Source organism: Streptomyces sp. Root1304 (assembly GCF_001426405.1).
Taxonomy (GTDB): Bacteria; Actinomycetota; Actinomycetes; order Streptomycetales; family Streptomycetaceae; genus Streptomyces.
Genome location: NZ_LMEP01000012.1, coordinates 229805 through 345147 on the forward strand (window position 1 = coordinate 229805; position 115343 = coordinate 345147).

Annotated in this window: 98 protein-coding genes, 1 tRNA gene and 2 pseudogenes (1 of these 101 cut by a window edge); 54 read left to right on the forward strand and 47 right to left on the reverse strand. The window is 72.6% G+C overall.

Features of this window, described 5'->3' with window-relative positions; genetic code table 11:
* Positions 1 to 433: 433 nt before the first annotated feature.
* Positions 434 to 904: a hypothetical protein gene (locus ASD33_RS36935; protein WP_347232283.1), complete on the reverse strand. Its 471-nt coding sequence runs from the start codon at positions 902 to 904 to the stop codon at positions 434 to 436.
* A 342-nt stretch (positions 905 to 1246) separates the two neighbouring features.
* Here ASD33_RS36935 and ASD33_RS13985 point away from each other — a divergent pair, with 342 nt between their 5' ends.
* Positions 1247 to 1768: a universal stress protein gene (locus ASD33_RS13985; RefSeq protein WP_015033782.1), complete on the forward strand. Its 522-nt coding sequence runs from the start codon at positions 1247 to 1249 to the stop codon at positions 1766 to 1768.
* Between the two features lie 176 nt (positions 1769 to 1944).
* Positions 1945 to 2508 (forward strand): GPR1/FUN34/YaaH family transporter, encoded by a 564-nt coding sequence (locus ASD33_RS13990; RefSeq protein ID WP_056558519.1) that lies wholly within the window; start codon positions 1945 to 1947, stop codon positions 2506 to 2508.
* A gap of 161 nt (positions 2509 to 2669) precedes the next feature.
* On the opposite strand, the gene glmS is transcribed toward ASD33_RS13990, so the two are convergent.
* Both glmS and ASD33_RS14000 read right to left on the reverse strand, forming a co-directional pair.
* Positions 2670 to 4487: a glutamine--fructose-6-phosphate transaminase (isomerizing) gene (gene glmS, locus ASD33_RS13995; protein WP_056558521.1), complete on the reverse strand. Its 1818-nt coding sequence runs from the start codon at positions 4485 to 4487 to the stop codon at positions 2670 to 2672.
* A 40-nt stretch (positions 4488 to 4527) separates the two neighbouring features.
* The gene (locus tag ASD33_RS14000; RefSeq protein ID WP_056558524.1) at positions 4528 to 4803 is read right to left on the reverse strand and encodes a hypothetical protein; all 276 of its coding nucleotides are present in this window, start codon (positions 4801 to 4803) and stop codon (positions 4528 to 4530) included.
* Positions 4804 to 4997: 194 nt separating this feature from the next.
* Between ASD33_RS14000 and ASD33_RS14005 the strand changes: the two genes are divergently transcribed.
* Positions 4998 to 6632, forward strand: coding sequence for a beta-N-acetylhexosaminidase (locus ASD33_RS14005; RefSeq protein ID WP_056558527.1), 1635 nt, complete (start codon positions 4998 to 5000; stop codon positions 6630 to 6632).
* A gap of 86 nt (positions 6633 to 6718) precedes the next feature.
* Here the strand turns inward: ASD33_RS14005 and ASD33_RS36285 are convergent.
* Positions 6719 to 6847 (reverse strand): annotated as a pseudogene (locus ASD33_RS36285) (DUF397 domain-containing protein); the annotation flags it as partial.
* Positions 6848 to 6979: 132 nt separating this feature from the next.
* On the opposite strand from ASD33_RS36285, the gene ASD33_RS14010 reads away from it, so the two are divergent.
* Complete coding sequence (locus ASD33_RS14010; RefSeq protein ID WP_277922092.1) at positions 6980 to 7249, forward strand: cupin domain-containing protein; 270 nt, start codon at positions 6980 to 6982, stop codon at positions 7247 to 7249.
* Positions 7236 to 7613, forward strand: a complete 378-nt coding sequence (locus tag ASD33_RS14015) for a hypothetical protein (RefSeq protein ID WP_056558535.1) — start codon at positions 7236 to 7238, stop codon at positions 7611 to 7613. The genes ASD33_RS14010 and ASD33_RS14015 overlap by 14 nt, the downstream gene beginning before the upstream one ends.
* 129 nt (positions 7614 to 7742) lie before the next feature.
* On the opposite strand, the gene ASD33_RS14020 is transcribed toward ASD33_RS14015, so the two are convergent.
* The 9 genes from ASD33_RS14020 to ASD33_RS14060 all read right to left on the reverse strand — a co-directional run bounded on the left by ASD33_RS14020 (position 7743) and on the right by ASD33_RS14060 (position 19652).
* A complete protein-coding gene (locus tag ASD33_RS14020; RefSeq protein WP_056561361.1) occupies positions 7743 to 9455 on the reverse strand; it encodes an IucA/IucC family siderophore biosynthesis protein in 1713 nt (570 codons plus the stop codon).
* 149 nt (positions 9456 to 9604) lie between these two features.
* The gene (locus ASD33_RS14025) at positions 9605 to 10135 is read right to left on the reverse strand and encodes a GNAT family N-acetyltransferase (protein WP_056558538.1); all 531 of its coding nucleotides are present in this window, start codon (positions 10133 to 10135) and stop codon (positions 9605 to 9607) included.
* The gene (locus tag ASD33_RS14030) at positions 10132 to 11415 is read right to left on the reverse strand and encodes a lysine N(6)-hydroxylase/L-ornithine N(5)-oxygenase family protein (protein WP_056558542.1); all 1284 of its coding nucleotides are present in this window, start codon (positions 11413 to 11415) and stop codon (positions 10132 to 10134) included. Before ASD33_RS14030 ends, ASD33_RS14025 begins: the two co-directional genes overlap by 4 nt.
* The gene (locus ASD33_RS14035) at positions 11402 to 12874 is read right to left on the reverse strand and encodes an aspartate aminotransferase family protein (protein WP_056558545.1); all 1473 of its coding nucleotides are present in this window, start codon (positions 12872 to 12874) and stop codon (positions 11402 to 11404) included. Before ASD33_RS14035 ends, ASD33_RS14030 begins: the two co-directional genes overlap by 14 nt.
* A 133-nt stretch (positions 12875 to 13007) precedes the next feature.
* A complete protein-coding gene (locus ASD33_RS14040; RefSeq protein WP_056558548.1) occupies positions 13008 to 13901 on the reverse strand; it encodes a siderophore-interacting protein in 894 nt (297 codons plus the stop codon).
* A 99-nt stretch (positions 13902 to 14000) separates the two neighbouring features.
* A complete protein-coding gene (locus tag ASD33_RS14045; RefSeq protein ID WP_056558551.1) occupies positions 14001 to 15161 on the reverse strand; it encodes an acyl-CoA dehydrogenase family protein in 1161 nt (386 codons plus the stop codon).
* 8 nt (positions 15162 to 15169) lie between these two features.
* Positions 15170 to 16099: a hydroxymethylglutaryl-CoA lyase gene (locus ASD33_RS14050; RefSeq protein ID WP_056558554.1), complete on the reverse strand. Its 930-nt coding sequence runs from the start codon at positions 16097 to 16099 to the stop codon at positions 15170 to 15172.
* Positions 16096 to 18030, reverse strand: a complete 1935-nt coding sequence (locus ASD33_RS14055; RefSeq protein WP_056561363.1) for a biotin carboxylase N-terminal domain-containing protein — start codon at positions 18028 to 18030, stop codon at positions 16096 to 16098. Before ASD33_RS14055 ends, ASD33_RS14050 begins: the two co-directional genes overlap by 4 nt.
* 14 nt (positions 18031 to 18044) lie before the next feature.
* On the reverse strand, positions 18045 to 19652 hold the full coding sequence (locus ASD33_RS14060; protein WP_056558558.1) for a carboxyl transferase domain-containing protein: 1608 nt from the start codon (positions 19650 to 19652) through the stop codon (positions 18045 to 18047).
* 87 nt (positions 19653 to 19739) lie between these two features.
* On the opposite strand from ASD33_RS14060, the gene ASD33_RS14065 reads away from it, so the two are divergent.
* Together ASD33_RS14065 and ASD33_RS14070 are read left to right on the forward strand one after the other, a co-directional pair.
* Positions 19740 to 20336 (forward strand): TetR/AcrR family transcriptional regulator, encoded by a 597-nt coding sequence (locus ASD33_RS14065; RefSeq protein ID WP_056558561.1) that lies wholly within the window; start codon positions 19740 to 19742, stop codon positions 20334 to 20336.
* A 167-nt stretch (positions 20337 to 20503) separates the two neighbouring features.
* Complete coding sequence (locus ASD33_RS14070; protein ID WP_056558564.1) at positions 20504 to 21277, forward strand: phosphatase; 774 nt, start codon at positions 20504 to 20506, stop codon at positions 21275 to 21277.
* Positions 21278 to 21309: 32 nt separating this feature from the next.
* Here the strand turns inward: ASD33_RS14070 and ASD33_RS14075 are convergent, their stop codons facing one another.
* From ASD33_RS14075 to ASD33_RS14090, 4 genes are all read right to left on the reverse strand, one after another.
* On the reverse strand, positions 21310 to 22263 hold the full coding sequence (locus ASD33_RS14075) for a cation diffusion facilitator family transporter (protein WP_056558566.1): 954 nt from the start codon (positions 22261 to 22263) through the stop codon (positions 21310 to 21312).
* 21 nt (positions 22264 to 22284) lie between these two features.
* Positions 22285 to 23157, reverse strand: coding sequence for an acyl-CoA thioesterase II (locus tag ASD33_RS14080; RefSeq protein ID WP_056558570.1), 873 nt, complete (start codon positions 23155 to 23157; stop codon positions 22285 to 22287).
* 6 nt (positions 23158 to 23163) lie between these two features.
* Positions 23164 to 24321, reverse strand: a complete 1158-nt coding sequence (locus tag ASD33_RS14085) for an acyl-CoA dehydrogenase family protein (protein ID WP_056558572.1) — start codon at positions 24319 to 24321, stop codon at positions 23164 to 23166.
* A 78-nt stretch (positions 24322 to 24399) separates the two neighbouring features.
* Positions 24400 to 25968, reverse strand: a complete 1569-nt coding sequence (locus tag ASD33_RS14090; RefSeq protein ID WP_056558575.1) for a PucR family transcriptional regulator — start codon at positions 25966 to 25968, stop codon at positions 24400 to 24402.
* 134 nt (positions 25969 to 26102) lie between these two features.
* Here ASD33_RS14090 and speB point away from each other — a divergent pair, with 134 nt between their 5' ends.
* The 6 genes from speB to ASD33_RS14120 all read left to right on the forward strand — a co-directional run bounded on the left by speB (position 26103) and on the right by ASD33_RS14120 (position 35432).
* Positions 26103 to 27080 carry an agmatinase gene (speB, locus tag ASD33_RS14095; protein ID WP_056558578.1) on the forward strand — a complete coding sequence of 326 codons (978 nt, stop codon included), beginning with the start codon at positions 26103 to 26105 and terminating at the stop codon, positions 27078 to 27080.
* A gap of 104 nt (positions 27081 to 27184) precedes the next feature.
* A complete protein-coding gene (locus ASD33_RS14100) occupies positions 27185 to 28867 on the forward strand; it encodes a thiamine pyrophosphate-binding protein (RefSeq protein WP_056558581.1) in 1683 nt (560 codons plus the stop codon).
* 235 nt (positions 28868 to 29102) lie between these two features.
* Positions 29103 to 32858 (forward strand): ABC transporter ATP-binding protein, encoded by a 3756-nt coding sequence (locus tag ASD33_RS14105; protein ID WP_056558586.1) that lies wholly within the window; start codon positions 29103 to 29105, stop codon positions 32856 to 32858.
* A gap of 139 nt (positions 32859 to 32997) precedes the next feature.
* Positions 32998 to 33351, forward strand: coding sequence for a hypothetical protein (locus ASD33_RS14110; protein WP_056558590.1), 354 nt, complete (start codon positions 32998 to 33000; stop codon positions 33349 to 33351).
* Positions 33352 to 33431: 80 nt separating this feature from the next.
* Entirely contained in the window at positions 33432 to 33848 is a 417-nt protein-coding gene (locus ASD33_RS14115; protein WP_056558593.1) for a hypothetical protein, read from the forward strand.
* 132 nt (positions 33849 to 33980) lie between these two features.
* Positions 33981 to 35432 (forward strand): S28 family serine protease, encoded by a 1452-nt coding sequence (locus ASD33_RS14120; protein WP_056558596.1) that lies wholly within the window; start codon positions 33981 to 33983, stop codon positions 35430 to 35432.
* An 89-nt stretch (positions 35433 to 35521) separates the two neighbouring features.
* Here ASD33_RS14120 and ASD33_RS14125 read toward each other — a convergent pair whose 3' ends face one another.
* The gene (locus ASD33_RS14125) at positions 35522 to 37351 is read right to left on the reverse strand and encodes a glycoside hydrolase family 3 protein (protein WP_056558599.1); all 1830 of its coding nucleotides are present in this window, start codon (positions 37349 to 37351) and stop codon (positions 35522 to 35524) included.
* Between the two features lie 98 nt (positions 37352 to 37449).
* Positions 37450 to 38379, reverse strand: a complete 930-nt coding sequence (locus tag ASD33_RS14130; RefSeq protein WP_056558601.1) for a LysR family transcriptional regulator — start codon at positions 38377 to 38379, stop codon at positions 37450 to 37452.
* A 123-nt stretch (positions 38380 to 38502) separates the two neighbouring features.
* Here ASD33_RS14130 and ASD33_RS14135 point away from each other — a divergent pair, with 123 nt between their 5' ends.
* From ASD33_RS14135 to ASD33_RS14145, 3 genes are read left to right on the forward strand one after another with little or no spacing between them, the layout of a single operon-like run.
* On the forward strand, positions 38503 to 39483 hold the full coding sequence (locus ASD33_RS14135) for an EamA family transporter (RefSeq protein WP_056558604.1): 981 nt from the start codon (positions 38503 to 38505) through the stop codon (positions 39481 to 39483).
* Entirely contained in the window at positions 39480 to 40253 is a 774-nt protein-coding gene (locus tag ASD33_RS14140; RefSeq protein WP_063991953.1) for a hypothetical protein, read from the forward strand. The genes ASD33_RS14135 and ASD33_RS14140 overlap by 4 nt, the downstream gene beginning before the upstream one ends.
* A gap of 29 nt (positions 40254 to 40282) precedes the next feature.
* Positions 40283 to 40846 carry an AAA family ATPase gene (locus ASD33_RS14145; protein ID WP_056558607.1) on the forward strand — a complete coding sequence of 188 codons (564 nt, stop codon included), beginning with the start codon at positions 40283 to 40285 and terminating at the stop codon, positions 40844 to 40846.
* A gap of 64 nt (positions 40847 to 40910) precedes the next feature.
* Here ASD33_RS14145 and ASD33_RS14150 read toward each other — a convergent pair whose 3' ends face one another.
* Positions 40911 to 41957 carry a LacI family DNA-binding transcriptional regulator gene (locus tag ASD33_RS14150; RefSeq protein ID WP_056558610.1) on the reverse strand — a complete coding sequence of 349 codons (1047 nt, stop codon included), beginning with the start codon at positions 41955 to 41957 and terminating at the stop codon, positions 40911 to 40913.
* A gap of 110 nt (positions 41958 to 42067) precedes the next feature.
* On the opposite strand from ASD33_RS14150, the gene ASD33_RS14155 reads away from it, so the two are divergent.
* From ASD33_RS14155 to ASD33_RS14165, 3 genes are read left to right on the forward strand one after another with little or no spacing between them, the layout of a single operon-like run.
* Positions 42068 to 43219: a Gfo/Idh/MocA family oxidoreductase gene (locus ASD33_RS14155; RefSeq protein WP_056558613.1), complete on the forward strand. Its 1152-nt coding sequence runs from the start codon at positions 42068 to 42070 to the stop codon at positions 43217 to 43219.
* Entirely contained in the window at positions 43216 to 44367 is a 1152-nt protein-coding gene (locus ASD33_RS14160) for a dihydrodipicolinate synthase family protein (protein ID WP_056558617.1), read from the forward strand. Before ASD33_RS14155 ends, ASD33_RS14160 begins: the two co-directional genes overlap by 4 nt.
* A complete protein-coding gene (locus ASD33_RS14165; RefSeq protein WP_079044765.1) occupies positions 44364 to 45167 on the forward strand; it encodes a sugar phosphate isomerase/epimerase family protein in 804 nt (267 codons plus the stop codon). Before ASD33_RS14160 ends, ASD33_RS14165 begins: the two co-directional genes overlap by 4 nt.
* Positions 45168 to 45191: 24 nt before the next feature.
* Here the strand turns inward: ASD33_RS14165 and ASD33_RS14170 are convergent, their stop codons facing one another.
* Positions 45192 to 45608 (reverse strand): PIN domain nuclease, encoded by a 417-nt coding sequence (locus ASD33_RS14170; RefSeq protein WP_056558620.1) that lies wholly within the window; start codon positions 45606 to 45608, stop codon positions 45192 to 45194.
* Positions 45605 to 45841, reverse strand: a complete 237-nt coding sequence (locus ASD33_RS14175; RefSeq protein WP_056558623.1) for a type II toxin-antitoxin system VapB family antitoxin — start codon at positions 45839 to 45841, stop codon at positions 45605 to 45607. Before ASD33_RS14175 ends, ASD33_RS14170 begins: the two co-directional genes overlap by 4 nt.
* A gap of 132 nt (positions 45842 to 45973) precedes the next feature.
* Between ASD33_RS14175 and ASD33_RS14180 the strand changes: the two genes are divergently transcribed.
* Together ASD33_RS14180 and ASD33_RS14185 are read left to right on the forward strand one after the other, a co-directional pair.
* Positions 45974 to 48205 carry an ATP-dependent RecD-like DNA helicase gene (locus ASD33_RS14180; protein WP_056558626.1) on the forward strand — a complete coding sequence of 744 codons (2232 nt, stop codon included), beginning with the start codon at positions 45974 to 45976 and terminating at the stop codon, positions 48203 to 48205.
* A 179-nt stretch (positions 48206 to 48384) separates the two neighbouring features.
* A complete protein-coding gene (locus ASD33_RS14185; protein WP_056558629.1) occupies positions 48385 to 49674 on the forward strand; it encodes a citrate synthase in 1290 nt (429 codons plus the stop codon).
* A 514-nt stretch (positions 49675 to 50188) separates the two neighbouring features.
* On the opposite strand, the gene ASD33_RS14190 is transcribed toward ASD33_RS14185, so the two are convergent.
* The 3 genes from ASD33_RS14190 to ASD33_RS14200 all read right to left on the reverse strand — a co-directional run bounded on the left by ASD33_RS14190 (position 50189) and on the right by ASD33_RS14200 (position 53676).
* Positions 50189 to 52390: a heavy metal translocating P-type ATPase gene (locus tag ASD33_RS14190; protein ID WP_056558632.1), complete on the reverse strand. Its 2202-nt coding sequence runs from the start codon at positions 52388 to 52390 to the stop codon at positions 50189 to 50191.
* A gap of 72 nt (positions 52391 to 52462) precedes the next feature.
* Positions 52463 to 52687, reverse strand: a complete 225-nt coding sequence (locus tag ASD33_RS14195; protein WP_056558635.1) for a cation transporter — start codon at positions 52685 to 52687, stop codon at positions 52463 to 52465.
* A gap of 47 nt (positions 52688 to 52734) precedes the next feature.
* Positions 52735 to 53676, reverse strand: coding sequence for a PrsW family intramembrane metalloprotease (locus ASD33_RS14200; protein ID WP_242426979.1), 942 nt, complete (start codon positions 53674 to 53676; stop codon positions 52735 to 52737).
* A gap of 64 nt (positions 53677 to 53740) precedes the next feature.
* Between ASD33_RS14200 and ASD33_RS14205 the strand changes: the two genes are divergently transcribed.
* A complete protein-coding gene (locus tag ASD33_RS14205; protein ID WP_056558637.1) occupies positions 53741 to 54970 on the forward strand; it encodes a cation:proton antiporter in 1230 nt (409 codons plus the stop codon).
* Here the strand turns inward: ASD33_RS14205 and ASD33_RS14210 are convergent.
* Positions 54948 to 55604, reverse strand: coding sequence for a TetR/AcrR family transcriptional regulator (locus ASD33_RS14210; RefSeq protein WP_242426980.1), 657 nt, complete (start codon positions 55602 to 55604; stop codon positions 54948 to 54950). The genes ASD33_RS14205 and ASD33_RS14210 overlap by 23 nt on opposite strands.
* A 163-nt stretch (positions 55605 to 55767) precedes the next feature.
* Between ASD33_RS14210 and ASD33_RS14215 the strand changes: the two genes are divergently transcribed.
* On the forward strand, positions 55768 to 58080 hold the full coding sequence (locus tag ASD33_RS14215; protein ID WP_056558643.1) for an MMPL family transporter: 2313 nt from the start codon (positions 55768 to 55770) through the stop codon (positions 58078 to 58080).
* A 103-nt stretch (positions 58081 to 58183) separates the two neighbouring features.
* Positions 58184 to 59425 carry a hypothetical protein gene (locus tag ASD33_RS14220; RefSeq protein ID WP_056558645.1) on the forward strand — a complete coding sequence of 414 codons (1242 nt, stop codon included), beginning with the start codon at positions 58184 to 58186 and terminating at the stop codon, positions 59423 to 59425.
* A 104-nt stretch (positions 59426 to 59529) separates the two neighbouring features.
* Here ASD33_RS14220 and ASD33_RS14225 read toward each other — a convergent pair whose 3' ends face one another.
* Entirely contained in the window at positions 59530 to 59727 is a 198-nt protein-coding gene (locus tag ASD33_RS14225) for a hypothetical protein (RefSeq protein WP_056558648.1), read from the reverse strand.
* Positions 59728 to 59998: 271 nt separating this feature from the next.
* Complete coding sequence (locus tag ASD33_RS14230; protein WP_056558651.1) at positions 59999 to 60946, reverse strand: sugar phosphate isomerase/epimerase; 948 nt, start codon at positions 60944 to 60946, stop codon at positions 59999 to 60001.
* A 69-nt stretch (positions 60947 to 61015) separates the two neighbouring features.
* Here ASD33_RS14230 and iolC point away from each other — a divergent pair, with 69 nt between their 5' ends.
* The 6 genes from iolC to ASD33_RS14260 all read left to right on the forward strand — a co-directional run bounded on the left by iolC (position 61016) and on the right by ASD33_RS14260 (position 70026).
* Positions 61016 to 62083 carry a 5-dehydro-2-deoxygluconokinase gene (gene iolC / locus ASD33_RS14235; RefSeq protein ID WP_079044768.1) on the forward strand — a complete coding sequence of 356 codons (1068 nt, stop codon included), beginning with the start codon at positions 61016 to 61018 and terminating at the stop codon, positions 62081 to 62083.
* A gap of 9 nt (positions 62084 to 62092) precedes the next feature.
* Entirely contained in the window at positions 62093 to 62917 is an 825-nt protein-coding gene (gene iolB, locus ASD33_RS14240; RefSeq protein ID WP_056558654.1) for a 5-deoxy-glucuronate isomerase, read from the forward strand.
* Positions 62914 to 64773, forward strand: coding sequence for a 3D-(3,5/4)-trihydroxycyclohexane-1,2-dione acylhydrolase (decyclizing) (iolD, locus tag ASD33_RS14245; protein WP_056558658.1), 1860 nt, complete (start codon positions 62914 to 62916; stop codon positions 64771 to 64773). The genes iolB and iolD overlap by 4 nt, the downstream gene beginning before the upstream one ends.
* Positions 64774 to 64787: 14 nt before the next feature.
* Positions 64788 to 66299, forward strand: coding sequence for a CoA-acylating methylmalonate-semialdehyde dehydrogenase (gene mmsA, locus ASD33_RS14250; protein ID WP_056558661.1), 1512 nt, complete (start codon positions 64788 to 64790; stop codon positions 66297 to 66299).
* 134 nt (positions 66300 to 66433) lie between these two features.
* The gene (locus ASD33_RS14255) at positions 66434 to 69124 is read left to right on the forward strand and encodes a CocE/NonD family hydrolase (protein WP_056558663.1); all 2691 of its coding nucleotides are present in this window, start codon (positions 66434 to 66436) and stop codon (positions 69122 to 69124) included.
* The gene (locus tag ASD33_RS14260; RefSeq protein WP_107103718.1) at positions 69121 to 70026 is read left to right on the forward strand and encodes an ABC transporter permease; all 906 of its coding nucleotides are present in this window, start codon (positions 69121 to 69123) and stop codon (positions 70024 to 70026) included. Before ASD33_RS14255 ends, ASD33_RS14260 begins: the two co-directional genes overlap by 4 nt.
* Positions 70027 to 70086: 60 nt before the next feature.
* Here the strand turns inward: ASD33_RS14260 and ASD33_RS14265 are convergent, their stop codons facing one another.
* Positions 70087 to 70806, reverse strand: coding sequence for a hypothetical protein (locus ASD33_RS14265; protein WP_056558666.1), 720 nt, complete (start codon positions 70804 to 70806; stop codon positions 70087 to 70089).
* 206 nt (positions 70807 to 71012) lie between these two features.
* Between ASD33_RS14265 and ASD33_RS14270 the strand changes: the two genes are divergently transcribed.
* The 4 genes from ASD33_RS14270 (at position 71013) to ASD33_RS14285 (ending at position 76832) form a co-directional block, all read left to right on the forward strand.
* Positions 71013 to 72644 carry a von Willebrand factor type A domain-containing protein gene (locus tag ASD33_RS14270; RefSeq protein WP_056558669.1) on the forward strand — a complete coding sequence of 544 codons (1632 nt, stop codon included), beginning with the start codon at positions 71013 to 71015 and terminating at the stop codon, positions 72642 to 72644.
* Positions 72645 to 72790: 146 nt separating this feature from the next.
* On the forward strand, positions 72791 to 73258 hold the full coding sequence (locus ASD33_RS14275; RefSeq protein ID WP_056558671.1) for an anthrone oxygenase family protein: 468 nt from the start codon (positions 72791 to 72793) through the stop codon (positions 73256 to 73258).
* Positions 73259 to 73645: 387 nt separating this feature from the next.
* Complete coding sequence (locus ASD33_RS14280) at positions 73646 to 74530, forward strand: AfsR/SARP family transcriptional regulator (RefSeq protein ID WP_056558674.1); 885 nt, start codon at positions 73646 to 73648, stop codon at positions 74528 to 74530.
* A gap of 169 nt (positions 74531 to 74699) precedes the next feature.
* Positions 74700 to 76832 carry a helix-turn-helix domain-containing protein gene (locus ASD33_RS14285; protein ID WP_056558678.1) on the forward strand — a complete coding sequence of 711 codons (2133 nt, stop codon included), beginning with the start codon at positions 74700 to 74702 and terminating at the stop codon, positions 76830 to 76832.
* Here the strand turns inward: ASD33_RS14285 and ASD33_RS14290 are convergent.
* On the reverse strand, positions 76805 to 78067 hold the full coding sequence (locus ASD33_RS14290; protein WP_056558681.1) for a transposase: 1263 nt from the start codon (positions 78065 to 78067) through the stop codon (positions 76805 to 76807). The two genes, ASD33_RS14285 and ASD33_RS14290, sit on opposite strands and share 28 nt — an antisense overlap.
* Before the next feature lie 363 nt (positions 78068 to 78430).
* Here ASD33_RS14290 and ASD33_RS14295 point away from each other — a divergent pair, with 363 nt between their 5' ends.
* Positions 78431 to 78928, forward strand: a complete 498-nt coding sequence (locus ASD33_RS14295) for a CrcB family protein (RefSeq protein WP_056558684.1) — start codon at positions 78431 to 78433, stop codon at positions 78926 to 78928.
* Complete coding sequence (gene crcB, locus ASD33_RS14300; RefSeq protein ID WP_056558686.1) at positions 78925 to 79278, forward strand: fluoride efflux transporter CrcB; 354 nt, start codon at positions 78925 to 78927, stop codon at positions 79276 to 79278. The genes ASD33_RS14295 and crcB overlap by 4 nt, the downstream gene beginning before the upstream one ends.
* 7 nt (positions 79279 to 79285) lie before the next feature.
* Here crcB and pucL read toward each other — a convergent pair whose 3' ends face one another.
* Complete coding sequence (gene pucL / locus ASD33_RS14305; RefSeq protein WP_056558690.1) at positions 79286 to 80203, reverse strand: factor-independent urate hydroxylase; 918 nt, start codon at positions 80201 to 80203, stop codon at positions 79286 to 79288.
* A 242-nt stretch (positions 80204 to 80445) separates the two neighbouring features.
* Complete coding sequence (locus tag ASD33_RS14310; protein ID WP_056558695.1) at positions 80446 to 81618, reverse strand: winged helix DNA-binding domain-containing protein; 1173 nt, start codon at positions 81616 to 81618, stop codon at positions 80446 to 80448.
* 252 nt (positions 81619 to 81870) lie between these two features.
* Here ASD33_RS14310 and ASD33_RS14315 point away from each other — a divergent pair, with 252 nt between their 5' ends.
* The 6 genes from ASD33_RS14315 (at position 81871) to ASD33_RS14340 (ending at position 87866) form a co-directional block, all read left to right on the forward strand.
* Positions 81871 to 83454, forward strand: a complete 1584-nt coding sequence (locus ASD33_RS14315) for a DUF2079 domain-containing protein (protein ID WP_242426981.1) — start codon at positions 81871 to 81873, stop codon at positions 83452 to 83454.
* Positions 83455 to 83570: 116 nt separating this feature from the next.
* Complete coding sequence (locus tag ASD33_RS14320; RefSeq protein WP_056558697.1) at positions 83571 to 84467, forward strand: hypothetical protein; 897 nt, start codon at positions 83571 to 83573, stop codon at positions 84465 to 84467.
* Positions 84468 to 84645: 178 nt separating this feature from the next.
* Entirely contained in the window at positions 84646 to 85983 is a 1338-nt protein-coding gene (locus ASD33_RS14325) for an esterase-like activity of phytase family protein (protein WP_056558700.1), read from the forward strand.
* Positions 85984 to 86215: 232 nt separating this feature from the next.
* Positions 86216 to 86608, forward strand: coding sequence for a peptidoglycan-binding domain-containing protein (locus ASD33_RS14330; RefSeq protein WP_056558703.1), 393 nt, complete (start codon positions 86216 to 86218; stop codon positions 86606 to 86608).
* A gap of 53 nt (positions 86609 to 86661) precedes the next feature.
* Positions 86662 to 87075: a peptidoglycan-binding protein gene (locus tag ASD33_RS14335; protein WP_056558706.1), complete on the forward strand. Its 414-nt coding sequence runs from the start codon at positions 86662 to 86664 to the stop codon at positions 87073 to 87075.
* Between the two features lie 245 nt (positions 87076 to 87320).
* Entirely contained in the window at positions 87321 to 87866 is a 546-nt protein-coding gene (locus ASD33_RS14340) for a flavoprotein (RefSeq protein WP_056558709.1), read from the forward strand.
* A gap of 86 nt (positions 87867 to 87952) precedes the next feature.
* Here the strand turns inward: ASD33_RS14340 and ASD33_RS34145 are convergent, their stop codons facing one another.
* A complete protein-coding gene (locus tag ASD33_RS34145) occupies positions 87953 to 88213 on the reverse strand; it encodes a twin-arginine translocase TatA/TatE family subunit (protein ID WP_056558712.1) in 261 nt (86 codons plus the stop codon).
* Between the two features lie 45 nt (positions 88214 to 88258).
* Positions 88259 to 88358 (reverse strand): annotated as a pseudogene (locus ASD33_RS34970) (TerD family protein); the annotation flags it as partial.
* Positions 88359 to 88527: 169 nt separating this feature from the next.
* Here ASD33_RS34970 and ASD33_RS14350 point away from each other — a divergent pair.
* On the forward strand, positions 88528 to 88893 hold the full coding sequence (locus tag ASD33_RS14350) for a hypothetical protein (protein ID WP_056558714.1): 366 nt from the start codon (positions 88528 to 88530) through the stop codon (positions 88891 to 88893).
* Between the two features lie 207 nt (positions 88894 to 89100).
* Here the strand turns inward: ASD33_RS14350 and ASD33_RS14355 are convergent, their stop codons facing one another.
* Positions 89101 to 90105, reverse strand: coding sequence for a sporulation protein (locus tag ASD33_RS14355; protein ID WP_056558717.1), 1005 nt, complete (start codon positions 90103 to 90105; stop codon positions 89101 to 89103).
* Between the two features lie 390 nt (positions 90106 to 90495).
* Between ASD33_RS14355 and ASD33_RS14360 the strand changes: the two genes are divergently transcribed.
* On the forward strand, positions 90496 to 92793 hold the full coding sequence (locus ASD33_RS14360) for a molybdopterin-dependent oxidoreductase (protein WP_199863524.1): 2298 nt from the start codon (positions 90496 to 90498) through the stop codon (positions 92791 to 92793).
* Between the two features lie 70 nt (positions 92794 to 92863).
* Complete coding sequence (locus ASD33_RS14365) at positions 92864 to 93415, forward strand: EF-hand domain-containing protein (protein WP_056558722.1); 552 nt, start codon at positions 92864 to 92866, stop codon at positions 93413 to 93415.
* A 130-nt stretch (positions 93416 to 93545) separates the two neighbouring features.
* Here ASD33_RS14365 and ASD33_RS14370 read toward each other — a convergent pair.
* Positions 93546 to 93618: transfer RNA gene (locus ASD33_RS14370), tRNA-Arg, on the reverse strand.
* 302 nt (positions 93619 to 93920) lie between these two features.
* Between ASD33_RS14370 and ASD33_RS14375 the strand changes: the two genes are divergently transcribed.
* From ASD33_RS14375 to ASD33_RS14390, 4 genes are all read left to right on the forward strand, one after another.
* Positions 93921 to 95531, forward strand: a complete 1611-nt coding sequence (locus tag ASD33_RS14375) for a dynamin family protein (RefSeq protein ID WP_056558725.1) — start codon at positions 93921 to 93923, stop codon at positions 95529 to 95531.
* Between the two features lie 4 nt (positions 95532 to 95535).
* Complete coding sequence (locus ASD33_RS14380; RefSeq protein WP_107103740.1) at positions 95536 to 97380, forward strand: GTPase; 1845 nt, start codon at positions 95536 to 95538, stop codon at positions 97378 to 97380.
* 258 nt (positions 97381 to 97638) lie between these two features.
* The gene (locus ASD33_RS36290) at positions 97639 to 98253 is read left to right on the forward strand and encodes a single-stranded DNA-binding protein (protein ID WP_079044772.1); all 615 of its coding nucleotides are present in this window, start codon (positions 97639 to 97641) and stop codon (positions 98251 to 98253) included.
* A gap of 377 nt (positions 98254 to 98630) precedes the next feature.
* A complete protein-coding gene (locus ASD33_RS14390) occupies positions 98631 to 99929 on the forward strand; it encodes an LAETG motif-containing sortase-dependent surface protein (protein WP_347232284.1) in 1299 nt (432 codons plus the stop codon).
* 132 nt (positions 99930 to 100061) lie between these two features.
* On the opposite strand, the gene ASD33_RS14395 is transcribed toward ASD33_RS14390, so the two are convergent.
* The 8 genes from ASD33_RS14395 to ASD33_RS14430 form a co-directional block, all read right to left on the reverse strand.
* Positions 100062 to 101099, reverse strand: coding sequence for an aldo/keto reductase (locus ASD33_RS14395; protein ID WP_079044773.1), 1038 nt, complete (start codon positions 101097 to 101099; stop codon positions 100062 to 100064).
* Positions 101096 to 102070, reverse strand: coding sequence for a Gfo/Idh/MocA family oxidoreductase (locus ASD33_RS14400; RefSeq protein ID WP_056558733.1), 975 nt, complete (start codon positions 102068 to 102070; stop codon positions 101096 to 101098). Before ASD33_RS14400 ends, ASD33_RS14395 begins: the two co-directional genes overlap by 4 nt.
* A gap of 4 nt (positions 102071 to 102074) precedes the next feature.
* Positions 102075 to 103382, reverse strand: coding sequence for a protocatechuate 4,5-dioxygenase subunit alpha (gene ligA / locus ASD33_RS34160; RefSeq protein ID WP_079044774.1), 1308 nt, complete (start codon positions 103380 to 103382; stop codon positions 102075 to 102077).
* A 25-nt stretch (positions 103383 to 103407) separates the two neighbouring features.
* Positions 103408 to 104325, reverse strand: a complete 918-nt coding sequence (locus tag ASD33_RS14410; protein ID WP_056558736.1) for an amidohydrolase family protein — start codon at positions 104323 to 104325, stop codon at positions 103408 to 103410.
* Positions 104326 to 104377: 52 nt separating this feature from the next.
* On the reverse strand, positions 104378 to 105067 hold the full coding sequence (ligK, locus tag ASD33_RS14415) for a 4-carboxy-4-hydroxy-2-oxoadipate aldolase/oxaloacetate decarboxylase (protein ID WP_056558738.1): 690 nt from the start codon (positions 105065 to 105067) through the stop codon (positions 104378 to 104380).
* Between the two features lie 41 nt (positions 105068 to 105108).
* The gene (locus ASD33_RS14420) at positions 105109 to 106134 is read right to left on the reverse strand and encodes an amidohydrolase family protein (protein ID WP_056558741.1); all 1026 of its coding nucleotides are present in this window, start codon (positions 106132 to 106134) and stop codon (positions 105109 to 105111) included.
* A 23-nt stretch (positions 106135 to 106157) separates the two neighbouring features.
* Positions 106158 to 107369 carry a 4-hydroxybenzoate 3-monooxygenase gene (locus ASD33_RS14425; protein WP_056558744.1) on the reverse strand — a complete coding sequence of 404 codons (1212 nt, stop codon included), beginning with the start codon at positions 107367 to 107369 and terminating at the stop codon, positions 106158 to 106160.
* A gap of 116 nt (positions 107370 to 107485) precedes the next feature.
* Positions 107486 to 108253 (reverse strand): IclR family transcriptional regulator, encoded by a 768-nt coding sequence (locus ASD33_RS14430; protein ID WP_056558747.1) that lies wholly within the window; start codon positions 108251 to 108253, stop codon positions 107486 to 107488.
* Positions 108254 to 108346: 93 nt separating this feature from the next.
* Here ASD33_RS14430 and ASD33_RS14435 point away from each other — a divergent pair, with 93 nt between their 5' ends.
* From ASD33_RS14435 to ASD33_RS14455, 5 genes are all read left to right on the forward strand, one after another.
* On the forward strand, positions 108347 to 109045 hold the full coding sequence (locus ASD33_RS14435) for a substrate-binding domain-containing protein (RefSeq protein ID WP_056558751.1): 699 nt from the start codon (positions 108347 to 108349) through the stop codon (positions 109043 to 109045).
* Positions 109046 to 109153: 108 nt separating this feature from the next.
* On the forward strand, positions 109154 to 110818 hold the full coding sequence (gene ettA, locus ASD33_RS14440) for an energy-dependent translational throttle protein EttA (RefSeq protein ID WP_079044775.1): 1665 nt from the start codon (positions 109154 to 109156) through the stop codon (positions 110816 to 110818).
* A gap of 5 nt (positions 110819 to 110823) precedes the next feature.
* Complete coding sequence (locus ASD33_RS14445) at positions 110824 to 111264, forward strand: thioesterase family protein (protein WP_079044776.1); 441 nt, start codon at positions 110824 to 110826, stop codon at positions 111262 to 111264.
* Positions 111261 to 111935 (forward strand): hypothetical protein, encoded by a 675-nt coding sequence (locus ASD33_RS14450; protein ID WP_056558756.1) that lies wholly within the window; start codon positions 111261 to 111263, stop codon positions 111933 to 111935. The genes ASD33_RS14445 and ASD33_RS14450 overlap by 4 nt, the downstream gene beginning before the upstream one ends.
* The gene (locus tag ASD33_RS14455) at positions 111932 to 112381 is read left to right on the forward strand and encodes a GNAT family N-acetyltransferase (RefSeq protein WP_056558758.1); all 450 of its coding nucleotides are present in this window, start codon (positions 111932 to 111934) and stop codon (positions 112379 to 112381) included. Before ASD33_RS14450 ends, ASD33_RS14455 begins: the two co-directional genes overlap by 4 nt.
* Here ASD33_RS14455 and ASD33_RS14460 read toward each other — a convergent pair.
* The 3 genes in view from ASD33_RS14460 to ASD33_RS14470 are tightly spaced (at most 47 nt apart) and all read right to left on the reverse strand, a layout consistent with a single transcriptional unit that may run on beyond the window.
* Complete coding sequence (locus ASD33_RS14460) at positions 112353 to 112955, reverse strand: hypothetical protein (RefSeq protein WP_056558761.1); 603 nt, start codon at positions 112953 to 112955, stop codon at positions 112353 to 112355. The two genes, ASD33_RS14455 and ASD33_RS14460, sit on opposite strands and share 29 nt — an antisense overlap.
* A gap of 47 nt (positions 112956 to 113002) precedes the next feature.
* Positions 113003 to 113992: an ABC transporter ATP-binding protein gene (locus tag ASD33_RS14465; RefSeq protein WP_056558764.1), complete on the reverse strand. Its 990-nt coding sequence runs from the start codon at positions 113990 to 113992 to the stop codon at positions 113003 to 113005.
* Positions 113989 to 115343: the end of an FtsX-like permease family protein gene (locus ASD33_RS14470; protein WP_056561385.1), read on the reverse strand. The gene runs 1471 nt beyond the window's last position; the window shows 1355 of its 2826 coding nt (coding positions 1472–2826); its start codon lies beyond the right edge, outside the window; the stop codon is at positions 113989 to 113991. The genes ASD33_RS14465 and ASD33_RS14470 overlap by 4 nt, the downstream gene beginning before the upstream one ends.

The window sequence follows — 115343 nt, forward strand, 5'->3', positions numbered from 1 at the left end:
TCGTGTCGCTGGTGCACGTTTCCCCTCGGTTTTGCACGAGACCCCAGTCTTCGGTACCCATGATCGAATCTACTGCGTCCCGTGGCGCCGGCGTGACAAGTTCTCCGTCCGGTGGATTGTCGACAAGGCCACTTGGCGTGAAGCGATCGATCGCGAAGTCTTCCGTCCGGGGGTCGCCGGGAGGGGGTCCGGTACGGCGAACGCCCCCGTACGCGGGGGGTGCGAGCCCCCGGAGCGGGGCATTCTCGGGTGCCGGCCCCGGGGTTGGGCAACCGTTTTGCCAAGGACTCGCCGACGGATGGAAGTTGGCCGAAAACATATGGGTTCGGGTGTACGAACCTGTCAACTCCAGGAGGGGCGGGCCTGACGGGGGCGCCTTTTCGGACCGGTTCCGCCCCCTCGTCCACCCCCGGCCGTCCGCCCGCCGGGTCCCTCAGGCGCGACGCCTGCCGCGCGGGACCTCGGCCCGCAGCCCGCGCTCCGAGCGGCGCAGCAGGGCCCAGCACGCCGCCGTCACCGAGACGAGGCCGAGCGCGGTCCCGGCGGCCCCGGCGAGCGAGGCGCCGTAGACGACGAGGACCACCGGGACGAGCGCGCAGCAGAAGACCGCCCAGCGGACCACGTCGCCGGCCTGGTCGCCCGCGCCCGCCCCGGAGGCCGGCCCCGGCGGCGCTCCGGCCGGTCCCGCGCCCACCGAACCCGGCACCCCGCCCGCCGGCCCCTCCGTCGCTCCCGGTGCCGCGCCCGGTGCCGCGCCCGGTGTCGCGCCCGGTGTCGTCCCCGTCTCCGGGTCCCCCAGGGCGGCCCGTGGGGCGGCGGGGGAGCGGCGGCGGCCGCGCGGTGCGGAGAGGAGGGGGGAGGCGACGGTGGGGGTCTGGCCGGCGGCGGTCGATGGTGCGGGCACGGGCGGTCTCCCTGCGACGGTGGGCTGGACCTGTGGCAACGAGGAGCGGAACGTTCCGGTCACTCTCGGCGACGTCCGTTTGGCCCCCGTACGGACGCCTGTAGGGCACATCCGGCATTGCCAGATCCCGAACCCCTCGGGCATGCTCCCTGGAACGCCGCGCGCGAGCGGCGGGCACACCAGGAGTGGCACGGCAGGCTCTGGGCAGGAGAGGAGTGTCGCCGTACCCTTGGGGGTATGGGCTTGGGAAGATGATTCCCGGACACAGCTCCGCCGCCACCCGTCGTTCGTCCCCTCCTTTCCCCGTCCCTTCCCACGAGGACCTTCTTCGCCGAGACACCGATGGCCGGTCACGAATTCCCCGAACCCGCGGACCGCAAGCGCGTCGCCGATTCCACGGTCGACCCCCTCGCGGTAGAACAGCCACGTCATGCCTGCGACCCGGCCTTCCGGCACGGGGTGGTCGTCGGCTTCGACGGCTCCACGTCCAGTGAGCGAGCCCTCGCGTACGCCATCGGCATGGCCAGGCGCTCCGGCTCGGGCCTGATCATCGTGCACGTGGCCAACCGGCTGCCCACCACGGTGTGGGCCGGCTGCGAGCCCCCCGTCTTCGTCGACGTGCCCGACCACCGCACCGAGGTCCTCGGTCTCGAACTGGCCTGCGCCGAGCACCTGTCCGAGGTGCCCTGGATCCTCGTCGAGCGCGGCGGCGACATCTGCCACGAGCTGGAGGAGGTCGGCCGGGAGTACTCGGCCGACGCGATCGTGGTCGGCTCCACGCACGGGATCGTCGGCCGGATCTTCGGCTCGGTGGCCGGGCGTCTCGCGCGCCGCGCGCAGCGGCCCGTGATCGTCATCCCGTAACGCGTCCGCGTACGCCCTCCGTTCCTCACGGCTCGTCGGCCGCGGGGCTCAACTGCCGTACTCCGGCCATAATTTCGGACTTCCTCAGGTGAATTGTGCCCTTGTGAAGGGTACATAAAGGTCATCGGAACACAGCAGCTCACGCAGGACATCTGCGCATCTGAAGGGAGCCCGCCGTGGACAACGAAGTCGCCGCGGGAAACACCACTTCCACTCTCGGACACCTGGCACTCGGACTGACCCTGCTGGCCTTCGGCCTGGGCGGTACGGGCGTCATCGACAACGTCGCGGCGACGGACGCCGCGGGCCTCGCGACCTGGGTCGGCGGGGTGACGCTCTTCCTCGTCGGCCTGCTCGCCCTGCGCGCGGGCGACAAGGGGGAGGGCACGGCGTTCGCGGCGCTCGGCGCCTTCTGGTTCACCTGGGGGACCGCGGTCGGCGGCGGCGCCTCGGCCGACGCCGTCGGCGTCTTCCTGCTCCTGTGGGCGCTCCTGGCGCTCACGCTGACGATGGCGGCGTCGGGCAGCGGACTGTTCGGCCAGGGCGTGTACGGGCTGCTGTTCGTGGCGCTCCTGCTGCTCGGCATCGGGGCGCTCGCCGACAACGGCGGCCTCGGGAAGGCGGGCGGCTGGGTGGCCGCGGTCGCCGGTCTCGTCGCCTGGTACGGCGCCACGGCGGCGGTCGCGGGCTGGCCGACCTCCCTGGCCCGCGCGGGCCGCGGGGCGGCGGCGGCGAGCTGATCGCGACAGCACGGAAGAAGACAGCACAGCAGAAGACAGCACAAGAGAAAGCGGTCCCCCCGTGCACCTGGGATGCACGGGGGGACCGCTTTCGTGTCCGGTCGAACGCCGGGGGACAGGCCCGGCGCGCGGGGGGCGGGGGGACAGGCCCCGCCCGGGTGCTACTCGACCGTGACGGACTTGGCCAGGTTGCGCGGCTTGTCGATGTCGCGGCCCATGGCGAGCGCCGTGTGGTAGGCGAGGAGCTGGAGCGGGATGCCCATCAGGATCGGGTCCAGCTCGTCCTCGTTCTTCGGCACGACGATGGTGTGGTCGGCCTTGGCCTGCTCCTGGTGCGCGACCGCGAGGATGCGGCCGCTGCGGGCCTTGATCTCCTCCAGGGCGGCGCGGTTCTTCTCCAGCAGGTCGTCGTCGGGGACGATCGCGACCGTCGGCAGCGCCGGCTCGATGAGGGCGAGCGGGCCGTGCTTCAGCTCGGAGGCCGGGTAGGCCTCGGCGTGGATGTAGGAGATCTCCTTCAGCTTGAGGGAGGCCTCCAGGGCGACCGGGTAGCCACGGACGCGGCCGATGAACATCATCGACTGGGCGCCCGCGTACTCCGCCGCGATCTTCTTGATCTCGTCCTCGGACTCCAGGATCTCCTGGATCTGCGCGGGCAGCTTGCGCAGGCCCTCGATGATCCGCTTGCCGTCGGTGACGGACAGGTCGCGGATGCGGCCCAGGTGCAGGGCGAGCAGCGCGAAGGCGGTGACCGTGTTGGTGAAGCACTTGGTGGAGACGACGCAGACCTCGGGGCCGGCGTGGACGTACACGCCGCCGTCGGCCTCGCGGGCGATGGCGGAGCCGACGACGTTCACGACGCCGAGGACGCGGGCGCCCTTCCGCTTGAGCTCCTGGACGGCGGCGAGCACGTCGTAGGTCTCACCGGACTGGGAGACGGCGATGTAGAGGGTGTCGGGGTCCACGACCGGGTTGCGGTAGCGGAACTCCGAGGCCGGCTCGGCGTCGGCGGGGATGCGGGCCATGGACTCGATGAGCCCGGCGCCGATCAGACCGGCGTGGTACGAGGTGCCGCAGCCGAGGATCTTGATGCGGCGGATGGTGCGGGCCTCGCGCGGGTCCAGGTTCAGGCCGCCCAGGTGCACGGTGGAGAAGCGGTCGTCGATCCGGCCGCGCAGCACGCGGTCGACCGCGTCGGGCTGCTCGGAGATCTCCTTGTGCATGAAGGTGTCGTGACCGCCCATGTCGTACGAGGCGGCCTCCCACTCCACGGTCTCCGGGGTGGCGGTGGTGGACGCACCCGAGGTCGTGTACGTACGGAAGTCGTCGGCCTTGAGGGTGGCCATCTCGCCGTCGTCGAGGGTGACGACCTGGCGGGTGTGGGCGATCAGCGCGGCGACGTCGGAGGCGACGAGCATCTCCTTCTCGCCGATGCCGAGGATGACCGGGGAGCCGTTGCGGGCCACGACGATGCGGTCGTTGAAGTCGGCGTGCATCACGGCGATGCCGTAGGTGCCCTCGATGCTCTTGAGCGCCTCGCGGACCTTCTCCTCCAGGGTGTCGGCCTGGGAGCGGGCGATGAGGTGGGTGATGACCTCGGTGTCCGTCTCGGAGGCGAAGACGACGCCGTCGGCCTCCAGCTTGGCGCGGAGCTCCTGGGCGTTGTCGACGATGCCGTTGTGGACGACGGCGACCTTGTTCTCGGGGTCCAGGTGCGGGTGCGAGTTCACGTCGCTCGGCGCGCCGTGGGTGGCCCAGCGGGTGTGGGCGATGCCGGTGGTACCGGTGAAGCGCTTGGGGACCTTGGCCTCCAGGTCACGGACCCGGCCCTTGGCCTTGACCATCTTCAGGCCGGAGGCCTTCGGGCTGGTGACGACCATGCCGGCGGAGTCGTATCCGCGGTACTCCAGACGCGCCAGGCCCTCAAGGAGCAGGGGGGCGACGTCGCGCTTTCCGATGTAACCGACAATTCCGCACATAAAGGTGAAACCCCTCCAGGTTGGTGAGTGTGCCCGTGCCTCAGCCGTAGACGATGCGGCGCAGCTGCCGGAGCGAGAGCTCCGGTGGTGCCACCGCCCGGTGCGGCAGTTCCGTCGCGATCCGTTCGAAGATCTCGGCGTTCACCGCCCCGCCGGACTGCAGCTCGCGATGGCGGCGGCGGACGAAGTCCTCGGTCGACTCGTCGAAGTACGCCAGCACGTCGAGGATCACCCGGGCGGCCTCACCGCGCTGGAGCGCGGTGCTGCGGACCAGGTGGTCGATGAGGTCGTCGTGCGACGGTCGGCGTTCGAGCACCCGTGAATACTGAGGGTCCACCCCTGTCTTTTGCAAGAATCCTGCCCGATATCGGGCAGGCGTGTCATGATCCAGGCTCTTGGGGTGGGGCTTGGTCCAGACCTTGACCGTTCGAAGCTCCGGCGGTACGCATGGTGACGGTTCGGATATACAAGTCGACAGACGCGCCCAACCGCTCGAAGGGGACCCAGCCTGTGAGACAGCGCCGAAGGATTCCGCGCCTGATCGGATCACTGCTCCTGGTCGCCGCCGCCGGGGTCGGCTGCGGTGAGGCCACCGCCGTCGGCAGGACGGCCGACAAGAACGGCGGGGCCGCCACCGAGCCCGAGGTCCGCCCGCTCGGCCGCATCGTGCCCGTACCCGCGTCCGTCGCCCCCGAGGGCGAGCCCTACACCCTGACCCGCACCACCCGCATCGGCGTCGACGAGACCTCCCGCGCGACCCGGGACGTGGGCCGCTACCTCGCCGGACTCCTCCGCCCCTCCACCGGCTTCCCGCTGCCCGTCGTCGACGAGGCCGGGGCCCGCGGCGGCATCCGTCTCCGCCTCGACCCCGAAGACACCGGGCTCGGCGACGAGGGCTACCGGCTGCACTCCGCGCCCGACGGCCTCACCCTCACGGCCCATGCCCCCGCGGGTCTCTTCCGCGGCGTCCAGACCCTCCGCCAGCAGCTCCCCTCCGCCGTCGAGCGCCGCAGCGTCCAGGCCGGGCCCTGGAAGGTCGCCGGCGGCACCATCACCGACACCCCGCGCTACGGCTACCGGGGCGCCATGCTCGACGTCGCCCGCCACTTCTTCACCGTCGACGAGGTGAAGAGGTACATCGACCAGCTCGCCCTCTACAAGGTCAACACCCTCCATCTGCACCTCTCCGACGACCAGGGCTGGCGCATCGCCGTCGACTCCTGGCCCCGCCTCGCCACCTACGGCGGCTCCACCGAGGTCGGCGGCGGGCCCGGCGGGTACTACACCAAGGCGGAGTACCAGGAGATCGTCCGGTACGCGGCCTCCCGCTACCAGGAGGTCATCCCCGAGATCGACATGCCGGGCCACACCTTCGCGGCCCTCGCCTCCTACGCCGAGCTCAACTGCGACGGGGTCGCGCCTCCCCTCTACACCGGCATCAAGGTCGGCCTCAGCTCGCTCTGCGCGCCGAAGCCCGTCACGTACGACTTCGTCGACGACGTGATCCGCGAGATCGCCGCGCTGACCCCCGGCCGGTACGTCCACATCGGCGGTGACGAGGCGCACTCCACCAGCCACGCGGACTACGTGACCTTCATGGACAAGGTGCAGCCGGTCGTCGCCAAGTACGGCAAGAAGGTCGTCGGCTGGCACCAGCTGACCGGCACGACGCCCGCGCCCGGCGCGCTCGTCCAGTACTGGGGCCTCGACCGCACGCCCGCCGCGGAGAAGGAGCGGGTCGCCGCCGCCGCCCGGAACGGCGCCGGGCTGATCCTGTCGCCCGCGGACCGCACGTACCTCGACATGAAGTACACGAAGGACACCCGCCTGGGCCTGGCCTGGGCCGGCTACGTGGAGGTCCGCAAGTCCTACGACTGGAACCCGGCGACGTATCTGCCGGGGGCCCCGGAGGACGCCGTACGGGGCGTGGAGGCGCCCCTGTGGACGGAGACCCTGGCCACGACGGACGACCTCGACGTGATGGCCTTCCCGCGCCTTCCGGGCGTGGCGGAACTGGGCTGGTCCCCGGCGTCCACCCACGACTGGAACACCTACAGGGAACGCCTGGCGGAACAGGCCCCGAGGTTCGAGGCCCTGGGCATCGACTGGTACCGCTCACCGGAGGTGCCCTGGCCGGCGGAGTAGAAGCCGGTACGCCCACGGGGAACGCCCGGCCGGGGGAGCCCCCGGCCGGGCGTTCGGCGTATCGGTGAGGCGGGTCGGACGGCGCCGAGCGCCGGGCCGGTGGGCCGCTTCGAGTCACGGACGGGGACGGGGACGGTGCCGCGTGAGGCGGCGAGGTTGGTGGCGACCTCGACGCAGTTGCCGCCGTTGGATCTGTAGGAGGAGTCGGTCGTCATGACATGCCCTTTCGTACCTCTTGGATCAGGGCCACCGACTCCGCCTGGGAGAGGCTTTCGGCCTGGAGCTGAAGGAAACGCACCAGCAGGGGCCTCACAGCGTTACTCTCCCGCTCCACGATCCCCCGCGAGATCCAGGACGAGACGGGCTGCCTGGTGCACGTGAACGCGTACCTGACCCCTCCGGGCGCGCAGGGGCTCAAGTACCACTACGACCCGTACGTCACGCTGATCGTCCAGCTCGCGGGGCGGAAGGCGTGGCCGCTGCATCCTCCCTTCGTCGAGAACCCGACGACGGAGTACGGCAACTTCCTGGAGTACCTGATCGGCGCGCTTCTGCTCCTGGAGTCCGGAACCGTGGCCGAGCTCGCCAGGAAGGCTGCCGCCGGTGCCGGGCGGTGAGGGGGCCCCGGCCCGGCATTGGCACGCGTACGCGTACACCGGGCGGTCGTATCCGGAGTCCGCGATCCGGCGGAAGGAGGCCCCGGCCGACTATCCGCCGATCGAGCTCAAGGACTGGCTGCGGCGGCCCGCCGCGCAGGTGGTGGCGACCTACGCCGACGCGGAAGCCGCCGTCGCCTGGGTCGAGGGGGAGCTGACCCAGAACCCTCCGGCGGACCTGGAGCACTTCCCGCTCTGGGACCGGCTGCGGCACGTCGAGGAGACGCTGCGGCTGACGGCGGGGAGCGACGTGGTCCAGGGCTACTACTCCAAGGCGCAGCAGTACGTGTCCCGCGCACTCATCGCATGCGCGCGAGCGGGGTGACTCCTGCCCCTACGAAGGCGCGTGACCCACCGGCTCGGCAGCGACCGGCAGGGTCCCCGCACGGTACGGGCAAGATGCGAGCCCCGGCGGAGGACCGTACTCCGGCGGGGCTCGCATCGGTTCGGGGTGTCAGGCGAAGCGGGCTATCGGGTTCGTCAGGTCGCCGACCAGCTGGAGGGCCGCCGACGGGTCCGCCAGGTCGACCATCTGCTTGTTGTTGCGGAGCTGGAGGCGGTTCAGGGCCGACAGGGCGAAGGTCTCCGCGAACATGTCGTACTGGGCGAACCGGTCCGCCAGTTCAGGCTTCGACCGCTCGTAACCGCGGACGCACTCCGCGACCGTGCGCCAGAACTCGTCCTCGTGCAGCACGCCCTCCGTCGCCAGCGTCGCCGCCAGGAAGCGGAAGAAGCAGTCGAAGACGTCCGTGAAGACCGACAGGAGCTTCATGTCCTCCGGGACGTCGGCGCGCACCCGCTCCACCGCCGGCGGCAGGACCGCCGACGGGTCCATGACGACGATCTCCTCCGCGATGTCCTTGAAGACCGCCCGCACCACCGACCCGCGCTCGTCCAGGACCAGGATCACGTTCTCGCCGTGCGGCATGAACGCCAGGTCGTACGCGTAGAAGCTGTGCAGCACCGGGAGCAGGTACGCGTCCAGGTAGCGCCGGAGCCACACCGTCGGCGCCTCGCCGGACTCCTTGATCAGCGCCCCCGCGAACGACGCGCCCGCGTGGTCCACATGGAGCAGGGAGGCCATCGTCGCCAGCCGCTCGCCCTCGGCGAGGGTCGGCACCGGCGACTCGCGCCAGAGCGCCGCCAGCATCTTGCGGTACGGCGAGTAGCGGTCGGTCGCCGCCTCGTACTCCAGGTGCCGGTAGCCCACCGCCGCCCGCTCCCGGATGATCGAGAACCGGGCCGCCGCGAACACCCCGTCGGAGGCGATCAGACCGGCCAGCCAGTCGTTGATCGCCGGCGTCGCCTCCATGTACGCGGCCGAAAGCCCCCGCATGAAGCCCATGTTGAGCACCGAGAGGGCCGTCTTCACATAGTGCTTCGCCGGGTCCGAGGTGTTGAAGAACGTACGGATCGACTGCTGCGCCAGATACGTGTCCTCGCCCTCGCCCAGGTACACCAGGCGCTCCCGCGCCACCTCCGCCGCGAAGGTCACGGACAGCTTGTTCCACCACTGCCAGGGGTGGCAGGGCATCAGGAGGTACTCCGCCGGGTCCAGGCCCCGCGCGGCCAGCGTCGCCGCGAAGCCGTCCACCGCCGCGTCGCCCAGCTCCGCGCGGACGAAGGAGTCGTACTCGATGTCCGCGCCCGCCGTGAACGTCGCCCGGTCCCGCCGCGCCGCCAGCCAGATCAGCCGGATCCCGCTCGCCGCCTCGGGGGCGTACGCGCGGAACTCGTCCACGCCGAAGCCGAGCCGGCCGTTGTTGGCGACGAAGCAGGGGTGCCCCTCCGTCATCCCCGTCTCGATCGCCTGGAAGCCGGCGCGGGCCAGCTCGGCGGAGGTCACGGGCGGCTTCGTCGACTTGTAGGCCGTACCGGCGAGGGTGGAGGAGATCTCCTCCAGGTACACCGGGAGGACCTCGTCGCCCAGCCCGAGCGAACCCCGGAGTTCGATGATGAACTCCAGTGCGTCGAGCGGGAGTTGCTCGTCACCGCGATGGCGGCTGATCGAGTCCGGATAGACCTGCCAGTGGTCGAGTGCGAACCGGTCCGCCGTGAAGCGGTACTCGGTCGCGCCGTCGTCACTGAGCACCCCGTACCGGCTCTCGCCCAGCTCCCTCGGGTGCAGCAGCCGCTCGTGGGCGAACTCGGCGAGGCCCTTGCGGATGAGGGCGCGGTTGGCGTCGGCCCAGCGCGCGGGGGTGAGGTGCGCGACGGGGTTCGCGGCCCCGGCCGCCGGTGCGGAGGAGGCCGGTGCGGTGCGGGCCGGTGCGGAGGACGTCGCGGCCTCGGCCGCCGTGCCCGGAGTGCTCGTGCTCACGCCGTCGCCCCCACTGCCGTCTCGAACTGCGCCCGCGTGCAGAAGCTCAGCAGCGCCTTCTTCTCCGGCTTCTGGATCTCCCGCTCCGGTACGAAGCCCACGGCCTCGTTCAGCGCGTGCACCGCCTTGTTGCCCACGTCGGGCTCGACGACCACCCGCGCGGTCGCCGGGTCCGCGAACAGCTCCGTCATCACGGCCGTGATCACCATCCGGGTGAAGCCGTGCACGGGCGTGTCCGTGGGGGCGACGAGGAAGTGCATGCCGACGTCGCCCGGCCGCGGCTCGTACAGCCCGACCAGCTCCAGCCGCGCCGGGTCGTAGCGCTCCATCAGGAAGGCCGGCTCGCCGTCGACGAGACCGACGAAGGCCTCGTGGTGCGGGTGGGCGGCGATGGCCGCGTACTCGCGCTCGACGTCCTGGAGCGTCGCGCCCTGCATCATCCAGAAGGCGGCTTTCGGGTGGGTGACCCAGGGGTGGATCAGCCCGGCGTCCTTCGACGGGTCGAAGGGACGTATCGATACGGTCATGCCGCGAACTCCTGGAAGGCGATGGTCTTCTCGACGGGGTAGTACTCGCGGCCCAGCATCGCGCCGATGATGTACGCGTTGCGGTACGCCCCCATGCCGAGGTCGGGCGAGGTGATCGAGTGCGTGTGCACCCCGGCGTTCTGCAGGAAGACCCCGCTGCCGGTCGTGTCGATCGCGTAGTTGCGGGCCACGTCGAAGCGGCCCTGTCCGTCCCAGGTGAGGCGGTCGCGGACCGGCTCCAGGAACGCGGGGACGGCGTACTTGTACCCGGTGGCGAGGATCAGGCCCTCGGTCTCCAGGGTGAAGTCCTTCTCCTGCTCCTCCTGGCGGAAGCCGAGGGCGTACGTCCCCGCCGTGGCATCGTACGCGGCCGTGTGCAGCGCCGAGTTGGTGAGCAGCCGGGTGGGGACCGGGCCGGCCAGGTTCTTCTGGTAGAGCAGGTCGAAGATCGCGTCGATCAGCTCGCCGTCGATGCCCTTGAAGAGACCCTTCTGCTCCGTCTCCAGGCGGTAGCGGGTCCGCTCGGGAAGCGCGTGGAAGTAGTCCACGTACTCCGGGGAGGTCATCTCCAGGGTGAGCTTGGTGTATTCGAGGGGGAAGAAGCGCGGGGAGCGGGTGACCCAGTTCAGCCGGTAGCCGTGGGCGTCGATCTCGCTCAGGAGGTCGTAGTAGATCTCTGCGGCGCTCTGGCCGCTGCCGACCAGGGTGATCGACTTCTTCTTCTGCAGCTCCGCCTTGTTCGGGAGGTAGCGCGAGTTGTGGATCAGGTCGCCGCTGAGGTCGCGGCAGGTCTCGGGGACGTACGCGGGGGTGCCGGTGCCGAGGACCAGACGGCGGGAGCGGAACGTTTCGCCGGACTCGGTGGAGATGGCGTACACCTCCTCGGCCTCGTCGTAGGTCACGGTCGTCACCGTCGTCGAGAAGCGGACCGAGGAGAGTTTCCCGGCGGCCCAGCGGCAGTAGTCGTTGTACTCGGTCCGCAGCGGGTAGAAGTTCTCGCGGATGTAGAACGAGTACAGTCGGCCCTTCTCCTTCAGGTAGTTGAGGAAGGAGTACGGCGAGGTCGGGTCGGCCATCGTGACCAGGTCCGACATGAACGGGGTCTGGAGGTGGGCGCCTTCGAGGAACATCCCCGAGTGCCACTCGAAGTCCGGCTTCGACTCCAGGAAGAGGCCGTTCAGCTCGTCGACCGGCTCGGTCAGGCAGGCGAGTCCGAGGTTGAACGGACCGAGCCCGATGCCGATGAAATCGAGGGTCTGAGCCGTCTCAGGCGTGGACAAGGTTCTCTCCCAGGTACTGCTCGGCGTGGCCGGCTATCAGATCGAGGACGGCGGCGATGTCGGCCGCGGTGGTCTCGGGGTTGAGCAGGGTGAACTTGAGGTACTGGCGGCCGTCGACCTTCGTGCCGGCGACGACGGCCTCGCCGGAGGCGAAGAGGGCCTTGCGGGCGTGGAGGTTGGCCCGGTCGATCTCCTCGGGGGAGACGACGGCCTCCGGGACGTACCGGTAGACGAGGGTGGAGAGCTGCGGCTCGACGACCACGTCGTAGCGCGGGTCGGCGGCGAGCAGCGCGAAGCCCTCGGCGGCCAGGTCGCAGACCTCGTCGAAGAGCTGCCCGACGCCGTCGGCGCCCATCACGCGCAGCGTCATCCAGAGCTTGAGCGCGTCGAAGCGGCGGGTGGTCTGGAGGGACTTGTCCACCTGGTTGGGGATCTTCTCGGCGACCGTCCGGCGCGGGTTGAGATAGTCCGCGTGGTACGTCGCGTGCCGCAGCGTGGCGCCGTCGCGGACCAGCAGGGCGGAGGAACTGACCGGCTGGAAGAAGGACTTGTGGAAGTCGACGGTGACCGAGTCGGCCCGCTCGATGCCGTCCAGGAGGTGGCGGCGGGTCGGCGAGGCCAGCAGCCCGCAGCCGTAGGCGGCGTCCACGTGCATCCAGGCGCCGTACTCCTCGGCCAGTGCGGCGATCTCGGGCAGCGGGTCGATCGAGCCGAAGTCGGTGGTGCCGGCGGTGGCGACGATCGCCATCGGGATCAGGCCCTCGGCGCGGCAGGCCTCCAGTTCGGCGGCGAGGACGACGGACTGCATCCGCTTGTTCCGGTCGACCGGGATGGAGAGGACGGCGTCCGGGCCGAGACCGAGGAGGGTGGCCGACTTCTGGACGCTGAAGTGGCTGCACTCGGAGGCGAAGACGCGGAGTGCGGACAGGTCGGCGGGGCGGGTGGGGCCGTTGCGGCCGGCCCGGCGCGCCGTCGCCTCCTCGCGGGCCAGGAGCAGCGCCTGCAGGTTGGACTGGGTGCCGCCGCTGGTGAACACCCCGTCGGCGAGCGGGCCGAGGCCGACGCGGCCGGTGGTCCAGTCGACGAGCCTGCGCTCGATGAGAGTGCCGCCCGCGCTCTGGTCCCAGGTGTCCAGCGAGGAGTTGACCGCCGAGAGGACGGCCTCGCCGAGGACGGCGGGGATGACCACGGGGCAGTTGAGGTGGCCGAGGTAGCGGGGGTGGTGGAAGTAGACGGCGTCGCGGAGGTAGACGCTCTCCAGCTCGTCGAGGGCGGCGGAGGCGTCGCCGAGCGGCCGGTCGAGGTCGACGGCGTCGACGACGGGCGCGAGCTCGGCGGGGGTCACCCCGGTGAACGGGCCGCGCGTCGCGGCGAGTTTCCTCGCCACCCGCTCCACTCCTTCGGTGACGGAGCGCCGGTAGCTCTCCGCCGTCGTGTCGTTGAGCAGGTGGCAACGCATGTGTGGGGGCCCTTCCGGGAGCGGACTCGGTCGGTTTCAGTAAGGTTAGCCTAACCTAACTTCCACGCACAACGGCCCCTCGGCCCTGGAGGGCTGAGGGGCCGTCGGCCCTGTGGGGGTGAGGGGGGCGGGGCTACGCCGCGTCCTGCGTCGCCTTGTCCTGCGCCTTGTCCTGCGCCTCGTCCTGTGTCGTCTCGTCCGGGACCTCGCGCAGCGCGTCCTCGGACAGCCCCTTGCGCCAGTAGCCGACGAAGGTCACCCGGCGCCGGTCGAGCGCGCGCTCCCGCACGAAGTGCCTGCGGAGCGCCTTCACCGCACCCGACTCGCCGGCGATCCAGACGTACGGGTCCTCCCCGGGAAGCTCCGTCCCGCGCACCGCGTCCACGGCGGACGGCGCCCCCTCCTCCCGTACGAGCCAGGTGACGGTCGCGTCGGCGCGGGTCGACAGCTCCATGCGGTCGCCGGAGTACGGCACTTCGAGGAAGACCCGGGCCCGGGTGTCGGCCGGCAGCCACTCCAGGATCGCCGAGGCGGCCGGGAGTGCCGTCTCGTCCGCCCAGATGACGACGGAGTCGGCGTCCTCGGGCAGCCGGAAGCGGACGCCGGTGTTCTCGGCGACGGCCGGGCCCAGCACGACCACCCGGTCGCCGGGCGCGGCGCGGCCGGCCCAGCGGCAGGCGGGGCCGCCGTCCTCGTGGACCGCGAAGTCGATGTCCACCTCGTGCACCGGCTCGGTGCGCTGCTCGCGGACGGTGTACGAGCGCATCACGGCGCGCTCGTCGTCGGGCATCGCGCGCCAGGCGCCGAGGATCGCGTACATGTCCGGTTCGTCCAGCGGCGGCAGGACGGGGGCCGGCTGGCCGGGGTGCGGCAGGAAGAGCGAGAGCGACTGGTCACGGCCGCCGGCGGCGAAGTTCTTCAGCGCGTCCCCGGTGAAGGTGACCCGGACCAGGGACGGGCCGAGCCGCCGGGTCCGGTCGACCTGGAGGGGGAAGAACTGGAAGGGAGCGGTCTCGGCTTGCGTCATGAGAATGTAGGTTAGCCTAACCTCATTAATCCCCAAAGGGGTACGGGGAAGCCCGCCGCCCCGAGGGGACGACGGGCTCGCCGCGGGAAGCGGACCGGATCAGGCCGGCAGGCCCAACTCCCGTGCGATCAGCATCCGCTGGACCTCGCTGGTGCCCTCGCCGATCTCCAGGATCTTCGAGTCGCGCCACATCCGGGCCACCGGGTACTCGTTCATGAAGCCGTAGCCGCCGTGGATCTGGGTCGCCTCACGGGCGTTGTCCACCGCCACCGTCGAGGAGTACAGCTTCGCGATGGCCGCCTCCTTCTTGAACGGCTCGCCGAGGACCAGCCGCGACGCCGCGTCCCGCCAGCCGATCCGCGCCATGTGCGCCTTCGTCTCCATGTCGGCGATCTTGAACTGGATGGCCTGGTTGTCCGCGATCGGGCGGCCGAAGGCGTGCCGCTCGTGCGCGTACTTCACCGACTCGTCGACACAGCCCTGCGCGAGACCCGTCGCGAGCGCGGCGATGGCGACCCGGCCCTCGTCGAGGATGCGCAGGAACTGCGCGTACCCGCGGCCCTCCTCGCCGAGCAGGTTCTCCACCGGGACGCGGACGTCGACGAACGACAGCTCACGGGTGTCCGAGGCGTTCCAGCCGACCTTCGAGTACGGGGCGGCGACCGTGAAGCCCGGGGTGCCGGAGGGCACGATGATCGAGGAGATCAGCGGGCGCCCGTCGGGCTTGCGGCCGGTGACCGCCGTGACCGTCACCAGCTCGGTGATGTCCGTACCGGAGTTGGTGATGAAGCACTTCGAGCCGTTGATCACCCAGTGGTCGCCGTCACGGACGGCGGTGGTGCGGGTGCCGCCCGCGTCGCTGCCGGCCCCCGGCTCGGTCAGCCCGAACGCGCCGAGCGCCTCTCCGCTGCACAGCTTCGGCAGCCACGCGCGCTTCTGCTCCTCGGTGCCGAAGCGGAACACCGGCATCGCGCCCAGCGAGACGCCGGCCTCCAGGGTGATCGCGACGGAGGAGTCGACCCGGGCCAGCTCCTCCAGGGCGATCCCGAGCGCCAGGTAGTCGCCGCCCATGCCGCCGTACTCCTCGGGGAACGGCAGCCCGAACAGGCCCATGCGGCCCATCTCGCGGACGATCTCGTACGGGAACTCGTGCCGCTCGTAGAGGTCGCCGATCTTCGGCGCCACCACGTCGTGCGCGAACGCCTCGACGGTACGGCGGAGTTCCTCGTGCTCTGCGGAGAGCCGGTGGTCGAGGGACATGGTGTTCGTCACTCCTTGTGGGAGAGGGCGCGGACGGTACGGGAAGGGCTGGGGCGGCCCAGCTGTTCGGCCATCCACACGCTCGTGGCGGTGAGGGCGGCCAGGTCGACCCCGGTCTCGATGCCGAGACCGTCGAGCATCCACACGAGGTCCTCGGTGGCGAGATTGCCGGTCGCGCTCTTCGCGTACGGGCAGCCGCCGAGGCCTCCGGCGGAGGCGTCGACCGTCGTCACCCCGTGGCGCAGCGCGGCCAGGGTGTTGGACAGGGCCTGCCCGTAGGTGTCGTGGAAGTGCACGGCGATACGGGAGGTGGGGACACCGGCCTCGTTCAGACCCGTGAGCAGGGCCCGGACATGACCGGGGGTGGCGACGCCGATGGTGTCGCCGAGGCTCAGCTCGTCGCAGCCCATGTCGGCGAGGGCCTTGGTGACGCGGACGACCTGCTCGACCGGCACGGCCCCCTCCCAGGGGTCGCCGAAGCACATCGACAGGTAGCCGCGGACCGTGAGCCCCGCCTCTATGGCGCGGGTGACCGTCGGCGCGAACATCGCGAGCGCCTCGTCGACGGTCCGGTTCAGGTTGGCCTTCGCGAAGGACTCGGTCGCCGAGGCGAACACGGCGACCTCACGGGCGCCCAGCGCGAGGGCGCGGTCGAGACCGCGCTCGTTCGGCACCAGCACCGGCAGCCGGACGGGGAGGTCGCGGACGCGCGGGAACAGCTCCTCCGCGTCCGCCAGCTGGGGCACCCACTTCGGGTGCACGAAGCTGGTCGCCTCGATCGTGGAGAGCCCGGCGGCGGCCAGCCGCCGCACGAACTCCGCCTTCACATCGGTCGGGACGGCCGTCTTCTCGTTCTGCAGCCCGTCCCGGGCGCCGACCTCGTGGATCCGGACCCGGGCGGGGAGCGCGGGGTCGGGGACGGTCATGGGCAGGGTCATTCCGCGGCCTCCTCGTGGGGGGTCACCACGGCCAGGACCTGGTCCATGGCGACGGTGGTGCCGGGCGTGACGTCCAGTTCGGTGACCGTGCCGGCGTGCGGGGCGGAGATGACGTGCTCCATCTTCATCGCCTCGACCACCAGCAGGCTCTGCCCGGCCTCGACCTCGTCCCCGACGGCCACCTTCACGACGGTCACCGTCCCGGGCATGGGCGCGGCGAGCGTGTCGGCACCGCCGTGCCGGGCACCGGAGAGGGCGGCGGCGACGGGGTCGTGATCCAGGACGTGCCAGGAGTCGCCGTCACGGCCCAGCCAGTCGCCGGCATGGCGGAAGGTGTGGGTGACGCCGTCCAGGGTGACCGCCACCGCGGTGTCCGTGACCCGGGCGCCGGCCGGCGCCCCGACCGTGACGGGTTCGTGGCCCGGTACGCGGAACGGGAAGGCGAGCGGCTTCGCGGTGCCGCCGAGACGCCAGCCGCTCGGCACGTCGAACGGGTCCGTCCAGCCGTCCCGGACCCGGGGGGCCAGCCCCGCGAGCCGTACGGCCGCCGCCGCCGCGTACACCTCCTCCGGAACGCCCTCCGGGACCAGGCTCTCCGCGTCCCGCTCCACCAGCCCCGTGTCCAGCGCCCCCGACACGACGTCCGGGTGGGCCAGGAGACGGCGGAGGAAGCCCGCGTTCGTCGGGACGCCCAGGGTGACCGTGTCCGCCAGGGCCGCGCGGAGCCTGCGCAGGGCCGCCTCGCGGGTCGGGGCGTGGACGATGACCTTCGACAGCATCGGGTCGTAGAGCGACGAGACCTCCGTGCCCTCCGAGAGGCCCGAGTCCGTGCGGACCCCGGCGCCCGCCGGCTCGTCCAGCGCCAGGACCGTACCGCCCGAGGGCAGGAAACCGCGCGAGGGGTCCTCCGCGCAGATACGGGCCTCGATCGCCCAGCCGTCCAGCCGGACGTCCTCCTGCGCGAACGGCAGCGGCTCGCCCGACGCCACCCTCAGCTGCCACTCCACCAGGTCGACGCCGGTGATCAGCTCGGTCACCGGGTGCTCGACCTGGAGGCGGGTGTTCATCTCCATGAAGTAGTACGAGGACGGGTCGCCGCCCGGCACGATGAACTCGACCGTGCCCGCGCCGACATACCCGCAGGACCGCGCCGCCTCGACCGCCGCCGCGCCCATCGACGCCCGGATCTCCGGGGTCAGCAGGACGCTCGGCGCCTCCTCGATGATCTTCTGGTGGCGCCGCTGGAGCGAGCACTCGCGCTCGCCCAGGTGGATCACGTTCCCGTGGGCGTCCGCGAGGACCTGGATCTCGATGTGCCGGGGCCGGTCGATCCACCGCTCCACCAGGAGGGTGTCGTCGCCGAAGGACGCGCGGGCCTCGCGCCGGGCCGCCGCGATCTCGTCCTCCAGGACCGACAGGTCCCGGACGAGCCGCATGCCCTTGCCGCCGCCGCCCGCGCTCGGCTTGAGCAGCACGGGCGCGCCCAGCTCGCGGGAGGCCTCCACGATGTCGGGGTCCGCGGCGCCGGGCACCACGGGCACGCCCGCCGCCTTCACCGTCTCCTTCGCCCGGATCTTGTCGCCCATCAGGGAGATCGCGGAGGCGGAGGGGCCGATGAAGACCAGGCCCGCGTCCGCGCAGGCCTGCGCGAAGCCGGCGTTCTCCGCGAGGAAGCCGTAGCCGGGGTGGACGGCCTGCGCGCCGGTCCGCCGGGCCGCGTCGAGCAGCGCCGGGACGGACAGGTACGACTCGGAGGCCGGCGGCGGGCCGATCCGTACCGCCGTGTCCGCCTCCCGTACGTGCCGGGCGTCGGCGTCCGCGTCGCTGTACACGGCCACCGAGCGGACGCCCATCTCCCGCAGGGTGCGGATGACGCGGACGGCGATCTCGCCCCGGTTGGCCACGAGGACGGTGTCGAACATGCTGTGCATCTCCTGGGGGCCCTTCACATCCGGAAGACGCCGAACTGGGGGTCTCCCAGGGGCGCGTTGGCACAGGCGGTCAGGGCGAGTCCGAGGACCTGCCGGGTCTCCATCGGGTCGATGACCCCGTCGTCCCAGAGCCGGGCGGTCGCGTAGTAGGCGTTGCCCTGGCTGTCGTACTGCTCGCGGATCGGGGCCTTGAAGGACTCCTCGTCCTCCGCGCTCCAGTCGTCGCCGAGCTGGTCCCGCTTGACGGTCGCGAGGACCGACGCGGCCTGCTCGCCGCCCATCACCGAGATCTTGGCGTTCGGCCACATCCACAGGAAGCGCGGGGAGTACGCCCGGCCGCACATCGAGTAGTTGCCCGCGCCGTACGAACCGCCGACGACGACCGTCAGCTTCGGGACCCGGGTGGTCGCCACGGCCGTGACCATCTTGGCGCCGTGCTTGGCGATGCCGCCGTGCTCGTACGCCTTGCCGACCATGAAGCCGGTGATGTTCTGCAGGAAGACGAGCGGGATGCCGCGCTGGTCGCACAGCTCGATGAAGTGCGCGCCCTTCTGGGCGGACTCGGCGAACAGGATGCCGTTGTTGGCGACGATGCCGACCGGGTGGCCGTGGATCCGGGCGAAGCCGGTGATCAGCGTCTGCCCGTACTCGGACTTGAACTCCTGGAAGCGGGAGCCGTCCACCACCCGGGCGATGACCTCGCGCACGTCGTACGGGGTGCGGGAGTCGACCGGCACCGCGCCGTAGAGCCCGGCAGGGTCGACCTTCGGCTCCTCGACCGGTTCGACCGACCAGGGGAGCGGGGCGCGTTCCGGGAGGGTGGCGACGATGTTCCGGACGATCCGCAGCGCGTGGGCGTCGTCCTCGGCGAGGTGGTCGGTGACGCCGGAGATCCGGGAGTGGACCTCGCCGCCGCCCAGCTCCTCCGCCGTGACGACCTCACCGGTCGCGGCCTTCACCAGCGGCGGACCGCCGAGGAAGATCGTGCCCTGGTTCCGTACGATCACGGCCTCGTCGCTCATCGCCGGGACGTACGCGCCACCGGCCGTGCAGGAGCCCATGACCGCGGCGATCTGCGGGATGCCCGCGCCCGACATCCGGGCCTGGTTGTAGAAGATCCGGCCGAAGTGCTCCCGGTCGGGGAAGACCTCGTCCTGCATCGGCAGGAAGGCGCCGCCCGAGTCGACCAGATAGAGGCAGGGGAGACGATTCTCCAGCGCCACTTCCTGGGCCCGCAGGTGCTTCTTCACCGTCATCGGGTAGTACGTGCCGCCCTTGACGGTCGCGTCGTTCGCGACGATCACGCACTCGCGGCCGCTGACCCGGCCGATGCCCGCGATGACGCCGGCCGCCGGGGCCGCGTCGCCGTACATGCCGTTCGCCGCGAGCGGGGCCAGCTCAAGGAAGGGCGAGCCCGGGTCGAGGAGCGTGTCCACCCGGTCGCGCGGCAGCAGCTTCCCGCGCGCGGTGTGCCGGGCCCGCGACTTCTCGCCGCCGCCCAGCGCTGCGGCGGCGAGCTTGTCGCGCAGGGTCGCGGCCAGCTCGTGGTGCGCCGCCTCGTTCGCCTGCCAGGCCGGCGAGGCGGGGTCCGCCGCACTCGCCAGCACAGGTGCCTGCTGCATCCCTCGAGCTCCCTTGCTCGGTTAATGAGCGTTAACGTATGACGCTCAGGTTAACGACCGCTAACGGGGTTGTCTAGAATCGACTTCATGACCACGACCCCGACCGCCACCGGCAGGACCGACGCGCCGACCCGCCGCGAGCAGATCCTCAAGGAGGCCGCCCGCCTCTTCGCCGAGCGCGGGTTCCACGGCGTCGGCGTGGACGAGATAGGGGCCGCCGTCGGCATCAGCGGCCCCGGGCTCTACCGGCACTTCCCCGGCAAGGACGCGATGCTCGCCGAGCTGCTGGTCGGCATCAGCGAGCGGCTCCTGTCCGGCGGACGCCTGCGCGTGGCCGAAGCCGACGGGGACCCGCGCGTCCTCCTCGGCTCCCTCATCGACGGGCACATCGACTTCGCCCTCGACGACCGGCCGCTGATCACGCTCCACGACCGCGAGCTGGACCGCCTCAAGGACGAGGACCGCAAGCGGGTGCGGCAGCTCCAGCGGCAGTACGTGGAGCTGTGGGTCACGGTCGTGCGCGAGCTGTACCCGGACGCGGGGGAGTCGGAGTCCCGGACCGCCGTCCACGCCGTCTTCGGCCTGCTGAACTCCACCCCGCACCTGGCGGCGCTGGGCCGGGGCCCGATGGAGACCCTGCTCAAGCGACTGGCGCACGGGGCGTTCGGGGCGCTCGGGGGGTAGGTCGGGGCGGGTCCGGGCGCAGGTCCGGGCGCAGGCCCCCGGCGGGTCCGACAGCGGGTCCGGCGGCCGGTTCCGGTGGGCTCCGGCAGGCCCCTCCGCGGCATCCGACGGGTCCACGGGACGAAACGATTGCCCGTGACGTGGCGGCGTCCTCCAGAATGAACCCCATGCCGATACTCAGCCGCCCCGCCCTCGTCGAGCACCTCGTCCGCACCCGGATCGCGGGAGACGTCGCGACCCCGCGCGACAACAACCTCTCCCACTACCGCAAGCTCGCCAACGGCGACCGGCACTACTGGCTCGGCCTGGAGCTCGGTGACCGCTGGACCGACGAGCAGGACGTGCTCGCCGTGATGGCCGAGCGCTGCGGAGTCATCGACGACCCGGCCCACCGCGCCGGCCAGGACACCATCGATCCCGAGCTGACCGTGGACGGCCTCGACCGGATGGCCGCCCGGCTGCGCAAGGCCGCCGCCGGCCGTGAGCGGGTCCTCTTCGCGACCGGTCACCCCGGGGCGCTGATCGACGTGCACAGCCGGGTCGCCGCCGCGCTGCGGGCCCAGGGCTGCGACATCGTCCGGATCCCCGGCGGGCTCGTCGCCGACGAGGGGTACGTGGTGCAGTTCGCGGACGTCGCCGTCTTCGAGCGCGGTGCCAGCCTCTGGCACACCCACTCCCCGGAGCCGATGAACGCGATCCTGGACGGGCTCGGCGAGGACGGCCGCCCCGACCTGGTGATCGCGGACCACGGCTGGGCCGGGCGCGCGGGCCAGCGGGGGATCGACTCCGTCGGGTACGCGGACTGCAACGACCCGGCACTCTTCATCGGAGAGGCGGAGGGCACGATGCAGGTCACGATCCCCCTGGACGACCACGTCCTGGACCCCCGCTACTACGAGCCGCTGACGGCGTACACGCTGGACGCGGCCGGGCTGGCCTGACGGCGCGGCGGGCCCCACCCGACGGGTCCCGCCTACCGCTCCCGCCCGTCCCGGCGCTGGGCCACGCCCGGTGTCGGGTCCAGGTACACCCGGCGGATCTGGGGGAAGCGTTCGCGGAGCTGTTGTTCGGCGTCCTCGCAGGCCCACTCGACCTGGGCCGCCGACGCCACGTCCCGGAAGTCGATCTTCGCCGCGATCAGGACCTCGCCGGGGCCCTGGATGAGGGTGGTCAGGTCGAGGACGTCCACGATGTGCGGGACGGAGAGCAGCTCCTCGCGGATCTCCTTCCGCATCGTGCGGGGGAGCGGCCGGCCGATGAGGAGTTCGGCGTTGGAGCGGCCCAGCACCCAGGCCACGTAGACCAGCAGGCAGCCGATCAGGATCGAGGCGACGCCGTCCCAGACGCCGGAGCCGGTGATCTGGCCGCCGAGGAGGCCGCCCGCCGCCAGCATGAGTCCGGCGAGGGCGGCGGAGTCCTCCATGACCACCGCCTTGACGGTGGTGTCGGGCATCAGCCGCAGATAGCGGGCGAAGGGGGCGCGCGCCCGCTCCGCCTCGGCCTTCACCTGCTTCACCCCGGTCCGCAGCGAGAAGCCCTCCAGGAGGAAGGCGACGCCGAGGACGACGTAGGAGATCAGCGGGTCGCCGAGCTCCTCGCCGTGGGTGAGGGTGTGGATGCCGTCGTAGACCGAGAAGACCGCGCCGCCCACGAAGGTGGCCACGGCCGCGAGCATCGCCCAGACGTAGCGCTCGCCCGCGTACCCCACCGGGTGGTCCTCGTCGGCCGGCTTCTCGCTCCGCTTGAGCGCGGTGAGCAGCATGACCTCGGTGACCGTGTCCGCGACGGAGTGCGCGGCCTCCGACAGCATCGCGCTGGATCCGCTGACGACACCGGCGACGGCCTTGGCGACGGCGATCCCCAGGTTCGCCACCGCCGCCACGATCACCGTGAAGGTGCTCTCACCGCTCCCCGACTGCTCCGTCATGACATCGGACGGTATGTCCGGTCATCGGCGCGGGACGCGAACGACACCCTCCTGGATGACGGAGATCGCGAGCCGCCCGTCCCGCGTGTAGATCCGGGCCTGGCCGAGACCGCGCCCGCCGGACGCGGTCGGCGACTCCTGGTCGTACAGGAGCCATTCGTCGGCGCGGAACGGCCGGTGGAACCACATCGCGTGGTCCAGGGAGGCCCCGACCACGTCCCCGACGGCCCAGCCGCCCCGCCCGTGGGCGAGGAGGACCGAGTCGAGCAGCGTCATGTCGGAGACGTACGTGGCGAGGACGACGTGCAGCAGGGGGTCGTCGGCGAGCTTGCCGTTGGTGCGGAACCACACCTGCGAGCGCGGCTCGCGCGGCTGCCCGACCGAACCCCAGGGCGGTACGTCCGCGTACCGCAGGTCCACCGCCGCGCGCGCCTCGACCAGCCGGTCCGCGACCTCGCGGGGGAGGTGGCGGGGGAGCATCTCGGCCGGTGTGGGCAGTGACTCCGGGTCCGGCGCGGGGGGCATGTCGACCTGGTGGTCGAGCCCCTCCTCGTACGTCTGGAAGGACGCCGAGAGGTGGAATATCGGCTGCCCGTGCTGGACCGCGACCACCCGGCGGGTGGTGAAGGAGCGTCCGTCGCGGATGCGGTCCACCGTGTAGACGATCGGGGCGCCCGGGTCGCCGGCGCGCAGGAAGTACGCGTGGAGCGAGTGGGCGAGCCGGTCGCCGGGCACGGTCCGGCCCGCCGCCACCAGCGCCTGGGCGGCCACCTGGCCGCCGAAGACGCGGGGGACGAGCGCGGACCGGGACTCACCCCGGAAGATGTCCCGCTCGATCCGCTCCAGGTCGAGCAGATCGAGCAGGCCGTCCAGGGCGCTGTGTGTGTCGGGCACCTGGACCTAAAGGCCCATCGACTTGGCGATGATCGACTTCATGATCTCGCTGGTGCCGCCGTAGATGCGGTTGACGCGGTTGTCGGCGTACAGGCGGGCGATCGGGTACTCGTTCATGTAGCCGTAGCCGCCGTGCAGCTGGAGGCAGCGGTCGATCACGCGGTGCGCGACCTCGGTGCAGAACAGCTTGGCGCTCGCGGCCTCGGCCGGGGACAGCTCGCCCGCGTCCAGGGCCTCCAGGGCGCGGTCGGCGACGGCCTCGGCGGCGTCCACCTCGGCCTGGCAGGCGGCCAGCTCGAACTTGGTGTTCTGGAAGGAGGCGACCGTCTTGCCGAAGACCGTGCGCTCCTGCACGTACTGCTGCGCGAAGCGGACGGCGGCCTTGGCCTGGGCGTAGGCGCCGAAGGCGATGCCCCAGCGCTCGGAGGCGAGGTTGTGGCCGAGGTACGAGAAGCCCTTGCCCTCCTCGCCGAGCAGGTCCTCGACCGGCACCTTGACGTCGACGAAGGCCAGCTCGGCCGTGTCGGAGGTGCGCAGGCCCAGCTTGTCCAGCTTGCGGCCGATGGAGTAGCCCTCGGACTTGGTGTCCACGGCGAAGAGGGAGATGCCGAAGCGGCGGTCCTCGGCGCTCGGGGCGGAGGTGCGGGCGCAGACGATCACGCGGTCGGCGTGGACGCCACCGGTGATGAAGGTCTTGGCGCCGTTGAGGACGTAGTGCGTGCCGTCCTCGGAGAGCTTGGCGGTGGTCTTCATGCCCGCGACGTCGGAGCCGGTGCCCGGCTCGGTCATCGCGAGGGCCCACATCTCCTCGCCGGTGACGAACTTCGGCAGGAAGCGCTTCTTCTGGTCGCCGGTGGCGAGCATCTTGATGTACGGCAGGGCGAGCAGCACGTGGACGCCGGAGCCGCCGAACTGCACGCCGGCGCGCGAGGTCTCCTCGTACAGGACGGCCTCGAACTTGTGGGTGTCCAGGCCCGCGCCGCCGAACTCCTCGGGCACGTTGATGCCGAAGATGCCCAGCTCGCCGAGCTTGTCGTAGAACTCGCGGGGCGCCTGGCCCGCGGCGAACCACTCGTCGTAGACGGGGACGACCTCGGCCTCGATGAAGGCGCGGATGGTCTCCCGGAACGCCTCGTGGTCCTCGTTGAATACGGTACGGCGCACGAGTCGCCCTCCTTCGTGTCCGGTCCAGGTTTGTCTAAGCGCTTGCTCAGCCCTCTTGGGGACGAAGTTACCGATCGGTCAACCCCTCTGTCCAGCGTTCGGGCCCGAGTGCAATGCGAACCACAGCTCCATCCGTACGTCCGGATCGTCCAGGTCCCGGTCGAGGAGCGCCGCGCAGCGGGCGATCCGCTGCCGCACGGTGTTGCGGTGCAGGCCCGTCGCCACCGCCGTCCGGTCCCAGCTGCCGTGCAGCGAGAGCCACGCGCGCAGGGTCTCGGTCAGCGGCTCCCCGAGCGGCGCGAGCAGCTCACGGGCGAACGCGGCGGCCTCGTCCCGGTCCACGAGCGCCGCGAATCCGCCCGTCCGGTGCCGTACCAGGGCCGCCCGGGTGGCCTCCGCCCGGCGCAGCGCCCGCGCCGCCTGCGCGTCCCCGGCGGCGAGCCCGGCGGCGTCGACGGGCGCGCTCGCCCCGAGGGTCCAGCCCTCCTGGGGGGTGAGGGCGGGGGCGGAGGAGGGGAGGAGGAGACGGACGGGGGCGGGGGTGACTCCGCCGGTGCCGGTGCCGGTGCCGGTGCCGGTGCCTGTGCCTGTGCCTGGGGCGATCTCCGTACCCGCGTCCGTACGGGCGCGTCCCCCGCCCCCGCCGGCCCCCGCGTCCACCAGGGCCGTCCCCAGCGCCGCCGCCAGGCTCGCCGCCGCGAACGGCGTGCCGTCGCCGCCCGCGGCGTGGACCACCGTCCACGGGCCGGGACCCAGCGCGTCCGCCGCCTCCGCCGGGGCCGCGCCCAGCAGCAGCCGGACCAGCGCCCCGTCCCGTACCGTCGCGTCCGCGCCCCGGTGCGGGGCCGTCAGCAGGGACAGCAGGACGACCGCGACCCCCGCGATCGTGTGGTCCCCGGGGCCGCGCCGCTCCGTCGCCACCCCGAGCGTCAGACCGTCCCCGCCGCCCAGCGCGTACGCCGCGAGCCGCAGCCCGCCGCCGTCCCCGCTCGCCGAGGCGGGCCCGCCGGGGCGCGGGCCCAGCACCCCCGCCAGGTCCCGCAGGGCCCGTGACGCCTCCGCCGGTACCGCCCGGCCCGCCGCCGCCGACTCCGTGCCGTCCGCCCCGAAGAGCACCGCCCGCCCCGCGAGCCGCGAGGCGAGCGCGCCGAGGACCGCCGGGACCGGGGCCGGCCGGGCGGCGGCCGCCGCCAGGGACTGCTGGGCCTCCGTCACCCGGCGCAGCTCGTGCAGCCGGGCCTCGGCCATCAGCCGCCACACCGCCCGCGCGACCGCCGTGAACGGGGTCCTCGGCGGCACCTCGACCAGCGGCAGCCCGTGCCGCGCGCAGGCCTCGACCAGCTCCGCCGGGACCGTGTCGTACACCGGCGTCACCCCGAAGGCGAGCGCCGCCGCCCCCGCCTCCACCACCCGTTCCACGTACCGCGCCGGCTCGGCGAGCTGCACGCCCGCCGTCATCAGCAGCTCCCCGCCGAGGAGGTACGGGTACGGGTCGGCCATCTCCGAGGTGTGCACCCAGTGCAGCGGCACGTCCTCGGGCCCGGCGAGCAGCCGGAGCCCCAGGTCCCGGCGGGCGAGCAGCGCGGCGAGGGAGACGGGCGGCGCGGGAGGAGTGGGGGAGGCGGGTTCCGGTACGGACACGGTCATGGATCCTTCGTACACATCCGGTGTCGACAGTGGAGGAAACGTACCCTTCAACGGAGGGCCCCGGCGACCTACCGTCGAGACCATCCGGGGCCACGGGCGGACCCCGACCGATCCACCTCAGGAGGACCCCGACCATGAGCAGCAGCGACCAGAACACCCCGCGCGGCCCGATCGACTCGTCCCGCGTCCCGCGGTACGCCGGTCCCGCGACGTTCGCCCGCCTGCCGCGGCTCGACGAGGTCGGCACCACCGACATCGCCGTGGTCGGCGTCCCCTTCGACAGCGGCGTCTCCTACCGCCCCGGCGCCCGCTTCGGCGGCAACGCCATCCGCGAGGCCTCCCGCCTGCTCCGCCCGTACAACCCGGCGCAGGACGCCTCCCCGTTCGCCCTCGCCCAGGTCGCGGACGCCGGCGACATCGCCGCCAACCCGTTCAACATCAACGAGGCCGTCGAGACCATCGAGGCCGCCGCCGACGACCTGCTCGCCTCCGGCGCCCGCATGATGACGCTCGGCGGCGACCACACCATCGCGCTGCCGCTGCTCCGCTCCGTCGCCAAGAAGCACGGCCCCGTCGCCCTGCTCCACTTCGACGCGCACCTCGACACCTGGGACACCTACTTCGGCGCCGAGTACACCCACGGCACGCCGTTCCGCCGGGCCGTCGAGGAGGGCATCCTCGACACCGAGGCGCTCTCCCACGTCGGCACCCGCGGCCCGCTCTACGGCAAGCAGGACCTCACCGACGACGAGAAGATGGGCTTCGGCATCGTCACCTCGGCGGACGTCTACCGCCGCGGCGCCGACGAGGTCGCCGACCAGCTGCGCCAGCGCATCGGCGACCGCCCGCTGTACATCTCCATCGACATCGACTGCCTCGACCCGGCCCACGCCCCCGGCACCGGCACCCCCGAGGCGGGCGGCATGACCTCCCGCGAGCTGCTGGAGATCCTGCGCGGCCTGTCCTCCTGCAACCTGGTGTCGGCGGACGTCGTCGAGGTCGCCCCGGCGTACGACCACGCCGAGATCACCGCGGTCGCCGCCTCCCACACCGCGTACGAGCTGACGACGATCATGTCCCGCCAGATCGCGGCGGGTCGCGCGGCGAAGTAGGAACCTGTCGGGGGTGCCCCGCGTTCCTCCCCCGGGCGGAACGCGGGGCCCGCCCCGGCCACCGGGCCGCACCGCACCGACCACGCCACGCCCCGAGGGATCCGATGACCCACGACCACGACCTGGTACTCCGCCCCACCGACGCGCAGACGGCCGCCGCGCTCGACCCGCCCGAGGGGCGCAACGGCGGCGACCTCGTCATCGAGACCCTCACCGGCCTCGGCGCCACCACCGTCTTCGGTCTCCCCGGGCAGCACGCCCTGGGCATGTTCGACGCCCTCCGCCGCTCGACGCTGACGTACGTCGGCCTGCGCGTCGAGAACAACGCGGGCTTCGCCGCCGACGCCTACGGCCGGATCACCGGCGAGGCCGCCCCGCTGCTGCTCTCCACCGGGCCCGGCGCCCTCATGTCGCTCGCCGCGCTCCAGGAGGCGGCCGCCGCGTCCGCGCCCGTCCTCGCGATCGGCAGCCAGATCCCGGTGGCCGGCCTCGGCGGCGGCCGGCACGGCTACCTCCACGAGCTGCGCGACCAGCAGGCCTCGTTCCGGGACGTGGTGAAGTCCGTCCACACGGTCCGTACGCAGTCCCAGATCCCCTCCGTCGTCGCGGCGGCCTGGGAGTCGGCGCTCACCGCCCCGCACGGGCCGGTCTGGGTGGAGATCCCGCAGGACGTGCTCCTCGCGGAGACGATCCTGCCGGTGGTGACGGCGATGGACGCGACGCCCGAGGAGGTCGTCCCGCGCCCCGAGCTGACGGCGGTCGCGGCGCACCTCCTCGCGAACGCCGAGCGCCCGGCGGTCATCGCGGGCGGCGGCGTCGTCCGCTCCGACGCCTCGGGCAAGCTCCTCGCGCTCGCGGAGCGGCTGGACATGCCGGTGGTGACGACCTTCGGCGGCAAGGGCGCGTTCCCGTGGGAGCACCCGCTGTCCCTCCAGTCCTGGCTGGAGGACCGGCACACCACCGACTTCCTGGAGGACGCCGACGTCCTCCTCGTCATCGGCTCGGGCCTCGGTGAGCTGTCCTCGAACTACCACACGTTCGCGCCGCGCGGCCGGGTGATCCAGATCGAGGCGGACGCCGGGAAGCTGGAGTCGAACCACCCGGCGCTCGGCATCCACGCGGACGCCAGGATGGCGCTCCAGGCACTCCTGGAGACGGTCCCGGAGCGCACCGACCCGACGGCCCCCGAGCGGGTCTCGGCGGTCCTGGCCAAGGTCCGGGACCGGATCGCGGCCCAGGACCTCGGTCTGGAACAGCGGGTCGTCGCGGCGGTACGGGAGGCGCTGCCGGACCGCTCCCCGAGCTTCTGGGACATGACGATCCTGGCGTACTGGGCGTGGTCGGCCTTCGACGCGAAGCACCCGAACACGATGCACTCCGCGCAGGGCGCCGGCGGCCTCGGCTATGCCTTCCCGGCGGCCCTCGGCGCGGCGGTGGCCGACCCGAGCCGGCCGGTCCTCGCGGTCTCCGGCGACGGCGGCGCGATGTACTCGATCGCGGAGCTGGCGACGGCGAGGCAGTACGGCCTCGACGTGACGTGGCTGATCGTCGACGACGGCGGCTACGGCATCCTGCGCGAGTACATGACGGACGCCTTCGGCGAGGCCACCGGCACGGAACTGGCCCGCCCGGACTTCGTGGCCCTGTCGGAGTCCTTCGGCGTCCCGGCGACCGCGACGACCCCGGAATCCCTGGCGGCGGACCTCGCGAAGTCCCTCGCGACCCCGGGCCCGTCGGTGGTGGTTCTCCCGGCGCTCCTCCGGATGTTCGAGCCGACGCACCTCTGAGCACACCGGCCCGAACCCGGCAGGGACCCCGCCAGAACCCGGCAGGGACCCCGCCCGAACCCGGCCAGGGGACACCGCCCGAACCCGGCCGAGCCCCGGCCGGGGTCCTAGGCCTCCCGGCCGAACCGGCCGGGACCTTCGGCCGGAGCCCGCCGCCGATTTGTTGCGGCGGGATGAAATCGCAGCCCAGCCGTGTTGGGCCTTCCGGTAGAGCAGGACGGACGGGAGGCCCTTCGTGGCGGCGGTCGGGGAGAAACAGCAGGGCTGGGCGCGCAGGCTGGCCGGGTACGCGTGGCGGTACAAGGCCAACGTGGTGCTCGCGCTCGGGTCGTCCCTGCTCGGGATGGCCGTGCTCGCGCTCGTGCCGCTGGTCACCAAGGTGATCATCGACGACGTCATCGGGACGAAGACCCGGAGCCTCGGCGTCTGGACCGGGCTGCTCGTCGGCGCCGCCGTCGTCGTCTACGCCCTCACCTACATCCGCCGCTACTACGGCGGCCGGCTCGCCCTCGACGTCCAGCACGACCTGCGTACCGACATGTACGCCACCATCACCCGGCTCGACGGGCGGCGGCAGGACGAGCTGTCCACCGGGCAGGTCGTCGGGCGGGCGACCAGCGACCTCCAGCTGATCCAGGGCCTGCTGTTCATGCTCCCGATGACCATCGGGAACATCCTGCTCTTCCTCATCTCGCTGGCCGTGATGGCCTGGCTGTCCCTGCCCCTCACCCTCGTCGCGCTCGCCGTCGCCCCCGCCCTCTGGTGGATCGCCAAGCGCAGCCGCACCCGCCTCCACCCCGCCACCTGGCACGCGCAGCAGCAGGCCGCCGTCGTCGCCGGAGTCGTCGACGGGGCCGTGACCGGCGTCCGGGTCGTCAAGGGCTTCGGCCAGGAGGACCAGGAGACCGGCAAGATCCGCGAGGCCGGGCGGAAGCTGTTCGCCGGCCGGCTGCGGACGATCCGGCTGAACTCCAAGTACACCCCGGCCCTCCAGGCCGTCCCCGCCCTCGGCCAGGTCGCCGTCCTCGCCCTCGGCGGCTGGCTCGCCTACCGGGGCCAGATCACCCTCGGCACCTTCGTCGCCTTCTCCTCCTACCTGGCCTCCCTCGTCGGCCCGGTCCGCATGCTCGCCATGGTCCTCACCGTCGGCCAGCAGGCCCGCGCGGGCGTCGAGCGGGTCCTCGAACTCGTCGACACCGAGCCGGTCATCCAGGACGGCACCAAGGAACTCCCCGCGGACGCCCCCGCCACCGTCGAGTTCGACGACGTGAGCTTCGGATACCCGGGCGCCTCCGGCCGGACCACTCCCGTCCTCGACGGCTTCTCCCTGGAGATCCGCCCCGGCGAGACCGTCGCCGTCGTCGGCGCCTCCGGCTCCGGCAAGTCCACCGTCTCCCTCCTCCTGCCCCGCTTCTACGACGTCTCCCACGGCGCCGTCCTCGTCGGCGGCCACGACGTCCGCGAGCTCACCCTCGACTCGCTGCGCGCCGCGATCGGACTCGTCCCCGAGGACTCCTTCCTCTTCTCCGACACCGTCCGCGCCAACATCGCGTACGGCTTCCCGGACGCCACCCAGGAGCAGATCGAGACGGCCGCCCGCGCCGCCCAGGCCGACCGGTTCATCGCCGAACTGCCCGAGGGCTACGACACCAAGGTCGGCGAGCACGGCCTCACCCTCTCCGGCGGCCAGCGCCAGCGCGTCGCGCTCGCCCGCGCGATCCTCACCGACCCCCGTCTGCTCCTCCTCGACGACGCCACCTCAGCCGTCGACGCCAAGGTCGAGCACGAGATCCACGAGGCCCTCAAGTCGGTGATGGCGGGCCGTACGACCCTGCTCATCGCCCACCGCCGCTCCACCCTCGGCCTCGCCGACCGCATCGCCGTCCTGGAGGACGGCCGGCTCGCCGACATCGGCACCCACGCCGAGCTGGAGGAGCGCTCCCCGCTCTTCCGCCGCCTCCTCACCGACCCCGACGAGCTGGGCGCCGTCTCGCCCGGCCACGTCGCCCCGCCCGCCCCGCCCGAGGACCGCACGCTGCGGGCCGAGCTGGACGCCGAGTTCGACGCAGAGCGCGGCCTCACCCCCACCCTGTGGGTGCGCGAGGAGACCCCCGACCGGGAGAGCACCGCGCCGGGGGTCACCCCCGAGCTGCTCGCCGCCGTCGAGGCCCTGCCGCCCGCCGACGACACCCCCGGCATCGACGAGGCCCGCGCCGTGTCCGCGGAAGACACCTACGGCCTGCGCCGGCTGCTCCGCGGCTTCGGCCTCCCGCTCCTCGTCAGCCTCGGTCTGGTCGCGCTCGACGCCGGCGCGGGCCTGCTGCTCCCGGTCCTGATCCGGCACGGCATCGACGAGGGCGTGAACCGGCTCGCGATCGGCGCCGTCTGGGCGGCGTCCGCGCTGGCGCTGGTGACCGTGCTCGTGCAGTGGATCGCGCAGACCGCCGAGATCCGGATGACCGGCCGGACCGGCGAGCGGGTCCTCTACGGGCTGCGGCTGAAGATCTTCGCCCAGCTCCAGCGCCTCGGCCTGGACTACTACGAGCGCGAGCTGACCGGCCGGATCATGACCCGGATGACCACGGACGTGGACGCCCTGTCCACCTTCCTCCAGACGGGCCTGGTCACCGCCTTCGTCTCGGTCGTCACCTTCTTCGGGATCATGGTCGCGCTGCTGGTCCTCGACCTCCAGCTCGCCCTGGTCGTCTTCGCGACCCTGCCGGTGCTCGCCGTCGCCACGTACTACTTCCGCCGCTCCAGCGTGAAGGCGTACGAGCTGGCCCGTGAGCGGATCAGCGTCGTCAACGCCGACCTCCAGGAGTCGGTCTCCGGCCTCCGGATCGTGCAGGCCTTCCGCCGCGAGCGGTCCGGGGCGGAACGGTTCGCCGAGCGCAGCGACCACTACCGCGAGGCGCGCGTCCGGGGCCAGTGGCTGATCTCGGTCTACTTCCCCTTCGTCACCCTGCTGTCCTCGGCCGCCGCGGCCGCCGTCATGATCGTCGGCGCGAACCGGATCGAGGCGGGCACCCTCACCACCGGCGCCCTGGTCGCCTACCTCCTCTACATCGACCTGTTCTTCGCCCCCGTGCAGCAGCTCTCGCAGGTCTTCGACGGCTACCAGCAGGCGACCGTCTCGCTGCGCCGGATGCAGGAACTCCTCCAGGAGCCCACGTCGACGGTCGCCGCCGACGCACCCCTGGACGTGCTGTCGCTGCGCGGCGAGATCGCCTTCGAGGACGTCTCCTTCGCGTACGGCGGGGAGGACGGCACCGTCAAGGACGAGACCGCGCTCACCGGCATCGACCTGCGCATCCCGGCCGGCCAGACCGTCGCCTTCGTCGGTGAGACCGGCGCGGGCAAGTCGACCCTGGTCAAGCTGGTCGCCCGGTTCTACGACCCGACGGGCGGCCGGGTCACCGCCGACGGCACCGATCTGCGGGACCTCGACCTCACCGCGTACCGGCACCGGCTCGGCGTCGTCCCGCAGGAGGCGTACCTCTTCGCGGGGACGATCCGCGACGCCATCGCGTACGGCCGCCCCGAGGCGACCGACGCCGAGGTGGAGGCGGCGGCCCGCGCGGTCGGCGCCCACGACATGATCGCCACCCTCGACGGCGGCTACCTCCACGAGGTCGCCGAGCGGGGCCGCAACCTCTCCGCCGGGCAGCGCCAGCTCATCGCCCTCGCCCGGGCCGAACTCGTCGACCCCGACATCCTGCTCCTCGACGAGGCCACGGCCGCCCTGGACCTGGCCACCGAGGCCCAGGTCAACCAGGCCACCGACCGGCTCGCCGGGCGCCGGACCACCCTGGTCGTCGCGCACCGGCTGACCACGGCGGCCCGCGCCGACCGGGTGATCGTGATGGACCACGGCCGGGTCGCCGAGGACGGCACCCACGAGGAACTCCTCGCCCTGGGCGGCCGGTACGCGGTGCTGTGGAGCACGTTCATCGGCGAGGCCGTGGACGAGGAGGAGCCGGAGCGGGTGTGAGGCGGGACCCGAGCCCGGGCGGGGTCCGACCCGGGCCCGGGCTGGACCCGAGCCCGGGCGGGGCCTGAGTACGGTTCGTCCGCCCGGGTGAGTATCCCGGCGGATTCCGGCCGCCGCTCCGCCGGGATTGAATCGGGGCATGAGCAACGACCCCCGTCCCCGCGCCGCCTCGCCCGTCCCCGTCACCCCGCCGGACGTCGAGGGCGCACGCCTGCGCAAGCGCTCCATGATCGGAGTCGGGCTGTTCGTGCCCGCGAGCCTGCTCGCCGGCATCCTCGTGCTCACCCGGGAGAACGCCGCCCGCTGCCTCAGCTACGGCGAGGCCTGCGACGGCACCCCCGGCCTCCTGTACGTCGTCGCCCTGGTGATCGTCGTCGCGGCGCTCGTGACCGTGCAGAGCAGCTCCCGCCCGGAGGTCCGCCGGGCGGCGTTCTGGACCCAGCTCGGCGCCGAGGGCGTCTTCCTGCTCTTCCTCCTGACCGCGTTCGCGTAGCCACCGGGGGCCCGGAGGCAACCATTCCGGCCCGGGGCGCGTCGTACGCCCGTACGCCGGTCCACTCGGGAGGGGAACGCATGTCCACGGACACGACGACCGCACGGCCGGGCCGGCGGCTGCTCGCCCGGGTCCTCGCCCCGCTCCTGGCCGCCCTCGCGCTGCTCCTGCTCCCCGGCCCCGGGCTCGGCGGCGCCACCGCCGACGCCGTCTCCGTCTGTCACGGCCGACCCACCCGCACCATCGCCTTCGCCACCGGCGAGCTGCGCCTCTACAAGACCCGCCACTACGCCTGCGCGGTCACCGTCGCCAAGCGGCCCGGCGCCCTCCGCCCGATGAGCGTCTCCCTCCAGCCGCGCGGCGGACGCCCCGCCGTGCAGGCCGGCCGCTTCGGCCGCCAGGCCGGTCCCGTCACCGTCCACGCGCTCAACCGCTGCGTCCGCGCGGTCGCTTCGGTGGCCGGCCGGGGGACGACCACGGGCTGGATCCTGTGCTGACGGAGGCCCCTCCGGGCCCGTTTCCTGTGTCCTTGCGAAGGAAAGTCCAAGCGTAAGGACCAACTGGGTCTGGCGGTCCACACGTTGCCCCCGCTAGGTTCGCGAGACCGTTGTGAACCAAGGGGAGGACGAATGCGCAAGTCGCTCAGATGGGCGCTGTCGCTTTCGGTGCTGATAGGCACCGTCGGCTCGACGGGCGTGGCCACAGCCGCGGACACCGAGACCGAGAACATCAGCCAGTCCGTCGCCGACTCGCAGAGCACGGACATCAAGGACCGCCTCCTGGCGATTCCCGGGATGAGCCTGATCGAGGAGAAGCCGTACGCCGGCTACCGCTTCTTCGTCCTGGACTACGTCCAGCCGATCGACCACCACCGCCCGTGGGCGGGCACGTTCAAGCAGCGGATCTCGGTCCTCCACAAGGGCACCGACCGCCCCACCGTCTTCCGCACCAGCGGCTACGGGCTGAGCACCACGCCGAGCCGGGCCGAACCGACCCGGATCATCGACGGCAACCAGGTCTCCATGGAGTACCGCTTCTTCACGCCGTCGCGCCCGGCGCCCGCCGACTGGTCGAAGCTCGACATCTGGCAGGCCGCCAGCGACCAGCACCGCATCTTCACCGCGCTGAAGAAGGTCTACAGCGAGAACTGGCTCTCCACCGGTGGCTCCAAGGGCGGCATGACGGCCACCTACTACGAGCGCTTCTACCCGAGGGACATGGACGGCGTCGTCGCCTACGTGGCCCCCAACGACGTGGTCAACAAGGAGGACTCGGCGTACGACCGGTTCTTCGAGAACGTGGGCACGAAGGCCTGCCGCGACCGCCTGAACGACATGCAGCGCGAGGCCCTCGTCCGCCGCGAGCCGCTGCAGAAGAAGTACAAGGAGTGGGCCGAGACCGAGGGCGCCACCTTCAACACCCTCGGCTCGCTCGACAAGGCGTACGAGGCCGTCGTCCTCGACTTCGTCTGGGGCTTCTGGCAGTACTATGGCGAGGACGTCTGCGACCAGATCCCGGACGCGAAGACCGCGAGCGACGACGCCGTCTACGAGACGATCGACGCCTACTCCGGCTGGTCCGCCTACACCGACCAGGACCTGGAGTACTACACGCCGTACTACTACCAGGCGGCCACCCAGCTCGGCTCGCCCAGCATCAAGCAGCCGCACCTGAACGGCCTGAGCCGCTACGGGTACCAGCCGGCCAGTAGCTTCGTGCCGCGTGAGATCCCCATGAAGTTCCAGCCGCAGGTCATGCGGGACGTGGACAACTGGGTCCGCAGGAACGCCGACCGGATGCTCTTCGTCTACGGCGGCAACGACCCGTGGGGCGCCGAGCCGTTCCACCTCGGCAAGGGCGCGCGCGACAGCTACGTCTACTACGCGCCGGGTGCCAACCACGGGGCGAACGTCGCCGGTCTCGTCGACGCGGAGCGCGAGAACGCCACCGCCCGCATCCTGGCCTGGGCCGGAGTCGACGCCCCGGCCGTCCAGGCGGCGCAGCCGCTGGCCCGCTTCGACGCCCGCCTCGACAAGGCGGTCGACGAGGACGTGACGCGGGAGCACGGCCTGCGGCCGTAACACTCCCTCGCCCGGACCCGGACCCGCACCACTTCGTGCTCCGCACGGGTGGTGCGGGTCCGGGCGCGTGTGGGGCGCCGCCCGAGGCCTCAGCGCCCGTACGACAGCCCGTACCCCACCGGGTACAGCACCTTCGCCGGGTCCTCCGCGCTCTGCACCGGGACCGGCAGGCGCCCCCTCGGCCGTGCCCGGCCGGCCAGGACGCGTACGGCCGCCCGGAGTTCGACGTCGGTCCACGAGTAGGCCGCGAGCGTCGCCCGCTGGCCGGAGATCCGGGCCACGTCGTACGGGTTGCGGATCGCGACCGTCACGACGGGCACCCCGGTCGCCACGAGCCGCGCCACCAGCGTCCGCTGCGGGCTGCTCGCGGTGACGTTGTACGTGCCCACCACGACCAGCCGCTTCCCGGCCGCCGCCGCCACCGCCTCGTCGATCTTCGCCGCCGTCGGGGTGATCCCGGTGGAGAGCGCCGTCGCGGTGAAGCCCAGCTCGGTCAGGGCGGTCGCGAGCGTGGTGGTCGGCGGACCCGTCGTACCGGACGGGGAGGCCGGATCGGCGCCGACGACCAGGACCGGGCCGTGCGTGGCCGGACCCACCGGCAGGAAGCCGTCGTCGTTGACCAGCAGGGTCGTGGTCGCCTCCGCGATCCGGTCGGCGTGCGCGAGGTGCGCGGCCGTGCCGACCACCCGCTCGACGCCCGCCCGGGTCGCGTACGCGTTCCGGAACAGACCCAGCTTCGCCTTGAGCCGCAGGATCCGCAGGATCGATTCGTCGAGCCGCGCCTCCGTCAGCTCGCCGTCCCCGACCGCCTTCAGGACCGCGTTCCACGCCACGTCCAGCTTCGGCGGGTTGAGCAGCTGGTCCACCCCCGCCTTCAGGGCGAGGACCGGCACGCGCTCGTCGCCGTACTTGGTGCGCACCCCCTCCATGCCGAGCGAGTCGGTGACCACCACACCGTCGTAGCCGAGCTGTTCGCGCAGGATGCCGGTGAGGATGGGCCGGGACAGGGTCGCCGGGTCCTCGCTCGGGTCGAGCGCCGGGACCACGAGGTGCGCGGTCATGATCGAGTCGATCCCGGCGTCGATCGCGGCCCGGAACGGCGGGGCGTCGAGCGCCGCCCACTGCTCCCGGGTGTGGGTGATCGTCGGCAGCCCGTAGTGGCTGTCGACGGCCGTGTCGCCGTGCCCGGGGAAGTGCTTCGAGGTCGCGGCGACCCCGGCCCGCTGGTAGCCCTTGACCTGCGCCGCGACCATCCCGGCGACCGCCGCCGGGTCGGAGCCGAAGGAACGGACCCCGATGACCGGGTTGGCCGGGTTGACGTTGACGTCCGCGACCGGCGCGTAGTTCTGCCGGATGCCGACGGCCGCCAGCTCCTCGCCCGCGATCTGCGCCGCCTTGCGGGCGTCCGCGTGCGACCCCCCGGCGCCGAGGGCCATCGCCCCCGGCAGCAGAGTGGCGGGCTCGCCCACCCGGCAGACGATGCCGTGCTCCTGGTCGGTCGAGATGAGCGCGGGGATCGGGGTGGGCTGCGCGAGTGCGGCCTGCTGGATGCCGTTGGACAGCTCCGCGATCTGCTGCGGGTCGCGGGTGTTGTGGGCCCAGGTGAAGTAGATGACGCCGCCCACGTGGTAGCGCTCGACCAGTTCGGCGGCCGTCCGGACGCCGATCTCCTGGAGGTTGGCGTCGATGTCGGCCTGGTCGGGGGCGGTGGCGGAGTGGCCGTACACCCTCATCACGAAGAGCTGGCCGACCTTCTCCTCCAGGGACATGCGGTCGATGATCCGCCGGAGCTTCCGGTCGTCGGGCCGTACCTTCTCGGCGTGGGCGGGGGTGCTCACCCCGGTGACGGCGGCCGCCGCTGCGGCGGCCGTCACCGTGAGGAGGGTGCGTCGGGAGGGGGCGGGGGCGCGGTGGTGCACTGATGCTCCTTCCGGCCGTGCGAGGTTGGAGGACTCGTCGGAAGAACCCTTGAAGGAAACTTCCAAGGAGTCACGAAAGCCCGAAAGTAACTGCCAGGTCAAGGACCCGCGCAGGAATCACCCACGGCGGCGATCCCGGGCCAGAGTTCCTGGAGCGTACGGACCGTCTCCCGGATCGCCGGGCGCCGCGCCGCCCCCGTCCGCCACATGGCGTGCAGCCGGCGCGTCGGCATCGGGTCGAGCCGCACCGGGGTCACCTCGGGCGGCAGCGCCCCGCGCCCGAGGCGCGGCACGAGCGCGATCCCCAGCCCGGCCGCCACCAGGGCGACCTGGGTGTGGTTCTCCTCCGCCTGGTGCGCGATCAGCGGCTCGTACCCGGTCGCCCGCAGCGTCCGCATCAGCCAGTCGTGGCAGACCGTCCCCGGCGGCTGCGAGATCCACCGCTCGGCCGCCAGCTCCTCCCGGCGCACCGCCTCCCGCGACGCCAGCGGATGGTCCCGGTGCACGAGGATGTCGCAGCGGTCGTCCCCGATGACCACCTGCTCGACGCCCGGCGGCACCGGCAGCGGGGCGATGTCCCAGTCGTGCGCCACCGCCAGGTCGATCACGCCCCGCGCCACCAGGTCGACCGACAGGTGCGGGTCCACCTCCGAGAGGCGCGCGTCCAGGTCCGGATGGAGCCGGGTCAGCTCCGCCAGCGCCCGGGGCATCAGACCGCGCGCCGCACTCGCGAAGCAGCCGATCGCGAGCCGCCCCGACGGCCGGCCGCGCCGCTCCTCGATGCGGACCTCGGCCTCTTCGACGATCGCGAGCAACTGCCGTGCCGTGTCGGCGAGTTGATGGGCCTCGTCGGTGAGCCGGATGCCCCGGCCGCTGCGTTCGAGCAGGGTCGTGCGGGTCTCGCGCTCCAGCTTCGCGATCTGCTGGGAGACCGCCGACGGCGTGTAGCCGAGGGCGGTGGCGGCGGCGCCGACACTGCCGTGGGCGGCGACGGCGTGCAGGGCGCGGAGCCGGCCGAGATCGAGCACGGGGTCCTCCTTCGGGGTGTTCCGTTTGGGACTTCCGCCCGGGGTGGGATGAAGCATTGCTACATCCCACCATGAAGAGACCTGTGCTGGTGCTACACGGTCGGTGGCGGCCATGCTCGGTCCATGCGCCCCACCCACCTCGCCCTCGCCGCCCTGGTCGCCGCCGTCTGGGGGGTCAACTTCGTCGTCATCGAGATCGGCCTCGACCACTTCCCGCCGCTGCTCTTCTCGGCCCTCCGCTTCCTCGCCGCCGCCCTGCCCGCCGTCTTCCTGGTCGGCCGCCCCACCGTCGCCTGGAAGTGGATCGTGGCCGTCGGGCTCGCCCTCGGCGTCGCCAAGTTCGGCCTGCTCTTCACCGGCATGAGCCTCGGCGCGCCCGCCGGGCTCTCCTCCCTCGTCCTCCAGGTCCAGGCCGTCTTCACCGCCCTCTTCGCCTTCGCCGCCCTCGGCGAACGCCCCGGCCGCCGCAAGGTGCTCGGGATGGCGGTCGCCCTCACGGGCATCGGCGTCGCGGCGGCCGACGAGGCCGGCGGCGGGACCGGCTCGCTCCTCGGCTTCGCCCTGGTCATCGGGGCGGCCGTCTGCTGGGGCGTCTCCAACGTCCTGACCCGTAGGGCCGCCCCGCCCGACGCGCTCAACTTCATGGTCTGGGTCAGTACGGTGCCGGTCCTGCCGCTGCTCGCCCTCTCCCTCCTCCTGGAGGGCCCGGAACGCGACCTGGCGGCCCTGCGCGGCCTCGACTGGACCGGCGCCGGCGTCATCGTCTACGTCGCCTGGGTCACCACCGTCTTCGGCTTCGGCGCCTGGGGCTGGCTCCTCCGCCGCTACCCGGCCTCGTCGGTGGCTCCCTTCTCCCTCCTCGTCCCCGTCTTCGGCATGTCCTCGGCGGCGCTGTTCCTGGGGGAGGGCGTGAGCCCGCTGCGGTGGTGCGCGGCGGCGCTGCTGGTGGGCGGGGTGGCGCTGACGTCGTTCCAGCGGAAGCAAGTCGGGGACCAGGAGCCGGAGTCGGAGTCGGAGTCGGACTCGGAGTCGGACCCGGACCCGGACCCGGAGTCGGAGGCTAGGGTGCTGGTGCCGACGCCGACCGGGGGAGCGACGCCATGAACCATCCGCAGCCGTACGGGCAGCAGCCGCAGGCCCAGCCGTACGGGCAGCCGCAACCACCGTACGGACCGCCGCAGGCCCAGCCGTACGGACAGCCGCAACAGCCCTACGGGCAGGCGTACCCGGCCCCGCCGCCCCACGGCGCCACCGCCCCGCACGGGTGCGAGGTGTGCGGCGCGCAGCCCGCCGCGGCGGCGACCGTCCGCGCCCACCAGGGCATGGTCGTCGTCATGCGCACGGTCACCCGGCGCGGTGTCTTCTGCCGCACCTGCGGCCTCGCCGTCTACCGGAAGATGACCTCCGACACCCTCATCACCGGCTGGTGGGGCTTGTTCTCGCTGTTCGTCACGCCGTTCGTCGTGCTCGGCAACGTCTCCGGCGCCCGCGCCGCGTTCCGCCGGCTGCCCGAGCCGTACGGCGCCCGGTGCGCGCCGCTGGACCCCGGCCGGCGGGTGCTGCGGCGGGCACCCGCGATGCTGGTGCTCACCCCGCTCGCGCTCGTCGCGGCCGCCGTCCCGACGCTCCTCCTCATCGGGCTGATCGCGGGCCCCGACGGCGACGGCAAGGGGGCCGGGCTCTCCGTCGGCGACTGCGTCGAGAACACCGCCGACTGGCCCGACCAGGCGCTCCTGAAGGTGGACTGCGGTTCGCCGGCCGCCGAGTACCGCGTCGCGGACGAGCCCTCCTGCGGGCCGGAGGACTACCTCCTGCGCGCCGAATACATGATCGACGCCCCCGGTAAGCCGGGCTACTGTGTCACACCCCTGTGACCGTACGCAGCTGAGAGGCGCCGCCCCGCATGACCTTCGAGAACGTCACCGTCGACAGCGCCGAACCCGCTCCCGGAGTCCTCCTGTTGGCGGGGATCCCCGGGAGCGGGAAGAGCACCGTCGCGGCGGCCCTCGCGGCCCGCTTCGCCCGCTCCGCGCACATCGAGGTCGACCACCTCCAGGAACTGATCGTCCAGGGCTGCCACTGGCCGAGCCCGGACGGCGACCCGGAGGCGGACCGCCAGATCCTGCTGCGCGCCCGCAACGGCTGCCTGCTCGCGGACAGCTTCGCCTCGGCAGGCTTCCTGCCGGTCCTCGACGACGTGGTCGTACGCCGCTCCCACCTGGACTTCTACCGCGCCCACGTGAAGGCCCCGCTCCACGTGGTGATCCTGGCCCCGGGCCCGGACAAGGCCTGGGAGCGCAACAACGCCCGCCACAAGAAGCTGACGACGAACTGGGCCTTCCTGGACGAGGCCATGCGCGCCGAACTCTCCGGCGAGGGCGTCTGGATCGACAACGCGGACCAGACGATCGAGGAGACGGTGACGGCGGTCCTCACGGCGACGGGCCTGAAGGCCCTGCTGGACTGACACCGGCTCAGACGCGCCGGAACCGGCGGGGAGACCGCCCCGTCACCCCCGCCCCCAGGGCCCCTCACTCCCGAGGCGCCCCCGTCGACCCCCGTACCACCAGCCCCGCCGGTACGTCCTCCCGGCCGCCCGCCGGCGGGTCCTCCGTGCCCATGGCCAGGCGGCCCGCCCGTACGCCCGCCTCGTGGAGCGGGAGGTGCACCGTCGTCAGCGACGGGACCGCGTCCACCGAGAACGGCAGGTCGTCGAAGCCCGCGACGGACACGTCGCCGGGGATGCTCAGACCCCGTTCCCGCAGGGCCGCGCAGACGCCGAGGGCCACCGTGTCGTTGGCGGCGACGACCGCCGTGAGACCGGGGTCGCGGGTGAGGAGTTCGGCGGTGGCCTCGTAACCGGCCTGCCGGTCGTACGCGCCGTGGACGGTCGGCCCCTCCGGGACGCCCGCCGCCGCGAGCGCCTCGCGGTGTCCTTCGAGCCGATGCCGGGTGGTGGTCCGGGCGGCGGGCCCGGCCGCGTACCCGATGCGCCGGTGCCCGAGGCCGAGCAGGTGCTCGGTGAGGCGCCGCGCGCCGGTCCGGTTGTCGAAGACGAGCGCGGCCGTGTGCGCGTCGCCGTCCACGGGCGGGCGCCCGCAGAGGACCACGCGCGTCCCCGCCTCCGCGAGCTTGGCGAGCTTCGCCGTCGTGGCGGCCAGGTGCTCGGGCCCCTCCAGGGAACCGCCCATCAGGATGACGGCGGCGGCCCGCTGCCTCTGGAGCAGGGTGAGATAGGTCAGTTCGCGCTCCGGGGAGCCGCCGGTGTTGCAGACGACGGCGAGCTTCTCGCCGCCGCCGCGCCCGGTCCCGCCCTCCCCGATGGCACTCTGCGCGGCCCCGGCCATGATCCCGAAGAAGGGGTCGGCGATGTCGTTGACGAGGACGCCGACCAGGTCGGACGTGGCGGCGGCGAGCGAACTCGCGGGCCCGTTGAGGACGTAGTCCAGTTCGTCCACCGCGCGGAGCACCCGCTCGCGGGTCGACGCGGCGACGGGGTAGTTGCCGTTGAGGACGCGGGAGACGGTCGCGGGGGAGACCCGAGCGCGGGCGGCCACGTCCGCCAGGGTGACGGTCATCGGGTGCGTACCTCCGGGGCCTTGTCGACGGCGATGTCGGCAGGCTAGCGTCATCGTCGATGGAAAGCGCTTTCTATCGAGGCGCGGAACACCGGGGAGAGGAACCTTTCGTGACACGCAGGACAGTCCGCATCGCCATGAACGGCGTCACCGGACGCATGGGACACCGCCAGCACCTCGTCCGCTCGATCCTCGCGCTCCGCGAACAGGGCGGCCTCGACCTCGGCAACGGCGACGTCCTCTGGCCCGAGCCGGTCCTCGTCGGCCGCCGCGAGCCCGCCCTGCGCGCCCTCGCCGAGCGGTACGGCCTCACCGAGTGGTCGACCGACCTCGACGCCGTCCTCGCCGACGACAGCGTCGACATCTACTTCGACGCCCAGGTCACCTCCGCCCGCGTCGAGGCGCTCACCAAGGCCATCGAGGCCGGGAAGCACATCTACACCGAGAAGCCCACCGCCGCCGACCTGGCCGGCGCCCTGGACCTGGCCCGGCTCGCCACCGCGAAGGGCGTGAAGCACGGCGTCGTCCAGGACAAGCTGTTCCTCCCGGGGCTCCTCAAGCTGAAGCGCCTGATCGACGGCGGCTTCTTCGGCGAGATCCTGTCCGTGCGCGGCGAGTTCGGATACTGGGTCTTCGAGGGCGACTGGCAGGACGCCCAGCGCCCCAGCTGGAACTACCGCGCGGAGGACGGCGGCGGCATCGTCGTCGACATGTTCCCGCACTGGGAGTACGTGCTCCACGAGCTGTTCGGCCGGGTCACCTCCGTCACCGCCCAGGTCGCCACCCACGTCCCGCGCCGCTGGGACGAGCAGGGCAAGCCGTACGAGGCCACCGCCGACGACGCCGCCTACGGCATCTTCCAGCTGGAGGGCGGCGCCATCGCCCAGATCAACTCCTCCTGGACGGTCCGCGTCAACCGCGACGAACTCGTCGAGTTCCAGGTCGACGGCACCCACGGCTCGGCCGTCGCCGGACTCCGCAACTGCCGTGTCCAGCACCGCTCGGCGACCCCCAAGCCGGTCTGGAACCCGGACATCCCGGCGACCGAGCCCTTCCGCGAGCAGTGGCAGGAGGTCCCCGACAACGCCGAGTTCGACAACGGCTTCAAGGCCCAGTGGGAGCTGTTCCTGCGGCACGTCACCCTCGGGGAGCCGTACCACTGGGACCTGCTCGCGGGCGCCCGGGGCGTCCAGCTGGCCGAGCTGGGCCTCAGGTCGGCGGCCGAGGGCCGTCGCCTGGAGGTCCCGGAGGTGACGCTGTGACGATCCGCCTGCCCGGACCCGACGGCGGCGTGCGGGAGTACGAGCCCCGCGCCCAGCCCCTCGCGCTCGCCCCCGCCGGCCCGCCGGCCTCCCGTACGGTCTTCTCCGCCGCCCATGTCGTCGCGGACCCCTTCGCCGACACCACCCCCGACTCGCCCGCCGCCGTCGACTGGGACGCCACCCTCGCCTTCCGCCGCCACCTCTGGTCCCACGGCCTCGGGGTCGCCGAGGCCATGGACACCGCGCAGCGCGGGATGGGCCTCGACTGGGCCGGCGCGGCCGAACTGATCCGCCGCTCGTCGGCCGAGGCGAAGGCCGTCGGCGGCCGGATCGCCTGCGGGGTCGGCACCGACCAGATCGCGGGCGGCTCGCTCGCGGAGATCCGCGCGGCCTACGAGGAACAGCTCGCGGTCGCCGAGGAGTCCGGCGCCCAGGCCATCCTCATGGCCTCCCGCGCGCTGACCGCCGCCGCGACCGGCCCCGAGGACTACCTCGACCTGTACGGCCACCTCCTCCGCCAGGCGGGCGAACCGGTGATCCTGCACTGGCTCGGCCCGATGTTCGACCCGGCGCTCGACGGGTACTGGGGCTCCGCCGACCTCGACACCGCCACCGAGACCTTCCTCGACGTGATCGCCGCCCACCCCGACAAGGTCGACGGCATCAAGGTCTCCCTGCTCGACGCGGGGCGCGAGGTGGCGCTGCGCCGCCGGCTCCCGGAGGGCGTCCGCTGCTACACGGGCGACGACTTCCACTACCCGGAGCTGATCGAGGGCGACGACCAGGGTTTCAGTCACGCCCTGCTCGGCATCTTCGACCCCCTCGCCCCGCTGGCGGCGGAGGCGGTCAGGACCCTGGACACCGGCGACGCGGCCGGCTTCCGCAAGGTCCTCGACCCGACGGTCGCGCTCTCCCGGCACCTCTTCGAGGCCCCGACCCGCTTCTACAAGACGGGCGTGGTGTTCCTCGCCTGGCTGGCCGGCCACCAGGACCACTTCACGATGGTCGGCGGCCTCCAGTCCGCCCGCTCGCTGCCGCACCTCGCGCGGGCCTACGAACTGGCCGACGGCCTCGGCCTGTTCCCGGACCCGGCGCTGGCCGAGGCCCGGATGCGGTCCCTGCTCACGGTCCACGGAGGCATGCGGTGAACCTCGACCGCTTCAGCGTCAACCAGATGACGGTCAAGCAGCTCGCCCTGCCCGAGCTGGTGGCCCAGTGCGTCCGCCTCGGCATCCCGGGCGTGGGCCTGTGGCGGGAGCCGGTCCAGGAGTACGGGGTGGAGGCGGCGGCCGACCTGGTACGGGACGCGGGCCTCACCGTCACCACCCTCTGCCGGGGCGGCTTCTTCACCACGGAGGGCTGGCTCGCGTCCAACCGCGCGGCGATCGACGAGGCGGTGGTGCTCGGCACCGACACCGTCGTCCTGGTCTCCGGCGGCCTCACCCCGGCCCACCCGGACCTGCCGTCCGCCCGCGCCCGCATCACCGAGGCCATCGGCGAACTCGCCCCCTACGCGGGCGAACGCGGCATCCGCCTCGCCGTCGAACCCCTCCACCCGATGTACGCCGCCGACCGCTGCGCCGTCTCCACCCTGGACCAGGCGCTGGACATCGCGGAGCACTTCCCCGCCGAGCAGGTGGGCGTGGTCGTGGACACGTACCACCTCTGGTGGGACGACCGCGCCCCGGCGGCGGTGGAACGCGCGGGCGCGACGGGCCGCATCCACTCCTTCCAGCTCGCGGACTGGACGACCCCCCTCCCCGCCGGAGTCCTCAACGGCCGGGGCCAGCTGGGCACGGGCTCGATCGACCTCACGGCCTGGACGACCCTGCTGGAGAAGACGGGCTACACGGGCCCGGTGGAGGTGGAACTCTTCAACGACGCCCTGTGGGCGAGGGACGGGGTGGAGGTCCTGGAGGAGACGCTGGAGGCGTTCCGGGCGGTGTGACGCGTCCTGCGGGCGGGAGCGCGGTCACCCGCCCAGGTGCCGCACGTCCTGCTGCTCGACCTCTTTGAGGACGCGGGCCACCGTGGCGAAGTCATTGTCCCGGTGCAGGACGGTCAGCCCGTGGTGGACCGCCGTGGCGCAGAGCAGGAGGTCGACGACACCCGCCGCCCGGTGCTGCCCCTTCTGGGTCAGCTTGTACTGGGCGGTCTCCACCCATCGCCACGCGTCCTTGGGGACGCGCACGGGCGCGAACAGGACGCCGAGGTCCTCCTCGGTCTCTTCGCGGTCGTCCGGGCCGACGGCGCTGAAGAGGATCTCCGCCCGGGTGGGCTCGCACATGCCGATGGCGCCGGTCTCGATCTCGGCGTCCCAGCGGCGCCGGGCGGCGGGGTCGGTGCCGAAGTGGACGTACGCGCTGGTGTCGACGAGGTAGGCGATCACTCGCCGTCCCCGCCGTGCTGGGCGGCCTTGCGGGCTTCCCAGTCGCGGCGCGTGCGCTCCAGGTCCCCTCGCGCTCCGCGCTCCGCGAGACGCTGGAAGGCCGCCCGGCGGCGGTGGCGCCGTATGACCTCCTCCAGCGCCGTGTTGATCGTGTCCTTCTTCGTGGTCGTACCGAGCAGCTTCGCGGCCTCGGCGAGCACGTCGTCGTCCACGTCCACGTTGGTCACGCCCATGACCGGCCTCCCTGCGCATCATGTGGGAAAGGAGCCCACTCTTCCCACATCGTAGCGCGGGGCCGGTTCGCCGGAGCGGGAGAAGGCCACGGCCCCGCACCCGTTGTCGGTGGGTTTCGCTACGGTCGGTCCATGTCCAACGAGGGTCGCGGGTCAGGTCCGGCAGTGGTCGAAGGGGTTCTGGAGCGGGTCACCTATGCCAACGAGGAGAGCGGGTACACCGTCGCCCGCGTCGACACCGGCCGGGGCGCCGGGGACCTGCTCACCGTCGTCGGGGCGCTGCTCGGCGCGCAGCCGGGGGAGTCGCTGCGGATGGAGGGGCGCTGGGGCTCCCATCCGCAGTACGGCAAGCAGTTCACGGTCGACAACTACACGACCGTCCTTCCCGCCACCATCCAGGGCATCCGCCGCTACCTCGGCTCCGGGCTCGTCAAGGGCATCGGTCCCGTCTTCGCCGACCGCATCACGACGCACTTCGGGCTCGACACCCTCGACATCCTGGAGGACGCCCCCGCGCGCCTGATCGAGGTCCCCGGGCTCGGCCCCAAGCGCACCAGGAACATCACCGCCGCCTGGGAGGAGCAGAAGGCGATCAAGGAGGTCATGGTCTTCCTCCAGGGCGTGGGCGTGTCGACCTCCATCGCCGTGCGGATCTACAAGAAGTACGGGGACGCCTCGATCTCCGTCGTGCGGAACCAGCCCTACCGGCTCGCCGCGGACGTCTGGGGGATCGGCTTCCTCACCGCCGACAAGATCGCCCAGGCCGTCGGCATCCCCCACGACAGCCCCGACCGGGTGAAGGCCGGCCTTCAGTACGCCCTGTCGCAGTCCAGCGACCAGGGCCACTGCTTCCTCCCCGAGGAACGGCTGATCACCGAGGCCGTGAAGCTCCTCCAGGTCGACACCGGGCTCGTCATCGAGTGCCTCGCCGAGCTGGCCGAGGACCCCGAGGGGGTGGTGCGGGAGACCGTGCCCGGCCCCGAGGGGACCCCCGTCACCGCCGTCTTCCTGATCCCCTTCCACCGTGCCGAGCTGTCCCTCGCCGGGCAGCTCCGCCGGCTCCTCGGCACCGGCGAGGACCGGCTGCCGGCCTTCCGCGACGTCGCCTGGGACAAGGCCCTCGCCTGGCTCGCCGACCGGACCGGGGCCTCCCTCGCCCCCGAGCAGGAGGAGGCCGTACGGCTCGCCCTCACCCGCAAGGTCGCCGTGCTCACCGGCGGCCCCGGCTGCGGCAAGTCCTTCACCGTCCGCTCCATCGTGGAACTGGCCCGCGCGAAGAAGGCCAAGGTCGTCCTCGCCGCGCCCACCGGCCGGGCGGCCAAGCGGCTCGCCGAGCTGACCGGCGCCGAGGCCTCCACCGTCCACCGGCTCCTGGAGCTGAAGCCCGGCGGCGACGCGGCCTACGACCGGGACCGGCCCCTCGACGCCGACCTGGTCGTGGTCGACGAGGCCTCCATGCTCGACCTGCTCCTGGCGAACAAGCTGGTCAAGGCGGTGGCACCGGGGGCGCACCTGCTGCTCGTGGGCGATGTGGACCAGCTGCCCTCGGTCGGCGCGGGCGAGGTCCTGGGCGATCTGCTCGCCCCGGGGAGCCCCGTACCCGCGGTGCGGCTGACCCGGATCTTCCGGCAGGCCCAGGAGTCCGGCGTGGTCACCAACGCGCACCGGATCAACGCGGGGGTCCCGCCCAGGACCGAGGGGCTGCCGGACTTCTTCCTCTTCGTCGAGGAGGAGACCGAGGACGCCGCCCGGGTCGCCGTGGACGTCGCGGCCCACCGGATTCCGGCCAAGTTCGGGCTCGACCCGCGCCGTGACATCCAGGTCCTCGCCCCCATGCACCGGGGTCCGGCCGGCGCCGGCTCGCTCAACGGACTGCTCCAGCAGGCCATCACCCCGGCCCGCCCCGATCTGCCCGAGAAGAGATTCGGCGGCCGGGTCTTCCGTGTCGGTGACAAGGTCACCCAGATTCGGAACAACTATGAGAAGGGGGCCAACGGGGTCTTCAACGGTACGGTCGGCGTCGTCACGGCGCTGGACGCCGTCGAGCAGCGGCTGACCGTGCGGACGGACGAGGACGAGGAGGTGCCGTACGACTTCGACGAGCTGGACGAACTCGCCCACGCGTACGCGGTCACCATCCACCGTTCGCAGGGCAGCGAGTATCCGGCGGTGGTGATCCCGGTCACCATGAGTGCGTGGATGATGCTCCAGCGGAACCTGCTCTACACGGCCGTGACCCGGGCCCGGAAGCTCGTCGTCCTCGTCGGTTCCCGGCGGGCGATAGCCCAGGCGGTCCGTACGGTCTCGGCGGGCAGGCGCTTTACCGCACTCGCCCATCGGCTCACAGGGGGCACCCTCGTGTGAAAGATCACGGAGGGCTACCGGAACCGGGGCGAAGGGGGCAGGATATGAAGGTTGGCGGCACTGAGTGCCGCCGATTGGCCCAATGGTCGACCCCGAGTGCACTCTCCTGAGCCAAATGGGGGATGGTAGAGACAGTCAGGGCACCTCGAAGAAGAGGCACTACGTCGGTGAGGGATGACGTGAGCGACAACTCTGTAGTACTGCGGTACGCGGACGGTGAATACACCTACCCGGTGGTCGAGAGCACCGTCGGCGACAAGGGCTTCGACATCGGGAAACTCCGAGCCCAGACCGGTCTGGTCACCCTGGACAGCGGATACGGCAACACCGCCGCCTATAAATCCGCGATCACCTACCTCGATGGTGAGCAGGGGATTCTGCGGTACCGCGGCTACCCCATCGAGCAGCTGGCCGAGCGCTCCACCTTCCTTGAGGTGGCGTACCTGCTGATCAACGGTGAGCTTCCCAAGGTCGACGAGCTGTCGACCTTCAAGAACGAGATCACGCAGCACACGCTGGTCCACGAGGACGTCAAGAACTTCTTCCGCGGCTTCCCGCGGGACGCCCACCCGATGGCGATGCTGTCCTCGGTGGTCTCCGCGCTGTCCACGTTCTACCAGGACAGCCACAACCCGTTCGACGAGGAGCAGCGCCACCTCTCCACGATCCGGCTGCTCGCGAAGCTGCCGACGATCGCGGCGTACGCGTACAAGAAGTCGATCGGCCACCCGTTCGTCTACCCGCGTAACGACCTCGGCTACGTCGAGAACTTCCTGCGCATGACCTTCTCGGTCCCCGCGCAGGAGTACGACCTCGACCCGGTCGTCGTCTCCGCGCTGGACAAGCTGCTGATCCTGCACGCGGACCACGAGCAGAACTGCTCGACGTCCACCGTGCGTCTGGTCGGTTCCTCGCAGGCGAACATGTTCGCCTCGATCTCCGCCGGCATCTCGGCCCTGTGGGGTCCGCTGCACGGTGGCGCCAACCAGTCGGTCCTGGAGATGCTGGAGGGCATCCAGGCCAACGGCGGCGATGTCGACTCCTTCATCCGCAAGGTGAAGAACAAGGAGGACGGCGTCCGCCTGATGGGCTTCGGCCACCGGGTGTACAAGTCCTTCGACCCGCGCGCCAAGATCATCAAGGCGGCGGCGCACGATGTCCTCTCGGCGCTCGGCAAGGACGACGCGCTGCTGGACATCGCGCTCAAGCTGGAGGAGCACGCGCTCTCCGACGAGTACTTCGTCTCGCGCAACCTCTACCCCAACGTGGACTTCTACACGGGCCTCATCTACCGCGCGATGGGCTTCCCGACCGAGATGTTCACCGTGCTCTTCGCGCTCGGCCGCCTCCCCGGCTGGATCGCCCAGTGGCACGAGATGATCAAGGAGCCCGGCTCCCGCATCGGCCGTCCGCGCCAGATCTACACGGGCGAGGTCCTCCGCGACTTCGTCCCGGTCGAGGGCCGCTAGGACTTCGAGCGCCGACAGCGCCTGGCGAGTGAGCCGAAGGGGCGCGTCAGTGGCGACAGGACGACCGCGCGGAGGCCCGACGAAGGAGGGTCGAGCACGGTCGTCCTGTCGCCACTGACGGAAGCGCCCCGGAGGCGAACCGAGCCTTTAAAAAAGAGGAAGCGCCCCGCCGTAGATCCCCCCACGGGTCCACGGTCGGGGCGCTTCCCGTGTCCCGGTGCGGATTCCCCCCACGGGATCCTGGCCGGGCGTCTGCGGGTGTCAGCAGAAGCTACGCGGGTCGGGCGCTGCGCGGTCTGCCGGGGTACGTACGGGAGGGCCGCTCAAAGCTCCCCGGTGCACGTGCCCCGGCCAACGCTTGCCAATGGGACATCCCCCAAGACATCCCATGAACGTCCCCCAAGACGTTCTCGGCATCGCCCACTTAGACTCGCGAACAGCCCAGATGGTTACCCCCCAATATCTGTGATCTAGGTCTCCTTGTGAAGGTCCTGTGCGTCAAGCGTAGGTGAATTCACGAGAACCGCCGCAGCCGGAGGCTGTTGGATACGACGAACACGGACGAAAGGGCCATGGCGAGGCCCGCGATCATCGGATTGAGCAGTCCGGCCGCCGCGAGCGGCAGCGCGGCCACGTTGTAGCCGAAGGCCCACCCGAGGTTGCCCTTGATCGTCGCCAGGGTCCGCCGGGAGAGCCGGATGGCGTCCGCCGCGACCCGCAGGTCACCCCGTACCAGCGTCAGATCGCTCGCCTCGATCGCCGCGTCGGTGCCCGTCCCCATCGCCAGGCCGAGGTCCGCCGTGGCGAGCGCGGCCGCGTCGTTGACCCCGTCGCCGACCATCGCGACCGTCCGGCCCTCCGCCCGGAGCCGGCGGACGACCTCGGCCTTCTCCTCGGGCAGCACCTCCGCGATCACCTCGTCGATGCCGACCTCGGCGGCCACCGCCTCCGCCACTGCCCGGTGGTCCCCGGTGAGCAGCACCGGGCGCAGCCCGAGGCCGCGCAGCCGGGTGACGGCCTCGGCGCTGGTGTCCTTGACGGTGTCCGCGACGGTCAGGGTCCCCCGGGCGAGCCCGTCCCAGGCGACGTGGACGGCGCCGGGCCCGGCCTCCGCCGGGACCTCGACGTTCTCGGCGGCGAGCAGCGCGGCCCGCCCGACGAGGACCAGGTGGCCCTCGACGGAGCCGCGCACACCGAGCCCGGGGACGTTCTCGAAGGTCTTCGGCGCGGGCAGCTCCCCGCACCGCTCGGCGGCCGCGGCGGCGACCGCGCGGGCCACCGGGTGCTCGGAGGAGTGCTCCAGGGCCCCCGCGAGCCGAAGCAGGGTGTCCTCGTCGACGTCGCCGCCCTCGTACGCGTGCACCTTCCGCAGCGACATCCGGCCGGTGGTGACCGTGCCGGTCTTGTCGAGGACGACCGTGTCGACCCGGCGGGTGGACTCCAGGACCTCGGGGCCCTTGATGAGGATGCCGAGCTGGGCGCCCCGGCCGGTGCCGACCATGAGCGCGGTGGGGGTCGCGAGGCCGAGGGCGCAGGGGCAGGCGATGATCAGGACGGCGACGGCGGCGGTGAAGGAGGCCGTGGCGTCGTCGGTCACGAGGAGCCAGGTGACCAGGGTGCCGAGCGCGATGAGCAGCACCGCGGGGACGAAGACGGCGGAGATGCGGTCGGCGAGCCGCTGTACCTCGGCCTTGCCGTTCTGGGCGTCCTCGACGAGCTTCGCCATCCGGGCAAGCCGGGTGTCGGCGCCGACCCGGGTGGCGCGGACGACGAGCCGGCCGGACACGTTGACGCAGCCGCCGGTGACGGCGCTGCCCTCGGTGACGTCGAGGGGCAGGGACTCGCCGGTGAGGAGGGAGGCGTCGACGGCGGAGGCGCCCTCGGTGACGGTGCCGTCGGTGGCGATCTTCTCCCCGGGGCGTACGAGGAAGAGGTCGCCGGCGCGCAGGGCGTCGACCGGGACGCGGACCTCGGTTCCGTCGCGCAGTACGGCCACGTCCTTGGCGCCCAGGTCCATCAGGGCCCGGAGCGCGGCGCCCGCCTTCCGTTTGGCGCGGGCCTCCAGGTAGCGGCCGAGCAGGATGAAGGTGACGACTCCGGCGGCGACCTCCAGGTAGATCGCGGAGGAGGCCTCGGAGCGGTCCACGGTCAGGTCGAAGCCGTGCCGCATGCCGGGCATGCCCGCGTCGCCGAGGAAGAGGGCCCAGAGCGACCAGCCGAAGGCGGCGAGGGTGCCGACGGAGACGAGGGTGTCCATGGTGGCGGCGCCGTGCCGGAGGTTGGTCCAGGCGGCCCGGTGGAAGGGGAGCCCGCCCCAGACGACGACGGGGGCGGCGAGGGTCAGGGAGAGCCACTGCCAGTTGTCGAACTGGAGCGAGGGGACCATGGAGAGCAGGACGACGGGGGCGGCGAGGACGGCGGAGACGGTGAGCCGCTGCCGGAGGGAGGCGAGCTCGGGGTCCTCGTGGGCGTCCTCGTCGGCTGTCGGCTCGGGCCGCGGCGGCGGGGACTCCTCGGCGGTGTAGCCGGTCCTGACGACGGTGGCGATCAGCGCGTCGACCGGGACCTCCGGCGGGTGTTCGACGCGGGCCTTCTCGGTGGCGTAGTTGACCGTCGCGGTCACCCCGTCCATCCGGTTGAGCTTCTTCTCGACACGGGCGGCGCAGGAGGCGCAGGTCATGCCACCGATCGTGAGCTCGGTGATCGTGGACGTCATGAGCGGTTCCCAACGGGAGCAGGGTCGTACCAGCCAACGGTACGACCCTGCGGGGTGGTGACGGGGGAGCGGTCAGACCAGCTCGTAGCCGGCCTCGTCGACGGCGGCGCGGACGGCCTCCTCGTCGAGCGGGGCGGCGGAGACGACGGTGACCTGACCGGTCGCGGCGACGGCCGTGACCGAGGAGACGCCGGGGAGCTCGGAGATCTCGCTGGAGACGGCGCCCTCGCAGTGGCCGCAGGTCATGCCCTTGACCTGGTAGACGGTGGTGAGTTCGGTCTTCGTCTCTGCGGTCATGGCGTTCTCCTCGTGGGTTCAGTGCCGTACACCACCAGATTATACCCCTAGGGGGTATGAATTCCAGTCAGGGCGCGATCGTGCCGCGCCAGCGATCTCAGCCACAGGAGTCCGGCCAGGGTCACGAGCACGAGTCCGCCCACCGAGAAGAGGGTGAAGAGGTGCTGCTGCTGGTCGGTCGGCTGCGGGAGGTATCCCTGGGCGAAGAGCGAACGGTCGAGGCTGGTGGTGGTCAGCTGGAGAACCAGCCAGAGCGCGATGCCGTGCATCGAGTCCCAGAGCGCGTGCAGCACCGCGACGCCGAGGTACGTGCCGATGACCGGCCAGGTGAAGCGGAAGCGGCCGTCGGGGCGGCGGAAGGCGAGCAGGACCCCGCCCGCGACGGCCGTCCACAGGCCGTGTCCGAAGGGGGCGAGCAGGCCGCGCAGGATCTCGGTCTCCAGGAGGGCGCGCAGGTCGATGCCGTCCATGGTGACGGCGGCGTTGAAGGCGTATCCGGCGCTCTCGAAGGCGGCGAAGCCGAAGCCGACCGAGCCGCCGAGCACGATTCCGGCCCGGACGCCCCGCAGCTGGGGGTGACGGCGGACGACGAACATCAGCGCCGCCAGCTTCACCGCCTCCTCGATCAGGCCCACCCCGAGGAACATCCACAGGGAGGGGTGGAGCAGGTAGTACTCCATGACCGAGGCGCCGAGCACGCCGAGGACCCCGCCGGTGACGAAGCAGCCGAGGATCACCGGCACCCCGAGGTCCCGGCCGTGCCGCTCGTACGCCCAGAGCACGAAGACGGCAGGGACGAGGAAGCTGCCGAGCAGGATGAGGGTGGGGAGGAGCGTGGTGTTCTCGGTGGTGTACGTGACGACCGCCGTCAGCACCCAGAGCGCCAGACCGCCCCAGAGGCAGCGCTTCCACAGGCCGGGGCGCGGTACCGGGGTCGGCGGGGCCGCCGGGGGTGGCGGTGTCTGCGTGATGGGCGGGTACTCGTGCACGAGAAGACCTCCAAGTCCCTCCGCCGCCGGGTGATCTGACCGGAGCTTATGGTAAATACCCCATATGTCGCATTCGGGGACCACGCTCATCCTGATCATGGCCATCGCCGTCCTGGCGCCGCTGCTCGCCTACGGGGTCGGCCGCAAGGTCCCCGTACCCCTCGTCATCTTCGAGATCCTGCTCGGCATCCTCATCGGCCCCGACGTCCTCGACTGGGCCCGACCCGGCGAGCTGATCGACGGGCTCTCGCAACTCGGCCTCACCATGCTGATCTTCCTCGCGGGGTACGAGATCGAGTTCGGCAAGGTGCGCGGCGACACCCTCCGGCGCTCCGTCCGGGCCTGGGTCATCGCCCTCGTGGTCGGGCTCGGCACCGGCGTCCTGCTCGGCGGCGGCTACACCAAGGGCGTCTTCATCGGGGTCGCGCTCACCAGCACCGCGCTCGGCACCGTCCTGCCCGTACTGCGGGACGCGGGCGACCTCCGCGGGCGGTTCGGCTCTGTCGTCATGGCCTTCGGGGCGGTCGGCGAGTTCGGCCCCATCATCGCGATGGCGCTGCTGCTCAGCGGGCGTGGCGCGGGCGAGTCGACCGTGCTCCTCGCCGTCTTCGCCGCGCTCACCGCCGGGGCCGTCCTCTGGGCGCTGCGGCCGCGCCCGCCGTGGTTCTCGAAGATCATCGCCAAGACCCTGCACAGCAGCGCCCAGTTCGCGGTCCGGTTCGTCTTCCTGCTGCTCGCCGTGATGCTGGGCGCGTCGGAGGCGCTCGGGCTCGACATCCTGCTCGGCGCCTTCGCGGCCGGACTCATCACCCGGCTCGTGCTGACCGGGGCGGCGCCCGAGTCCGGCCCGCAGATCCTGGAGAAGGTCGAGGCCGTCGGCTTCGGCTTCCTGGTGCCGGTCTTCTTCATCGTCACCGGCATCGAGTTCGACCTCGACTCGCTCCTCGACGGCGGCCGGACCCTGCTCCTGCTGCCGGTCTTCCTGCTGCTCTTCCTGGTGGTGCGGGGCGGCCCGATCTGGTTCCTCGCCCCGCGCGACCTCGACCGCGAGGACCGGAGCGGGCTCGTCCTGTACGGCTCCACCGCGCTGCCGCTCGTCGTCGCCATCACCACGATCGGCGTGGACGACAAGGCGATGACGGCGGGCGAGGCGGCGGCGCTCGTCGGGGCCGGCATGCTCTCGGTCCTCGTCTTCCCGCTGCTCGCGCTGAAGGTGCGGTCGGGGAAGGGTGAGGGGAAGGGGGAGGGAGCGGACGCGCTTTCCGAGCGGGTCAGCGGTTCGGAGTCGTGGTGACCCGCGCGGGTGCGAGCGGCTCGCCGGTCAGCGGGCTGAGGTAGCGCAGGAGGAGGGTCTTCAACTCGTTGATGGTCGCGTCCCGCTCGGGGCCCTCGGGCGCGGCCAGGACGAGCCCCAGGCCGCCCTTGAAGACGGAGAAGGTCATCGCGGCCACCCGCGCGCGGTCCGGGGCGGGCGTCTCCGGCGCGTAGTGGGCGATGACCTCCTGCACGCGCGCGAGGAGCGAGGCGTGCAGGGCGTCGTGCTCCTCGGCGATCCGGCCGGGCACCTCGGAGCCGTGCATCAGGGCGAGGAAGGCGGGGTTCGCGCAGTTGAACTCGATCATCGGGTCGACGACCGCGTCGAGCAGCTCGGGCAGCGGCAGCGCGAGGTTCTCCGGGACGAACGCCTGGCCGTGGGCCTCGCGCATCTCGTGCATCAGGCGCTCGCCGAGCTCGATCGCTATGGCTTCCTTGTTCGGGAAGTACTGGTAGAGCGTGCCGGGCGAGACGTGGGCTTCCCGGGCGATGGCGTTGGTGCTGGCCGCCGTGTAGCCGTTCGCGCAGAAGACGTTCGCGGCGGCCTGGAGCAGCTGCGCGATGCGGCGCTCGCCGCGCGCCTGGTGGCGGCGCGGCTTCGGTTCTTCGGACACGGTTGTCCCCAGCTCTCCTCAACGCGATTGACAAACACGAGCGGTCGCTCGCATTCTTGGAAAACGCGAGTGATCACTCGTGTTTGCCAGTCTATGGCAACGGGTGACCCATGTGACCTGCCGGGAAGCGAGCACAGGGGTCAGGTGAAGGGGACACCTCGTCATGGCCGAAGTCAAGAAATCAGCACCCGGGGGAGGGGCCGCGCGGGCGGCCGGGGCCGGGGGGCCGGGGACGGCCGGGGCCGCCGGGGCGTCCGGAGCGTCCGGGGCCGGGGGGTGGACGCGGTTCGTCACCGTCCGCCCCCGCCTCACCCTGTTCGTGGCCCTCGTCCTCACCGCCCTCGCGGTGCTGGCCGGCGGCGGGGTCGCCGACCGGATGGGCAGCGGCGGCTGGGAGGACCCGACCGCCGAGTCCACGTACGCGCTCGAGGCCCTGGAACAGCGGTTCCCCGGCTCCCAGCCCAACCTGCTCCTCCTCGTCGACGCAGGCCCCGCCGGGGCCGACGACCCGGCGGTCGCCGCCGAGGCCCGGAGGCTGGCCGAGCGGCTCGACGCCGAGCCGGGCGTCGAGGGCGTCGGCTCCTACTGGTCCACGGGCTCGCCCGCCCTCCGCTCCGAGGACGGCCGGCAGGCCGTGATCGCCGCCCGGATCGCCGGCGAGGAGAAGGACGCCGCCGCCGTCCTCGACCGGATCGCCCCCGCCTACCGGGGCACGCACGGGCCCGTCGAGGTCTCCCTCGGCGGCGGTCTCGCCGTCCGCCACGAGATGCAGACGATCATCCAGGAGGACCTGCTGAGGGCCGAGCTGATCGCCCTGCCCCTCACCCTCGTCCTGCTGGTCATGGTCTTCGGCAGCGCCGTCGCCGCCCTGCTGCCGCTCGGCGTCGGCATCGTCGCCATCCTCGGCACCAACGCCGTCCTGCGCGGCATCACCGAGTTCACCGACGTCTCCGTCTTCGCGCAGAACCTGACGACCGCCCTCGGGCTCGGACTCGCCATCGACTACGCCCTGTTCGTCGTCCGCCGCTACCGCGAGGAACTCGCCGCCGGGGCCGACACGTACACCGCCGTCCGCACCACCCTGCGCACCGCCGGACGGACCGTGCTCTTCTCCGCCCTGACCGTCGCCGTCTCGCTCGCCGCGATGCTGGTCTTCCCGCAGTACTTCCTGCGCTCCTTCGCGTACGCCGGGATCGCGGTCGTCCTGCTCGCCGCGACGGCGGCGCTCACCCTGCTCCCGGCGGCCCTCGTGCTGCTCGGCGACCGGGTCAACGCGCTCGACCTGCGGCGCCTCCTGCGGCGTGACGCGTCCGGCGGCGGCCGGGACCGAGGCGAGGGCGCGGGCTGGGCCCGGGCCGCCGCGCTCGTCATGCGCCGCGCGCCGGTCTTCGCCGTCCTCACCACCGCCGGACTCGTCCTCCTCGGACTGCCCTTCCTGGGCGTGCGCTTCGGCACCGCCGACGACCGCCAGCTCCCCGTCACCGCCTCCTCCCGGGTCGTCCAGGACGAGCTGCGGGAGGGCTTCCCCGGCGACCCCGGCGGCGGGATCACCGTGCTCGCAGAAGGGACGGCGACCCCCGCCCAGTACGCGGCCTACCGGGAGCGGATCGCCGCCCTCGACGGTGTCGCGCGGGCCGACGGACCGGTGACCGCCGGCGGCGGCCACGCCTACTTCACCGTCGTGCCCGAGGGCGAGACCGTCGGCGCCGAGGCCCAGCGGGCCGTGGCGGAACTGCGGGCCGCACCCGCCCCGTTCGAGACCTCCGTCACCGGGCAGGCCGCCGTCCTCGTCGACTCCAAGGCCGCCCTCGCCGAGCGGCTGCCCTGGGCCGCGGGCATCATCGTGCTCGTCACCCTGCTGCTCGTCTTCCTGCTCACCGGCAGCGTCCTCATCCCCGTCCAGGCCGTCGTCCTCAACGCGCTCAGCCTCACGGCGATGTTCGGCGCGGTCGTCTGGGTCTTCCAGGACGGGCACCTCGCCGGACTCCTCGGCTTCACACCCACCGGCGACATCGAGACCACCCTGCCCGTCCTCATGTTCTGCGTGGCCTTCGGACTCTCCATGGACTACGGGGTGTTCCTGCTCTCCCGCATCAAGGAGGAGTACGACGCCACCGGCGACCACGAGCACTCCGTCCGCTTCGGGCTGCGCCACACCGGCGGGCTCATCACCGCCGCCGCCGTGATCCTCGCGGTCGTGATGGTCGCCATCGGCACCTCCCGCGTCACCAACACCAAGATGCTCGGCCTCGGCGTGGCCCTCGCCGTCCTCATGGACGCCATGGTGGTCCGCAGTCTCCTCGTCCCGTCCGTGATGAGACTGACCGGCCGCCTCACCTGGTGGGCCCCCGGTCCGCTGCGCCGCTTCCACGACCGTTTCGGGATCAGCGAGTCGGACACGTACAACCCTGAGCCGACTCAGGGTGTCGAAGAAGTGTCCGAGAAGCGGCGGGAGGCGACCTCCCTCCGCACATGACGTGCGAACAGATGGGCATTTCGTGGCGCGCAGGCGTACGACTCTGGTTCTGGCGACGGCTCTGGCCGTTGCCGTCGCGCCGGCCGTGATCGGGGGAGCCGCGGTGGCCGCTCCCGCCGCCGCGGCGACGGCGGAGGCCACCGGGACGGGGACGGTGGTCCAGACGGGCGGCCGTCCCACGTTCCGGGTGGGGAGCGGCGTCCCGGTGAAGAGCCGGTTCGACGTGACCCTGCCGGCGGGCGTGACCGGCCAGGTGAAGGCCCGGCTCGTCCTTCCGCCGAGGTACCTGCCGATGGACAGCTACCCGGAGAACGTGGCCGGTGCCGTGCACTCCACGGTCTCGGTGAACGGCGCCCGGGCGGTGCCGGTCTCCTGGCAGCTGCCGACCGACCCCGGTGTGACCGAGCTGAACCTCGTCCTCGACCTTCCGGCCGTCGCGGCCGCCGGAACGCTCACGTACGAGGTGACGTTCGCCGCGGAGGACTGGGTCTCCTTCTATCTGGCGCCCTCCCTCGACGGCCGCTTCGAGGTCCTGGACGCCTCCGCCACCCCGGTGGCGAGCGGTTCGGCCGGATTCCTCATCGACCTCGGCACTCCGGCCCGGGACATGCGCGGCGCGTTCCACGCGCGCGACAAGAGCGGGGTGCTCTGGCGGTACGAGTCCCTGGGCCAGGAGGTCCAGGCCCTCACCGGGCGCACCCGGGTGGGCGGAGGCTGGGGCACGTACTCGCTGATCTCCCGGCTCACGCCGACCTACGCGAACGGCAGGGGCGACCTGCTCGGCCGCGACAAGGCCGGTGTCCTCTGGTACCACCAGGGCTCGGGGAACCCCGCGGAACCCTTCAAGCCGCGCGTCCGGCTCGGCGCCGGGTGGAACATCTACACCGCGATCACCGGCTACGGAGACGGCATGCTCGCCCGGGACACCTCCGGTGCCCTCTGGAACTTCCGGCACAAGAGCGGCGAGCCGGCCACGTCCTTCGAGCCCCGGGTCCGGGTCGGCGCGGGCTGGAACGCCTACACGGCGTGGACGGGCACGCCGGACGGGGTGCTGACCCGCGACGCGAGCGGGGTGCTGTGGAAGCACACCGTCGACACCGACTCCACCAAGGCCAACCCCTTCCTCCCGCGCGTGCGGGTCGGCGGCGGCTGGAACACGTACAACTCGATCGCGGCCACCCCCGATCTCGGCCGCTGGTCGGGGGACGACCTCGTCGCGCGGGACAGGAACGGCGACGTCTGGGCGTACGACGAGGAGTACTCCGCCGCCGCGCAGGGCGGGGTGCCCGGTCCGGTCCGGCAGCGGATCGGCTGGGGCTGGAACATCTACGACGCGATCGTCTGACGGTTCGAGGAACCAGACACCCGGGGCCCGACGGCCCGGGGAAGACGTACGGCGCCGGCCCCGGGAGGTTCCGGGACCGGCGCCGTACGTCTGCGGAGGCGGTGTCAGTCGCGGCGGCTCCGGTTGCCGGGGCGGCTGGCGACCCAGGCGCGGACGGTGTCCGCGTACCAGTAGGGCTTGCCCGACTCGACGTGGTCGGGAGACGGAAGCAGCCCGTGCTTCCGGTAGGAGCGGACCGTGTCCGGCTGCACCCGGATGTGTGCGGCGATGTCCTTGTACGACCAGAGCCTCTTGTCCGTCATGCCTGGTACCTCCCTGCGCACCGCGCAGCGGCGGCGGGGGTGCCGTTCGGGGGCGCTGCGGGCGGGCGTTGGCGATCACTGAGCCTGTGCCCCGTGCAACGACCCCTCCAGACAGGAAGGGTGGGGCTGTCGAGCGCCTGTGACGGAAGACCCGCGTAAGGGAGACATGTGTGACCGTCGCGGGACGAGCGTGACAGAAGTGACGCATCGGGACATCGGTGTGTCCGCGTGCGTCACCCCTGGTCAGAGGGGTACACGCCGGGCGCGCCCGTCAGACACCACAGGAGCGGAGAAAGCGCCGGGTGCGTACCGCGATCGGGTACGGGACGTCCGGCTCGCACGGGTACATGTCCTGCTCGACGATCGCGAACAGGTCGACGTCCAGGGCGGACGCGGCGGCGAGCACCGGCTCCAGGGCCGGCACCCCCGACGGCGGCTCGCACATCACGCCCCGCGCGACGGCCGGACCGAACGGCACCCCCTCGGCCACCACCCCCGCCAGGACCTCCGGGTCGACCTGCTTGAGGTGGAGGTAGCCGATCCGCTCCCCGTACGTCTCGATCAGCTTGACGCTGTCCCCGCCGGCGTACGCGTAGTGCCCGGTGTCCAGGCAGAGCGCGACCGCCTCCGGGTCGGTGGCGTCGAGGAACCGGGTCACGCTCTCCTCGTCGTCGAGATGGGTGTCGGCGTGCGGATGGACGACGATCCGCAGCCCGTACCGCTCGCGGACCTCCCGGCCGAGCCGCTCGGTGAGCCGGGTCAGGTCCCGCCACTGCGGCGCGGTGAGCGTCCGGTCCTCCAGCACCTCGCCGGTGCGGTCGTCCCGCCAGAACGAGGGGATGACGACGAGATGGCCCGCGCCCATGGCCCGGGCGAGGGCGGCGTTCTCGGCGACGTGCGCCCAGGTCCGCTCCCACACGTCCGGCCCGTGATGGAGGCTCGTGAAGACCGTGCCCGCCGAGACCCGCAGGCCGCGCCGCTCGGTCTCCTCCGTCAGGACGGCCGGGTCGGTGGGCAGATAGCCGTACGGGCCCAGCTCGATCCATCCGTACCCGGCGCCGGACACCTCGTCGAGGAACCGCCGCCAGGGCACCTGGCGGGGATCGTCGGGGAACCACACACCCCAGGAGTCCGGGGCGGACCCGACCCGGATCCGGGACGACGCCCGAGAGGACGGCGAGTGGGAGGACGGTGACGGCTGCGGGGACGGCTTCGTCATGTCCGCCACCTTGGACGGGGCCCACGAGCAGCGTCAAGGAGGCCGCCCCGGACCGGCCACGTCGTCCGAATGTCCGGACATATCGTTGACACGCCTCCCGGCGGACGGCTAGACCTGGGTGCGGGAGACCGGACGCGAGAGGTGGCGCGGGTGGAGTCGGAGCCGTACGACCTGATCACCATGGGGCGCCTCGGCGTGGACCTGTACCCGCTCCAGACCGGCGTCGGGCTCGACCGGGTCGAGACCTTCGCCAAGTTCCTCGGCGGCTCCCCGGCCAACGTGGCCGTCGCCGCCGCCCGTCTCGGCCGCCGCACCGCCCTCGTCTCCCGCACCGGCGCCGACCCCTTCGGCACCTTCCTGCGCCGGGAGCTGCGGGGCTTCGGCGTGGACGACCGCTGGGTGACCGAGGCCGAGGAGTACCCCACCCCCGTCACCTTCTGCGCACTCTTCCCGCCCGACGACTTCCCGCTGTACTTCTACCGCCGCCCCAAGGCCCCCGACCTGGAGATCCACCCGCACGAGCTCGACCTCGACGCGATCCGCGCCGCCCGGGTCTTCTGGGCGACCGGCACCGGACTCTGCGCCGAGCCGAGCCGCGCCGCGACCCTCGCGGCGCTGCGGGCCCGGTCCGGCCGCGAGGTGACGGTCCTCGACCTGGACTGGCGGCCGATGTTCTGGGCGGACCCGGCGGCGGCCCGGCCGTACTACGCCGAGGCGCTGCGGCACGCGACCGTCGCCGTCGGCAACCTCGACGAGTGCGAGGTGGCCACGGGGGAGCGCGACCCGTACGCGGCGGCCCGCGCCCTGCTCGGCTCCGCCGCCGGACGGGCGCTCCGGCTGGCCGTCGTCAAGCAGGGCCCCAAGGGCGTCCTCGCGCTCGCCGCCGACGGGACGAGCGCGGAGGTGCCGCCGCTGCCGGTGGAGGTCGTCAACGGGCTCGGCGCGGGCGACGCCTTCGGCGGGGCGCTGGTGCACGGGCTGCTCGCCGGCTGGGACCTGGAGACGGTCCTGCGCCACGCCAACGCCGCCGGCGCGATCGTCGCCGGCCGTCTCGCATGCTCGTCCGCCATGCCGTACGCCTCCGAGATCGCCGAAGCGCTCGCCGACGGTGGCGGAACCCCGGCGGAAACGGGGTAGGGCTCTGCCATGACCACCGCTCACCCCCCGTCCCTCCACCTGCCCGCCGGGACCGCCGCCCGCGGCCCCTACGCGCTCGACATCGACCCCGCGCGGGCCGGATGGACGTACTCCGCCCTCCGCGTCCTCGCCCTCGGACCCGGGGAGATCCACTCCTTCGAGAGCGGGGATTCCGAATGGACCGTGCTTCCCCTCTCCGGTGCCTGTAGCGTGCGCGTCGACGGAGAGAACCTCGAACTCCAGGGCCGCGCGAGCGTGTTCGAAGGGGTGACCGACTTCGCCTACGTACCGCGCGACGCCCACGCCCAGATCGCCTCCGGTGCGGGAGGCCGCTTCGCTTTGGCAGGAGCGAAGTGCGAGCGACGACTCCCCGCCCGCTACGGCCCCGCGCCGGAGGTTCCCGTCGAGATCCGGGGCAGCGGCAACCGCGCCCGCGAGGTGCGGAACTTCGCCTCCGCCGACGCCTTCGCCTGCGACCGGCTGATCGCCGTCGAGGTCGTCACCCCCGGCGGCAACTGGTCCTCCTACCCGCCGCACAAGCACGACGAGCACCGCCCCGGCGCCGAGTCCGTCCTCGAAGAGATCTACTACTACGAGGTCGACGGCCCCGGCGCCCTCGGCTACCAGCGGATCTCGCCCTCCCGGCCCGGCGGCGCCGATCTCCTCGCCGAGGTCGGGGGCGGTGACGCCGTCCTCGTGCCCGACGGCTGGCACGGCCCCTCGATCGCCCAGCCGGGACACGCCCTCTACTACCTCAACGTCATGGCGGGCCCCGGCCCCGAACGGGAGTGGAAGATCTGCTTCCACCCGGACCACACGGAGGGATACGCATGAGCATCCGGCTGACCGTCGCCCAGGCGCTGGTCCGCTTCCTCGCCGCCCAGCACACCGAACGCGACGGCGAACGGCGACGGCTGATCGCCGCCACCTGGGGAATCTTCGGACACGGCAACGTCGCCGGGATCGGCCAGGCGCTGGTCGAGGACGCGGACCTCATGCCCTTCCACCAGGGCCGCAACGAACAGGCCATGGTGCATGCCGCCGTCGGCTACGCCCGCCAGTCGAACCGGCTCTCCGCGCACGCCGTCACCACCTCCATCGGCCCCGGCGCCACCAACCTCGTCACCGGCGCCGCCCTCGCCACGATCAACCACCTCCCGGTGCTGCTCCTGCCCGGCGACACCTTCGCCGGCCGCCCCGCCGACCCCGTCCTCCAGCAGCTCCAACTGCCGTACGCGGGTGACGTGTCCGTCAACGACTGCCTGCGGCCCGTCTCCCGCTACTTCGACCGGATCGGCAGGCCCGAGGCCCTGATCCCCGCCGCCCTCGCCGCCGTGCGGGTCCTCACCGACCCCGTGGAGACCGGGGCGGTGACCCTCGCCCTGCCCCAGGACGTCCAGGCGGAGGCGTACGACTGGCCGGAGGACTTCTTCGCCGAGCGGGTCTGGCGGGTCCGCCGCCCCCGCCCCGACACGGACGAACTCGACGCCGCCGTGCGGGCGGTGAGGTCCGCCGTACGGCCCCTGGTGATCGCGGGCGGCGGGGTGCGGCACAGCCGAGCCGAGGACGCGCTGCGCGTCCTCGCCGAGCGGGCAGGCCTCCCCGTCGCCACCACCCAGGCGGGCAAGGGCGTCCTGCCGTACGACCACCCCAGCGACGTCGGCGGCATCGGGCACACCGGCACCGGAACCGCCAACACCTTGGCCCGCACCAGCGACCTGGTCATCGGCGTCGGCACCCGCTACACCGACTTCACCACCGCCTCCGGCACCCTCTTCCCCGAGGGCGCCCGCTTCCTCAACCTCAACATCACCGGCTTCGACGCCCACAAGCTGGGAGCCCTCCCGCTCGTCGCCGACGCCCGCGAAGGCCTGACGGCCCTCACCGAAGCGCTCGGCGACCACCGCGGGGACCCGGCCCGGTGGCAGTCCGACAAACGGCACTGGGAGGAACGGGTCGACGCCGCCTACGCCGTACCCGACGAGGACGCCCGTCCCACCCAGACCCAGGTCCTCGGCGTACTCGACACCCTGGTCGACGCCAGCGACATCCTGATCAACGCCGCCGGATCGCTCCCCGGCGACCTCCACAAGCTGTGGCGGCCCCGCTCGCCCGACCAGTACCACGTCGAATACGGCTACTCCTGCATGGGCTACGAGATCCCCGCAGCCCTCGGCGTCCTGCTCGCGGCACCCGGCCGGCCCGTCTGGGCGCTCGTCGGCGACGGTACGTACCTGATGAACCCCACCGAAATCGTCACCGCCGTCCAGGAACGGCTGCCCTTGAAGCTGATCGTCCTCCAGAACCACGGCTACGCCTCGATCGGCGGCCTCTCGGAGGCCGTCGGCGCCGAGCGGTACGGCACCGACTACCGCCACCGGGACGCCGGCGGAGGCTTCACCGGACCCCCCCTCCCGGTCGACCTCGGAGCCAACGCCGCCTCCCTCGGCATGCGGGTGCTCCGCCCCCGCACCGTGCGTGACCTGCGGGAAGCCCTCGCGGACGCGCGGACCGCGACGGTTCCCACATGTGTCTACGCCGAGACCGAAACGGCAGACAGAGTGTCGGGCCCGCCCCCGGCCCAGGCGTGGTGGGATGTGCCCGTGGCCGAGATCTCGACCCGCCCGTCGGCGGTCAAGGCCCGCGAGGAGTACGACCGGCACGTCACCGCCCGACGCCGCCATCTCTGAAGGAGCATTTCGTCATGACGAACACCGTCAAGACCGTCGACCACTGGATCGGTGGCAAGACCGTCGAGGGCACGTCGGGCAACTGGGGCCCGGTCACCGACCCGGCCACCGGCGCCGTCACCACCCGGGTCGCGCTCGCCTCCGTCGAGGAGGTGGACGCCGCCGTCGCCGCCGCCAAGGGCGCCTTCGCGACCTGGGGCACCTCCTCGCTCGCCCAGCGCACCACGATCCTCTTCAAGTTCCGCGCGCTGCTCGACGCCAACCGCGACGCCATCGCCGAGCTGATCGTCGCCGAGCACGGCAAGGTCCACTCGGACGCGCTCGGCGAGGTCGCCCGCGGCCTGGAGATCGTCGACCTGGCCTGCGGCATCACCGTCCAGCTCAAGGGCGAGCTCTCCACCCAGGTCTCGAACCGCGTGGACGTGGCCTCGATCCGCCAGCCCGTCGGCGTCGTCGCGGGCATCACGCCCTTCAACTTCCCGGCCATGGTGCCGATGTGGATGTTCCCGATCGCCATCGCGACCGGCAACACCTTCATCCTCAAGCCGAGCGAGAAGGACCCGTCGCCGGCCCTGAAGATCGCCGAGCTGCTCGCCGAGGCCGGTCTCCCGGACGGCGTCTTCAACGTCCTGAACGGCGACAAGGTCTCCGTGGACCGCCTCCTGGAGCACCCGGACGTCGCGGCGATCTCCTTCGTGGGCTCGACCCCGATCGCCCGCCACATCCACACCACCGCCTCCGCCAACGGCAAGCGCGTCCAGGCGCTCGGCGGCGCGAAGAACCACATGCTGGTCCTCCCGGACGCCGACCTCGACGCCGCCGCCGACGCGGCCGTCTCGGCGGCCTACGGCTCCGCCGGCGAGCGCTGCATGGCGATCTCGGCCGTCGTGGCCGTCGGCTCCATCGGCGACACGCTGGTCGAGAAGATCCGCGAGCGCGCCGAGAAGATCAAGATCGGCCCCGGCAACGACCCGACCTCCGAGATGGGCCCGCTCATCACGGCCGTCCACCGCGACAAGGTGGCCTCCTACGTCACCGGCGCGGCCGCCGAGGGCTGCGAGGTCGTCCTCGACGGCACCGGTTACACGGTCGAGGGCCACGAGGACGGCCACTGGATCGGCCTGTCCCTCCTGGACCACGTCCCGACCACGGCCAAGGCGTACCAGGACGAGATCTTCGGCCCGGTGCTCTGCGTGCTGCGCGCCGACACCTACGAGGAGGGCCTCGCCCTCATCAACGGCTCGCGCTTCGGCAACGGCACCGCGATCTTCACCCGTGACGGCGGCGCCGCCCGCCGCTTCCAGATGGAGGTCGAGGCCGGCATGGTCGGCGTGAACGTGCCGATCCCGGTGCCGGTGGGCTACCACTCCTTCGGTGGCTGGAAGGACTCGCTCTTCGGCGACCACCACATCTACGGCAACGACGGCGTGCACTTCTACACCCGCGGCAAGGTCGTCACGACCCGCTGGCCGGACCCGTCCGACGCCCCGTCCGGCGTCGACCTGGGCTTCCCGCGCAACCACTGACGCGCACGGCAGCACCCCGCCGCCCCGTACCGCAGTCGCGGTACGGGGCGGTGTCGTCGTACGACCCCAGGAGGTCGGGCGGCTCCGCCCCCGGGCAGCCGAACCGCACGGGCGGGACGCCTAGGCTCGACACCATGCGACTCCGACTTCCCCGGTGGGCCGCGGTCACCGCCGTCCTCGCCGTCCTCGCGGGTGCCGGCACCTGGACCGCCGTCGCCTCGGACGATCCGCCGCCCGTGCACCGCGCGGACCGGACGCTCGACATCGACGGCGCCCGGCTCGACACCTCGTACTTCACCGGCGACGGTGACGGGCGCCGGCCCGCCGTCCTCCTCGGCCACGGCTTCGGCGGCTCCAAGGACGACGTCCGCACCCAGGCCGAACAGCTCGCCCGCGACGGCTACGCCGTCCTCACCTGGTCCGCCCGCGGTTTCGGCGCCTCCACCGGGCGGATCGGCCTCAACGACCCCGACCACGAGGTGAAGGACGTCCGCAAGCTGATCGACTGGCTCGCCGCCCGCCCCGAGGTCCTGCTCGACAAGCCCGGCGACCCGCGCGTCGGCGTCACCGGAGCCTCGTACGGCGGCGCGATCTCCCTGCTCGCCGCCGGACACGACCCGCGCGTCGACGCCATCGCCCCCCAGATCACGTACTGGAACCTGGCCGACGCCCTCTTCCCGAACGGCGTCTTCAAGAAGCTCTGGGCCGGGATCTTCTTCTCGGCGGGCGACCGGCCCGCGGCAGGAGCCGGGGCAGGAACAGGAACGGGAGCCGGGACGGCCGCCACCACGCCCGGGGCAGCCGCCGCCTGCGGGCGGTTCACCCCCGAACTCTGCGCCCTCTACCAGCGCGTCGCCGTCTCCGGAAAGCCCGACGCCGCCGCCCGCGCCCTCCTCGAAGCCCGCAGCCCCTCCGCCGTCGGCGACCGGATCAAGGTCCCCGCCCTCCTCGTCCAAGGCCAGTCCGACTCCCTCTTCACCCTCGCCCAGTCCGACGCCATGGCCCGGGCCCTCACCGCCAACGGCGCCCCCGTCGCCGTCGACTGGATCTCCGGCGGCCACGACGGCGGAGACCGCGAGACCGTACGCGTCGAACGCCGCATCAGCGACTGGTTCGACCGCTGGCTGAAGCGCGACACCTCCGTCGACACCGGGCCCGCCTTCCGCGTCAGCCGCACCGGAGGCGTCGACTCCACCGACGGTCGGGCCACCCTGCGGGCCGCGACCGACGACCGCTACCCGGGACTCACCGCGGGACCCACGACCGTGCCTCTCGCCGGCCCGCCGCAGACGTTCACCAACCCCGCCGGCGCCGCGCCGCCCGCCGTCTCCGCCGTCCCCGGCCTCGGCGGCGGCATCACCGGACTCTCCTCCCTCGGCGTCGGCCTCTCCCTCGACTTCCCCGGCCAGCACGCCCGCTTCGACGCGAAGCCGCAGACCGAGGCCCTGCGGATCACCGGCACACCGACCGTCCGCGTCAAGGTCACCTCCACCGCCACCGACGGCTCCGCCGTCCTCTTCGCCAAGGTGTACGACGTCGGGCCCGACGGCCGTCAGCAGGTGCTGCCCGCCCAGCTCGTCGCCCCCGTCCGCGTCGACGGCGCCAAGGCCGGGAAGAGCGTCACCCTCACCCTCCCCGCCATCGACCACGAGGTGGAGGCCGGGCACCGGCTCCGGCTCGTCGTCGCCGCCACCGACCTCGGCTACGCCTCCCCGGTGGTCCCCGCCGGCTACACCGTCGCCGTCGAGGGCCCGCTCACCGTCCCCACCGCCCCCGGCCTCGCCACCCAGGCCGCCGCCTTCCCCTGGTGGGTGTGGGGCCTGCCGCTGATCGGCCTCGCCGTCGCCGCCGCCCTGCTGCTCACCGCCCGCCGCCGCACCACCGCCCCCGCGCCCGACCCCGGGCTCGTCTCCGTACCCCTCCAGATCACCGGTCTGTCGAAGAAGTACAAGGGCGGCGACAGGTACAGCGTCGAGGACCTCTCCTTCCGCGTCGAGCAGGGCCAGGTCCTCGGCCTCCTCGGCCCCAACGGCGCCGGGAAGACCACCACCCTGCGCATGCTGATGGGCCTGATCACCCCCGACGAGGGCGAGATCCGGGTCTTCGGCCAGGCCATCCGGCCCGGCGCCCCGGTCCTCTCCCGGGTCGGCGCCTTCGTGGAGGGCGCCGGCTTCCTGCCGCACCTCTCGGGCCGGGAGAACCTGGACCTGTACTGGAAGGCCACCGGCCGCCCCGCCGAGGACGCCCACGTCGACGAGGCCCTGCGCATCGCGAACCTCGGCGGCGCCCTGGAACGCGCCGTCCGCACCTACTCACAGGGCATGCGGCAGCGCCTCGCCCTCGCCCAGGCCATGCTCGGCCTGCCGGACCTGCTCATCCTGGACGAGCCCACCAACGGACTCGACCCGCCGCAGATCCGCGAGATGCGCGAGGTGATGATCCGGTACGCGGCCGGCGGTCGTACCGTCATCGTCTCCAGCCACCTCCTCGCCGAGGTCGAGCAGTCCTGCACCCACCTCGTCGTCATGGACCGGGGCCGGCTCGTCCAGGCGGGACCGGTCGCCGAGATCACCGGCTCCGGCGACACCCTCCTGGTGACGCTCGGGGCACCCGTCCCCGACGCCCTCGTGGAGAAGGTCGGCGCCCTCCCGGGCGTCGCCGGGGCCACCCGGACCGACGGCGGCGTCCTCGTCCGCCTCGACGGCCTCGAACCGACCGCCCTCATCGGCGAACTCGTCGGCCTGGACGTCCCCCTGACCGGGGTCGGACCGCACCGGCGCCTCGAAGACGCCTTCCTGACCCTGATCGGAGGAGGAGCCGCATGAGCCCGCTGCTCGACACCGCCACGACCGCCGACGCCGACGGGACCGGCGCGACGCCGCCGGACTCCGCCCCCGGCTACCGCCCCGGACGGACCCTGCCGCTGCGCGTCGAGGCGCTCCGGCAGTGGAAGCGCCGCCGCACCCTGGTCATGGGCGGCATCCTGGTCGCCCTGCCGTTCGTCCTGATGATCGCCTTCGCCGTCGGCGGCGGCCCGGACGGCAACGGCAACGGCCGCATCACCCTGATGGACACGGCGACGGCCTCCGGCGCCAACTTCGCCGCGACCTGCCTCTTCGTCTCGGCCGGCTTCCTCCTCGTCATCCCCGTCGCCCTGTTCTGCGGGGACACCGTCGCCTCCGAGGCGAGCTGGTCCTCACTGCGCTACCTTCTGGCCGCGCCCGTGCCCCGGTCCCGGCTCCTCGCCTCCAAGCTGGCGGTCGCCCTCGGCTACAGCGCGGCCGCGATGGTCCTGCTGCCGCTCGTGGCCCTTGCGGCGGGCACCGTCGCCTACGGCTGGGGGCCGCTCCAGCTGCCCACCGGCGGCGCGGTGCCCGCCGGGGACGCGCTGCTCCGGATCGCGGTCGCCGTCGCCTTCGTCTTCGCCTCCCAACTGGTCACGGCCGGGCTCGCCTTCTGGCTCTCCACCCGCACCGACGCCCCGCTCGGCGCGGTCGGTGGCGCCGTCGGCCTGACCATCGTCGGCAACGTCCTGGACGCCGTCACGGCGCTCGGCGACTGGCGCGAGTACCTGCCCGCGCACTGGCAGTTCGCCTGGATCGACGCGCTCCAGCCGCAGCTGGAGTGGGGCGGCATGGTGAAGGGCACGGCGATCTCCCTCAGCTACGCCCTCGTCCTCTTCGCCCTCGCCTTCCGGGGCTTCGCCCGCAAGGACATCGTGTCGTAGGCCGCGTGTCGGAAGGGCCCGGCCGGGGCGTCGGGTCCCGGCCGGGACCCCGGGGTCTCCTCACAGCCACCCCCTCCGAGCCGCTTCCGCGCCCGCGCGGAAGCGGCTCGTCGTGCCCAGGGCCGCCATCAGTTCGCCGACCCGGCGGCTGTACGTCCGCGCCGACATGCCGAGCCGGGCCGCCGCCGTCTCGTCCGTGAGACCCGACAGCAGGGCGTCCAGCACCGGACGCAGCTGCGGCGGCAGATCGCCGGGCGGCGGCGGGGGAGGCGGTGCGTACGACAGCTCCTCGGCCGCCGCCCAGCAGACGTGGTGCGCCCGGACGAGGGCCTGCACCACCACCGGGTCGCGGATCAGCAGCAGCCCGTTGTAGAGGAGTTCGAGGTCGAGCGGGAGCGCCGCCACGGTCCGGTCCACCACGATCATCTTGAACGGGATCGACTCCGCGAGCCGGGCCCGCCCCGGTATCCGCAGGCCCGCGGCGATCCGGGGCAGCGCGTGCCGCGGCACGATCCTCCTGACCTCGCCGGCCCGCTCCGCCGCGGCCCGCATGCACGCTCCCGCCAGCTCCAGGAACGGCTCGGGGATCGCGCAGCCCGCGGACGCGACCGGGTCGTCGAAGGTCAGGAGTTCGTACCGGGTGGAAGCGGCCAGCCCGGCGAGCGCCGCGCTGATGCGCCGCGCACCCCGGACCGGGCGCCCCGCGGGCCGCTGTCCCTCGGTCGCGGCCCGGTTCATCGCCGAACGGGCGAGCATCACGGAGCCCGCGCTCTCTGCCACCGCTGACCACCCCCGCCCGATCGATGTCCACTCCATGTACGCATGCGACTGCGCACGGTGACAACCCCTGTTGAGAAGGATGGCGAATCCATGCCACACCACGTCGCCGTTGCCGCATCGAGATCCATCCGCAACGCCTTCGACCGGTCCGGGCGGGCCTCTCGTTCGTCACATTCACAAGTGCCGTACCAAGAGGGGGAGATGACATGGAACGAACCGACAGCGCGACGAACCGTCACCGAACGGGCATACGGGGTCGGTTCTCGGCCACCGTCGCGGGGCTGCTCGCGGCCGGACTGGCGATCGGGGGCTGCGCGGCGAACGGCGAGCGGAGCTCCACCATCGATCAGCGGGAGACCGGGCGGACCGCCCCCGCCGCCCCCGACGGAGGCGGCGGCGGAAGCGCGCGGCCCGACGCCGCGAAGGGCGAAGGGGCGGGGGAGGACGCGTCCCCGGCGCCCGCCGCCGACTACCTGTCCACCTTCGCGCTCGACGTGGACACCGCCTCCTACGGCTACGCCCGCCGCGCCCTCGCCGAGGGCCGGCTGCCCGCGCCGGGGAGCGTGCGCCCCGAGGAGTTCGTCAACAGCTTCCGCCCCGACTACCCGCGCCCGGAGGACAACGGCTTCAGCGTGACCCTCGACGGGGCCCGCACCGGCCGCGACGGCTGGTCCCTGGTCCGGGTCGGGCTCGCCACCCGGGGCTCGGACCGGGGCGCCGAACGGCCGCCCGCCGCCCTCACCTTCGTCGTCGACGTGTCCGGCTCGATGGACGAGCCGGGGCGGCTCGACCTCGTCAAGGAGTCCCTCGGCCTGCTCGCCGACCAGCTCCGCGACGACGACTCGATCGCGCTCGTCACCTTCAGCGACGGGGCCGAGACCCGGCTCCCCATGACCCGGGTGGGCGACGCCCGGGGCCGGGTCCGCGAGGTCGTGGACGCGCTCGCGACGAGCTCCTCGACCAATGTCGAGGCGGGCATCCGCACCGGGTACGACGTCGCCGTCGCCGGCCACCGGAAGGGCGCCACCAACCGGGTCGTCCTGCTCTCCGACGCGCTCGCCAACACCGGTGCCACCGAGGCGGAGACGATCCTGCGGCGCATCGGGGAGGCGCGGAAGGCGTACGGGATCACGCTCTTCGGCGTCGGGGTGGGCAGCGAGTACGGCGACGCGTTCATGGAGCGGCTCGCCGACCGGGGCAACGGCCAGACCACGTACGTCGCGAACTCCGAGCAGGCCCGCAAGGTCTTCGTCGACCAGCTGCCCACCCAGATCGAGCTGCGCGCCCGGGACGCCAAGGCGCAGGTCGCCTTCGACCGGCGGACCGTGGAGAAGTTCCGGCTGATCGGGTACGAGAACCGGGAGGTCGCCGACGAGGACTTCCGCGACGACCGGGTCGACGGCGGCGAGGTCGGCGCCGGGCACACCGTGACCGCGCTGTACGCGGTGCGGACCAGGGCCGGGGCGACCGGCCCGGTCGCCACCGCCACGGTACGCTGGCTCGACCCGGCCACCCGAGCGCCGCACGAGCGGTCCGGCACGGTCGGCACCGCCGCGCTCACCGCCGACATCTGGGGCGGCGGGCACGACAGCCTCCAGCTGACCGCGGTCACCGCCTACTTCGCGGACGCGCTGCGGGGCGGCACACTGCCGGGCGCCCCGGGGCTCCCGGCGCTCTCGGGGCGGGCCGAGGCGATCGCCGCCCGCTCGGGCTCGGCGGTGGTCCGCGAACTGGCGGACGCCGTACGGCAGGCGGACGCGCTGCTTCCGCCGACGGAGCGGCCGGGCGGCGACACCGGCCGCGAGGGCGAACTGCGGTCCGGCGACCCGTACAGCTGAGGTCCGGGGCCCGCGCGGGAGATCCCGCGCGGCCGGCCTCCGGGGGTCGTACGGGCGTGCCGTGCGGCCCCCTTCGTCCGGTACGGGTGTCACGACCGGTCGATAAACACTGACGCGACGGGCGGGGTGCGGGCCAGAATGGCCGCATGGCCACCCTGCTGCTCGCCCTCGCCGTCGGATGCACCGGGCTGTACGCCGGTTTCATGCTGATCTTCCGGACCGGCATCATGCCCGCGCTGGCCCGGCTGACGGACGCCGAGTTCGTCACGGCGATGCGCCGGATCAACGAGTCCGTGCCGAGGGGCGTGTTCATGACCGTCTTCCTCGGAGTGGTCGCGCTCCCCGCCGCCGCGTTCTTCGTGCCCGTCGACGGGCGCACCGACACGCAGAAGTGGCTGGTCCTCGGAGGACTCGTCACCGCGGTCCTCAACCACCTGGTCACGATCGGCGGCAACGTGCCGCTCAACACGGCCCTGGCCGCCTCGGAGTCGACGGGCGAGGCCCCCGCCGTCGTCCGCGCCGCCTTCGAGAAGCGCTGGAACGGCTTCCACCGGATCCGTACGGCGCTGATCGTCGTCGCGTTCGGCCTGCTGACCGCCGCCGCCGTCCAGTAGGCCGGGTCCGGTCCGCCGACCGCCGCCGCCGTCCAGTAGACCGCGTCCGGTCCGCCGACCGCCGCCGCCGTCCCGTAGGTCCGGTCCGGAACCGTACCCCTCTGCCTGTTTCTGGCGTGAACTCGCGGGTCAGGACCCCTCCGGCTCCCGCGAGGAGCCCGCGAAAGCGTACCTACGAGTCCGGAAACCGTCTTCCGGCATGCGCCACTCTCCGCCACTGACGAAATTTCTACGCCCTGATATCTCGACAAAGGGGGTGAATCACCCCGATATCCAGGGTCGGGTTTCCATACCCTCCGGTTTCTTATTGACATGCCTACGGGGGTCTTTTCTAATCATCGAGAGTCATCCCGCGCGCAGACACCGCACAGGCACTGAGGGGGCAAGGTGGACGTCCGGATCCTGGGGGGCCTGTCGGTGCGTGAGCACGGGGTGTCGATCACCCCGACGGCCGCCGCGCCCCGGCAGCTCCTCGCCCTGCTCACGGCCAGCGCCGACCAGGTCGTCCCCGTGACGGTCCTGACCGAGGAGCTGTGGCCGTCCGGCGCGCCCCGCGGAGCCCGTACCGAACTCCAGTCCCACATAGCCGAGTTGCGCACCCTCATCGCGGGCGCGCTGCGCGGCGCCGACCCGGCCGAACCCCGGCCCGGCGGCTGGTCGGACCGGCGCACCGCCGACGCGATCCTCGTCTCCCAGCCCGGCGGCTACCGGCTCGACACCGGCGGCGGCGCCAACGACGTCTGGCAGTTCGAGCGCGCGGCCGGCGCCGGCTACCGGGCCATGGAGGCGGGCGACCTGCCGAGGGCCGCGCTCCGCCTCGGCGAGGCCCTCGCCCTCTGGCGCGGCGAGCCCTACGCGGGCGTCGCCGCCGGCCCCCGGCTCCGCAGGGAGATCGAGCGCCTGGAGACCTCCCGGCTGAGCGTGCTCGACCAGTGGGTGGAAGCACAGCTCGGCCTCGGCCGGCACGCCGAGCTCGTCCCCGAACTCTCCGGGCTCACCGCCCGCTACCGCACCAACGAACCGCTCCACGCCCACTACATGGTCGCCCTGCTGCGCTGCGGCCACCACGACGAGGCCCTCGCCGCGTACGAGCGGCTGCGCTCCTCGCTCCTCGCGGAGAGCGGCATGGAGCCCTCGGCCCGGCTGAGACGCCTCCAGCGCTCGGTCCTCACCGTCCGGGAGACCGCCGGCCGCCCGGTGTACGCGCCCCGCATCCCGGCCCAGTTCAGCCCCACCCGCGCCCGGCTCGTCCCGGCGGGCTCCGTCGGCTGACGGCGCCGGGAACCAGAACGCGCGCCGGACAGTTGACGGCATAGTTACCGGCGGGGAATGAAGTGCGGCAACTCACCGTTGACCGACTCCCGAAGCCGAATTATTTTCGGCGAGCAGTACGGGTTTCCTCCCAGGTGCCCGATTTCGCTCGACCACGGGGGTAGGGGCCATGAGCTTGCACGGCGCGGACGGAGCCGGTGGTGCCGACGCGCTGCTCACGGTCCTCGAACTGCTCGCCCGGCAGGCCCCGCCCGCCCGGTTCGACGCCCTCCTCGTCGACGCCCGCGCCTCCGGCCTCGAAGGCGAGGCGCTCGCCCGCCTCGAACGGGCCGTCGCACTGGCCGGGGAGACCCACGCGGGACGCGAGCGGCAGGCGGAAGCCGACGGCCTGGACGCCCTCGAACAGGTCTTCCGCGAGCAGGACTTCCTCGAACCGACGGCCCTGGAGAGGGCCGCCCTCGAACACGCCGCACGGCGCGAGCAGGCCGTCCGCGACCAGGCCGTCCGCCGGGAGGCCGGACTCGCCGCCCTCGCCGACACCGCACGAGACCTGACCTCCTCGTACGACCTCGACAGCCTGCTGCGGGTCATCACCCGCCGCGCCCGCCGGCTCCTCGGCCTCGACCTCGCCTACGTCACCCTGCGCGGCCCGCACGGCGCCTGCTACGTCCACACCACCGAGGGCTCCCGGGCCGGCCGCGGCGCTGGCCCCCGGCTCGCCCCCGGACTCAGGATCGCCGAGGGGTACGGGCTCGGCGGCGCCGTCCAGCTCCACGGCGAACCCGTCTGGACCGCCGACTACCTCGCCGACGAACGCTTCGCGCCCTCCGGCTCCCTCGACGCCGGCGTGCACGCCCCCGCCTTCGACGAGGCCGCCGAGACGGCCCTGCGCGCCGAGGACCTGCACGCCATCATGGCCGCACCGCTGCGCAGCGGAGACACCGTGATCGGCGCCCTCCACGGCGCCGACCGGCGCGTCCGCGACCACACCGCCGAGGAGATCGGACTCCTCGCCGCGCTCGCCGACCTCGCCGCCCTCGCCGTGGAGAAGGCCGGACTCCTCGACCGCACCCGCGCCGAGGTCTCCGAACTGGAACGGGACAGCTCCCGGGTCCGTACCAGCCTCACCCGGATGCGGCACGTCAGCGAGGCCCACGGCCGCATCATGAACCTCGTCCTCGCGGGCGGCGACCTCTGCAACGTGGCCAAGGCCGCCGCCGACGCCCTCGACGCGACCGTGATGATCCGCGACCCGGGCGGCCGCTGCCTCGCCGGCGCCGGGGACCTCCCCGGCCTCGACGAGGAGGCCGTCGCCAAGGCCTCGCTCGACGCGCACGCCCGCCGCCGCCCGGTCCTCGCCGACGACGACACCTGGGTCGCACCCGTCATCGCGGGCTCCGAGGACCTCGGCGGGCTCGTCGTCCGGGCCGCCGGCGGACTCACCGGCGAGGACGAGCGGCTGCTCGAACTCGCCGCCCAGTCCGTCGCGTTCCTCCTCCTGATGCGCCGCTCCACCGCCGTCGCCGAAGGACCCGTCCGCGACGAACTCCTCGACGACCTCATCGCCGACCCGCCGCACGCACCGCAGCAGATCGCCCAGCGGGCCCGCCGCCTCGGCGTCGACCTGCGCAAACCGCACGTCCTCGTGCTCGCCCGCCCGGAGGGCGGCGAACAGGGCAGGGCCGTGGTCTGGGCGTCCTCCTACGCGTACCGCCTCTCCGGTCTGAAGACCGTGCAGGGCGGCTGCATCGTGCTGCTGCTCCCGGGCATCGACGCCTCCGCCGCCGCCCAGGCCGTCGCCGCCGAACTGTCCCCGCTGCTCGGACACCCCGTCTCCGTCGCCGCAGCCGGACCCGCCCAGAGCCCGGACGGCGTCGGGCGGATGCACCAGGAGGCCGGCCGCTGCCTGGACGCGATGAGCGCGCTCGGCGGCACCGGCTCCGCCGCCTCCGTACAGGACCTGGGCTTCCTCGGGCTGCTGCTCTCCGACGACAACGACGTCGACGGCTTCGTCGAGGCGGCGATCGGACCCGTACTCGACTACGACGCCGAGCGGTTCACCGACCTCACCCACACCCTGGAGGCGTACTTCGCCTCCGGCGGCAGCCCGACGAACGCCGCCGAGGCCCTGCACGTCCACCCCAACACCGTCTCCCGGCGCCTGGAACGCATCGGCGAACTCCTCGGCCCCGAATGGCAGAAGCCCGGCCAGGTCCTGGAGGTCCAGCTCGCGCTGCGCCTCCAGCGGACCCGGGAGGTCCTGGCCCGCGGCCGTCAGCCGGCCGAACGCCCCGAGCCGTAGCCCGAACCGTACGGCGCGTCCCAGTCGGCGGCGGCCATCACCGTCGCCGCGTGGGCCGCCGAGGCCAGCGTGATGTGACGGTGCCAGCCGCGGAACGAACGGCCCACGAAGTCCCGCAGCCCCGCCCCCTCCCCGACCTCCACGAAGTCCCGCTCCACCCGGCGCGCCAGCTTCGTCAGCCGCAGCAGCGAACCGACCGGCGACCCGGTCAGATCGCTGATCCACACCCGGGACGGGGCCCGCCGCGGGTCGTCCCACTCACCGAGCAGCACCAGCGGACGCATCCGCTCCCCGCCCGGCGTGGGCAGCGCCACCCGCACGGCCGTGGCCAGCGAGGTCCGCGAGGTCCGCGCACCGGCGACCGTGTCCACCCAGCTCACCGGCCTGCGCAGCCCCTTGAGCGACTCCAGGATCTGCACCGCGGACAGCGGACCCGCGCCGAAACCGGGCAGCGAACGGTCCGCGATGGCCAGCCGGGACCCCGGACCGATCCGCGCCACGACCGGCACCCCCGCCCCGGCGAGCCGGGTGAGGGCCGCCCGCCCCGCGCCGCCCCGGATGTCGAGCAGCACCGGCTTGCGGGTGACGTCGGACCAGCGGGCGGTGTCGAGCGCCGCCGCCACCGCGCACTCCTCCAGCGTCTCCTCGCCGGCCTCCTGGGGAACCTCCGCGCGGTCGCGCCGCGTGCGGTCGTTCACCCAGGGGTCCGGCAGGAACAGCCGCCAGTTGACGGGGACGCTCAGCTCGTCGCTCGCGAACCACACCCCGAACGCCTGCTGGCCGTGGAAGACCTGGCCGCGCTCCGGGTCGAAACGCCGGTCCACGCCCACCGAGTGCTCCCCGGCCTTCGGGATCGGCATCGGCCGCACCACCCAGGCCTGCGGGCAGCCGTTCCGCTCCAGATGGCGGGCGAGCGCCGCCCGCATGGGCTGCCAGTCCCAGGTGGAACTGGACACGAAGTGGTGCAGGCTCTGTTCGGCGGCGGGGCCGCCTATCTGCGCGGCGATGTTCCGGATCGACTTGCGGCCCTGCGCGGTGAGCAGACCGTGCAGATACTGCTCGGCCTTCACCCGCTGGTCGCGGCGCGGGAAACCGGAGAACAGCGCGGCACACAGCTCGGCGTAGACGTCCTCGCGCGAGCCGGCCGCGCCGACGGACCTGACGACACCCAGGGGCGCGGCCGGGGGAACGGTACCGGCGGCGGCCCTGCGCTTGGTTGCGACGGATGTACTCACGACACTCCTGCCCGAAGGTTGCGCAGCTCCCTCCCGCTGCTCCACCACCGTCGCCCGTGACCGCACCCCGCGACGAGGTGTACCCGGCACCCGAATCGGCCGCCTGATGGTGGCCGGACCACCTCCCGCCGTGTCGTCGCAGGTCGCAGGGGGCGTCGCCGCCCCCTCACCGGCCCCCGCCCGGGGAGTCCGGAATACCCCGCGGGGGGATCTGACAGACTCGCGGGCCCGGCTTTGACCGGTCGCACGGCGTGGCCGGACCATCGCAGAGCGAGGCTGCACGGGCCGGACCGCGGTTAATGCCCCAGGCCGGGGACCGCGCCTGTGCGCCTCGCCTCGACCCCCTGTCATAGGCTCTCGGCCATGGGACTGCGGCGGCTGCACGGACTGCGGGGACCGCGGGGAGTGCGCCTGGAACTGCCGGTGGTCGTCGCGGTGTCCGTCGGCGGCGCCCTCGGCGCGACCGCCCGGTACGGCGCCGGACTCCTCTGGCCGTCCCCCGAGGGCACCTTCCCCTGGACGACCTTCACCGTCAACGTCACCGGCTGCGCGCTGCTCGGCGTACTGATGGTCCTGGTCATGGAGAAGCCCACCGAGTGGTCGTCCGCCCCGCCGCACCCCCTCCTCCGGCCCTTCCTCGGCACCGGGTTCTGCGGCGGGTTCACCACCTTCTCGACGTACGCCCTGGAGACCGAGCGGCTGCTGAGCGGCAGCGACCCGACACGCGGTCTGCTGTACCTGGGCGGGACGGTGCTCACCGCACTGGCCGGCGTCCGGGCCGGAGTCACCGTCACCAGGGCGGTGTGGCGGCGGGCCGGCAGCGCCCGGGCCGCCGCCCGCGAACGGGAGGGCCGGGTGTGAACTGGCTGTTCGTCGTCGTCGGAGCCGCCGTCGGCGCGCCCCTGCGCTACCTCACGGACCGCGCGGCACGGGCCCGGTTCGGCCCCGACTTCCCCTGGGGTACGTTCCTGGTGAACGCCGTCGGATCGTTCCTGCTCGGGCTGCTCGCCGGGACGGTCTCGGGCCGGGCGTACCTGCTGCTCGGCACGGGCCTGTGCGGGGCCCTGACGACGTACTCGACCTTCTCGTACGAGACGCTGAAGCTGTACGAGGACGGGGCGAAGCGGCACGCGGTGCTGAACGTGGCCGGGAGCCTGGCCGCCGGGCTCGCCGCCGTATGGCTGGGAGTCTGGACGGCCGGGCTGTTCTAGCCGGACCTCAGGCGGTGATCCAGTCGCTGGTCGCGATCACCGGCTGGACGCCCTCGCGGTGGATCGTGCCCTCGATGAGGCCGTACATCCGGTCGGCCGCGAAGTACACCTCGTTGTCGTTCTTCAGGCCGAAGGGCTCCAGGTCCACCAGGAAGTGGTGCTTGTTCGGCAGGTTCAGTCGCACCTCGTTGACCGTGGACACGTTGTCGAGGACCCGGTCGGCCATCGCGTGCAGGGTCTGCTGGAGCGAGTAGCTGTACGTCTCCGCGAACGCCTCCAGCATGTGGCGGCGCACCTTCCCGTACGAGCGGTCCCAGTCGTGCTCCGCGTCGGCGGCGGCGGACGCCGAGTTCGCCCAGCGGGCGGTCACCTTGGTGGCCAGGATGCGGTCGTACGCCTCCTGGAGCGTCGTGTACCTGTCCTTGATGTAGCCGTGGAACTCGGAGTTGGTCGAGTTCATGACCGTGAGCTCCTTGAGGCCCGAGAGGACCTGGAGCCCGGTGTTCTCCGAGTAGGTGATCTGCGCGGTGCGGACCTCCTGGCCGCCGCGGACGAAGGAGTGCTGCTCCTTGCGGGTGGGGACGGAGACCCGCTCCCAGGCGTACTCCTCGATCCGGATCTGCGCCTCGTGGATCACCGGCTGCGAAGCCACGAAGTGCTTGGCGAGGAGGATGCCGAAGGCCTCGGGGGAGGCCACGCCGTGCTCCTTGGCGAAGGCGTACACCGTGTTCTTGGTGGTGTCGGTCGGCAGGCAGTTGGCGTTGTCGCCGGTCAGGTGCATCTCGCGGTACTCACCGCGCAGCGCCACCGACACGTTCAGGTCGCGGATCTCGTGCCACGCGCCGCCGTCGCCCCTGCGGGTGACCGTGACGATGCGGTTCTCGGCCTTGCCGTACTGGTTCTGCGCCAGGACGTGCTTGCTCATGTGCTGCTCAGCTCCTGCGGGTACGTGGATACGGATATCCCGTACGCCCGGCGTCCAGCGTCCCCGTCGTCCCGAGGGTCCGCTCCCCGCCGTCCGGTCCGTGAACGGCGGACCGCCCCGGGACTGACGAGCATCCCGGTCCGTAGGTTCGGCTCGAAGATATGTCCCCTTCCGGCGACTGGCAATGGGGGAGCGGGGGAGAGGGCATGCCGGGAGGGCGCGCCGGAAGGGCCGGCGGGCCCTCAGCCGCCCGGCAGCAGACGGGTCTCCACCGTCGGGAGACCCTTGTCCCACCAGTGGTCGTAGCGGCCGTAGACCCGGGGGTCGCGGGCGGCGAGGAGGTCCCCGAGCGCCCCGGCCTCCTCGGCCAGCCCCGCCCAGACCTCCTCGGGCAGTGGGTGGAAGGCCGAGGCCTCGACGCCGCCCCCGGCCGGCCGCCAGACCCCGGCGACGTACCCGTCGACGAGGAGGGTCGGCAGGGTGTCGCCGTTCACGCGGATCACGTGCTTGCGGTACTCGGGCGGGATCACCCGCGCGCGGTCGGCGTACGCCAGCAGGACGCTGTCCCACATGGCCATCAGCCGGGGCGGCGCCGGCGTGTCCTCGGCGGGTCGCGGCGCGCCGGGCACGTCGTACAGAACCGTTCCGTCGGCCCCCTCCAACTGCTCGACGCCCGACGGGTCCCCGTCCGGGAGGCCGTCGAGGAGGAGGCGCAGCGCCTCGCGCACCTTCCCCCGCGGGGCCGTCGTGAACTGCGCCATGTCCGGGACGGACGCCGGGCCGAAGCCCTCCAGATAGCGCCGGAGGAGGACGGCGAGCCCCGCCGTCGAGGCCTCCGGGTCGGCGAGTACGGGAAGCGCGCTCGCCGTCACGAAGGACTGCGCCGTCCCGAACGACCACGGCGGCCCGGTCGGCGCGTGCCACAGCGGCGCGTACTGCCGGATCATCCGCCAGACCACGGCCTCCACCGGCCCGCCCCTGGCCGCCTCCAGGTGCGTCCGCATCTCGGCCCCGGTGCGCGCCCGCCCCGCGTACTCCAGCAGACCCGGCAGCAGCGCGTCCGCGTCGGCGGCCGTGAACCCGGCGGCCTTGAACCGCGGATCGTGCAGTCGCGAGCCGCGCAGGGTCGGCTCCATGCCCTCCCGGAAGGCCCGGTAGTCCTCGGTGTGCACCACGTGCAGGGTGAGCCGCATCAGGGTCGACCGCACCAACTCGTAGGCGTCCAGGGCCTCGTCGAGCCGCTCGGGGGCGAAGTCCGCGATCCGGTTCCACAGCGCCACGTACGGCGAGCCGGGCTGCTGCGCCTGGAGCGCCACGACCTTCCGCACGGCCTCGCCGACGTCGATCGGCATCCGTTCGAGCAGCAACTGCCGGGCGAGGGTGGACCGGTTGAGGGCGCGTGCGGTGATCACCATGGGCCGATTCTCCCTCCCGGGGCCACGGCGACACACCGTAGGGTCGTGGCCATGGATGCCATATCGACGTGTACGTCCCCGCGACCGCCGGAGGGGGAGAAGGCGGGGGGTGTGCGGTACGCGGAGGGCGGCGCGGTCGGGGTGCCGGAGCAGGCGCGGGCCGGGGGCGCGGCGACGGCCCCGGCCCCGGCAACTTCCCCGGCCCCGGAGCCGGTTACGGCTCGCGGAGGCGCGGCGGGTGCGGTGGGCGTGGTGCGTGCGGCGATCCTGTCCCGCAAGCGCGGTGTCCTCCTCACCCTCCTCTGCTTCCTCGTCTGCTGCGCCCTCGGGTTCCAGTCCTGGACCGCGATGCGGCTCACCGGTTTCGACCTCGGCATCTTCGACCAGGCGGTCCGCGCGTACGCGCACTTCGAGCTGCCCCGGTCGCCCATCAAGAACGTGCACCACGAGTTCCCGCCCGGCTTCTCCCTCCTCGGCGACCACTTCACCCCGGCCCTCGCGCTCCTCGCGCCGCTGTACTGGCTGTGGGACGACCCGCGGGTCCTCGTCCTCGCCCAGGCCGCGCTGTTCGCGGCGGGCGTGCCGGTGGTCCGGCGCATCGCCCGGCACTGCTTCGCCGCCGCCGGGCCGCAGACTTCCGCACCGCAGGCCTCCGCACCGGGCGGCGAGCCGCTCGTCGTACGGCGGGCGGCGGACCTCGCCGGGCTGGTGTACGCCCTGGGGTGGCCACTCCTCAACTCCTCGTACAACGGCTTCCACGAGGTCGCCTTCGCCGTCCCCTTCACCCTCCTGATGCTCGAACGCGGCCTCGCCCACCGCTACGGCGCCGCCGCCTGCTGGGCGGCCCTGCTGTGCACGGCGAAGGAGGACATGGGCCTCGTCGTCGGCGCCTTCGGCCTCGTCCTCGCGGTCCGCGCCCACCGCGCGGGCCACGGCCGGGGCCGCGCCACGGGCATCGCGCTCGCGCTCGGCGGGCCCCTGGTGTGCGCCCTCGTGATCGGCTGGTTCCTGCCGGCGATGGGCGGACCCGAGGGCTACTACTGGTCGTACGGGAGCCTCGGCGCCGACCCGGGCGCCGCCCTGACCCATGTCCTCGGCTCCCCGTGGGTGCTGCTCCAGGTCGCCGTCACGCCCCTCGTGAAGGTCGGCATGCTGGCCTGGATCCTGGGCACGCTCGCCCTGCTGCCGCTGGGCTCCCCGACGTTCCTGCTCGCCGTACCGCTCCTCGCGGAACGGGTCCTCTCCGACAACCCCAACCACTGGCCGGTGATCAACCACTACGACGCCTTCCTGTGGCCGATCCTGCTGACGGCGGCCCTGGAGACGCTCGGGCGCCTGCACGGCGAGCACCCCCGGCTGTTCCGGCGGTGGGCGGTCACCGGAGCCGCGCTGGCCTCCGCGGCCGCCGTCGCCCTCGGCCTCGTCCTCTTCGTGCAGCCGGGCGCGTGGCGGGCCCCGGACGACCGGCGGTCGCTCGCCGACGCGGCGGAACTGATCCCGGACGGGGCGACGGTGGAGGCGGACAACGTGGTCGCGCCCCGGCTGACCGCCCGTACCCGGGTGGTGATCGCCGACGCCACCCCGAGGGGCGCGGACTGGGTCCTCCTCCGGGTCGAGGGCAGGACCTTCCCCTTCACCTCGCTCGAAGAGCAACAGCGGCGTGTGGCCGTGCTCCTGGACCACGGGTACACCCAGGTGTGGCAGCGCGACGGATCGGTGCTGCTCCAGCGCACCCGGCGGGTCCCGATCCCCGGGATGCGGGTCCCGGGACCGGACAGCACGCCGGTGAGGGAGGCGGTCCCGGCGGACGTGGGCGCGAGCCTCTTCCTGCGGTAGGGCGCGCGGTCCGGGTGCGGGCGTGCCCGTGCCGGGGGCCTTCGGACGCCGCCGGTTCACCGAACCCACCGCCGGGGGACACGCGGATCTCACCCGCCCTCACGACCATCGTCCGCATGACCTCCACCTCCGCCCCCACCTCCACGCCCGCACGCCGCGCGACCACCGCCGGAACGGCGTTCGCCGGTCCGGCCGTCGCCCTCGCCGCGGCCGTCGCGCTCCTCGCCCCGGCCGCGCCGGCGTACGCGGCGGGCAACGCCGTCCCGACGTACGAGGTGAAGATCAACCTCACCGCGGCGGCCCTGGACGGCTCCCACAACCCGAGCGCGGCGGTGAAGTCGGCCTTCGGCATCACCGGTTCGGCCAAGACCCGCTCGTACAGCTACTACGACACCGACGCGCGGGCACTCGACGCCGAGGGCTGGAGCGTCCGCCTCCGCCACAAGGACGGGTCCTCCTTCGAGGAGACGTACAAGAAGCGCTTCCCCGTCACCAACGGTGACATCGACGCGGCGCTCAGCACGGCCAACGCGGCCGGCTTCGACAGCGGCGACACCAACTACGACGCCGAGGTCGACTGGGGCTACGCGAAGCAGACGCTGAGCTTCAGCAACGACAAGAGCCACAGCGCGAGCGGCTACTCGGGCACGACGCTGCCCACGAGCACCACCGGCCGGACCTGGCTCGTCAACGACATCCCCGGCAAGCTGGCCGACTGGCGCGCCACCGCCTGGGGCACGAACACCCTCAAGGCGTCCCGCGCGCACGGTCCGGTGACCGCGAAGGTGTACGGCGGGGCGTGGGGCGCCTCGGACGACGCGAGCATCGAGGTGCTGCCGGTCGTCGGCGCGAGCGGCACGGGGACGGAGTACGTCGTCGAGCTGTCCTTCAAGACGGACTCCTACGCCGACGCGGCCGACCTGCACGGCGACGCCATCGCACTCGCCGAGGCCAACGGCTGGCTCTTCCACGGGGACATCCTGAAGACGCAGCTGATCCTCGACCGGTACTAGGCCGTTTCGCGGGGCGCGCCGACGGACGCGGGTCCGCGCGCCCTCGACCGCCGGCCGGAGCCGCGCGTTCACCCAGGACTCTCCTTGTCGTCGTACGGACGACGCCCTTCGTTGTGGCCGGAAATAGACCATGAGGCCGCCTCCACGGGCGACATCCACCTGTTCAAAGGGAGTTCAGATGAATCCGCGCCTCCTGCGCCGGCCTGCCGTCGTGGTACTGCCCCTCACCGCCGCGCTCGCGATCACGGCGGTCATGGGGACGGCCGAGGCGGAGCCGGCGCGGCACGGTTCCGCCGCCCGCGTCGTCTCCACCTCCACCCTGCCCGACATCCCGCTGGCCGCCTTCAGCAACCGTCTGCTCCCCGGCACCGTCGACGACGACCGGGACGTCGACCTGGGCGGCATCGGCAGCGACCTGTACCCGGCCGGGCGGCGCGGGGAGTACTGGACGGTCACCGACCGCGGCCCCAACGGCCAGATAGCGGTGGGCAAGGACAAGCGGCGCACCTTCCCGGTCCCCGGCTTCGACCCGGCGATCGTGAAGATCCGCGCGGTCGGCGGCCGGATCCAGGTCCTGAAGTCCATCCCGCTCACCACCGCGTCCGGCGCGCCCGTCACCGGCCTGCCGAACCAGCCGGGCCGCGACGAGGCCCCGTACAGCTACGACGCCTCGACCCCGCTCGGGTACAACGCCAACGGCCTCGACACCGAGGGCCTGGTCCGCGACCGGGACGGCAGCTTCTGGCTGGTGGACGAGTACGGGCCCTCGCTCGTGCACGTCTCCGCGAAGGGCCGGGTGCTCGCCCGCCACGTGCCCAAGGGCCTGAACCTGACCGGCGCCGACTACCCGGTGATCGAGTCGCTGCCCTCGGTCTTCCTCAAGCGCAAGGTCAACCGCGGCTTCGAGGGCCTCGCGCTGCTCCCCGGCGGTGATCTGGTGATGGCGCTCCAGAGCCCCCTGCTCAACCCCGACAAGGCCACCGGCGAGGAGTCCCGCAACACCCGCCTGGTGCGCTTCTCGCCGCGCGAGAACCGGGTCACGGCCGAGTACGCGTACCGCTTCGACACGGTCGGCGAGGTCGAGCCCGGCCAGACGAAGACCTCCGAGCTGAAGATCTCCTCCGTCGTCGCGCTCGGCGGCGACCGCCTCCTGGTCCAGGAGCGCACCGACAAGTCCGCCCGCGTCTACGAGGTACGCCTCCGCCGCGACGCCGACATCCTCGGCTCGCCGTGGGACGGCGCGGGGGCCCCGACCCTGGAGCAGCTCGACGACACGACGGCGGCGAAGGCCCCGTTCCTGGCCAAGCGCCTGGTGGTCGACCTGAACACCGTCGAGGGCGTCCCCGGCAAGATCGAGGGCATCGCCGTCGAGGGCTCGTCGACCCTGGTCCTCCTCAACGACAACGACTTCGGCATGACGGACGGCCCGGCGGCCTTCGACGCGAACGGCCGCCTGGTGGACAGCGACGTGGAGACGACCCTGGTCCGCGTCCGCCTGGGCCGCCCGCTGCGCTGACGGAACGAGGGGGCCGAGACGTGCCCGCCGGTCCGCGATGTGTCCCGCCCCGCTCGTGGTGTGTCCCGGGCCGGGTGGGCGCGTCCCTGGGACGTGGTCCTTCGTCCCTGTCGTGACCTGGGGGATCGTCTTCCGCCCCAGTCCCGGGACGGACGGGACGCCGTGGGCGGCGGGCGCGTCGGGTGCAGGCTTGCGTCGCTCTCATCGGTGCAACGTTCGAAAGGTTCCCGACATGCGCAAGCTCCGCCCTGCGAAGGGCCTCGCGGCGGCCGTCCTGGCCGCGGCCGCGGCCGGCGCCCTGCTGGTCTCCGCGCCGGCCGCCCACGCGGACGACTCGAACTACAAGATCTGCAAGGACGCGTACGGCACCCGGCTGTCCCCCGGCGGCTACGTCATCCCGGCGGGGAACTACTCGCTGGGCGACTCAGGGCAGTGTGTCGCGGGGCTCCAGGAACTCGTCGCGCGCTTCGGTCTGACGGACTGGGAGCAGAGCGGCGGCCCCTTCGTGGACGGCCAGTTCGGTGCCCGTACCGACTCGGCGATCCGCCGCTTCCAGAGCACCCACAACCTCATCTCGGACGGGATCGTCGGCCCGAGGACCTGGGAGCGGCTGCTCACGGGCTGAGCCCGCCCGATCGTGCCACCCGTCTCCCCATCTCACCCGGAGGACCGAACCACATGAAGGTGACATCGTCGCGCGTCCGCGGCGCCTGGGCGGGAGCGGTCCTCGTGGCCGCGACCACGCTCCTCGGCGGCCTGGGGGCCGCCCCCGCGCAGGCCTCCTGGTTCCAGGAACTGCAGCAGTGCAAGAACCTCTACGGCTCCGAGACCTACATGGCCTGGGAGATCCCCACGGTCGTCCTGGCCAAGGGCTCGACCGGCGTCTGCGTCCGGGAACTCCAGATGGACCTGCTGGAGGTCGGCGCGGTCCGCGGTGAGGACCAGCCCGGCTTCGTCGACGGCGTGTTCGGCCCCAAGACGTACAACGCGGTGGTGGCCTTCCAGAACAGCGTCTCGGTCCAGGGCGGCGCGGACGGCGTGGTGGGCCGCTACACCTGGCACGCCCTGATCGCGAACGTCTACTTCGAGTAGGGTCCCTGCGCCCGACGGCCCCTGCGCTCGACGGTCCCTGCGCCCGACGGCCCCTGCGTCCGACGGCCCAGGGGCCGAACCGGGCGCCGGGGTCGGACGAGCCCGATCCGGTCCCCGCACGGGGTGGGGCCGGACCGGGCTAGCCGAGGACCGCCTCGGGCCCGGGCCGGAGGCACGGCGGCGCGCGGCCGGGGACGTACGCTGCCCGAGGTCCGTCCGTTCAGCCGCCGACCGGGAGTCCCCGAGTGACCTCTCAGCCGTTCCTGTACGTCGTCGTCTGCGCCGCCGGCATCGCGGGCGACGCCCACAAGCTGATCACCGCCGCGCAGGCCCAGGGGTGGGCCGTGGGTGTCGTCGCGACTCCGCAGGGGCTCGGCTTCCTCGACACCGAGGCGATCACCCGGCAGACGGGCCACCCGATCCGGTCCGCGTGGCGCAGCCCCGGCGACCCCCGCCCCTTCCCACCCGCCGACGCCATCGCCGTCGCGCCCGCCACGTTCAACACCATCAACAAATGGGCAGCGGGCATCGCCGACACCCTGGCCCTGGGCATCCTGTGCGAGGCGTACGGGATGGGCGTCCCGACGGTGGTCCTGCCGTGCGTGAACGCCGCCATGGCCGCCCACCCCGCGTACGCCCGGAGCCTGGACCGGCTGCGGGAGATGGGCGTGCTGGTCGGGTCGTACGAGCCGCACCGGCCGAAGGCGGGCGGGGGAGCGGAGGCCTTCCACTGGGAGGAAGCCCTCGAACTGCTCGGCGGCCGGGCGCCGGGGCGGTCGACGACCGGCTGAGGGGTCACCGGCCGAGGGGTCACCGGCCGAGGGGTCCCGGCCTCAGGGCCCGGGACCTCCGGCCTGGCGACCTGCGCCCCGGGAGGCTACGACCCCGGGGTCCCCGGCCTCGCGCCCGCGCCCGCGCCCGTGCCCGCGCTTCCCGGCGCCGCAGGCGCGGCGGGTGTGTCGGTGACCTGGTAGGTCACCTGCGGCTCCGGGGTGCCCTCGGCCTTCATCGCCTTGCCCTCGCTCTTGAGGATGCGCGCGGCCTTGCCCGCGTTCCTGGCCAGCTCCGGGAGCTTCTTGGCGCCGAGCAGGACGATGACGACGATGAGCAGGATGGCGATCTCGCTGATACCGAACACTGTTCTCCACTCCCTGTGGAATCGGGGCCCGCGGTGTCGGGGCGGTCAGACGCTGACGCCGAAGCCGGCCGCGATGCCCGCGAGGCCGGAGGCGTGACCCTGGCCGACGGCCCGGAACTTCCACTCCGCCCCGTGCCGGGATGTCGTCGTCCTTCCGTGCCGTGGCGTCCTGGAGCCTGTAAATCTACAGGGATGTAGAAGGAGCGGGAAGTGCGGTCCGGAGCAGGGCGGCACGCCGTCGGCGTACCCCTCTCCGCCACCGGCCCGCCGGTCCTATCCTGGCCTTCCGGTACCGGGGGAAAACTGGGGGAACGATGGACTGGTTCTGGTGGGTTCTCATCCTGTTCTGGACGGGCGGCTTCGCCTGGGCGGCCGACAACGTGCGCACCGCACTGCGCCACCGGCACGAGCGGAAGATGGAAGTCCTGGAGGCGGCGAAGCAGGAGCGCCTGGCGCTCGAGGCCGCGCACAGGATGCCGGAGCCGGTCTGCGGCTGCACCCACCATCTCGCGAAGCACGACAAGCAGGGCCGCTGCCACGAGCGCGTCGAGGTCCCGACGGCCTGGGACGAGACGAAGAAGCCGCTGCGGTACGAGGCGGGGCAGTGCAACTGCCAGCAGTACGTGGGTCCGCAGCCGCTGTCGCAGGTGTACGCGGAGGACCTGACGGATCTGGCCTGAGGGATTCCGGGGCGGGTCGGGGGCCGGGCCCGTATCGGCGCATGTGCGGACGTACGGGCTCGGCCGCGCGTGCCACGCGCCGGAGGAGGTCCGGACGGGGGGCGGTCCGGACCGGATGACTCGGCCCGGACCGGCTGAGCCGGCCCCGGACCTCCCGCGCGTTCCCCGTCTACGCCGGTGGAGACGTCGTCGGGGCCGAGCGCACGGTCACTCCTCGTCGCCGCCCTCGTCCTCTTCTTCCTCGTCCCCTTCGAAGAAGTCGCCCACCTCGTCGACGACTTCGGCGGCGACCATGCCGCCCACGGCGAGCCCGGCGGCACCGGCCGCGACGGCGGTACCCATGCCGGGGCCGGAGTGGCCGTGGTCGTGGCTGTGGCTGTGGGACCCGTGGGCGTCATGGGAGTCGTGGGAACCGTAGGAGTCATGGGACCCGTACGAAGCGCGGTGGTCCACCAACTGCCGCATCCAGGACTCGACGTCCGCGTTCCAGTCGATCCGGTCCACGCCGTGGTGGCTGACGGTGAAGCGGGTGACGGTGTCCTGCCCCTCGGAGAAGAACCCGCCGCGCTTGTCGGCCTCCAGGACGACCTCCATGCCGGCCGGGCCGGCCAGGAACGTCACCTCGATCTCGTTCACCCGGGACGCGTACTGGGGTGAGGGCGTGACCTCGATCTCCTGGTAGAAGGGCAGTTGCTGCCCCGTCCCCCGGATGTGCCCGAGTTCGAGATCGGCGGACCGGAAGCCGAATCCGAGCTGCCCGAGGGCTTCGAGGACCGCTTCCTGGACCGGCAGGGGCCGCACCGCGAGGGGGTCGAGGTCGCCCTTGTCCCGGGCGCCGGAGACGCCGAGTTCGGTCCGTACGCCCAGGGTGATGCCGAGGCCCTGCCCGTACAGCTCGGTGATCGGGGTCTCCCAGGGCAGGTTCACGCTGAACGGGACGCTGCGCTGCTCGCCCTCGGCGAGGCGGAAGTCGCCGCCGACGGTGAAACGAGCGAAGACGACCGCCCCCTCGGACTCCCCGTCCTCGTGCTCGGCCTCGACGCGGGCCACGAGTTCGAGGGTGATGTGCTCGATCGTGAAGTCGGCGTCGCCGCCCTTCAGATGGACCTGGCCGGTCAGTCCGCCGCCCGGCGTCACCGGGCCGGGGTCGAGGACCGTGTCCACCGAGGGGGCGCCGACGCCGAGGGATCCGAGCAGCCGCTTGAACACCATCGTGGCGTTCACTCCTTCTTGCGTACGTGTTGCTTCCGGGGCCGCCGCCGGCGTACCGGCGCGGCGTGCTGTGACGTACCGGACGCACGGGAAGTCCCGGACGCGTCCGGGCCGTTCGAGGAGAGGAAGCCCTCCCGGGCCGCCCCACCTCGTGTCTCTACATCACTGTAGAAGAATAGGGGGGGTGGGACGCCCCGACGGAATCCCGTCCGTCGCTCCCTCGCCCGCCCCCCGGCCTCGTCGACGAGATTGGGCGGGAGGTCATGGGGGAAGTCTCTGCCCCGCGGACCGTCGACCGGCCGGCCGACCTTCCATCGACCGTTGTCGTCCGACTGCCGCCGGAGAGCGGCGGAGCTTCAGGGATGGAGTTGGTGCACGGTGGAACGACGCATGCCGGTCGCGACGCACTGGGGCAGTTTCACCGCGGTGGTCGACTCCGGCCGGCTGGTGCGGATCGAGCCGAGGGGCGACGACCCGGCGCCCTCACCCATCGGCCCCGGGATGGTGAGGGCCGCCGAGGACAGCGCCCGCGTGCTGCGCCCCGCGGTGCGCAAGGGGTGGCTGAACGGCCTGCCGCGCGTCGGCGACACGGCCAGGGGCGCGGACGCCTTCGTGGAGGTGAGCTGGGACGACGCGCTCACGCTGGTGAGCGAGGAACTGCGGCGCGTCCGTTCGCGGCACGGAGACAGCGCGGTGTTCGGCGGCTCCTACGGCTGGGCGAGTGCGGGCGGTTTCCACAACGCGCAGGGCCAACTCCACCGGTTCCTGGCGCTGGGCGGCGGCTACACCGACTCCCGCAACACGTACAGCACCGCGGCTCTGGAGGTCATCCTCCCGCATGTGATCGGCGGGCATCCGTGGAGCTACCAGTCCCGGATGCCGATGTGGGACGAGATCGCCGAGAACTGCGAGCTGGTGGTGGCGTTCGGAGGGCTGGCCCTCAAGAACAGCCAGATCAACCCCGGCGGACTGGCCAGGCACCGGACGCGGGACCTGCAGCGCCGGTGCCGTGAGGCCGGGGTGCGGTTCGTGAACGTCAGCCCCCTCCGCAGTGATACGGCCGGCTTCCTCGACGCCGAGTGGCTGCCCGTCGTCCCCAACACCGACACCGCCGCGATGCTCGGCATCGCGCACACGATGCTGGTCAACGGGTGGCACGACGAGGACTTCCTCAGCCGGTGCTGCGTCGGCTTCGACCGCTTCGCCGCCTACGTGCTCGGCGAGCTCGACGGCGTCCCCAAGGACGCCGCCTGGGCGGCGAGGATCACGGGCATCAGTGGCGAGGCGCTCACCGACCTCGCCCGCCGCCTCACCACGCAGCGCTCCCTCATCATGGTCAACTACGCGGTGCAGCGGGCGGACCACGGCGAACAGCCGATCTGGATGTCCGTCGTGCTGGCCGCCATGGCGGGCTCGATGGGGCGGCCCGGCTGCGGCTGGGGCGCGGGATACGCGACGATGGACGCGACCGGTGTCACCAGGGGCCGCCCCTCCGTGGCGGCGGTCCCCGAGGTCGCCAACCCCGTCCCGGACTTCATCCCCGTCGCGAGGATCGCCGACACCCTGCTGCATCCGGGCAGGACCATCGACTACGACGGCCGGCGCCTCACGCTGCCCGAACTCCGCCTCGTCTACTGGTGCGGAGGGAACCCGTTCCACCACCACCAGGATCTCCACCGGCTGACCCGGGCCTGGCAGACCCCCGACACGGTGGTGGTGCACGAAGCGTGGTGGAACACCACGGCCAAGTTCGCGGACATCGTCCTTCCCGTCGCCACCAGCCTGGAGCGCGACGACTTCGCCGCCGGATTCTCGGACCCCCACCTCGTCGCCATGCCGAAGGTCCGCGAGCCGGCGGGTGAGTCGCGCACCGACCACCGGATCTTCGCCGCCCTGGCCTCCCGGCTCGGATACGAGGGGGAGTTCACGGAGTCGCGCTCGGAGATCGCATGGGTCCGGCACCTCTACGAGCAGACGAGGGCCGCACTCGGTGGCACCGCCGCCCTGCCGGGCTTCGACGACTTCTGGCGGAGCTCCGCCGCCGAGCTGCCGGCGCTGAAGGGACCGTTCCCCGGCAGCTTCGAGGCGCTCCGTTCGGATCCGCGGGGGTTCCCCCTGTCGACGCCGTCGGGCCGGATCGAGATCTTCTCCGAGGAGATCGACGCGTACGGCTACGACGACTGCGCCGGGCATCCGACCTGGTTCGAACCGGTCGAGTGGCTCCACGGCGATCTGGTGGACCGCTTCCCGCTGCACCTGATCTCGAATCAGCCCGCTTCCCGTCTGCACAGCCAGTACGACAACGGCAGCCACAGCCTCGCCTCGAAGATCCGCGGCCGTGAGCCCGTGACGCTCCACCCGCTGGACGCCGCGTCACGCGGGATCGAGAACGGCATGGTCGTCCGCGTCTTCAACGACCGGGGCAGCTGCCTCGCGGGCGCGATCCTGTCGGACGACGTCATGCCGGGCGTCGTGCAGCTCTCCACCGGGGCGTGGTGGGATCCGGAACGGCCGGGGCTGAGCGGAACGCTGGACCGCCACGGCAATCCGAACGTCCTCACGGCGGATCGACCGTGCTCGCGCCTGTCCCAGGGACCGAGCGCGCTCAGTGCACTGGTCGACGTCGAGGTCTACGGCGACCCTCTTCCGGCTCTCTTCGCTTTCGCGCCACCCAAGCTCGAACAATGACGCGAGCGCCGGAAATGCTTCTGTTCACCCTGTTTGCGCACGGGTGAGGGAATGAATACGGTGCGCAACCGTGACTGCACTGCGAAACCTCAAGTACGCCCAGTGGTTCAGGGGCGCCGACGTCGACGGCGACGGGTTCATCACCCAGCGGGACGTCCGCATGATGAGCGAGCGCTACATCGCCGCCCGCGGCGCCGCACCGGACTCGGGACCCGCCCGCCTGCTCACCGAGGGGATGGACGAGTTCTGGAGGAACGCGATCGCGCCGATGGACCAGGACGGTGACGGGAAGGTCGATCTGCGGGAGATGACGGAAGGATTCAGGCGCGTCCTGACCGACCCGGCCCTGTACCCGCAGCAGGTCGAGCCGGTGACCGAATGCTTCTTCGACCTGGTCGACCTCAACGGCGACGGCAAGATCGACCGGGCGGAGTTCCAGCTGATGTTCGACGCGGTGGCCGCCGTTCCGGGCGAGGACTGCGCCGACGTCTTCGAGGCCCTGGACCTGGACGGCTCGGGCGCACTGGACCGCACGGAGTTCCACCGGGCGCTGACGGAATTCTTCTACGGAGACGACCCGGCAGCCCCGGCGAACCACCTGTTCGGCAGGCTGACGGCCTGACGGCCTGAGGGGCGGGACGCCAGGGCCCCTCAAGACGGAACACACCCCGCCCGGCTCGACCCCGGCCGGGCGGGTTCGTCAAACCCCTGACCAGCAAAATGACCCCTCCCGAAGGAGGGGTCTCGCCGTGCGCCCCCGGCAGGACTCGAACCTGCGGCCAAGTGCTTAGAAGGCACCTGCTCTATCCACTGAGCTACGGGGGCCGGGTGGTGATTGTGTGGCCAGGAGCCCCTTGTGGGTGGGGTGTGGCCTGCCGGGACAAGGATAGGGCTCCGATCGCCTTGGCCCGGTTGCTTCACCTGCGTGGCACGATGTGGAGGTTCGGTGAAGCGGAACGATAATCGCAGGCAGGTGCGATTCGCGCAGCGCTTTTCACGCCACTCGGGGCGGGTGTTGTGCACTCGTTATGCCTGAGGTTCCGGCCTTCACCCCTCTCTTCGGCGCGCAGGGCCGCAATAGGCTTCAAAAACACTCATAAATTGGGCATTCTTCGCATGTGGTGACCTTGGACGAACGGCCTCAGCTGATCGACGCACTCTCCGCCCTGCGCGACCGTGTCGCCGCCGTGCGTCTCCCCCTCCCCCTTCCGGACACGCCGCGCGCCCGGCAGACCCGGACCGAGCTGCTCGCCCAGCTCGACGACTACCTCGTTCCCCGGCTCAAAGATCCCGACGCGCCGCTCCTCGCCGTCGTCGGCGGATCCACCGGCGCCGGCAAGTCCACCCTCGTCAACTCCCTTGTCGGGCGGCGCGTCAGCGAGTCCGGCGTCCTCAGGCCCACGACCCGCACCCCCGTGCTCGTCTGCCACCCCGAGGACCACCACTGGTTCGCCGGCATGCGCGTCCTCCCGCAGCTCACCCGCGTCTGGCTGCCGCAGGCCGACGAGGACCACCCCGCCGACGAAACGCCCCCCGAGGAGAACGCCCTCCGCGTCGAGACCGCCTCCTCCATGCCCCGCGGCCTCGCCCTCCTCGACGCCCCCGACATCGACTCCCTCGTCGTGGAGAACCGTCTCCTCGCCGCCGAGTTGATCTGCGCCGCCGACATCTGGGTGATGGTCACCACCGCCTCGCGCTACGCCGACGCCGTGCCCTGGCACCTCCTCCGTACCGCCAAGGAGTACGACGCCACCCTCGTCACCGTCCTCGACCGCGTCCCGCACCAGGTCATCGGCGAGGTCTCCCGCCAGTACGAGGCCCTCCTCGACAAGGCCGGCCTCGGCGACGTGCCCCGCTTCACCATCCCCGAGCTCCCCGAGTCCGCCGACGGCGGCAGCGGCCTCCTGCCCGACAGCGCCGTCGCCGCCCTCCGCGGCTGGCTCGCCCACCGCGCCGAGGACCCCGCCGCCCGCCAGCAGGCCGCCGACCGCACCGCCTCCGGCGTCATCGACTCGCTCGACGCCCGGCTCCCCGAGCTGGCCGGCGCCGTCGCCGCCCAGTACGCCGCCGCCGGACGCCTCGGCGGCGCCGTCGAAGCCGCCTACACCGCCCAGGGCACCCGCGTGCGCAAGGAGCTGGGCCGCGGCGCCGTCCTCGCCGGCGACGCCCGGACCCGCTGGCGCGGCTACCCCCGCGACAGCACCGCCGACGAACTCCTCGACGCCCTCGCCGAGTCCCTCGCCGCCCTCCTCCACTGCGCCGTCTCCGCCGCCGAGGAACGCGTCCGCGACGCCTGGCGGCGCGAACCCGCCGCCGAAGCCCTCGGGCCGCTGCGGACCGGCGCCGACCGCGACACCGGCGAGCGGATCGGCGTCGAGGTGCGCCGCTGGCGCCGCGTCCTCGAAGAGCTCGCCGAGGAAGAGGTACGCGGCCTGGAGCGGCCGTCCTCCTCCCGTACCGCCGTCCCCGAGGCCGACACTGTCGCCGCCCTCCTCGCCGCCTCCCTCCTCGGCGGCCGGCGCACCCGGGCCGCCGGCGAACGCCTCGCCGAACTCCTCGGCGCCCAGGCCGCCCTGCGGCTGCGCGACAAGGGCGGCGAACTGGTCCTCTCGTACGTCGACCGTGTCCTGCACGCCGAACGCGACCGGCGCCTCGCGCCCCTCGACGCGCTCGACGTGACCCCCGAGCCGCAGGCGGAGCTGATCGCCGCGCTCTCCGTACTCCAGAAGGAGAAGTGACGTGGTGGATCCCGGAGCAGGGGTTGGGGTCGGGGACGCCGATGCCGACGGCGGTCGGGTGCGGTGGGACGACGGGCTGATCGCCCGTCGTGCCGCGGAGCGCGCGGGCGGCTCCGGTGCCTGGGTCGCCCCCGGCGCCGACGCCCCGGACGCCGACGGCGCCGAGCCCGACACCCTGCCGCCCCTCGGCGGGAGCTACGGCGGCCCCCTCCGTACCCGCCTCGACGCCCTCCACGAACTCGTCGGACTCTCCCGTACGCGGGTCGACAGCGACGCGCTCGCCGAAGCCGGACGGGTGCTCGACGAGGCCGCCGCACGGCAGCGGCTCTCCTCCCGGCACACCGTGATCGCCATCGCCGGCGCCACCGGCAGCGGCAAGTCCACCCTCTTCAACGCCTTCGCCGGCGTCCCCGTCTCCGAGACCGGGCTGCGCCGCCCCACCACCTCCGCGCCCATCGCCCTCAGCTGGTCCGAGGGCGCCGCCGGGCTCCTCGACCGGCTCGCCGTCCCCGGGCGGCTGCGCCGCCGCCCTCTCGCGGGCGGCGCGGCCCACACCGAGCTCCAGGGGCTCGTCCTCATCGACCTGCCCGACCACGACTCGGCGGTCACCGCCCACCGCGACCAGGTCGACCGGGTCCTCGGCCTCGTCGACGCCGTCATCTGGGTCGTCGACCCCGAGAAGTACGCGGACGCCGCCCTCCACGAGCGGTACCTCCGGCCGCTCGCCGGGCACGCCGAGGTCACCTTCGTCGTCCTCAACCAGATCGACCGGCTCGGCACGGAGGCCGCCGACCTCGTCCTCGACGACCTGCGCCGCCTCCTCGACGAGGACGGCGTGGCACTCGGCGAGCACGGCGAACCCGGCGCGACCGTGCTCGCCGTCTCCGCGCTCACCGGCGACGGCGTACCCGAACTCCGCGAGATGGTCGGGCGTTTCGTCCAGGAACGCACCGCCCCCGAGCGGCGCCTCGCCGCCGACGTCGACGCCGCCGCCATCCGGCTGCGCCCCGCCTATCTCGCCGACGGCCGGCCCGGCCTCGACGAGCGGTCCCGGGACGCCTTCACCGACCGGCTCGCCGTCGCCGTCGGCGCGCAGGCGGCGGGCGAGGCCGCCGAGCGGGTCTGGCGCCGGGGCGCGATCCGCGCCTGCGGGACGCCGTGGCTGCGGCTCTACCGCTGGTACGAGCGGATGCGCGCACACGGTTCCACCGACCCGCACCTCGCCTCCCCGGTCGAGGACGAGGTGACGGCGCGCCAGCGCGTCGAGCAGGCGGTACGGATCGTCGCCGACGAGGCCTCGCGCGGGCTCCCGGCGCCCTGGGCGCAGGCGGTGCGCGAGGCGGCCGCGCGCGGGGCGGAGGGGCTGCCCGAGGCGCTCGACGAGCTGACCGCGAGCATCGGCGACCCGGCCGCGCGGCCGCCCAGGCCCGCCTGGTGGCCCGCCGCCGTCCTCGCCCAGGTCGCGATGACGCTCCTCCAGATCTTCGGCGCGCTGTGGCTGGTGGGGCAGATCGTGGGTGTCGTGGAGCCGGGGCTGCTGCCGCCGGTCCTCGTGATGCTCGGCGGCATCATCGGCGGGCCGCTCGTCGAATGGGCCTGTGAGGGCGCGGTGAAGGGGCCGGCCCGGCGGTACGGGCAGGAGGCCGAGCGGCGCCTGCGGGAGGCCGCGGCCGCCTGTGGCAGGGCCCGGGTGCTCGATCCGGTGGCGGCGGAACTGGTGCGCTACCGGGAGGTGCGCGAGCAGTACGCGACCGTGACGGGGACGCGGCCGGGCACCCGGATCGTGGGCGGGACCCGCGCCGGGACGACGCGGCTCGGGGCGACGCGGGCGGGGGTACGGGCTAGGTAGCGGCCCCCCAGGGCCCCCGGGCCGCCTCCGGGACCCCAGGGGCCCCGTGCCCCAGGGGCCCGCGCCCCCAAGGGCCCCCGGAATGGACCCCGCCCTCTCCCGTCTCCTGCGATTCACCCTTCCGGGTGGGGGAGTTGTCCCCATCCGTCCGGCCGTCCACAGGCTCCGGCGGGTTCTTCCCGATGGCTCCACGATGGTGTCGACCGGCGAAGAGGCCGGAGAAGACGCGGCAGGTGAGAGCAGGGTGGGGGACGGATCATGAACGAGACGACCGTGACGCTCGTCGGCAACGTGGCGACGGCGGTGGAGTACCGGGACACGGCGACGGGCGGGGTCGCCAGGTTCCGTTTCGCGGTGCCGACGCGCCGCTGGGACCGGGTGCAGGAGCTCTGGTCCGACGGGCCGACGAGCTTCTACACGGTGTCGGCCTGGCGTTCGCTCGGAGCCAATCTCGCCGCCTCGGTCTCGGTCGGCGAACCGCTCGTGGTGCACGGGCGGTTGCGGGTGCGGGAGGACGAGCGCGACGGGCAGCGGAAGACCTTCGTGGACGTGGCCGCGCTGGCGGTGGGCCATGATCTGAGCCGGGGGACGTCGGCGTTCCGGCGCGCGGCGAGGCAGGAACAGCGGCCGGAACCGGCGGCGGGGGTGGAACCGGGGGCGGCGGGGACAGCGGCTCGGACCGGTCTGACGCGTGACCCCGTCGTCGGGTCGACGCGTGACCCGGCCCCCCGTCCGACGCTCCGTCAGGCGAACGCCGAGCCCGACCCGTGGGCCGTGGCCGCCGAGGACGCGGAAGGCGTCGGGGGCGCCGTGGCGGGCGCCGTGACGGAGGCCGTCGCGGGGGCGGGAGCGCGCTTGGTGACCGCCCCCTGACCATCCGTCGTGGGGATTTGTCGACCAACTCGCTTTGTGGATAACGATTCCGAGTCGGAATGCTTATCTGACCGGATGGCCGGGCACCGGGGGGTTCCGCATCCCTAGGATTCCCGGGTACTCATGTGGCACGTGAGCCCATCGAGTCTGTGAATCTGCTGGCGTGCGCTCCCCCCACGCAAATCGACCATGTTTGCGGAGTGACGCGCCCGGAGGGGAATGCAATGTTTTCAGTTCGAGGGCGAGGCGTAGCCCGTCTCGCCGCTGCGACTCTCGTCTCCGGCCTCGTCGCGGCCGGAGCGATGGCGACGGCCGGTCCGGCGTTCGCCGCTGACGACGCCGCGGGTACCGGTGGTGTGACGGCGAAGCTCGGCGGCATGACCGACCGTGGCGACGTCGACATCGCAGAGAAGGACGGCGGCGCCTGGAAGAGGTGGCCCCGGCCCGTGACCGGTGGCCTCTTCAAGATGCAGGTCGAGGGCGGGGGAACGCTCCAGACCTACTGCATCGACATCCGCACCGAGGCGAAGCACGACTTCGACTACAAGGAAGTCGGCTGGGGCGAGTCCTCGCTGCACAACAACGACAACGCGGGCAAGATTCTCTGGGTCCTGGAGAACGCCTACCCGAAGAACTCCGCCGAGGCCCTCGGCGCGAAGCTCGGCGTCGACCTCTCCAAGAACGAGGCCGCCGCGGGTACGCAGGCCGCGATCTGGACGTTCTCGGACGACGTGCGGGCGACGCCCCGTAGCGCCGACGCCAAGAAGCTGACCGACTTCCTCCTGAAGGAGGCCGTGAAGCTCCAGGAGCCGAAGGCCTCCCTCTCGCTCTCCCCGTCCTCCGTGGCCGGCAAGGCCGGTGACAAGATCGGTCCGATCACCGTCGCCACCAACGCCGAGACCGCGAAGCTCCAGGCCGCCGCCGGCACCCCCGACGGCGTCAAGGTCGTCGACAAGGCCGGCAAGCCGGTCACCGAGGCCAAGAACGGCGACGAGGTCTTCTTCGACGTTCCGGCCGGCACCGCCGACGGCACCGCCGAGCTGACCGCCTCCGCCACCACCAAGGTCTCCCTGGGCCGTGCCTTCGTCTCCATCGACGGCCCCTCGCAGACCCTGATCCTGGCCGGCTCCAGCGACTCCACCGTCACGGCCAAGGCCTCCGCCAGCTGGGCGAAGAAGGGTGCCGTCCCGGCCGTCACGGTCGCCAAGGACTGCGCCAAGGGCGGCCTGGAGGTCATCGCCTCCAACAAGGGCGACGAGGCGTGGACCTTCGACCTGAAGGGCACCTCGTACACCGTCGCCGCCGGTGAGACGAAGACCATCGCGGTCCCGCTCGCCGAGGACGAGGCGTACAAGTTCACCATCACCGGCCCGAACAACTTCGAGGAGACCTTCGAGGGCGTCCTGGACTGTAAGACGGCCCCTCCCGGCCCGCAGCCGTCCGAGACCCCCAGCACGGAGCCCTCGACCCCGGCCTCGCCGTCCCCGTCGACCCCGGCCGGCACCACCGGTGACACCACGGGCGGCACGACCGGCTCCACCACCGGTGGCGGCGACCTCGCCGAGACCGGCAGCTCCAACGCCACCCCGATGATCGCCGGCATCGCCGCCGCGCTCGTCGTGGTCGGTGGCGGCGCGGTGTTCTTCCTCCGCAAGAAGAAGACCGCGGGCCAGTAGCCCACACCATCACGGGACGGGCTGAACGCCGTCCCTTGAGAACGATGACCCCGGACCGCTTCGGCGGGCCGGGGTCATCGCATGTGCGGGGGTCGTTCCGACCCGCCCGGTCCGCCTAGGCGCTCGACCCGTTCACCCCGCCGCCCCGCAGCGCTCCGTGTCGATCTCCGCGAGGGTGGAGGCGTTGTAGCGGGGGCCCCGCACGGTCGAGGCGTTCAGGATCCGGCCCGCCGCTTCGAGGGTCTCGGCCGGGACGGCCAGGTCCGGGGTGGCCAGGTTCTCCGCCAGGTGGGCCGTCGAGCGGGTGCCGGGGATCGCGACGACGTGCGGGCCCCGGGAGAGGACCCAGGCCAGCGCCAGCTGCGCCAGCGTCACACCGGCGTCCTCCGCGAGCCGGGCCAGTTCGCGCCGCAGCAGCAGGTTCGCCGGGTAGTGGTCGGCGCCGAAACGGGGCATGCCCCGCCGGATGTCGCCGGCCGGGAGGCCGTCGAGGTCCGGCGGGGTCGCCGTCAGGAAACCGCGGGCCAGCGGGCTGAACGCCACCAGGGCGACGCCCAGCTCGCGGGCCGCCGCCAGGGTGCCCTGCTCGGGGTTGCGCGACCAGAGGCTGTACTCGTTCTGGAGCGCGGCGATCGGATGCACCGCGTGGGCCCGCCGCAGCGTCGCGGCCGAGGCCTCGGACAGACCCAGCGCGCGTACCTTCCCGGCCTCGACGAGCTCGGCCATCGCGCCGACGCTCTCCTCGACCGGCACCTGCCGGTCGATCCGGTGCAGGTAGTACAGGTCGATCACGTCGGTACGCAGCCGGGCCAGCGCCTCGTCGGCGGTGCGGCGGATCGTCCCCGGCCGGCCGTCGATGACCCGCTGCCCGTCGACACCGGTCATCCCGCACTTGCTGGCCAGCACGATCCGGTCCCGGTGGCCGGACAGCACCCGGCCGACCAGCGACTCGTTGGCGCCGAAGCCGTACAGCGCGGCCGTGTCGAAGAGCGCGACCCCCCGGTCCAGGGCGGTCAGGAGCAGCTTCTCGGCGGCCTCGGGCTCCGGGGCGACCCCGTACGCGTGGCTGAGGTTCATGCACCCCAGGCCGATCGCCGGGACCTCGAACGGGCCGATCCGGCGCGGCGCGCGGCCGGAGCCGCCCGCCGCCGCCGTGCTCGCCGCGTTCACGCGCCCGCGACGGCGTCGAGCTGCTTCTCCAGGTCCGCCAGCGTCCGGTAGCACGGCATCACCTGGGCGATGGAGGAGTTCGGCTCGCGGCCCTCGCGGATCGCGGCGACGAACTCGCGGTCCTGGAGCTCGATGCCGTCCAGCGAGACGTCGACCCCGCTCACGTCGATCGGCTCGTCCTTGCCGGTGACCAGGTCGTCGTACCGGGCGAGGTAGGTGCCGGTGTCGCCGATGTACCGGAAGAAGGTGCCGAGCGGGCCGTCGTTGTTGAACGACAGCGACAGGGTGCAGAGGGCGCCGTTCTCCGCGCGGAGCTGGATCGACATGTCCATCGCGATGCCCAGCTCGGGGTGGATCGGGCCCTGCATGGCGTTGGCCTGCACGATCGGCGATCCGGTCTGGTACGCGAACAGGTCGACCGTGTGCGCGGCGTGGTGCCACAGCAGGTGGTCGGTCCAGGAACGCGGCTTGCCGAGCGCGTTGAGGTTCGTACGGCGGAAGAAGTACGTCTGCACGTCCATCTGCTGGATGGAGAAGTCCCCGGCCCGGACCTGCTGCCGCACCCACTGGTGGCTCGGGTTGAAGCGCCGGGTGTGGCCCACCATGGCGACGAGACCGGTGCGCTGCTGCGCCGCCAGGCAGGCCTCGGCGTCGGCGAGGGACGCCGCCAGCGGGATCTCGGTCTGGACGTGCTTGCCCGCTTCGAGGCAGGCCAGGGTCTGCGCGGCGTGCATCGGCGTGGGCGTGGCCAGGATGACGGCGTCGACGTCGTCCATCGCCAAGACCTCGTCGAGATCGGCGACGGCGCGGTCGATGCCCTGCTCGGCGGCGAACTTCCGGCCGCTCTCCAGGCTGCTGCTCACGACGGCGGCGACCTCGACGCCCTTGATCCGCCGGAGCGCGGCCGCGTGCTTGGCACCGAAGGCGCCGCCTCCGGCCAGGGCGATCCGTACGGGCTGGTCGTCAGTCATGTCGTCACTCCTTCACGGCGGGCTCCTGGGCCCGCGGGTGGTTTTCCAGGATCAGGTGGCCGACGGCGGTGTTGGACGCGGGCACATGGTAGAAGCGGTGCTTGACCTCGATCTCACCGGACTCGTCGAGGTCGCTCATCGCGCCGCGGGCGATCAGCCACATGACCAGCTCGATGCCTTCGGAGCCGGCCTCCTCCACGTACTCCAGGTGCGGCACCTCCGCCAGGCCCGTCGGGTCGTCGATCAGCCGGTCGAGGAAGGCGTTGTCCCACTCCCGGTTGATGAGCCCCGCGCGCGGGCCCTGCAGCTGGTGGCTCATGCCGCCGGTGCCCCACACCTGGACGTTCAGCGGCCGGTCGTAGGACTCGATCGCCCTGCGCAGCGCCTGCCCGAGCTTGAAGCACCGGGCGCCGGACGGCACCGGGTACTGCACCACGTTGACGTGGAAGGGGATCACCTTGCACGGCCACTTCTCGACGTCGCCGAACATCAGCGACAGCGGGACGGTGAGGCCGTGGTCGACGGTCATCTCGTTGACGAGGGTGAGGTCGAAGTCGTCCCTGATCAGCGAGTGCGCGATGTGCGCGGCCAGGTCGGGGTCGCCCTCGATGCCGGGGACCGGGCGGGGCCCGTACCCCTCGTCGGCGGTGGGGTAGGCCGCGCCGGTGCCGAGCACGAAGGTCGGGATCAGCGACTGGTCGAACGAGCTGGCGTGGTCGTTGTAGACCAGGAAGATGACGTCGGGGGTGTTCTCCCGCTCCCAGCGCCTGGAGTACTCGTACCCCTCGAAGACCGGCTTCCAGTAGGGCTCCTCGGTCTTCCCGAGGTCCATCGCCGCGCCGATCGCCGGCACGTGCGAGGTGAACACGGCACCGGTGACGGTGGCGTGCTCGGCCGGCGGGTTCGGGTCGGCGTAGGCGGCGTCGAGGACGGCGTGGTCGATGCGGTTGCCCTCGACGGAGCGGCCGCCGCCGACCATCATGTCGCGGTACTCCTGCTCGGTCATCCCGGTCATGGAGCCCGCCATCTGCTGGAACGACAGGCCCAGCGTCGCCCCCCACTTGGCGAGGAAGTAGATGTTGCCGCCCTCGCGCATCGCCGCGTTGAGGTCGCGGTCGAGCAGCGCCTGCTTCTGCTCCTCGCGGAGCGGCCAGGCCTCCAGGTAGGCGCGCTCGTCGGCGAGGTACAGCGCCCGGTTCTCCGCCGTCATCAGCGACATGCAGAACTGGTTGAGGTGGTAGCCCTTGGCGGACTGCTCGGCGTCGAAGATCGTGGTTCCCGGAACCAGTTTGTACGTCTTGTCCAGTGCCATGCCCGGACTCCAATCGTGAGGCGGGTCAGTCGGCTTCGGGCCAGTACAGGCGCGTCGGGTTGTCCACCAGCAGCTTGCGCCGCAGCTCCGGCGTCGTCGCGATGTCGGGGACGAAGTCGACGAGCAGACCGTCGTCGGGCATGTGGTTCGTCAGGTTGGGGTGCGGCCAGTCGGTGCCCCACAGCACGCGGTCCGGGAACTCCTCGACCACCCGCCGGGCGAAGGGGACGACGTCGCGGTACGGCGCCCGCTCCCCGTAGAGGGCCGGCGGGCCGTCGGTCGACAGCCGCTCCGGGCAGGAGACCTTGCACCAGATGTCCGGCTTCGCGCGCATGAAGTTCAGGAACGCCTCGAACTCCGGTCCTTCCGGGTCCTTGGTGACATCGGGCCGGCCCATGTGGTCGATGACCAGCGGCACGGGGATCGAGAGGAAGAAGTCGCGCAGGTCGGCGAGGTCGGCCGCCTCGAAGTAGACGACGACGTGCCAGCCGTACGGCGCGATGCGCTCGACGACGTCCCACAGGTCCTGCCGGGGCGCCGCGTCGACGAGCCGCTTGACGAAGTTGAACCGCACGCCGCGGACCCCCGCCTCGTGCAGCTCCCGCAGCTCCTCGCCCGAGACGTCCGGCCGTACGGTGGCGACGCCCCTGGCCGTTCCGTCCGAGGCCCGCAGGGCGTCGACCATGGCGCTGTTGTCGGCGCCGTGGCAGGTCGCCTGGACGACGACGCTACGGGCGAAGCCCAGGTGGTCGCGCAGCTGGAAGAGCTGGTCCTTGGAGGCGTCGCAGGGGGTGTACTTCCGCTCGGGCGCGAAGGGGAACTCCGCGCCCGGTCCGAACACGTGGCAGTGCGCGTCCACGGCGCCCTCGGGCACCTGGAAGCGGGGCTTGCTCGGGCCGGCGTACCAGTCCAGCCAGCCGGGGGTCTTCTCGAAGTCGGTCATCGTCAGTCCTCGTCGGTCGTCGTCGGGCCTCGTCCGTGCTCGTCCGCCGTCGTCAGTCCTCGTAGCGGAGGCCGAGCTCGGCCAGCGGGCCGCGCATCCCGTACATGTCCAGGCCGAGTTCGCCGGCGCGGAACCGCTCGCGCTTGCCCTCCTCGTCGGCCTCCCGGGCGGCCGCCGCGGCGGCGACCTCGGCGGCCCGCTCGCGCGGCACCACGACGACGCCGTCGGCGTCCGCCACGACGACGTCACCGGGCCGGACCAGGGCGTTGCCGCAGATCACCGGCACGTTGACCGAGCCGAGGGTGGCCTTGACCGTGCCCTTGGCGTTGACCGCGCGGGAGAAGACCGGGAAGTCCATCCGCTCCAGGTCGGCCACGTCGCGCACCCCGCCGTCGATGACCAGGCCACGGCACCCGCGGGCGCGGAACGAGGTGGCGAGCAGGTCGCCGAAGAAGCCGTCCTCGCTCTCGGTCGTACAGGCCGCGACCACGACGTCGCCCTCGCGGATCTGCTCGGCGACGACGTGCATCATCCAGTTGTCGCCGGGCTGCAGCAGGACGGTCACCGCCGTGCCGCACATCCGGGCCGTCGGGTAGACGGGGCGCAGGTACGGGCGCATCAGCCCGACCCGGCCCATCGCCTCGTGGATCGTCGCCACGCCGAACGCCGACAGCGCGGCGACCGCCTCCGGGTCGGCCCGGGTGACCGAGGTGTGGACGACACCGATCTCGGTGTGCTGCATGGCTCTTCTCCTTGGTCGGTCGGTGGTGGGACGGTGGCCGGTCAGCGGCCGGCGGCGGCGAGGCGCGCGGCGAGCCGCGGGTAGACGCGCAGGGCGTTGCCGGAGTAGACGGCGGCCCGCTGCTCGTCCGAGAGGTGCGGGGTGGCCTCGACGTACCGCTTGGTGTCGTCGAAGTGGTGGCCCGTGCGCGGGTCGATGTCGCGGACGGCGCCGATCATCTCGCTGGCGAACAGGACGGACCGGCTGGGGATCACCTGGGTGAGCAGGTCGATGCCCGGCTGGTGGTAGACGCAGGTGTCGAAGAAGACGTTCTCCAGCAGCGCCTCGGGGTCGGGCTTGCCGAGCGCCATCGCCAGACCGCGGAAGCGGCCCCAGTGGTACGGCACGGCGCCGCCGCCGTGCGGGATCACGAACCGCAGCGTCGGGAAGTCGGCGAACAGGTCGCCCTGGACCAGCTGCATGAAGGCCGTGGTGTCGGCGTTCAGGTAGTGGGCGCCGGTGGTGTGGAAGGCCGGGTTGCAGGAGGTGCTGACGTGGATCATCGCGGGCACGTCGTACTCGACCATCGCCTCGTACAGCGGGTACCAGCTGCGGTCGGTCAGCGGCGGCGCGGTCCACCTGCCGCCCGACGGGTCGGGGTTGAGGTTGACCGTCACCGCGCCGAGCTCCTCGACCGCGCGGCGCAGCTCGGGCAGGCAGGTCGCCGGGTCGACGCCCGGGGACTGCGGCAGCATCGCGCCCATCGCGAAACGGTCGGGATAGAGGGTGCTGACCCGGTGGACCAGGTCGTTGCAGATCCTCGACCACACCGAGGAGACGGCGAAGTCGCCGATGTGGTGCGCCATGAAGCTGGCCCGCGGCGAGAAGATCGTGAGGTCGCTGCCGCGCTCGTCCATGAGCCGCAGCTGGTTGCCCTCGATCGCCTCGCGCAGGTCGTCGTCACCGATGACCAGGTCGGCGGGGTCGGGCGCGTCGCCGCCGGAGCCGGCCGCCGCCACCTGCCGGTCGCGCCAGTGCGCCAACTGCGGCGGCGCGGTGGTGAAGTGACCGTGACAGTCGATGATCATGAGTACTCCCGGTGCTCGTCGGGTCAGTTCTGGGGGCGGGTGGGCCAGCCGGTGTACTGCTCCGCGAGGTAGGCGCGGCCGGCGCGCGTCCCCACCACGTTGTCCAGCTCGCCGAGCTGGCGCCGCAGCTCGTACGGCGAGGCGCCGGGCGCGGTGTGCAGGAGCTGGGTCATCCAGTACGAGAAGTTCTGGGCCCGCCAGACCCGCTGGAGGGCGCGCGGCTCGTACTCCTCCAGCGCGCCCTCGCCGGTGTCTCCGAGAGCCCTGAGCAGGATCTCGGCGAGCACCTTCACGTCGTGCAGCGCGAGGTTGAGCCCGCGTGCCCCGGTGGGCGGCACGGTGTGCGCCGCGTCGCCCGCCAGGAGCAGGGAGCCCCACCGCATCGGTTGCTGCACGAAGGAACGGAAGCGCAGCACCGTCTTCTCGGTGATGGCTCCCTCTTTGAGCCGGAAGCCGTCGTGGCCGGCCACGCGCGCCTGGAGGGTCTCCCAGATGCGGTCGTCGGACCAGGCGTCGACGGACTCGTCGGGGTCGCACTGGAAGTACATCCGCTGCACGGTCTCGGTGCGCTGGCTGATCAGCGCGAAGCCGTGCTCGGAGTGGGCGTAGATCAGCTCGGGCGCGCTCATCGGCGCCTCGGCCAGGATGCCGAACCAGGCGAAGGGGTACTCCTTGCCGTAGCGCACCCGCCGGTCCTCGGGGACCAGGTCGCGGCACATGCTGCGCGAGCCGTCCGCGCCGACCACGTACCGGGCCCGGATCTCGTGGCGGGCGCCGTCGGGGGAGGTGTAGCGGACGCGCGGGGCGTCGGTCGTGACGTCGAGGACCTCGGTGTCCCGGATGCCGAAGTGGACCGTGCCGCCGTCCCGGTCCCGGGCGTTCGCCAGGTCGACGAAGACGTCGGTCTGCGGGTAGAGCCAGACCGAGGCGCCGACCAGCTCCTGGAAGTCGATGCGGTGCGGCCGGCCGTCGACCCGGAGCTCGACGCCCTCGTGCTCGTACCCCTCGCTGAGGATCCGGTCGGAGACACCGGTGTCGACCAGGTCCCGGGCCACGTCGGCCTCCAGGATCCCGGCCCGCTGCGTGGTCTCGATCTCGTGCCGGGTACGGGTGTCGAGCACGATCGTCTCGACGCCCGCGCGACCGAGCAGGTGCGCCAGCATCAGGCCTGCTGGGCCGGCACCGATGACCGCGACGGGAACCGAGGCAAGGGTGTCGACGGTGGCGTCGGCCATGGCGTCTCCTCAACAGCTGCGAACGTTCGGAACACCCGAACGTTGACAGTCGACGAGGGGGCGGGTCGCGGCCGTTTCCGTCAGGCGGAAGCCGGTCGCGGAACTCGTCGAGGACCTCAGACCGTCGTACGGGTCCGTCGTCCCAGTTCGTCGGAGATCCCGTACGCCGCCCGCAGCAGCGGCTCGCGCAGTCCGCCCGCGCGGCGCGCGTCCCGGGCCGTGAAGACGATCCCCAGGACGGCGCTGACGGGGCCGGTCCGGCCGATGCGGACCGGCGTGGCCACGGCCACCGTGCTCTCCGAGAGCTGCCGGTCGCTGACGAAGACCTGCTCGCGCCGGATCCGGTCCAGCTGGGCGCGCAGCGTCTTGGGGTCGGTCACCGTGTGCGGGGTCCAGGCCCGCAGCGGCGATTCGAGGACCTCCTCCTGGACGTCCCGGGGCGCGTGCGCGAGGAGCACCCGGCCCATCCCGGTGGAGCTGACGGGGAAGCGGCTGCCGACCATCGTCAGCAGCTCCACCGACCGGTGCCCGGCGATCCGCTCGACGAACACCAGCTCGCTGCCCTCGCGGACCGCGAGCTGGATGTTCTCGTGGGTCGCCTCGTACAGGTCCTGCATGAAGGGCAGGGCGACATCGCGCAGGATCTGGGTACGGGGGCACCCCGAGGCGATCTCCCAGAGCCGCAGCCCGACGTGCCAGGACCCGTCCTCGCCGCGTTCCAGCGCTCCCCAGGCCGCCAGTTCGGTGACCACCCGGTGCGCGGTGCTCAGGGCCAGACCCGTGCGCTGGGCGATCTCCGACAGGGTCTGCGCCGGGTGCTCGCGGTCGAAGGCCGCGAGGACCTCCAGGACCTTTCCAGCCGCCGTGCTCCGGGTTGTGCTCACCCGGCAAGTCTCGCAGACCGGCGTTGAGCGGCCCGGCCGGCCGCCGTACCATCTGCCGGACATCCGTACCACCCACCGGACAACAGGAGCGACGTGGAACGAGAGATCACCGGACTGTCCTCGATGGCGACCCGGCCGGTCCTGGCCGAGGTCGCCGCGCACATCCGGGCCGCACACGGGATCCCGGTGCGCTTCGACGCCGCCGGCGGCGTCGAGATCGCCCGCCGGGTCCGCGAGGGCGCCGAGGCCGACGTGCTGGTCCTCGCCGCCGGAGCGCTCGCCGCACTGGAGGCGGAGGGCCACCTGGTGGCGGGCACGGTACGCCCGCTGTGGATCTCCCAGGTCGTCGCCGCCGTCCCGGAGGGCGCGCCCGTGCCGCCCCTCGACGCGGAGGCCGACCTGCGGGCCGCGCTCCTCTCGGCGCGGACCATCGCCTACTCCACCGGCCCCAGCGGAACGGCGCTCGTCGACCTGATCGCCCGGCTGGAACTGACCGGCACGCTCACGGACCGGCTGGTCCAGGCACCGCCCGGCGTCCCGGCCGGCAGCCTGCTGTCCGAGGGCCGGGCGGACCTGGCCTTCCAGCAGCACAGCGAGCTGATGGACCTCCCGGGCGTCGTCGTGGCGGGACCGCTCCCGGGCGACACCGCGATCAGCTCGGCCTTCGGCGCCGCCGTCCTGGCCGCCTCGACCGCCCGGGACACCGCCCGCGAGGTCCTGGAGCTGCTGGCCTCCGACACCGCCTCGGCGACGGCCCGCGCCCGAGGCATGCGCCCGGCCGCGGACGCCTGACGGAACCCCCAGGTCAGCGAGCCCACCACCTACTGGTTCGCCCCCGAGGGTGGCGGTCAGGCAAGATGGGGTGTATCTGCCCACTCACTCTTTGCCGGACGGTTTCTCTTGGCTGAGTTCATCTACACCATGCGCAAGGCGCGTAAAGCGCACGGCGACAAGGTGATTCTCGACGACGTGTTCCTGAACTTCCTGCCCGGCGCCAAGATCGGTGTGGTGGGCCCGAACGGTGCCGGTAAGTCCACCGTTCTGAAGATCATGGCCGGGATCGAGCAGCCGTCCAACGGTGACGCGTTCCTGTCGCCGGGCTACAGCGTCGGCATCCTCATGCAGGAGCCGCAGCTCGACGAGTCGAAGACCGTCCTGGAGAACGTGCAGGACGGCGCGGCCGAGCAGATGGGCAAGCTCAAGCGCTTCAACGAGGTGGCCGAGCTCATGGCCACCGACTACAGCGACGCCCTGATGGAGGAGATGGGCAAGCTCCAGGAGGACCTGGACCACTCCAACGCCTGGGACCTCGACGCCCAGCTGGAGCAGGCCATGGACGCCCTGGGCTGCCCGCCCGGCGACTGGCCGGTCACCAACCTCTCCGGTGGCGAGAAGCGCCGTGTCGCGCTCTGCAAGCTGCTCATCGAGGCCCCGGACCTGCTCCTCCTCGACGAGCCCACCAACCACCTCGACGCCGAGTCGGTGAACTGGCTGGAGCAGCACCTCTCGAAGTACGCGGGCGCTGTCGTCGCCGTCACTCACGACCGCTACTTCCTGAACAACGTCGCCGAGTGGATCCTCGAGCTCGACCGCGGCCGCGCGATCCCCTACGAGGGCAACTACTCCACCTACCTCGACAAGAAGGCCACCCGCCTCAAGGTCGAGGGCAAGAAGGACGAGAAGCGCGCCAAGCGCCTCAAGGAAGAGCTGGAGTGGGTGCGGTCCAACGCCAAGGGGCGTCAGACCAAGTCCAAGGCCCGTCTCGCCCGCTACGAGGAGATGGCGGCCGAGGCCGACAAGATGCGGAAGCTGGACTTCGAGGAGATCCAGATCCCGCCGGGCCCGCGCCTGGGCTCCATCGTCGTCGAGGTCGAGAACCTCTCCAAGGCCTTCGGCGACAAGGTCCTCATCGACGACCTGAGCTTCACCCTGCCCCGTAACGGCATCGTCGGCGTCATCGGCCCCAACGGCGCCGGCAAGACCACGCTGTTCAAGATGATCCAGGGTCTGGAGACCCCGGACACCGGCTCCATCAAGGTCGGCGAGACCGTCAAGATCTCGTACGTCGACCAGAGCCGCGCCAACATCGACCCCAAGAAGACGCTGTGGGCCGTCGTCTCCGACGAGCTGGACTACATCAACGTCGGCCAGGTCGAGATGCCGTCCCGCGCGTACGTCAGCGCCTTCGGCTTCAAGGGCCCGGACCAGCAGAAGCCCGCGGGCGTGCTGTCCGGCGGTGAGCGCAACCGCCTCAACCTGGCGCTCACCCTCAAGGAGGGCGGCAACCTGCTGCTCCTCGACGAGCCCACCAACGACCTCGACGTCGAGACCCTGTCGTCGCTGGAGAACGCCCTCCTGGAGTTCCCCGGCGCCGCGGTCGTGATCTCCCACGACCGGTGGTTCCTGGACCGGGTGGCCACCCACATCCTCGCCTACGAGGGCGAGTCCAAGTGGTACTGGTTCGAGGGCAACTTCGAGTCGTACGAGAAGAACAAGGTCGAGCGCCTCGGCGCGGACGCCACCCGTCCGCACCGTGCCACGTACAAGAAGCTGACCCGAGGCTGAGGTCAGTGGCCAGGCACCTCTACAGCTGTCCCCTACGCTGGTCGGACATGGACGCCTTCGGGCACGTCAACAACGTCGTCTTCCTGCGGTACCTGGAAGAGGCGCGGATCGACTTCATGTTCCGGCTGGCGCCGGGGGACGGTTCCCCCTCGTTCTCCGGCGGGTCCGTCGTGGCCCGGCACGAGATCGACTACCTGCGGCCGCTGGTCCACCGGCACGAGCCGGTGACCGTCGAGTCGTGGGTGACGAAGATAGGCGCGGCGTCGCTGACGATCGCGTACGAGATCAAGGACCCCGACGTGACCTACGTACGGGCGTCCACGGTCGTCGTGCCCTTCGACCTGGAGGCGCAGCGGCCCCGGCGGATCACCGCCGAGGAGCGCGGCTTCCTGGAGGAGTACGTCGACGACGGGATGACGTCCGGGGGAGCGAAGTCCGCCGCATGACCGTGCTCGCACCGCTGCACTTCGAGGACGCCAGGGAGGCGGCGGCCCTCGCCGCCTTCCTGACCCGGCTCGTCCACTACGACCGGGCCGCCGCCGTCCGCCTGCAGGCGGACGGCGGGGCGCTCGCCGTCTTCGGCCGGCCGCCGTCGTTCGAGGTGCTCGCCATCCGTACGGCCCGGCTCGTCGACGCCGTCGGCCTCGACGCCACCGTCTCCGCCGGCGAACTCCTCGAAGGCATCGAGGAGTCGGCGGGCAAGGCGGTCGTCCCGGACTCCGTGACCGGGCCGCCCTGGACGGGCGTCCTCCCGCCCCGGGCCGGCTGGCAGCCGGTCGCCGGACTGCCGGGAACCGCCGAGATGCGCGGCGCGGTCGCCGCCGCCGTCGCCGAATTCCGGGCGCGGGACGAGGAGTTGCCCGAGGGGCGGCGCACCAGGGCCGAGCGCGACCTCATCGGCCGCGAGATCTGGTCCAGGACCCTCGGAGCGACCGGACTGCCGCTGCGGGCCGTGCACGCCGCCCAGTCGCTGGGCTTCCTGCCCCCCGAGGGCACGGAGGCACCGGTCGCCCTCTTCGCCTCCGGACCGTGGCTGCGGCTGCGCACCCCGTACGGCTCGATCGCCCTCCGTACGGTTCCGATGGCGCTGACCGTCACGCCCGGTACGTCCGGGTGACGGAAGGGCCCGGACCGGGGAGCGGTGAAGCCGCGGCCCCCGCGACGGTCGCCCGCCTTCAGGCCGACGGGCCGCTCACCGGTGACGAGCTCAACCTGCTCTTCCACGCGGCCTGGCCCGGACACCGGGACACCGACTTCGGTCCCGTCCTCGCCCGCAGCCTGCTCCGGGTGACCGCCCGCAGCGCCGGGCGGCTCGTCGGATACGTCAACGTCGTCGGCGACGGCGGCGTGCACGCCTTCCTGCTCGACACCACCGTCCACCCCGACGAACGCCGTCGGGGGCTCGGTGTCGCCCTCGTACGGGCCGCCGCCGAAGCCGCCCGGCAGCGGGGCGCGCACTGGCTGCACGTGGACTTCGAACCCCACCTCACCGCCTTCCACGAGCGGTGCGGCTTCCGGCCGACGGCCGCCGGACTCATGCCTCTGGACCGGCCCCTCGGCTGAAGCGCCGCGCCCCCGCCGTGGCCGCCGCCAGCAGCAGTACGGCGAGGATCCCCTGCCGCCAGGGCACCCGGGAGCCCTCCACCGCCGGGTCCACACGCCGCCCGGGGTCGTAGGCCACCCGGACCTTCCCGCCGTCCGGGGCGAGCCGGTGGTCCTCCGAGAGGGACGACGGATAGCCCCCCGGGCAGCGCAGGGCGTGGACGTACTGCACCCTCGTGCCGCCGCCCTCGCCGACCGACGTGGAGTTCTCCTCGGCGACCTTCACGACGACGCAGTCGGCGACCGCCCCGCGCCCGGCGGCCCGGTCCGCGGCCGCCACCGTGAGCAGCAGCGCGGCGACCAGCGCGAGCGCGCCGAAGAGGCCCGCGGCCCCGTCGACCAGGCGGTAGTACGCCACCCCCGCCGCGAGGACGGCCGCCCCGCCGACCGAGACCGCCACCGTCGTGGACGGCGCCGACGCGCCGCCGAAGCTCCAGGCCGACCAGGCGTAGAGCAGCGCGGCGGCGGCCGCGGGAAGCGCCGTGACGCCCCAACTCCGCACGCCCGAGGCGGACATGCGCGCGAACATGGACATGGACCCCACCCCCGTGGGGGGACGCCCGGAGCCCGCTCCCCGGTTGCTCAGTGTTCCGTGTCGTCCGGCCACACCCCGATGTGGTCCTGCTCCAGCTCCAGCGCCACCCGGTGCTCCATGCCCAGGGACTGGGTGTAGTCCGCCGGGAGCTGGAGCCGGCCCGCGCGGTCGAGCATCGCGTACTCCCGCGCCACCAGCGACTCCTGGCCCTGCTCGTCGACCTCGGTGCGGCGCAGTACCTCCGAGGAGGTGCGGCCGTCGCGGATGGCGACCGTACGGCGGACCTCGGAGGCGACCGCCTGGTCGTGGGTGACGATCACGATCGTCGTGCCCAGCTCCTCGTTGGCGCGGCGGAAGGCCGCGAAGACCTGCTCGCCGGTGGCCGAGTCCAGCTCGCCCGTCGGCTCGTCGGCGAGGAGGACCGCCGGGTTGTTGGCGAGGGCGACCGCGATGGCGACCCGCTGCTGCTGCCCGCCGGAGAGCTGGTGCGGGCGCCGGTCGCGGGCGTCCGCGATGCCCAGCATCGAGAGCAGCTCCTCGGCGCGCTCCGCCTTGTGCTTGGCGTGGCCCCGCAACTGCATGGGCAGCGCCACGTTCTGAGCGGCCGTCAGGTACGGGAGGAGGTTGCGGGCGGTCTGCTGCCAGACGAAGCCGACGACCTCGCGGCGGTAGCGCAGCCGCGCCTTGCCGTCCATCGCGAGCAGGTCGCACCCGGCGACCCGGGCCGCGCCGGCGGTCGGCACGTCCAGGCCCGCGAGGATGTTCATGAGCGTCGACTTGCCCGAGCCGGAGGCGCCGACCAGGGCCATCAACTCGCCCTCCTTCACGAGGAGATCGAGCCCCTGGAGCGCCTGCACCTCCACCCCGTCCGTGGTGAAGATCCGGACCAGCCGGTCGCAGGCGATGAGCGCGTCATGGCCGTACGAGGGCCGGTCGCGCCGCGCGGTCGCCCGGCGCTCCAGCTCCTCCAGGGTGGTGGTGTCCGCAGCGGACCCCGCCACGCCGGCCCCCCGGCTCGACGTCCCGGTCTTCGTCATCGTGCGTCTCCTGCCCTGAGTTCCTTGATCGAGCCCCTGCGTCCCGCCCACCAGGCCTGTGCGCCCGCCGCCAGCGCCGTGATCAGCACGACCGCCACGGCGGGCACCAGCAGCGACCACGGGTCCGCCCGCAGCGGGGCGCTGTCCAGCGGGGCGAACCCCGGAGTCGTGGCCAGCGCCAGCCGGAACAGGTCGACGCCGGGGGCGAGCAGCGGCACCGTCGCCCAGCCCACCAGCATGCCGCCCAGCGCGGCGAGGACCGCCTGCGGCAGCGCTTCGAGCCCGAGCAGCCGCCGCCCCTGCTTCCGGGTCAGGCCCATCGTCCGCAGCCGGGCGAGGAGCGTGGTCCGCTCCGGCGCGCTCTGCATCAGGGAGAGCAGCACGGCCACCACGGCGAAGCCGGCGCCCGCGCCGATCGCGCCGAGGTACATCCGCTCGGCGCCCGACTGGAGCGGCGAGTCCACATAGGTGCCGCGCTCCTCGCTGCGCATCGACACCATGAGCGTGGCGGACTTCGACTTCACCGCGGCCCGCAGCGCGGCCCCGTCCTCCGGGCCCGTGACCAGCAGCGCGGTCGGCGACCGGTGGGTCAGGTCGGCGGCGTTGACGACGAGGAAGTCGGCGTCGGGCAGGGCCGGGGTGGCCGACCGGACGGCGACCACCTTCACCCGGAACACCCCGGCCGCCGTGACGATCTCCTGCGGTTCGTCGCCGAGCCGGTCGGCGACGGACGGCGAGGCGATGGCGGGCAGCACCCGCTCGATGTCGGCCGCCGCCTCCTTGCCGCCCTTGCCGGTCGTGGCGAGCAGCCCGGCCGCGAACGGGCCGAAGCCCGTCCGGCTCGCGAGCCGGGTGTACGAGCCGGGCTCGACGCCCACCAGGGTGCCGCTCATCGACGGGGCGGTGGTGCCCTCGTGGGACGGCAGGATCACCCCGTACTCGATCTGGACCGGCGCCAGGTCCCGTACCCCGGGCGTGCCGCGGACCCCTTCCTGGAGTCCGGCGGGCAGCTGGGTCCAGTCCACCGAACCGTCGATCCGCGCGTCCGCGCCGATCGCGCGCAGCGCGGCCCGGTCGCGGGCGTCGGCGACGCCGGCCAGGACCGAGCCGCCGAAGGCCGCCGTGGCGAGCGCGAGGACCAGCGCGAGCAGCGGGAGGGTGCCCGCCGTGGACGAGCGTCCCGCCCTGGCCAGGGCCAGCGGGCCGACGGCCCCGCGCAGCCGGCGCGCGGGCCGGCCGAGCCACCGCAGCGGCAGCGGGTAGAGCCGGACGAGGAGCATGGCGGCGATCAGGCCGACGAGCACCGGCGCGGCGCTCACCAGGTGGTCGCCGGAGTCCTCGGTGCCGCGGA

Excerpts from the sequence above, each read along its gene's own strand:
- ASD33_RS13985 (WP_015033782.1), top strand. The coding sequence starts at position 1,247 with ATGGCCGGTCACGAATTCCCCGAACCCGCGGACCGCAAGCGCGTCGCC.
- glmS (WP_056558521.1), bottom strand. The coding sequence starts at position 4,487 with ATGTGCGGAATTGTCGGTTACATCGGAAAGCGCGACGTCGCCCCCCTG.
- ASD33_RS14025 (WP_056558538.1), bottom strand. The coding sequence starts at position 10,135 with ATGACCGTATCGATACGTCCCTTCGACCCGTCGAAGGACGCCGGGCTG.
- ASD33_RS14035 (WP_056558545.1), bottom strand. The coding sequence starts at position 12,874 with ATGCGTTGCCACCTGCTCAACGACACGACGGCGGAGAGCTACCGGCGC.
- ASD33_RS14040 (WP_056558548.1), bottom strand. The coding sequence starts at position 13,901 with ATGACGCAAGCCGAGACCGCTCCCTTCCAGTTCTTCCCCCTCCAGGTC.
- ASD33_RS14045 (WP_056558551.1), bottom strand. The coding sequence starts at position 15,161 with ATGTCCCTCGACCACCGGCTCTCCGCAGAGCACGAGGAACTCCGCCGT.
- ASD33_RS14050 (WP_056558554.1), bottom strand. The coding sequence starts at position 16,099 with ATGACCCTGCCCATGACCGTCCCCGACCCCGCGCTCCCCGCCCGGGTC.
- ASD33_RS14055 (WP_056561363.1), bottom strand. The coding sequence starts at position 18,030 with ATGCACAGCATGTTCGACACCGTCCTCGTGGCCAACCGGGGCGAGATC.
- ASD33_RS14060 (WP_056558558.1), bottom strand. The coding sequence starts at position 19,652 with ATGCAGCAGGCACCTGTGCTGGCGAGTGCGGCGGACCCCGCCTCGCCG.
- ASD33_RS14065 (WP_056558561.1), top strand. The coding sequence starts at position 19,740 with ATGACCACGACCCCGACCGCCACCGGCAGGACCGACGCGCCGACCCGC.
- ASD33_RS14070 (WP_056558564.1), top strand. The coding sequence starts at position 20,504 with ATGCCGATACTCAGCCGCCCCGCCCTCGTCGAGCACCTCGTCCGCACC.
- ASD33_RS14075 (WP_056558566.1), bottom strand. The coding sequence starts at position 22,263 with ATGACGGAGCAGTCGGGGAGCGGTGAGAGCACCTTCACGGTGATCGTG.
- ASD33_RS14090 (WP_056558575.1), bottom strand. The coding sequence starts at position 25,968 with ATGACCGTGTCCGTACCGGAACCCGCCTCCCCCACTCCTCCCGCGCCG.
- speB (WP_056558578.1), top strand. The coding sequence starts at position 26,103 with ATGAGCAGCAGCGACCAGAACACCCCGCGCGGCCCGATCGACTCGTCC.
- ASD33_RS14100 (WP_056558581.1), top strand. The coding sequence starts at position 27,185 with ATGACCCACGACCACGACCTGGTACTCCGCCCCACCGACGCGCAGACG.
- ASD33_RS14110 (WP_056558590.1), top strand. The coding sequence starts at position 32,998 with ATGAGCAACGACCCCCGTCCCCGCGCCGCCTCGCCCGTCCCCGTCACC.
- ASD33_RS14115 (WP_056558593.1), top strand. The coding sequence starts at position 33,432 with ATGTCCACGGACACGACGACCGCACGGCCGGGCCGGCGGCTGCTCGCC.
- ASD33_RS14120 (WP_056558596.1), top strand. The coding sequence starts at position 33,981 with ATGCGCAAGTCGCTCAGATGGGCGCTGTCGCTTTCGGTGCTGATAGGC.
- ASD33_RS14135 (WP_056558604.1), top strand. The coding sequence starts at position 38,503 with ATGCGCCCCACCCACCTCGCCCTCGCCGCCCTGGTCGCCGCCGTCTGG.
- ASD33_RS14140 (WP_063991953.1), top strand. The coding sequence starts at position 39,480 with ATGAACCATCCGCAGCCGTACGGGCAGCAGCCGCAGGCCCAGCCGTAC.
- ASD33_RS14145 (WP_056558607.1), top strand. The coding sequence starts at position 40,283 with ATGACCTTCGAGAACGTCACCGTCGACAGCGCCGAACCCGCTCCCGGA.
- ASD33_RS14150 (WP_056558610.1), bottom strand. The coding sequence starts at position 41,957 with ATGACCGTCACCCTGGCGGACGTGGCCGCCCGCGCTCGGGTCTCCCCC.
- ASD33_RS14175 (WP_056558623.1), bottom strand. The coding sequence starts at position 45,841 with ATGGGCGTGACCAACGTGGACGTGGACGACGACGTGCTCGCCGAGGCC.
- ASD33_RS14180 (WP_056558626.1), top strand. The coding sequence starts at position 45,974 with ATGTCCAACGAGGGTCGCGGGTCAGGTCCGGCAGTGGTCGAAGGGGTT.
- ASD33_RS14190 (WP_056558632.1), bottom strand. The coding sequence starts at position 52,390 with ATGACGTCCACGATCACCGAGCTCACGATCGGTGGCATGACCTGCGCC.
- ASD33_RS14195 (WP_056558635.1), bottom strand. The coding sequence starts at position 52,687 with ATGACCGCAGAGACGAAGACCGAACTCACCACCGTCTACCAGGTCAAG.
- ASD33_RS14205 (WP_056558637.1), top strand. The coding sequence starts at position 53,741 with ATGTCGCATTCGGGGACCACGCTCATCCTGATCATGGCCATCGCCGTC.
- ASD33_RS14215 (WP_056558643.1), top strand. The coding sequence starts at position 55,768 with ATGGCCGAAGTCAAGAAATCAGCACCCGGGGGAGGGGCCGCGCGGGCG.
- ASD33_RS14225 (WP_056558648.1), bottom strand. The coding sequence starts at position 59,727 with ATGACGGACAAGAGGCTCTGGTCGTACAAGGACATCGCCGCACACATC.
- ASD33_RS14230 (WP_056558651.1), bottom strand. The coding sequence starts at position 60,946 with ATGACGAAGCCGTCCCCGCAGCCGTCACCGTCCTCCCACTCGCCGTCC.
- iolC (WP_079044768.1), top strand. The coding sequence starts at position 61,016 with ATGTCCGGACATATCGTTGACACGCCTCCCGGCGGACGGCTAGACCTG.
- iolB (WP_056558654.1), top strand. The coding sequence starts at position 62,093 with ATGACCACCGCTCACCCCCCGTCCCTCCACCTGCCCGCCGGGACCGCC.
- iolD (WP_056558658.1), top strand. The coding sequence starts at position 62,914 with ATGAGCATCCGGCTGACCGTCGCCCAGGCGCTGGTCCGCTTCCTCGCC.
- mmsA (WP_056558661.1), top strand. The coding sequence starts at position 64,788 with ATGACGAACACCGTCAAGACCGTCGACCACTGGATCGGTGGCAAGACC.
- ASD33_RS14255 (WP_056558663.1), top strand. The coding sequence starts at position 66,434 with ATGCGACTCCGACTTCCCCGGTGGGCCGCGGTCACCGCCGTCCTCGCC.
- ASD33_RS14260 (WP_107103718.1), top strand. The coding sequence starts at position 69,121 with ATGAGCCCGCTGCTCGACACCGCCACGACCGCCGACGCCGACGGGACC.
- ASD33_RS14270 (WP_056558669.1), top strand. The coding sequence starts at position 71,013 with ATGGAACGAACCGACAGCGCGACGAACCGTCACCGAACGGGCATACGG.
- ASD33_RS14275 (WP_056558671.1), top strand. The coding sequence starts at position 72,791 with ATGGCCACCCTGCTGCTCGCCCTCGCCGTCGGATGCACCGGGCTGTAC.
- ASD33_RS14285 (WP_056558678.1), top strand. The coding sequence starts at position 74,700 with ATGAGCTTGCACGGCGCGGACGGAGCCGGTGGTGCCGACGCGCTGCTC.
- ASD33_RS14295 (WP_056558684.1), top strand. The coding sequence starts at position 78,431 with ATGGGACTGCGGCGGCTGCACGGACTGCGGGGACCGCGGGGAGTGCGC.
- pucL (WP_056558690.1), bottom strand. The coding sequence starts at position 80,203 with ATGAGCAAGCACGTCCTGGCGCAGAACCAGTACGGCAAGGCCGAGAAC.
- ASD33_RS14310 (WP_056558695.1), bottom strand. The coding sequence starts at position 81,618 with ATGGTGATCACCGCACGCGCCCTCAACCGGTCCACCCTCGCCCGGCAG.
- ASD33_RS14320 (WP_056558697.1), top strand. The coding sequence starts at position 83,571 with ATGACCTCCACCTCCGCCCCCACCTCCACGCCCGCACGCCGCGCGACC.
- ASD33_RS14325 (WP_056558700.1), top strand. The coding sequence starts at position 84,646 with ATGAATCCGCGCCTCCTGCGCCGGCCTGCCGTCGTGGTACTGCCCCTC.
- ASD33_RS14330 (WP_056558703.1), top strand. The coding sequence starts at position 86,216 with ATGCGCAAGCTCCGCCCTGCGAAGGGCCTCGCGGCGGCCGTCCTGGCC.
- ASD33_RS14335 (WP_056558706.1), top strand. The coding sequence starts at position 86,662 with ATGAAGGTGACATCGTCGCGCGTCCGCGGCGCCTGGGCGGGAGCGGTC.
- ASD33_RS14350 (WP_056558714.1), top strand. The coding sequence starts at position 88,528 with ATGGACTGGTTCTGGTGGGTTCTCATCCTGTTCTGGACGGGCGGCTTC.
- ASD33_RS14355 (WP_056558717.1), bottom strand. The coding sequence starts at position 90,105 with ATGGTGTTCAAGCGGCTGCTCGGATCCCTCGGCGTCGGCGCCCCCTCG.
- ASD33_RS14360 (WP_199863524.1), top strand. The coding sequence starts at position 90,496 with ATGCCGGTCGCGACGCACTGGGGCAGTTTCACCGCGGTGGTCGACTCC.
- ASD33_RS36290 (WP_079044772.1), top strand. The coding sequence starts at position 97,639 with ATGAACGAGACGACCGTGACGCTCGTCGGCAACGTGGCGACGGCGGTG.
- ASD33_RS14390 (WP_347232284.1), top strand. The coding sequence starts at position 98,631 with ATGACCGACCGTGGCGACGTCGACATCGCAGAGAAGGACGGCGGCGCC.
- ASD33_RS14400 (WP_056558733.1), bottom strand. The coding sequence starts at position 102,070 with ATGACTGACGACCAGCCCGTACGGATCGCCCTGGCCGGAGGCGGCGCC.
- ligA (WP_079044774.1), bottom strand. The coding sequence starts at position 103,382 with ATGGCACTGGACAAGACGTACAAACTGGTTCCGGGAACCACGATCTTC.
- ASD33_RS14410 (WP_056558736.1), bottom strand. The coding sequence starts at position 104,325 with ATGACCGACTTCGAGAAGACCCCCGGCTGGCTGGACTGGTACGCCGGC.
- ligK (WP_056558738.1), bottom strand. The coding sequence starts at position 105,067 with ATGCAGCACACCGAGATCGGTGTCGTCCACACCTCGGTCACCCGGGCC.
- ASD33_RS14420 (WP_056558741.1), bottom strand. The coding sequence starts at position 106,134 with ATGATCATCGACTGTCACGGTCACTTCACCACCGCGCCGCCGCAGTTG.
- ASD33_RS14425 (WP_056558744.1), bottom strand. The coding sequence starts at position 107,369 with ATGGCCGACGCCACCGTCGACACCCTTGCCTCGGTTCCCGTCGCGGTC.
- ASD33_RS14450 (WP_056558756.1), top strand. The coding sequence starts at position 111,261 with ATGACCGTGCTCGCACCGCTGCACTTCGAGGACGCCAGGGAGGCGGCG.
- ASD33_RS14460 (WP_056558761.1), bottom strand. The coding sequence starts at position 112,955 with ATGTCCATGTTCGCGCGCATGTCCGCCTCGGGCGTGCGGAGTTGGGGC.
- ASD33_RS14465 (WP_056558764.1), bottom strand. The coding sequence starts at position 113,992 with ATGACGAAGACCGGGACGTCGAGCCGGGGGGCCGGCGTGGCGGGGTCC.